The 114,343-nt window shown below is 71.7% G+C and carries 101 protein-coding genes, 1 tRNA gene and 1 pseudogene (2 of these 103 running past the window's edge); 62 read left to right on the top strand and 41 right to left on the bottom strand.

Annotated elements, in window-relative coordinates:
* Positions 1-383 carry the end of a pyruvate kinase gene (gene pyk, locus IE124_RS07040; protein WP_189505888.1) on the top strand. The gene continues 1,045 nt to the left of window position 1, outside the view, so the window shows 383 of its 1,428 coding nt (coding positions 1,046-1,428); its start codon lies off the left edge, out of view; its stop codon occupies positions 381-383.
* A 3-nt stretch (positions 384-386) separates the two neighbouring features.
* On the opposite strand, the gene IE124_RS07035 is transcribed toward pyk, so the two are convergent.
* Complete coding sequence (locus IE124_RS07035) at positions 387-1,175, bottom strand: helix-turn-helix domain-containing protein (protein WP_189505886.1); 789 nt, start codon at positions 1,173-1,175, stop codon at positions 387-389.
* Positions 1,176-1,285: 110 nt separating this feature from the next.
* A tRNA-Leu gene (locus tag IE124_RS07030) sits at positions 1,286-1,360 on the bottom strand.
* A gap of 98 nt (positions 1,361-1,458) precedes the next feature.
* On the opposite strand from IE124_RS07030, the gene IE124_RS07025 reads away from it, so the two are divergent.
* Positions 1,459-2,112, top strand: a complete 654-nt coding sequence (locus IE124_RS07025) for an ANTAR domain-containing response regulator (RefSeq protein ID WP_055646376.1) — start codon at positions 1,459-1,461, stop codon at positions 2,110-2,112.
* Positions 2,113-2,225: 113 nt separating this feature from the next.
* On the opposite strand, the gene IE124_RS07020 is transcribed toward IE124_RS07025, so the two are convergent.
* The 7 genes from IE124_RS07020 to IE124_RS06990 all read right to left on the bottom strand — a co-directional run bounded on the left by IE124_RS07020 (position 2,226) and on the right by IE124_RS06990 (position 11,533).
* Entirely contained in the window at positions 2,226-2,942 is a 717-nt protein-coding gene (locus IE124_RS07020) for an ABC transporter ATP-binding protein (protein WP_030325214.1), read from the bottom strand.
* A complete protein-coding gene (locus IE124_RS07015) occupies positions 2,939-4,021 on the bottom strand; it encodes an ABC transporter ATP-binding protein (RefSeq protein ID WP_189505884.1) in 1,083 nt (360 codons plus the stop codon). The genes IE124_RS07020 and IE124_RS07015 overlap by 4 nt, the downstream gene beginning before the upstream one ends.
* Before the next feature lie 3 nt (positions 4,022-4,024).
* Positions 4,025-5,857, bottom strand: coding sequence for a branched-chain amino acid ABC transporter permease (locus IE124_RS07010; protein WP_189505882.1), 1,833 nt, complete (start codon positions 5,855-5,857; stop codon positions 4,025-4,027).
* Positions 5,858-5,862: 5 nt separating this feature from the next.
* Positions 5,863-6,792, bottom strand: coding sequence for a branched-chain amino acid ABC transporter permease (locus IE124_RS07005; RefSeq protein WP_055644126.1), 930 nt, complete (start codon positions 6,790-6,792; stop codon positions 5,863-5,865).
* A gap of 117 nt (positions 6,793-6,909) precedes the next feature.
* Entirely contained in the window at positions 6,910-8,127 is a 1,218-nt protein-coding gene (locus IE124_RS07000; protein ID WP_370468743.1) for a branched-chain amino acid ABC transporter substrate-binding protein, read from the bottom strand.
* Positions 8,128-8,711: 584 nt separating this feature from the next.
* Positions 8,712-9,197 carry a PaaI family thioesterase gene (locus tag IE124_RS06995; protein ID WP_189505877.1) on the bottom strand — a complete coding sequence of 162 codons (486 nt, stop codon included), beginning with the start codon at positions 9,195-9,197 and terminating at the stop codon, positions 8,712-8,714.
* Positions 9,198-9,250: 53 nt separating this feature from the next.
* The gene (locus tag IE124_RS06990) at positions 9,251-11,533 is read right to left on the bottom strand and encodes an FdhF/YdeP family oxidoreductase (protein WP_189505875.1); all 2,283 of its coding nucleotides are present in this window, start codon (positions 11,531-11,533) and stop codon (positions 9,251-9,253) included.
* A 136-nt stretch (positions 11,534-11,669) separates the two neighbouring features.
* On the opposite strand from IE124_RS06990, the gene polA reads away from it, so the two are divergent.
* Entirely contained in the window at positions 11,670-14,390 is a 2,721-nt protein-coding gene (gene polA, locus IE124_RS06985) for a DNA polymerase I (RefSeq protein ID WP_189505873.1), read from the top strand.
* A gap of 271 nt (positions 14,391-14,661) precedes the next feature.
* Positions 14,662-15,324, top strand: a pseudogene (locus IE124_RS35500) (serine hydrolase); the annotation flags it as partial.
* 211 nt (positions 15,325-15,535) lie between these two features.
* Here the strand turns inward: IE124_RS35500 and IE124_RS06980 are convergent.
* A complete protein-coding gene (locus IE124_RS06980; protein ID WP_189505871.1) occupies positions 15,536-16,426 on the bottom strand; it encodes a DUF4184 family protein in 891 nt (296 codons plus the stop codon).
* A 274-nt stretch (positions 16,427-16,700) separates the two neighbouring features.
* On the opposite strand from IE124_RS06980, the gene IE124_RS06975 reads away from it, so the two are divergent.
* The 3 genes from IE124_RS06975 (at position 16,701) to pgfA (ending at position 19,877) form a co-directional block, all read left to right on the top strand.
* Complete coding sequence (locus IE124_RS06975; RefSeq protein WP_189505869.1) at positions 16,701-18,578, top strand: lytic transglycosylase domain-containing protein; 1,878 nt, start codon at positions 16,701-16,703, stop codon at positions 18,576-18,578.
* Between the two features lie 171 nt (positions 18,579-18,749).
* Positions 18,750-18,890 carry an SPW_0924 family protein gene (locus IE124_RS06970; RefSeq protein ID WP_107105423.1) on the top strand — a complete coding sequence of 47 codons (141 nt, stop codon included), beginning with the start codon at positions 18,750-18,752 and terminating at the stop codon, positions 18,888-18,890.
* 9 nt (positions 18,891-18,899) lie between these two features.
* Positions 18,900-19,877 carry a cell envelope lipid trafficking protein PgfA gene (gene pgfA, locus IE124_RS06965; protein WP_189505867.1) on the top strand — a complete coding sequence of 326 codons (978 nt, stop codon included), beginning with the start codon at positions 18,900-18,902 and terminating at the stop codon, positions 19,875-19,877.
* Here the strand turns inward: pgfA and hrpB are convergent.
* Together hrpB and IE124_RS06955 are read right to left on the bottom strand one after the other, a co-directional pair.
* Positions 19,861-22,425 (bottom strand): ATP-dependent helicase HrpB, encoded by a 2,565-nt coding sequence (hrpB, locus tag IE124_RS06960; protein WP_189505866.1) that lies wholly within the window; start codon positions 22,423-22,425, stop codon positions 19,861-19,863. The genes pgfA and hrpB overlap by 17 nt on opposite strands.
* A 59-nt stretch (positions 22,426-22,484) precedes the next feature.
* Entirely contained in the window at positions 22,485-23,333 is an 849-nt protein-coding gene (locus IE124_RS06955) for a class I SAM-dependent methyltransferase (protein ID WP_189505864.1), read from the bottom strand.
* Between the two features lie 355 nt (positions 23,334-23,688).
* Between IE124_RS06955 and rpsA the strand changes: the two genes are divergently transcribed.
* The 4 genes from rpsA (at position 23,689) to IE124_RS06935 (ending at position 27,467) form a co-directional block, all read left to right on the top strand.
* Positions 23,689-25,200, top strand: coding sequence for a 30S ribosomal protein S1 (rpsA, locus tag IE124_RS06950; RefSeq protein ID WP_015032828.1), 1,512 nt, complete (start codon positions 23,689-23,691; stop codon positions 25,198-25,200).
* A 188-nt stretch (positions 25,201-25,388) separates the two neighbouring features.
* Positions 25,389-26,327, top strand: coding sequence for a PAC2 family protein (locus tag IE124_RS06945; protein ID WP_189505862.1), 939 nt, complete (start codon positions 25,389-25,391; stop codon positions 26,325-26,327).
* Between the two features lie 53 nt (positions 26,328-26,380).
* Complete coding sequence (gene coaE, locus IE124_RS06940; RefSeq protein ID WP_189505860.1) at positions 26,381-26,986, top strand: dephospho-CoA kinase; 606 nt, start codon at positions 26,381-26,383, stop codon at positions 26,984-26,986.
* Positions 26,987-27,098: 112 nt separating this feature from the next.
* Positions 27,099-27,467 carry a tetratricopeptide repeat protein gene (locus IE124_RS06935; protein WP_055644140.1) on the top strand — a complete coding sequence of 123 codons (369 nt, stop codon included), beginning with the start codon at positions 27,099-27,101 and terminating at the stop codon, positions 27,465-27,467.
* A gap of 10 nt (positions 27,468-27,477) precedes the next feature.
* Here IE124_RS06935 and IE124_RS06930 read toward each other — a convergent pair whose 3' ends face one another.
* The gene (locus tag IE124_RS06930) at positions 27,478-27,747 is read right to left on the bottom strand and encodes a DUF6343 family protein (RefSeq protein WP_370468742.1); all 270 of its coding nucleotides are present in this window, start codon (positions 27,745-27,747) and stop codon (positions 27,478-27,480) included.
* A gap of 289 nt (positions 27,748-28,036) precedes the next feature.
* Entirely contained in the window at positions 28,037-28,372 is a 336-nt protein-coding gene (locus tag IE124_RS06925; protein WP_189505857.1) for a hypothetical protein, read from the bottom strand.
* Positions 28,373-28,602: 230 nt separating this feature from the next.
* Between IE124_RS06925 and IE124_RS06920 the strand changes: the two genes are divergently transcribed.
* The 3 genes from IE124_RS06920 to IE124_RS35495 all read left to right on the top strand — a co-directional run bounded on the left by IE124_RS06920 (position 28,603) and on the right by IE124_RS35495 (position 33,726).
* Positions 28,603-31,503 carry an SCO1167/SCO6262 family helicase gene (locus IE124_RS06920; protein WP_189505855.1) on the top strand — a complete coding sequence of 967 codons (2,901 nt, stop codon included), beginning with the start codon at positions 28,603-28,605 and terminating at the stop codon, positions 31,501-31,503.
* Positions 31,500-32,768 (top strand): SWIM zinc finger family protein, encoded by a 1,269-nt coding sequence (locus IE124_RS06915; protein ID WP_189505854.1) that lies wholly within the window; start codon positions 31,500-31,502, stop codon positions 32,766-32,768. The genes IE124_RS06920 and IE124_RS06915 overlap by 4 nt, the downstream gene beginning before the upstream one ends.
* A 148-nt stretch (positions 32,769-32,916) precedes the next feature.
* On the top strand, positions 32,917-33,726 hold the full coding sequence (locus IE124_RS35495; protein WP_189505852.1) for a chaplin: 810 nt from the start codon (positions 32,917-32,919) through the stop codon (positions 33,724-33,726).
* Positions 33,727-33,805: 79 nt separating this feature from the next.
* On the opposite strand, the gene IE124_RS06905 is transcribed toward IE124_RS35495, so the two are convergent.
* The 3 genes from IE124_RS06905 to IE124_RS06895 all read right to left on the bottom strand — a co-directional run bounded on the left by IE124_RS06905 (position 33,806) and on the right by IE124_RS06895 (position 36,287).
* Entirely contained in the window at positions 33,806-34,495 is a 690-nt protein-coding gene (locus IE124_RS06905) for a DUF2293 domain-containing protein (RefSeq protein WP_189505851.1), read from the bottom strand.
* Between the two features lie 13 nt (positions 34,496-34,508).
* Positions 34,509-34,967 (bottom strand): plasmid transfer protein KilB, encoded by a 459-nt coding sequence (kilB, locus tag IE124_RS06900; protein WP_189505849.1) that lies wholly within the window; start codon positions 34,965-34,967, stop codon positions 34,509-34,511.
* 108 nt (positions 34,968-35,075) lie between these two features.
* A complete protein-coding gene (locus tag IE124_RS06895; RefSeq protein ID WP_055644146.1) occupies positions 35,076-36,287 on the bottom strand; it encodes a pyridoxal phosphate-dependent aminotransferase in 1,212 nt (403 codons plus the stop codon).
* A gap of 91 nt (positions 36,288-36,378) precedes the next feature.
* On the opposite strand from IE124_RS06895, the gene IE124_RS06890 reads away from it, so the two are divergent.
* Positions 36,379-37,026, top strand: a complete 648-nt coding sequence (locus tag IE124_RS06890) for a winged helix-turn-helix transcriptional regulator (RefSeq protein ID WP_189505847.1) — start codon at positions 36,379-36,381, stop codon at positions 37,024-37,026.
* On the opposite strand, the gene IE124_RS06885 is transcribed toward IE124_RS06890, so the two are convergent.
* Complete coding sequence (locus tag IE124_RS06885) at positions 36,980-37,420, bottom strand: MerR family transcriptional regulator (protein WP_195826274.1); 441 nt, start codon at positions 37,418-37,420, stop codon at positions 36,980-36,982. The genes IE124_RS06890 and IE124_RS06885 overlap by 47 nt on opposite strands.
* Positions 37,421-37,446: 26 nt before the next feature.
* Entirely contained in the window at positions 37,447-38,199 is a 753-nt protein-coding gene (locus tag IE124_RS06880; RefSeq protein WP_189505842.1) for an SDR family NAD(P)-dependent oxidoreductase, read from the bottom strand.
* 96 nt (positions 38,200-38,295) lie between these two features.
* Here IE124_RS06880 and IE124_RS06875 point away from each other — a divergent pair, with 96 nt between their 5' ends.
* A complete protein-coding gene (locus tag IE124_RS06875) occupies positions 38,296-38,937 on the top strand; it encodes a nucleoside/nucleotide kinase family protein (protein WP_189506417.1) in 642 nt (213 codons plus the stop codon).
* A gap of 95 nt (positions 38,938-39,032) precedes the next feature.
* Here IE124_RS06875 and IE124_RS06870 read toward each other — a convergent pair whose 3' ends face one another.
* Both IE124_RS06870 and IE124_RS06865 read right to left on the bottom strand, forming a co-directional pair.
* Positions 39,033-39,947: a carbohydrate kinase family protein gene (locus IE124_RS06870; protein ID WP_189505841.1), complete on the bottom strand. Its 915-nt coding sequence runs from the start codon at positions 39,945-39,947 to the stop codon at positions 39,033-39,035.
* Entirely contained in the window at positions 39,944-40,963 is a 1,020-nt protein-coding gene (locus IE124_RS06865) for a pseudouridine-5'-phosphate glycosidase (RefSeq protein ID WP_229832231.1), read from the bottom strand. Before IE124_RS06865 ends, IE124_RS06870 begins: the two co-directional genes overlap by 4 nt.
* 282 nt (positions 40,964-41,245) lie before the next feature.
* Between IE124_RS06865 and IE124_RS06860 the strand changes: the two genes are divergently transcribed.
* The 4 genes from IE124_RS06860 (at position 41,246) to IE124_RS06845 (ending at position 45,650) form a co-directional block, all read left to right on the top strand.
* Positions 41,246-41,602 (top strand): cupin domain-containing protein, encoded by a 357-nt coding sequence (locus tag IE124_RS06860; protein ID WP_024761994.1) that lies wholly within the window; start codon positions 41,246-41,248, stop codon positions 41,600-41,602.
* A gap of 272 nt (positions 41,603-41,874) precedes the next feature.
* A complete protein-coding gene (locus IE124_RS06855; RefSeq protein WP_189505840.1) occupies positions 41,875-43,245 on the top strand; it encodes a discoidin domain-containing protein in 1,371 nt (456 codons plus the stop codon).
* A complete protein-coding gene (locus IE124_RS06850; RefSeq protein ID WP_189505839.1) occupies positions 43,245-44,648 on the top strand; it encodes an MFS transporter in 1,404 nt (467 codons plus the stop codon). Before IE124_RS06855 ends, IE124_RS06850 begins: the two co-directional genes overlap by 1 nt.
* 3 nt (positions 44,649-44,651) lie before the next feature.
* The gene (locus IE124_RS06845) at positions 44,652-45,650 is read left to right on the top strand and encodes a TolB family protein (RefSeq protein WP_189505838.1); all 999 of its coding nucleotides are present in this window, start codon (positions 44,652-44,654) and stop codon (positions 45,648-45,650) included.
* A gap of 29 nt (positions 45,651-45,679) precedes the next feature.
* Here the strand turns inward: IE124_RS06845 and IE124_RS06840 are convergent, their stop codons facing one another.
* Positions 45,680-46,972: an MFS transporter gene (locus tag IE124_RS06840; protein ID WP_189505837.1), complete on the bottom strand. Its 1,293-nt coding sequence runs from the start codon at positions 46,970-46,972 to the stop codon at positions 45,680-45,682.
* An 80-nt stretch (positions 46,973-47,052) separates the two neighbouring features.
* Entirely contained in the window at positions 47,053-47,616 is a 564-nt protein-coding gene (locus IE124_RS06835; protein WP_189505836.1) for a methylated-DNA--[protein]-cysteine S-methyltransferase, read from the bottom strand.
* A 287-nt stretch (positions 47,617-47,903) separates the two neighbouring features.
* Here IE124_RS06835 and IE124_RS06830 point away from each other — a divergent pair, with 287 nt between their 5' ends.
* The 5 genes from IE124_RS06830 (at position 47,904) to IE124_RS06810 (ending at position 55,053) form a co-directional block, all read left to right on the top strand.
* Positions 47,904-48,803 carry an MHYT domain-containing protein gene (locus IE124_RS06830; RefSeq protein WP_189505834.1) on the top strand — a complete coding sequence of 300 codons (900 nt, stop codon included), beginning with the start codon at positions 47,904-47,906 and terminating at the stop codon, positions 48,801-48,803.
* A gap of 71 nt (positions 48,804-48,874) precedes the next feature.
* Positions 48,875-51,022, top strand: a complete 2,148-nt coding sequence (gene uvrB, locus IE124_RS06825) for an excinuclease ABC subunit UvrB (protein ID WP_189505831.1) — start codon at positions 48,875-48,877, stop codon at positions 51,020-51,022.
* Between the two features lie 139 nt (positions 51,023-51,161).
* Positions 51,162-51,740, top strand: coding sequence for a TerD family protein (locus tag IE124_RS06820; protein ID WP_024759482.1), 579 nt, complete (start codon positions 51,162-51,164; stop codon positions 51,738-51,740).
* A gap of 165 nt (positions 51,741-51,905) precedes the next feature.
* Positions 51,906-53,795 carry a TerD family protein gene (locus IE124_RS06815; RefSeq protein ID WP_189505829.1) on the top strand — a complete coding sequence of 630 codons (1,890 nt, stop codon included), beginning with the start codon at positions 51,906-51,908 and terminating at the stop codon, positions 53,793-53,795.
* Positions 53,796-54,027: 232 nt separating this feature from the next.
* The gene (locus tag IE124_RS06810) at positions 54,028-55,053 is read left to right on the top strand and encodes a TerC family protein (protein ID WP_189505827.1); all 1,026 of its coding nucleotides are present in this window, start codon (positions 54,028-54,030) and stop codon (positions 55,051-55,053) included.
* Positions 55,054-55,124: 71 nt separating this feature from the next.
* Here IE124_RS06810 and IE124_RS06805 read toward each other — a convergent pair whose 3' ends face one another.
* The 3 genes from IE124_RS06805 to IE124_RS06795 all read right to left on the bottom strand — a co-directional run bounded on the left by IE124_RS06805 (position 55,125) and on the right by IE124_RS06795 (position 57,943).
* Positions 55,125-56,408, bottom strand: a complete 1,284-nt coding sequence (locus tag IE124_RS06805) for an MFS transporter (protein ID WP_189506414.1) — start codon at positions 56,406-56,408, stop codon at positions 55,125-55,127.
* A gap of 150 nt (positions 56,409-56,558) precedes the next feature.
* Positions 56,559-57,215, bottom strand: coding sequence for an MBL fold metallo-hydrolase (locus tag IE124_RS06800; RefSeq protein ID WP_189505824.1), 657 nt, complete (start codon positions 57,213-57,215; stop codon positions 56,559-56,561).
* A 38-nt stretch (positions 57,216-57,253) separates the two neighbouring features.
* A complete protein-coding gene (locus IE124_RS06795; RefSeq protein ID WP_189505822.1) occupies positions 57,254-57,943 on the bottom strand; it encodes a maleylpyruvate isomerase family mycothiol-dependent enzyme in 690 nt (229 codons plus the stop codon).
* A 155-nt stretch (positions 57,944-58,098) separates the two neighbouring features.
* On the opposite strand from IE124_RS06795, the gene uvrA reads away from it, so the two are divergent.
* Together uvrA and IE124_RS06785 are read left to right on the top strand one after the other, a co-directional pair.
* Complete coding sequence (gene uvrA, locus IE124_RS06790) at positions 58,099-61,158, top strand: excinuclease ABC subunit UvrA (protein ID WP_189505820.1); 3,060 nt, start codon at positions 58,099-58,101, stop codon at positions 61,156-61,158.
* Between the two features lie 229 nt (positions 61,159-61,387).
* On the top strand, positions 61,388-61,813 hold the full coding sequence (locus IE124_RS06785) for a Rieske (2Fe-2S) protein (RefSeq protein WP_189505818.1): 426 nt from the start codon (positions 61,388-61,390) through the stop codon (positions 61,811-61,813).
* Positions 61,814-62,022: 209 nt separating this feature from the next.
* On the opposite strand, the gene IE124_RS06780 is transcribed toward IE124_RS06785, so the two are convergent.
* Positions 62,023-62,952 (bottom strand): hypothetical protein, encoded by a 930-nt coding sequence (locus IE124_RS06780; RefSeq protein ID WP_189505816.1) that lies wholly within the window; start codon positions 62,950-62,952, stop codon positions 62,023-62,025.
* A 235-nt stretch (positions 62,953-63,187) separates the two neighbouring features.
* On the opposite strand from IE124_RS06780, the gene IE124_RS06775 reads away from it, so the two are divergent.
* Together IE124_RS06775 and IE124_RS06770 are read left to right on the top strand one after the other, a co-directional pair.
* Entirely contained in the window at positions 63,188-63,775 is a 588-nt protein-coding gene (locus tag IE124_RS06775) for a papain-like cysteine protease family protein (RefSeq protein ID WP_189505814.1), read from the top strand.
* 5 nt (positions 63,776-63,780) lie between these two features.
* Positions 63,781-64,557 carry a hypothetical protein gene (locus IE124_RS06770; RefSeq protein ID WP_370468741.1) on the top strand — a complete coding sequence of 259 codons (777 nt, stop codon included), beginning with the start codon at positions 63,781-63,783 and terminating at the stop codon, positions 64,555-64,557.
* Between the two features lie 103 nt (positions 64,558-64,660).
* Here the strand turns inward: IE124_RS06770 and IE124_RS06765 are convergent, their stop codons facing one another.
* On the bottom strand, positions 64,661-65,659 hold the full coding sequence (locus IE124_RS06765; RefSeq protein WP_229832227.1) for a hypothetical protein: 999 nt from the start codon (positions 65,657-65,659) through the stop codon (positions 64,661-64,663).
* Positions 65,660-65,740: 81 nt separating this feature from the next.
* Complete coding sequence (locus IE124_RS06760) at positions 65,741-66,505, bottom strand: SDR family NAD(P)-dependent oxidoreductase (RefSeq protein ID WP_189505809.1); 765 nt, start codon at positions 66,503-66,505, stop codon at positions 65,741-65,743.
* Positions 66,506-66,563: 58 nt separating this feature from the next.
* Here IE124_RS06760 and uvrC point away from each other — a divergent pair, with 58 nt between their 5' ends.
* From uvrC to IE124_RS06695, 13 genes are all read left to right on the top strand, one after another.
* Positions 66,564-68,588, top strand: coding sequence for an excinuclease ABC subunit UvrC (gene uvrC, locus IE124_RS06755; RefSeq protein WP_189505806.1), 2,025 nt, complete (start codon positions 66,564-66,566; stop codon positions 68,586-68,588).
* A complete protein-coding gene (gene rapZ / locus IE124_RS06750) occupies positions 68,585-69,556 on the top strand; it encodes an RNase adapter RapZ (protein ID WP_189505804.1) in 972 nt (323 codons plus the stop codon). The genes uvrC and rapZ overlap by 4 nt, the downstream gene beginning before the upstream one ends.
* A complete protein-coding gene (locus IE124_RS06745) occupies positions 69,553-70,578 on the top strand; it encodes a gluconeogenesis factor YvcK family protein (protein ID WP_189505802.1) in 1,026 nt (341 codons plus the stop codon). Before rapZ ends, IE124_RS06745 begins: the two co-directional genes overlap by 4 nt.
* Positions 70,569-71,558 (top strand): DNA-binding protein WhiA, encoded by a 990-nt coding sequence (gene whiA, locus IE124_RS06740; protein WP_017238652.1) that lies wholly within the window; start codon positions 70,569-70,571, stop codon positions 71,556-71,558. The genes IE124_RS06745 and whiA overlap by 10 nt, the downstream gene beginning before the upstream one ends.
* Before the next feature lie 176 nt (positions 71,559-71,734).
* Positions 71,735-74,686 (top strand): M14 family metallopeptidase, encoded by a 2,952-nt coding sequence (locus IE124_RS06735; protein WP_189505800.1) that lies wholly within the window; start codon positions 71,735-71,737, stop codon positions 74,684-74,686.
* Positions 74,687-74,905: 219 nt separating this feature from the next.
* Positions 74,906-75,916, top strand: coding sequence for a type I glyceraldehyde-3-phosphate dehydrogenase (gap, locus tag IE124_RS06730; RefSeq protein WP_141298418.1), 1,011 nt, complete (start codon positions 74,906-74,908; stop codon positions 75,914-75,916).
* Positions 75,917-76,027: 111 nt separating this feature from the next.
* Entirely contained in the window at positions 76,028-77,239 is a 1,212-nt protein-coding gene (locus tag IE124_RS06725) for a phosphoglycerate kinase (RefSeq protein WP_189505798.1), read from the top strand.
* A 7-nt stretch (positions 77,240-77,246) separates the two neighbouring features.
* Positions 77,247-78,023 (top strand): triose-phosphate isomerase, encoded by a 777-nt coding sequence (tpiA, locus tag IE124_RS06720; RefSeq protein ID WP_189505796.1) that lies wholly within the window; start codon positions 77,247-77,249, stop codon positions 78,021-78,023.
* Between the two features lie 109 nt (positions 78,024-78,132).
* On the top strand, positions 78,133-78,363 hold the full coding sequence (gene secG / locus IE124_RS06715) for a preprotein translocase subunit SecG (protein ID WP_030205174.1): 231 nt from the start codon (positions 78,133-78,135) through the stop codon (positions 78,361-78,363).
* 77 nt (positions 78,364-78,440) lie between these two features.
* Positions 78,441-78,776 carry an RNA polymerase-binding protein RbpA gene (locus IE124_RS06710; RefSeq protein WP_189505794.1) on the top strand — a complete coding sequence of 112 codons (336 nt, stop codon included), beginning with the start codon at positions 78,441-78,443 and terminating at the stop codon, positions 78,774-78,776.
* A gap of 216 nt (positions 78,777-78,992) precedes the next feature.
* Positions 78,993-80,657 carry a glucose-6-phosphate isomerase gene (gene pgi, locus IE124_RS06705; RefSeq protein WP_189506412.1) on the top strand — a complete coding sequence of 555 codons (1,665 nt, stop codon included), beginning with the start codon at positions 78,993-78,995 and terminating at the stop codon, positions 80,655-80,657.
* A gap of 4 nt (positions 80,658-80,661) precedes the next feature.
* The gene (locus tag IE124_RS06700; RefSeq protein WP_189505792.1) at positions 80,662-81,162 is read left to right on the top strand and encodes a PH domain-containing protein; all 501 of its coding nucleotides are present in this window, start codon (positions 80,662-80,664) and stop codon (positions 81,160-81,162) included.
* A 44-nt stretch (positions 81,163-81,206) separates the two neighbouring features.
* On the top strand, positions 81,207-82,730 hold the full coding sequence (locus IE124_RS06695; RefSeq protein WP_189506411.1) for a PH domain-containing protein: 1,524 nt from the start codon (positions 81,207-81,209) through the stop codon (positions 82,728-82,730).
* Between the two features lie 25 nt (positions 82,731-82,755).
* Here IE124_RS06695 and pgl read toward each other — a convergent pair whose 3' ends face one another.
* The 5 genes from pgl to tkt are packed head-to-tail and all read right to left on the bottom strand — an operon-like array spanning position 82,756 to position 89,385.
* Positions 82,756-83,538 carry a 6-phosphogluconolactonase gene (gene pgl, locus IE124_RS06690; protein ID WP_189505790.1) on the bottom strand — a complete coding sequence of 261 codons (783 nt, stop codon included), beginning with the start codon at positions 83,536-83,538 and terminating at the stop codon, positions 82,756-82,758.
* Positions 83,535-84,608 (bottom strand): glucose-6-phosphate dehydrogenase assembly protein OpcA, encoded by a 1,074-nt coding sequence (opcA, locus tag IE124_RS06685; protein ID WP_189505787.1) that lies wholly within the window; start codon positions 84,606-84,608, stop codon positions 83,535-83,537. Before opcA ends, pgl begins: the two co-directional genes overlap by 4 nt.
* A complete protein-coding gene (zwf, locus tag IE124_RS06680; protein WP_189505785.1) occupies positions 84,605-86,137 on the bottom strand; it encodes a glucose-6-phosphate dehydrogenase in 1,533 nt (510 codons plus the stop codon). Before zwf ends, opcA begins: the two co-directional genes overlap by 4 nt.
* Positions 86,138-86,142: 5 nt before the next feature.
* Positions 86,143-87,261 carry a transaldolase gene (tal, locus tag IE124_RS06675; RefSeq protein ID WP_189505783.1) on the bottom strand — a complete coding sequence of 373 codons (1,119 nt, stop codon included), beginning with the start codon at positions 87,259-87,261 and terminating at the stop codon, positions 86,143-86,145.
* A gap of 36 nt (positions 87,262-87,297) precedes the next feature.
* Complete coding sequence (gene tkt / locus IE124_RS06670) at positions 87,298-89,385, bottom strand: transketolase (RefSeq protein WP_189505781.1); 2,088 nt, start codon at positions 89,383-89,385, stop codon at positions 87,298-87,300.
* 308 nt (positions 89,386-89,693) lie between these two features.
* Here tkt and IE124_RS06665 point away from each other — a divergent pair, with 308 nt between their 5' ends.
* The 4 genes from IE124_RS06665 (at position 89,694) to IE124_RS06650 (ending at position 93,259) form a co-directional block, all read left to right on the top strand.
* A complete protein-coding gene (locus IE124_RS06665; protein WP_370468737.1) occupies positions 89,694-90,647 on the top strand; it encodes a heme o synthase in 954 nt (317 codons plus the stop codon).
* Positions 90,648-90,780: 133 nt separating this feature from the next.
* On the top strand, positions 90,781-91,101 hold the full coding sequence (locus IE124_RS06660; protein ID WP_189505777.1) for a hypothetical protein: 321 nt from the start codon (positions 90,781-90,783) through the stop codon (positions 91,099-91,101).
* Between the two features lie 70 nt (positions 91,102-91,171).
* Entirely contained in the window at positions 91,172-92,293 is a 1,122-nt protein-coding gene (locus IE124_RS06655; protein ID WP_189505775.1) for an amidohydrolase family protein, read from the top strand.
* A gap of 15 nt (positions 92,294-92,308) precedes the next feature.
* Positions 92,309-93,259, top strand: coding sequence for an immunity 49 family protein (locus tag IE124_RS06650; protein WP_229832225.1), 951 nt, complete (start codon positions 92,309-92,311; stop codon positions 93,257-93,259).
* Between the two features lie 55 nt (positions 93,260-93,314).
* Here the strand turns inward: IE124_RS06650 and IE124_RS06645 are convergent, their stop codons facing one another.
* From IE124_RS06645 to IE124_RS06635, 3 genes are all read right to left on the bottom strand, one after another.
* Positions 93,315-94,283 carry a COX15/CtaA family protein gene (locus IE124_RS06645; protein ID WP_056646009.1) on the bottom strand — a complete coding sequence of 323 codons (969 nt, stop codon included), beginning with the start codon at positions 94,281-94,283 and terminating at the stop codon, positions 93,315-93,317.
* A 75-nt stretch (positions 94,284-94,358) separates the two neighbouring features.
* Positions 94,359-95,144: an ABC transporter permease gene (locus IE124_RS06640; RefSeq protein WP_189505773.1), complete on the bottom strand. Its 786-nt coding sequence runs from the start codon at positions 95,142-95,144 to the stop codon at positions 94,359-94,361.
* Positions 95,141-96,067 carry an ABC transporter ATP-binding protein gene (locus IE124_RS06635; RefSeq protein ID WP_189505771.1) on the bottom strand — a complete coding sequence of 309 codons (927 nt, stop codon included), beginning with the start codon at positions 96,065-96,067 and terminating at the stop codon, positions 95,141-95,143. The genes IE124_RS06640 and IE124_RS06635 overlap by 4 nt, the downstream gene beginning before the upstream one ends.
* A gap of 202 nt (positions 96,068-96,269) precedes the next feature.
* Here IE124_RS06635 and IE124_RS06630 point away from each other — a divergent pair, with 202 nt between their 5' ends.
* The 8 genes from IE124_RS06630 to IE124_RS06595 all read left to right on the top strand — a co-directional run bounded on the left by IE124_RS06630 (position 96,270) and on the right by IE124_RS06595 (position 102,827).
* Positions 96,270-96,995, top strand: a complete 726-nt coding sequence (locus tag IE124_RS06630; protein WP_189505769.1) for a helix-turn-helix transcriptional regulator — start codon at positions 96,270-96,272, stop codon at positions 96,993-96,995.
* Positions 96,992-98,407, top strand: a complete 1,416-nt coding sequence (gene sufB, locus IE124_RS06625) for a Fe-S cluster assembly protein SufB (protein ID WP_150271436.1) — start codon at positions 96,992-96,994, stop codon at positions 98,405-98,407. Before IE124_RS06630 ends, sufB begins: the two co-directional genes overlap by 4 nt.
* 69 nt (positions 98,408-98,476) lie before the next feature.
* Positions 98,477-99,658, top strand: a complete 1,182-nt coding sequence (gene sufD / locus IE124_RS06620; RefSeq protein ID WP_189505767.1) for a Fe-S cluster assembly protein SufD — start codon at positions 98,477-98,479, stop codon at positions 99,656-99,658.
* Entirely contained in the window at positions 99,658-99,975 is a 318-nt protein-coding gene (locus tag IE124_RS06615) for a bifunctional 3-phenylpropionate/cinnamic acid dioxygenase ferredoxin subunit (RefSeq protein WP_188268355.1), read from the top strand. The genes sufD and IE124_RS06615 overlap by 1 nt, the downstream gene beginning before the upstream one ends.
* 7 nt (positions 99,976-99,982) lie before the next feature.
* Complete coding sequence (sufC, locus tag IE124_RS06610) at positions 99,983-100,747, top strand: Fe-S cluster assembly ATPase SufC (protein WP_150271441.1); 765 nt, start codon at positions 99,983-99,985, stop codon at positions 100,745-100,747.
* The gene (locus IE124_RS06605; RefSeq protein WP_189505765.1) at positions 100,744-102,012 is read left to right on the top strand and encodes a cysteine desulfurase; all 1,269 of its coding nucleotides are present in this window, start codon (positions 100,744-100,746) and stop codon (positions 102,010-102,012) included. The genes sufC and IE124_RS06605 overlap by 4 nt, the downstream gene beginning before the upstream one ends.
* 9 nt (positions 102,013-102,021) lie before the next feature.
* Positions 102,022-102,492, top strand: coding sequence for a Fe-S cluster assembly sulfur transfer protein SufU (gene sufU / locus IE124_RS06600; RefSeq protein ID WP_150271443.1), 471 nt, complete (start codon positions 102,022-102,024; stop codon positions 102,490-102,492).
* A complete protein-coding gene (locus tag IE124_RS06595; RefSeq protein ID WP_055644196.1) occupies positions 102,489-102,827 on the top strand; it encodes a metal-sulfur cluster assembly factor in 339 nt (112 codons plus the stop codon). Before sufU ends, IE124_RS06595 begins: the two co-directional genes overlap by 4 nt.
* Before the next feature lie 69 nt (positions 102,828-102,896).
* Here IE124_RS06595 and IE124_RS06590 read toward each other — a convergent pair whose 3' ends face one another.
* Positions 102,897-104,000 (bottom strand): DUF7847 domain-containing protein, encoded by a 1,104-nt coding sequence (locus IE124_RS06590; RefSeq protein WP_189505763.1) that lies wholly within the window; start codon positions 103,998-104,000, stop codon positions 102,897-102,899.
* Between the two features lie 68 nt (positions 104,001-104,068).
* Between IE124_RS06590 and IE124_RS06585 the strand changes: the two genes are divergently transcribed.
* From IE124_RS06585 to IE124_RS06570, 4 genes are all read left to right on the top strand, one after another.
* Positions 104,069-104,407: a DMT family transporter gene (locus IE124_RS06585; RefSeq protein WP_189505761.1), complete on the top strand. Its 339-nt coding sequence runs from the start codon at positions 104,069-104,071 to the stop codon at positions 104,405-104,407.
* Complete coding sequence (locus IE124_RS06580; RefSeq protein ID WP_189505759.1) at positions 104,407-105,009, top strand: TetR/AcrR family transcriptional regulator; 603 nt, start codon at positions 104,407-104,409, stop codon at positions 105,007-105,009. Before IE124_RS06585 ends, IE124_RS06580 begins: the two co-directional genes overlap by 1 nt.
* A gap of 44 nt (positions 105,010-105,053) precedes the next feature.
* Positions 105,054-106,037 (top strand): 2,3,4,5-tetrahydropyridine-2,6-dicarboxylate N-succinyltransferase, encoded by a 984-nt coding sequence (gene dapD, locus IE124_RS06575; protein ID WP_189505756.1) that lies wholly within the window; start codon positions 105,054-105,056, stop codon positions 106,035-106,037.
* Between the two features lie 76 nt (positions 106,038-106,113).
* Positions 106,114-106,332, top strand: a complete 219-nt coding sequence (locus tag IE124_RS06570) for a hypothetical protein (protein ID WP_189505754.1) — start codon at positions 106,114-106,116, stop codon at positions 106,330-106,332.
* On the opposite strand, the gene dapA is transcribed toward IE124_RS06570, so the two are convergent.
* Positions 106,311-107,195, bottom strand: a complete 885-nt coding sequence (dapA, locus tag IE124_RS06565; RefSeq protein WP_189505752.1) for a 4-hydroxy-tetrahydrodipicolinate synthase — start codon at positions 107,193-107,195, stop codon at positions 106,311-106,313. The genes IE124_RS06570 and dapA overlap by 22 nt on opposite strands.
* Positions 107,196-107,329: 134 nt before the next feature.
* Here dapA and IE124_RS06560 point away from each other — a divergent pair, with 134 nt between their 5' ends.
* Positions 107,330-108,067, top strand: coding sequence for an SDR family NAD(P)-dependent oxidoreductase (locus tag IE124_RS06560; protein ID WP_189505750.1), 738 nt, complete (start codon positions 107,330-107,332; stop codon positions 108,065-108,067).
* Positions 108,068-108,072: 5 nt separating this feature from the next.
* Here IE124_RS06560 and IE124_RS06555 read toward each other — a convergent pair whose 3' ends face one another.
* Positions 108,073-108,516 carry a GNAT family N-acetyltransferase gene (locus IE124_RS06555; RefSeq protein WP_189505748.1) on the bottom strand — a complete coding sequence of 148 codons (444 nt, stop codon included), beginning with the start codon at positions 108,514-108,516 and terminating at the stop codon, positions 108,073-108,075.
* An 86-nt stretch (positions 108,517-108,602) separates the two neighbouring features.
* On the opposite strand from IE124_RS06555, the gene IE124_RS06550 reads away from it, so the two are divergent.
* A complete protein-coding gene (locus IE124_RS06550) occupies positions 108,603-109,322 on the top strand; it encodes an antibiotic biosynthesis monooxygenase (protein ID WP_189505747.1) in 720 nt (239 codons plus the stop codon).
* 15 nt (positions 109,323-109,337) lie between these two features.
* Here IE124_RS06550 and IE124_RS06545 read toward each other — a convergent pair whose 3' ends face one another.
* On the bottom strand, positions 109,338-111,176 hold the full coding sequence (locus IE124_RS06545; protein ID WP_189505746.1) for a DUF8508 domain-containing protein: 1,839 nt from the start codon (positions 111,174-111,176) through the stop codon (positions 109,338-109,340).
* Positions 111,177-111,462: 286 nt separating this feature from the next.
* On the opposite strand from IE124_RS06545, the gene IE124_RS06540 reads away from it, so the two are divergent.
* Positions 111,463-112,968 (top strand): hypothetical protein, encoded by a 1,506-nt coding sequence (locus tag IE124_RS06540; protein ID WP_189505745.1) that lies wholly within the window; start codon positions 111,463-111,465, stop codon positions 112,966-112,968.
* A gap of 265 nt (positions 112,969-113,233) precedes the next feature.
* On the top strand, positions 113,234-114,343 hold the 5' portion of the coding sequence (locus tag IE124_RS06535; RefSeq protein WP_189505744.1) for an alkaline phosphatase PhoX. It continues 318 nt past the right edge of the window; the window shows 1,110 of its 1,428 coding nt (coding positions 1-1,110); the start codon lies at positions 113,234-113,236; its stop codon lies off the right edge, out of view.

Below are 114,343 nucleotides of genomic sequence, written 5' to 3'. Positions count from 1 at the left end.
AGCCCCGCACCCAAGGCGGCGCCGTCGCCCGCGCCGCCGCCGAGATGGGCGACTTCCTCGGCGCCAAGTTCCTCGTCGCCTTCACCCAGTCCGGCGACACGGTCAAGCGACTCTCCCGCTACCGCTCACCCATCCCCCTCCTCGCCTTCACCCCGGACCCGGCGACGCGCTCGCAGCTCAACCTCACGTGGGGCGTCGAGACCTTCCTCGGCCCGCACGTCGACTCCACGGACGCGATGGTGGCCCAGGTCGACGAGGAACTCCTGCGGATCGGCCGCTGCAGGCCGGGCGACATCGTGGTCATCACGGCGGGTTCCCCGCCGGGCGTCGCCGGCTCGACGAACCTGGTCCGGGTTCACCACATCGGTGAGCCCCTGACGTAGGGGTCAGTGCTTGGGCCCCACGTGGAGGTCCATGAGCGCGACGGAGGCCTTGCGGGCGACGGAGATGTTGTACGGGTCGGTGCCTCGGGCGGTGGTCGTCCACTCGACACCGACCCTGGTGAGGGCGTCGCCACACAGCTTCCGAATGTCGTCCGACTTGTTGGTGAAGAAGTACCGGGGGTACTCGTACCGCTTGCGCTCTCCTCCGACAAGGCGTGTGGTCCAGTTGGTGATCCGGCACCCGTCGGACTGGATGAGGCCACGGATGAACTCCCAGGGGTGCGCATCGACGATCTTCTGCTGCCAAGCTTCGAGCGCGATGTGTCGTTCGTGCTTCTTGCCAGGGCCGTGCTGGGGGAAGAGGCAGGTCAGGTGCAACGAGTACACCTTGATGTTGTGACAGCCCTTCCTGCGTACGCGGCATGTAGCGTTGTCCGGGAACACCCGGCGCATGGACGTCTCGGCCTCGCCCTGTACCCCTGGCCAGGCGTCATCGAGTGCGATCATGAGGTTCGGAGTCCGGTGGGCCGAGTAGTGGCTGATGTGCCCGTCGCCGAGATAGAGGCCTAGGAGGTGCGCGTACGCTCTCGCATTCAATTCCCGGCCGTCACAACGGGGGCACTTGGGGTCAGGCCTGCCCGGGCATTCGCCGCGTTTAGCGCGGTCCACGTGTTTCCAGTAGCTGATGGTGCCGAGGGGGACATTGAGCTTGCGGGCGACGTCAGCGTTCTTCGTGCCGCCGCGCAGGAGCGTGAGCGCCCGCTGGCGTACCTCTGTTCCATGGAAATGCATGCGCTCGATGGTGACTGGTTCGCACCGGCCGCAGGGCGCAGATGATCAGGCTTCACGCGTGTGGGTGACGACCGCTCACTGATCGCTTGGCCTTGGAATTGAAGGAAAAGTGCCCCAGGTGGGATTCGAACCCACACTGTCCGCTGTTTGAGAGCGGCCTCTCTGACCAGTTGGAGTACTGGGGCCTTAGAAAGCGAGGGCGCTACGGCCCCTGCGGGGCACCACATTACAGGAGCTAGGTAGGCTCAGGGGAGCAGTACTTGCCCCGCAACGAGGAGCCCGCGTGACCGCCCCCGAGTCGCCCCAGCCCGCCGACGACGCCGAGCCGTCGCACGTCCCGCCGCTGACGACCCGCGTCGTCATCGCCGAGGACGAGGCGCTCATCCGCCTCGACCTCAAAGAGATGCTGGAGGAAGAGGGCTACACGGTCGTCGGTGAGGCCGGTGACGGCGCCACCGCCGTCGAGCTCGCCCGCGAGCACCGCCCCGACCTCGTGATCCTCGACGTGAAGATGCCCGTCCTCGACGGCATCTCCGCCGCCGAGAAGATCGCCGGCGAGTCCATCGCCCCGGTCCTCATGCTGACCGCCTTCTCGCAGCGCGACCTCGTCGAGCGCGCCCGGGACGCCGGTGCCATGGCGTACCTGGTCAAGCCGTTCAGCAAGAGCGACGTGGTGCCCGCCATCGAGATGGCCGTCTCCCGCTTCGCCGAGCTGCGCGCTCTGGAGAAGGAGGTCGCCGACCTCTCGCTCCGTCTGGAGACCCGCAAGCTGGTGGACCGTGCCAAGTCGATCCTGCAGACCCAGTACGGGCTGACGGAGCCGGCGGCGTTCCGCTGGATCCAGAAGACGTCCATGGACCGGCGTATGTCGATGCAGCAGGTCGCCGAGGCGGTCATCGAGGACGCCGAGGAGAAGAAGGCGGCCAAGGGCCAGTAAGCGCCCCGGAGCCGCGCCTCGGAGCCGTACTCGTACCCGTACTTGTAAAGAAGGAAGGCCCGCCCCACGTCACTGTGGGGCGGGCCTTCCTTCTGAGGTGCGGACCGGTTTGGTCAGTCCTCGCCGAGGTACGCCTTGCGGACGGACTCGTCGTGGAGCAGGTTCTGGCCGGTGCCCGAGAGGACGACCTTGCCGATCTCCATGACGTGGCCCTGGTCCGCCAGGGCGAGGGCGGCCTGGGCGTTCTGCTCGACGAGCAGGATGGTGGTGCCCTGGGCCTTGAGCTCGGCGATGGTCGCCATGATCTTCTGCATCATGATCGGGGAGAGGCCCATGGAGGGCTCGTCGAGCATGAGCAGCTTCGGCTGGGACATGAGCGCGCGGCCCATGGCGAGCATCTGCTGCTCGCCGCCGGAGAGCGTGCCGGCGGCCTGCTTGCGACGTTCGCCCAGGATGGGGAAGAGGTCGTAGGCGCGCTGGACGTCCTTGGCGATGCCCGCGGTGTCCTTGCGGAGGAAGGCGCCGAGGAGGAGGTTCTCCTCGATCGTCATGCGGGGGAAGATGTGGCGGCCCTCGGGGGAGTGGGCCAGTCCCAGCGAGACGATCTTGTGTGCGGGGATCTTGCGGAGGGACTTGCCTTCGAACTTGATCTGGCCGCCGACGGGCTTGAGGAGCCCGGAGAGGGTCCGCAGGGTGGTGGTCTTGCCGGCGCCGTTGGTGCCGATGAGGGTGACGACCTCACCGGCGTTGACGGAGAAGGAGATGCCCTTGACGGCCTCGATCTTCCCGTAGGCGACGCGCAGGTCCTCGACTTCGAGCAGTGCGGTCATGCGTCGTTCTCCTTGCCCGAAGCAGGGTCGTGCGGGGTGTCCTCCGAGGACTCCGGGGTGTCGGAGGACTCGGGGGCGTCCTCGGCCGGTGCCTCGTCGGCGGGCGCCTCGTCGGCGTCCTCCTCGTCGGCGTCCTCCGAGTCGGCGTCCTCCTCGGAAGGCGCGTCCTCCTCGGCGGGCGCGGCCTTGGCAGGCGCGTCCTTGGTGAGCGCGTCCTTCGCGGGGGCCTCCTCGGCGGGGGCCTCGGCCTCCGCCTCCGGCGTGGTCTCCGCGACGGGCTCGCCGAGGTACGCGGCGATGACCCGCTCGTCGCTCTGGACGGTGGTGCTGTCGCCCTCGATCAGCTTCTGGCCCTGGACGAGTACGGCGACCCGGTCGCAGAGGTTGAAGATGAACCGCATGTCGTGCTCGATGACGAGTACGGCGATGCCCATGTCCCGGATGGCGAAGATGAGTTCCTCGGCCGCCCGCGTCTCCTGCGGGTTCATGCCGGCGGTGGGCTCGTCGAGCAGGATCAGGCCGGGGTCGCTCGCGAGGGCGCGGGCGATCTCCAGCTTGCGCTGCTCTCCGTACGGGAGGTTCTTGGCGAGGTGCTGGGCCTTGTCCTGGAGGCCGATGAACTCCAGGAGCTCCATGGCCCGCTCGGTCGCCTCCGCCTCGGCTTTCTTGAAGCCGGGCAGACGGAGCAGCGCGGACCAGAGGCCCTGCTTCATCCGGGTGTGGCGTCCGACGAGGACGTTCTCCAGGACCGTCATGTTGTGGAAGAGACGGATGTTCTGGAAGGTGCGGGCGATGCCGGCGTCGGTGACCTTGTACGACGTGGGCGGCAGGACCGTGCCCTTGTACCGGACTTCGCCCTCGGTGGGGACGTAGAGACCGGTGAGGCAGTTGAAGAAGGTGGTCTTGCCGGCGCCGTTGGGGCCGATGAGGCCGACGATCTCGCCGCTGTTGACGGTCAGGTTCACATCGCGCACGGCGGTGAGGCCGCCGAAGCGCATGGTGACCCCGCGGGCGTCGAGAACGGTCTCGCCGGCGGTCGGCGCGTTGGTGGCGTCGGCGGTCTTCGTGGTGGTCGTCATGGTTCAGGCACCTGCCTTGGCGGGCGTGGCGGGCGTCTCGTCGTGCTCGTGGAACTCCAGCTGGTTGCGCCGGTTGGCGATCATGCCCTCGGGGCGGAAGCGCATGAGGAGGATCAGGGCGACGCCGAAGGCGAAGAGCTGGTACTCGCCCATGAACTGGAGCTTGTTCGGGATGAGGAAGAGCAGCGAGGCGCCGACCAGCGGACCGCTCATCGTGCCCATGCCGCCGAGGACGACGGCCGCGAGCAGGAAGGCGGAGTTGGGCGGGATGGGACCGGCGAAGAGGTACTGCTCCGGTGTCACCGTGTAGGTGACGTGGGCCTGCACGGTGCCGGCGAGACCGGCGAGCGAGGCACCGAGCGCGAAGGCGATGAGCTTGACCCGGAAGCCGTTGATGCCCATGGCGAGCGCGGCGGTCTCGTCCTCGCGGATGGCGACCCAGGCGCGGCCGATACGGGAGTCGCCGCTGCGCCGGAAGACCAGCACGACGACTGCCATGATCAGCAGCATCAGGAAGAAGTAGTTCGCGAAGCGGCCGATGGTGAAGCCGCCGATCGCGTGCTCCGCGCCGAAGTCGAACCCGAAGATGTTCAGGTTCGGGATGGACGCGATGCCGTTGGAGCCGTTGGTGATGTCCGGACCGGAGGTGCCGTCGGTGTTCATGACGGCGATGCGGAAGATCTCACCGAAACCGAGCGTCACGATGGCGAGGTAGTCGCCGCGCAGCCGCAGGGTCGGGGCACCGATGAGGACACCGAAGACCAGGGAGGCTCCGGCGCCGACCAGGACGGCGGCCCAGAAGGGGAGGTGCACGCCGAACGGGGAGGTCGGGGCGCCCGAGACGAGGGCGGCCGCGTAGGCGCCGACGCCGAGGAAGGCGACGTAGCCGAGGTCGAGGAGACCGGCGAGGCCGACGACGATGTTCAGGCCCAGGGCGACCGTGGCGAAGATCAGGATGTAGACGCCGAGCGTCGCGTACTGGTCGTCGGTCTGGGTGAAGGGGAACAGCGCCGCCGCGATGAACGCACCCGCGATGGTGAGGTTCTGGTGCTTCTTGGTGAGCTGCGTGGCCTGCTGCATGAGGCCGGACTTGTTGATCGCGGCGAAGCCGAGGCCGGCCGTGATCAGGAAGCCGACGAACAGCTCGTCGTACTCGGTGCCGACGCCGTAGGTGAAGACGCCGAGCGCCACGGCGAGGATGCCCGTGATGATCAGGATCTCGACCGAGGAGTGCATCGGGGGCAGCTTGCGGGCGGTGCCGGTGGCGGCGAAGGCGCCCTTGAAGGCCGTCCAGCCGTTGCCGGCGCGGTGCTTGAGCTGGTCCCAGCCGGTGTCCTCGGGGTCCACGGGGTGCACCGAGGGCCGCTGGAAGGGGAGCGCGAGGGCGCCGAGCAGGGTGAGCAGGGTGGTGAGCGCGACGATCGCGCCGCCCGGCTCCAGGTTGACCGGGCCGCCCAGCGAGATGCTGATCGCGGCGACGGTGTACCAGGTGGTGCCGAAGGTGGCGAGCGCGGCGACCTTGACGGCCGCGTCGGCGCCGGCCGGGGTCAGCCAGCGGGTGCCCTTGACGCCGTAGGAGGAGAGGGCGAAGAGGGCGGTGAGCAGGCCCAGGACGAGGACCTGGAGCTGCAGGCCGGCCGGGGAGCCGTAGTACGTGAGGTCGCCGGGGAACGTGGGCGTCCAGGTCCAGGCGAGGAAGCAGCTGGCGACGGTGAGGACGGAGCCGCCCAGGACGAGGGCGCGGGCTGCCTTGGCCGGCAGGAAGCCGATCAGGCCGGTCGCCTCGTCCCGCTTGGCGACCGATGCCGCCTGGGTGTTCTCGGAGATGGTGGTCATGGTGCTCACGCCCTGTCCGCGACGCGCTCGCCCAGGAGGCCTTGTGGCCGGGCGAGGAGTACGACGATGAGGAGTACGAAGGCCCAGACGTCGGCCCAGGACTGGCCGCCGAGCTGCTCCATACCGGGGATGTGGCTGACGTACGCCGTCGCCATGGTCTCGGCGATACCGAGGACGACTCCGCCGATCATGGCTCCGTAGATGTTGCCGATTCCGCCGAGGACGGCGGCCGTGAAGGCCTTGAGTCCGAGGAGGAAGCCCATCTTGTAGTCGACGACGCCGTACTTGAGGCCGTAGGCGACCGCGCCGACGGCGGCCATCGCGGCGCCGAGGGCGAAGGCGATCACGATGATCCGGTCCGTGTTGACGCCCATGAGCTTCGCGGTGTCCGGGTCCTGCGCCGTGGCCTGCATGCCGCGGCCGACACGGGTCCGCATGACGAAGAAGGCGAGGACGGCCATGCAGATCGGGGCGGCGATCAGCAGGAAGACGTCACCGGTCTGGATGGTGATCGGGCCGAGTTCGATCGGACCGCCGGGGATCTGCGGGAAGGTCCGGGCGGACTTCGCCTCCGGGTACCACACCCACACCGCGTACTGCAGGGCGAGTGAGAGGCCGATGGCCGTGATGAGCGGGGCGAGGCGGGGGCCACCCCGTAGCGGACGGTAGGCGAACCGTTCCGCTCCGACGGCTATGGTGGTCGCGACGATCACGGCACCGATGATCATGACGGGCAGCGCGACCCACATGCTGGTGCCGCCGGGAAGGATGAGCCAGACCGTGAGCGCCCCGAAGCCGCCGGTCATGAAGATCTCGCCATGGGCGAAGTTGATGAGCTGGACGATGCCGTAGACCATCGTGTAGCCGACGGCGACGAGCCCGTACATGGATCCCAGTAGCAGGCCGTTGACCAGCTGCTGCGGCAGTTCGTTCACCGCATTGTCCTCCGAGACTTTCGACGGATGTGACACCGCGCGGGGAGCCTGGTGCGGCCCCCCGCGCGGTGAAAGTGGTGCTGAGTGGTGCTGAGTACTGCGGTGCGGGGCTGTTGATCAGCCGCCGAAGGTGTCGGACTTGACCGGCTTGAACGCGCCGCCCTCGACCTTGTAGACCGTCAGCTGCTTGTTGGTGGTGTCACCGAACTCGTCGAAGGAGACCTTGCCGGTCACGCCCTCGAAGGAGACGCCCTGCATGGCCTCGACGACCTTGGCGCGCTCCGGGGCCTTGCCGCCGTTGCCCTCGGTGGCCTTCTTGACGGCCTCGATGATCGCCCAGGTGGAGTCGTAGGCGTAACCGCCGTAGGCCTCGTAGGCCTCCTTGTAGCCCTTGGCCTTGTAGTTGGCCAGGAACTCCTTGGCGGAGTCGAGGGACTCGATCGGCGCGCCGACCGAGGTGGCGATGTCGCCGTTGGTCGCGGCCGCGCCACCGAGCTTCACGTACTCGGGGCTGTAGATCGCGTCGCCGCCGACGACGACGACCTTCGCACCGGCTTCCTTGATCTGCTTGGCCAGCGGGCCGGCGGCCGGGTACTCGCCACCGTAGTAGACGACGTCGGCGCCGGAGCTCTTGACCTTGGTGGCGACCGCGGAGAAGTCCTTGGTGTCGGGGTTGATGTGCTCGGTGCCGAGGACCTTGCCGCCCAGCTTCTCGAACTCGCCCTTGAAGGTGCCCGCGAGGCCGGCGCCGTAGGTCTTCTTGTCGTCGATGATGAAGGCCTTGGTCTTCTTGGCCTCGTTGTAGACGTACTGCGCGGCGAACGGGCCCTGGATGGCGTCCGTGGTGGCCGTGCGGAAGTAGGACGCGTACGTGCGCTTCTTCTCGCCGCTGCTCCAGTTGATGCCCTGGCTCAGCGCCGGGTTGGTGTTGGCCGGGGAGACCTGCACCAGCTTCGCGTCGTCGAAGACCTTCTGCATCGACTCGGCGACGGAGGAGTTCAGCGGGCCGACGACGCCGAGGACGGTCTTGTCGGCGACGAACTTGGTCGCGTTCTGCTGGCCGGCGGAGGGCTGCGCCTGGTCGTCCAGGGACTCCAGCTTGAAGGTCACGCCCTTGACGTAGGACTTCTCGTTGGCCGTCTTGACCGCGAGGTCGGCCGAGTTCTTGATGCCGAGACCCAGGGCGGACAGCTCACCCGTGAGGGGCGCGTCGAGGCCGATGGTCACGGTGACGTTGCCGCCGTCGCCGCCCTTCTCGGCCCCCTTGTCGTCGCGCGAACCACAGGCGGTGAGGGTGAGTGCTCCCGCGGTGACAGCGGTGGTGAGTATGAGCATCGAACGGTTTCGCACGAAGGGTCCTTTCCCTGGCGCGGCCCCCTCGGATGAGGCGGTGCCGTGAAGCTGCGGAGCGAGGGGTGCCGTTGTCGAACGCCGGGCCGTACTGGGGTGGTACTAGGGCCGTGCCGTAGGACGCGCCCGGCGGCGCGGTGACTGGCGGTGACTCTAAGCGCAGGTGGGGAGGGTCGGGGAGGACCGAGGACAGGATGTGACTGTCTTGTTATGCCGACGGGGAAAGAGTGTGCGTGGCGGTAGGGAATACCAGGGCATAGCGGTCGGTAATGCGGTGTTCACATAGTGAGAACGCGCAGTTCCGCTAAGGGGCTTGAGCGATTCTTGGTACTGACGGTCCGCTGAGCGGACTCTCCGGATATCGGACAGTGGCAGAAAGCTCAGCGGACGAATCGGCCCTTCCGTTCCGCCCGGATTTCCCCCGTTCACCTCCCGATTGAAGATCACGGAGAGTGACAATGGGTGGAATCGAAGAGAGGGGCGACGAAATCGAAAAGGGGACGACGAAGGGGCGGCACCCCGAAGGGTGCCGCCCCTTGATCGTCCGTCCGATCGTCCGTCCTGGCCCGTCAGTCGCCCGTGACGATCCCCGCGTCCTTCGCGGTGACCTCGCGCAGCAGGCAGGTCAGCCGCGCCGAGCAGACACGCTTGTCCTGCTCGTCGGTGATGACGATCTCGTACGTGGCGGTGGACCGCCCGCGGTGCACGGGGGTCGCCACACCGGTCACGATGCCGCTGCGCACTCCGCGGTGGTGGGTGCAGTTGAGGTCGACGCCGACCGCGATCTTCGACACCCCGCCGTGCAGCATCGAACCGATCGAGCCCAGCGTCTCGGCGAGCACCGCAGAGGCGCCGCCGTGGAGGAGCCCGTAAGGCTGCGTGTTGCCCTCCACCGGCATCGTGCCGACGACCCGCTCGGCCGAGGCCTCCACGATCTGTACGCCCATCCGGTTGCCGAGGTGCCCGGCGGAGAAGAGCGCGGGCAGGTCGACGCCGAGTGCCGCGTACTCGTCGATGACCTCCTGCGGGAACTTCACGTGCTGCTGTTCACCCATGGCCCGGCTCCGTTCGTCTTCGTACGGCATCGCTCGATCGCCTGAGCAAACGCTTAGGCGGACTGTGATTGTTCCAGACGGACGATCACGGACTTGCTGGCGGGTGTGTTGCTGACGTCCGCCGTGGACTCCAGCGGTACGAGGACGTTCGTCTCCGGGTAGTAGGCCGCCGCGCAGCCCCGGGACGTCGGGTAGTGGACGACCCGGAAACCGGGCGCCCGCCGCTCGGTCCCGTCCGTCCACTCGCTCACCAGATCCGTGTACGCCCCGTCGGCGAGCCCGAACGCCGCCGCGTCCTCGGGGTGCACCAGGACGACCCGGCGGCCGCCCTTGATGCCCCGGTAGCGGTCGTCGAGACCGTAGATCGTGGTGTTGTACTGGTCGTGCGAGCGGAGCGTCTGGAGCAGCAGCCGGCCCTCCGGCACCTCCGGGTACTCGACGGGCGCGGCGGTGAAGTTGGCCTTGCCGGTCTTCGTGGGGAAGCGGCGCTCGTCGCGCGGGCCGTGCGGCAGCGCGAAGCCGCCCGCGTTCGCCGCGAGTCGGGCGTTGAAGTCCTCGAAGCCGGGCACCACGCGTGCGATCCGGTCCCGGATCGTGGCGTAGTCCGCCTCGAACTCCTCCCAGGGCGTGGCCGATCCGGCCCCGAGGGCGGCCCGGGCCATGCGCGCCACGATCGCCGGCTCGGACAGCAGGTGCGGGCTCGCCGGCGGCAGATTGCCGCGCGAGGCGTGCACCAGGCTCATCGAGTCCTCGACCGTCACGATCTGACGGCCGCTCTTCTGCACGTCCTTGTCGGTGCGCCCGAGCGTGGGCAGGATCAGCGCGCGCGTGCCCGTGACCGCGTGCGAGCGGTTCAGCTTCGTCGACACGTGGACCGTCAGACGGGCGTTGCGCATCGCCGCCTCCGTCACCTCCGTGTCGGGCGTCGCCCCCACGAAGTTGCCGCCCATCGCGAAGAACACCTTCGCCTCGCCATCGCGCAGCGCCTGGATCGAGCGCACGACGTCGTAGCCGTGATGGCGCGGCGAGACGATCCCGAACTCCTTGTCCAGGGCGTCCAGGAAGGCCGGCGCGGGGCGCTCGAAGATGCCCATCGTCCGGTCGCCCTGCACGTTCGAATGGCCGCGCACCGGGCACACGCCCGCGCCCGGCCGTCCGATGTTCCCGCGCAGCAGGAGGAGGTTGACCACCTCGCGGATGGTCGGCACGGAGTGCTTGTGCTGCGTGAGCCCCATCGCCCAACAGACGATCGTCCGCTCCGAGGCGAGCACCATCTCCAGCGCCCGCTCGATCTCGGCGCGCGTCAGACCGGTCGCGGCGAGCGTCTCGTCCCAGTCGGCCGCCCGCGCCGCCTCGGTGAACTCCTCGTACCCGTGGGTGTGCTCCCGTACGAAGTCCTCGTCGACCGCCCCGGGCGTCTCCAGGACCAGCTTGTTGAGCAGCCGGAAGAGGGCCTGGTCGCCGCCGATCCGGATCTGGAGGAAGAGGTCGGTGAGCGCGGCGCCCCTGAGCATGCCCTGCGGGGTCTGCGGGTTCTTGAACTTCTCCAGACCCGCCTCCGGCAGCGGGTTCACCGAGATGATCCTGGCGCCCGCGGCCTTCGCCTTCTCCAGGGCCGAGAGCATCCGGGGGTGGTTCGTACCCGGGTTCTGCCCGGCGACGACGATCAGGTCCGCGCGGTGCAGGTCCTCCAGGGAGACGCTGCCCTTGCCGATCCCGATCGTCTCCGTCAGCGCCGAACCCGAGGACTCGTGGCACATGTTGGAGCAGTCCGGGAGGTTGTTCGTGCCGAACTCGCGGGCGAAGAGCTGGAGCAGGAACGCGGCCTCGTTGCTGGTCCGGCCCGACGTGTAGAACAGCGCCTCGTCGGGGGATCCCAGGGCCCGGAGCTCCTCGGCGATGATCGCGAAGGCCCGCTCCCAGGTCACCGGCTCGTACCGCTCGCCGCCCTCCGGCAGGAGCATGGGCTGCGTGATCCGGCCCTGCTGGCCCAGCCAGTACCCGCTGCGGGTCGCCAGGTCCGCGACCGGGTGCGTGGCGAAGAACTCCGGGGTCACCCGGCGCAGCGTCGCCTCCTCGGCGACCGCCTTCGCGCCGTTCTCGCAGAACTCCGCGACGTGCCGCTTGTCCTCCTCCGGCCATGCGCAGCCGGGACAGTCGAAGCCGTCCTTCTGGTTGACCTTGAGGAGGGTCCGGGCGGTGCGGCCGAGACCCATCTGCTCCCGCGCGATCCGCAGGGTGTGCCCGATGGCGGGCAGGCCCGCTGCGGCGTGCTGCGGCGGCGTGACCTGCGGTGCGTCCTGGACCGGGTCACCGGCCGGCGGCTTGCTGACCATCGCGCTCTCCCTTGAGCGGTAATCCTGTGGTGTACGTCTCCGATCCTGTCACGCGCCACTGACGGCGGGACGGGCCGGGCAGCTCGACGGGGCACGGGCGACCGGGAATGTCAGTGGGGCGTGGGAGGATCGTTCCGTGGCCGAGACAGCATCGAAGAAGACCGAGAAGACCGAAGCGGACCGCCCGCGACTCCTCCTCATGGACGGGCACTCCCTGGCGTACCGCGCGTTCTTCGCGCTGCCCGCGGAGAACTTCACCACCGCGACGGGCCAGCCGACGAACGCGATCTACGGTTTCGCCTCGATGCTGGCGAACACCCTGCGCGACGAGGCGCCCACGCACTTCGCCGTCGCGTTCGACGTGTCCCGCAAGACGTGGCGGTCCGAGGAGTTCCCCGAGTACAAGGCGAACCGCTCGAAGACCCCCGACGAGTTCAAGGGGCAGGTCGAGCTGATCGGCGAGCTCCTCGACGCGATGCACGCGCCGCGCTTCGCCGTCGACGGCTTCGAGGCCGACGACGTCATCGCGACCCTCGCCACCCAGGCCGAGGCCGAGGGCTTCGAGGTCCTGATCGTCACCGGCGACCGCGACTCGTTCCAGCTGGTCAGCGAGCACACCACCGTGCTCTACCCCACCAAGGGCGTCTCCGAGCTGACCCGCTTCACCCCGGAGAAGGTCCAGGAGAAGTACGGCCTGACCCCCTCGCAGTACCCCGACTTCGCCGCCCTGCGCGGAGACCCGTCCGACAACCTCCCGGGCATCCCCGGCGTCGGCGAGAAGACCGCCGCGAAGTGGATCAACCAGTTCGGCTCCTTCGCCGAGCTGGTCGAGCGCGCCGAGGAGGTCAAGGGCAAGGCCGGGCAGAACTTCCGCGACCACCTGGAGTCGGTCAAGCTCAACCGCCTCCTGACCGAGATGGTCCGGGACGTCGAGCTGCCGAAGACCGTGGTGGACCTCGCCCGCGAGCCGTACGACCGCGGGGCCGTCGCGCTCGTCCTCGACACCCTGGAGATCCGCAACCCCTCGCTGCGCGAGCGGCTCCTCGCCGTCGACCCCGGCGCCGCCGAGGAGGCCGCCCCGGCCCCCGCCGCGGGCGTCGAGCTCGACGGCACCGTCCTCGGCGCGGGCGAGCTCGCCCCCTGGCTCGCCGAGCACGGCACCGAGCCCCTCGGCATCGCCACCGTCGACACCTGGGCCCTCGGCACGGGGAACGTCAGCGAGATCGCCCTCGCCGCCGCCGGCGGAGCCGCCGCCTGGTTCGAGCCCAGCGCGCTCGACGAGACCGACGAGCGGGCCTGGGCCGAGTGGATCTCCGACCCGGCCCGCCCCAAGGTCATGCACAACGCCAAGGGCGCCATGCGGGTCTTCCCCGAGCACGGCTGGAGCGTCGCCGGCGTCACCATGGACACCGCGCTCGCCGCCTACCTGGTCAAGCCCGGCCGGCGCTCCTTCGCACTCGACGCGCTCTCCGTCGAGTACCTCCACCGCGAGCTCGCCCCGGCGGCCGCCGCCGACGGCCAGCTCGCCTTCGGAGCCGACGACACCGCCGAGGCCGAGGCCCTCATGACCCAGGCGCGGGCCGTCCTCGACCTCGCCGAGGCCTTCGACGAGCGGCTCGGCGAGGTCGGGGCCCGCGAGCTCCTCCACGACGTCGAGCTGCCCACCTCCGCCCTCCTCGCCCGCCTGGAGCGACACGGCATCGCCGCCGACCGCGACCACCTGGAGGCCATGGAGCAGCAGTTCGCCGGGGCCGTGCAGCAGGCGGTGAAGGAGGCGCACGCCTCCGTCGGCCACGAGTTCAACCTCGGCTCGCCCAAGCAGCTCCAGGAGGTCTTCTTCGGCGAGCTGAACCTGCCGAAGACCAAGAAGACCAAGACCGGGTACACGACGGACGCCGACGCCCTCGCCTGGCTGGCCGCCCAGACCGAGCACGACCTGCCCGTGATCATGCTCCGCCACCGTGAGCAGGCCCGCCTGCGCTCCACGGTCGAGGGCCTGATCAAGACGGTCGCGGCGGACGACCGCATCCACACCACCTTCAGCCAGACGGTGGCCGCGACCGGGCGCCTCTCCTCCACCGACCCGAACCTGCAGAACGTGCCGGTGCGCACGGACGAGGGCCGAGCCATCCGGCACGGTTTCGTCGTCGGCGAGGGCTTCGAGGCCCTCATGACCGCGGACTACAGCCAGATCGAGCTCCGCGTCATGGCCCACCTCTCCGAGGACGAGGGCCTCATCGAGGCCTTCGCCTCCGGCGAGGACCTCCACACCACGGTCGCCTCCCAGGTCTTCGGCGTCGAGCGGTCCGCCGTCGACGCCGAGATGCGCCGCAAGATCAAGGCCATGTCGTACGGCCTGGCCTACGGCCTCTCCGCCTTCGGTCTCTCGCAGCAGCTGAACATCGACCCGGGTGAGGCCCGCGGCCTGATGGACACCTACTTCGAGCGCTTCGGCGGGGTGCGCGACTACCTCCGCCGGGTGGTCGACGAGGCCCGCGCCACCGGGTACACGGAGACGATGCTCGGCCGCCGCCGCTACCTGCCCGACCTCAACAGCGACAACCGGCAGCGCCGCGAGTCCGCCGAGCGGATGGCGCTCAACGCACCGATCCAGGGCACGGCCGCCGACATCGTCAAGGTCGCCATGCTGAACGTCGACCGCGCGCTCACCGAGGCCGGCCTCGCCTCCCGGATGCTCCTCCAGGTCCACGACGAAATCGTCCTCGAACTGGCCCCCGGCGAGCGGGACCAGGTCGAGACCCTCGTCCGCGCCCAGATGTCCGCCGCAGCCGACCTCCGAGCCCCCCTCGACGTCTCGGTGGGCGTAGGCCCGAACTGGGACTCGGCAGCCCACTGACACCCACCCCCAAGAGCGCCGCCCCCCCCAAGGGGCGGCGCTCTTGCGTACGCTCCGTGCGCGCGGCCTTCCTGCGTACGGACCTTCGTGTGGGCAATCGTTCCGTAGGGCTGGGGTCCCTCTGGGGGAGGGTGGGCACACGGGACGGCGCCCCCTGCCGGGCCCAGGCTTCCGCGCCCGGACCCCGCCCCGTCGGACCCGTCACCGTGGGTGTGCGCCAGGTGGACCACTCCGGGCGCGCCCCCGCGCCCCCGCTCCCGAGACTGGGGGCATGTTCACGAGCCGCCCCCGCTCCCACCTCCGCCTCGCGGCACTCCTCGCAGCCGTCCTGGGGACCACCGGCGCCGCCTTGCCCGCCGCCGAAGCACACCGGGAGCCCGCACTCTGCACGTCGCCCCGCGACCCCGCCCTCGCCGCCCGTATGTCCCAGGACATCACCGCCGCGCTCAGGGACCGCGACAGCACGGTCTCGGTGGCCGTCCACGACCCGGGGCGCGCACTGCGCTGCAGGCTCAGGGACACCCGGCTCTACGACTCCGCCAGCATCGCCAAGATCCTCATCATGCAGGCCGTCCTCGGCCGGGCCGAGGAGCTGGGCCGGGCCCCCACCCGCCTGGAGGCCCGGCGGCTGAAGGCCATGATCACCCGTTCCGACAACACCGCCGCCACCGACCTCTGGCAGGGCCTCTCCCGTGCCCGCCTGAACAGGGTGCTGCGCGAGGCCGGCGCCAAGGACACCGTCCTCGGCCACGACCGCTACTGGGGCCTGACCCGCACCACCGCCCGTGACCAGCTGGCCCTGCTCGCCGCCGTCTCCCGCCGTACCGAGGCACTCGACCTGATGGGCCAGGTCGTCACCAGCCAGGCCTGGGGTGTCACCGCCGGCGCGCCCGGCACGGTCAAGGTCCACCTCAAGAACGGCTGGCTGCCCCGCGCCACCCACGCCTGGCGCGTCCACAGCATCGGCATCGCCCTGAGCTCGGGCACGGGCGGCACGGCCACACTCGACTACCGAATGGCTCTGCTCAGCCACGACAACCCCACCATGCGGTACGGGGTACGCACCCTGGAGGGCGTCGCCCTCGCCGTGCACCGCGGCCTCGCCGGCGGCACTGCGGCCCGTGGCTTCACCCCCGAGTACAGGATCAGCGGGACCCCGGACGGGAGCGTTCCGTACGACGCACCGGAACCTCACCCTCCCGCCCCGGCGCACCCTCCGCAGGAGTGGGGGACTTCCCCAGGAGTCGTGCCCCCGTCCCGTACAGCACGAGACCGACGGCGAGCCCCGCGCCGGCCCCGAAGCAGGCCGTCGGGATGACGTCCAGGGGCGTCTCGATCCGGCCCCAGCCCCAGTACGCCGCCCAGCGCAGCACCCGGTGTGCGACACCGGCGAGGACGCAGCCGCCGATGAGGCCGATCGCGAGGAGCCGTCCCCGCGGGCCCGGGACCGGCACCCGGGCGGGCAGCTCCGTGCCGGGCGCGGTGGAGCGCAGCGCCCGGAACACGAACCGGCAGAGGAACCCCAGGGCCAGCGCGGAACCCCCGTACTGCGCGTAGAGATAGACGGGGAACCCGGCCACGACCTCGCCGAGGACGGGGACCGCCTGCGTGCCCCAGCGGTCGAGGTGGGTGAAGGAGTCCCAGACCACGTGGGTCGTCGAACCGAGCACCGCCGAGAGGAAGAACCAGCCCGCGAGGACCGCCGTGTGCCGGTCCCGCCAGGTACGCCCCCGGACGAGCCCGTACACCCGCCCGCGCCACCGGACGGGCAGCAGTGCGACGAGCGGCTCGCGCACGACGAGCCACAGGCCCACGAGTGCCGCGGTGATCAGCACGTCGGCCGTGACGATCCCGACGGGGGAGTGGGTGACGTCGCCGAAGACCATCGCTCCGGGCACCGCCGTGGCCGCGAAGTAGGTCATGTCGGGCGCGAAGGAGCCCGCGACGAGCGCGGAGGCGACCAGTGGTCCGCGCGCGGTCCCGTCCCGCCGCAGCCCGGGCAGGACGGCGGCGGCATGGCTCAGCGTGAACGGCAAGGGGACTCCACTCGGTTCCGGTGGCGCCGCCGTGGCGGGCGACTGCCGCAGTACAAGAGGTGCGGGACCCGCAGGTCGGTTCCCGTTACCGGCCGTTCGGCCCCCATGCCTGCGGAGGTCACCGGTCCGGCTCCGGTCGGCACGAGGCCGAGTGGTGACGAAAGCGTGAAACACGGTCAGGCGCCGGTGCCCGGCGGTCCGGAGTTGGCATAAGGTCGCCGGAGGTCACACGCGGGGAGCGTGGGACGCAGTCGATGGGGAGGGGACCACAGGTATGGCAGCGCAATTGGGCCGCCGGCTGCGCAAGGGGGCCACGAGCGGTGCGGTGGTGGCCGCGGCGGTCGCGGCGCTCGCCGCCTCGCAGGCGCCGGAGATGATCCCGCCGCCCGCGGACAACGCCGGAGGCGACCGGGCCATCGGCACCGGGGACACCACGACGCCGCCGTCCGACGGTTCCGCGACGGGCGATTCCCCGTACTTCACCGAACTGCCGCCCCTGAACACCCCGAACAAGCCGGGGGCGCCCACCAAGCTGCCGGTGATCACCGGCCCCGCCGAGGCCGGCATACCCGCGTCCGTCCTCGCCGCCTACAAGCGCGCCGAGGCGTCGGTCCGCTCGACCGACCCCGCCTGCAACCTGCCGTGGCAGCTGCTCGCCGGCATCGGCAAGGTCGAGTCCGGGCAGGCGCGCGGCGGTGGCGTCGATGCCAACGGCACGACCCTCTCGCCGATCCTCGGCCCCGCCCTCAACGGCGTCGGCTTCGCCAACATCTCGGACACCGACGACGGCGCCTACGACGGCGACAAGATCCACGACCGTGCCGTCGGCCCGATGCAGTTCATCCCGTCGACCTGGGCGACCTGGGGTCAGGACGCCAACGGCGACGGCAAGAAGGACCCCAACAACATCTACGACGCCGCGCAGGCCGCCGGTCTCTACCTCTGTGCCAACGACCGGAACCTCGCGCTCAGGGCCGACCTCGACCGCGCCGTCCTCAGCTACAACCGCTCGACGGAGTACCTGAACACGGTCCTGTCCTGGTTCGAGTACTACAAGCGGGGCACCCACCAGGTCCCGGACGGCACGGGAGTGCTGCCGGTCGACCGCAGCGACGACCGCCGCCGGAACGACCGCACCAAGCCCCGCCCGCCGTACTCGCCCCAGCCGACGACGCCCGCGCCGACGACGCCCACGCCGGAGCCGGGGAAGCCGGACCCGAAGCCGTCCGAGACGGGGGTCCCCCCGAAGACCCCGCCGACGACGGACCCGAGCAAGACCCCGACCAACCCGACCACTCCGCCCACCACCCCGCCGACGAAGCCGACCGACCCGCCGACGACGACTCCCACCGTCCCGCCGGCGGTCAAGGTCAAGCGGCTCACTCCCGTGTCGACCGGTGCGCTGACGGCCACCACCGGGAACGTCTTCGCCAAGGCCCCCACGGTCGCGACACTCGACGCCTCGGGCGCGCCGGTCGCCGGGGTGAGCATCAGGTTCGAGATCGTCGGAACCACCGACGCCCGCTTCGCCGGTGGCAAGACCACGGCCACCGTCCTCACCGGGACGAGCGGCATGGCGGCCTCTCCCGCACTGCGGGCCGGTGAGAAGACCGGCTCGTTCACCGTCCGGGCCACCGTCATGAACCGCACCCTGGCCGCCGCCGAGTTCGCCGCGTCGGTCACCGCCCGTCAGGCGGACGCCCTCACGCGCCTCGACGGCGAGGCCGCCCTGCCCGCCACCACCGGCACCGGGTTCGCCCAGCAGCTGCGGGTGAAGGCCACCCACAAGGGCGCGCTCGCCCCCGGCGTCCTCGTCACCGGTCTCGTCGTCACCTCGAAGACCGCGACCGAGGCCTCCGCCGAAGGCCCGTACTTCAAGGGCGATGCGGGCACGACGGCCCGGACGAGGACCTTCACGACCGACGCGAACGGTCTGATCACCCTCGCTCCCGGCGACCTGCTCGCGGGCGACAAGGCCGGCACGTACTTCCTCAAGCTGACGGCGCCCGGCGGCGGCAGCGTCTTCGTCGAGCTCACGGTCACGGCGCCCGCGCCCACCCCCGAGCCGTCGACCCCGGAGCCCACGCCCTCCCCGAGCGACTCCCCGGCCGACTCGCCGGAGGCGACCTCCTCCCCGTCGCCCTCGGCCTGACCGAAGGACCGCTCCCCGCGTCGCGTCCTCCAGCGCCGCCCCTCCGTCCGCACCGGACGCGAGGGGCGGCGCTCCGCGTTACCCGGGTGCAACGTGTTCTCATCTCACGGCCGCGTTGCTACGGTGCCCCCGCCCTGGCGCCCTATCAGATCGAGCAGCGGGAGGCCGACCATGCGCGCCCTTGTCGCCGTCGCCATCGGACTCGCCCCAGTCCTCCTCTTCGTCCTCCTCGTCTCCCTGGTCGATCTGCCGCCCGACGGGCCCACCTCGCCCAAGCCGCTGCTGACCGCCGACCCCGGCCCGAAGAAGTAGGGGGCGACCATGCGCCGCCGAGCCAGCCTCGTCCTCCTCGCCCTCGCCGTCTGCTGCGCCGCGATGGCACCGACCCTGCGGTGGTACGCCTTCCCGCGCCTGGCGAAGATCCCGCCGAACCAGTACCAGGAGACCGTCCTGGAAGCCCGGCCGGCGACCCTGCTCAACTACTCCACCCTCAAGGCCGAGAAGGTCGAGAAGATCACGATCATCCAGACCCTCAAGGGCAACGTGGAGGAGTCGAAGCGGATCGAACGCGACGCCGGGCGCGACGTCGTCGTCTGGGACGCCCTCGCCTACGTCACGGGCCCCGACGGCAAGATGGTCTCGAAGGTCCCCGAGCGGTACATCTTCGACGCCCACACCCAGGACCCCGTCAACGCCACCGGCGAGTCGGTCGACGGCGACCCGGTCCGGCGCGAGGGCATCGAGTTCAAGTGGCCCTTCCTCACCGAGAAGCGGGACTACCAGTACTTCGACGCCCAGACCCGCACCTCGGCCCCCATCCACTACAAGGGCACACAGACCTTCCGCGGCCTGGAGGTCTACTACTTCGAGCAGACCGTCCCCTGGACCAAGGTCCCCATGCCCAAGGCCATGCCGGTCAAGGGCATCACCCCGCAGATCCTCGCCGACTCGGGCCTCACCCGCTGGTACACCACCAAGCGCATGTTCTGGGTCGAGCCGGTCACCGGAGCTCCCGTCAACGGCGAGGAGATCCACCGCGAGGAGCTCCGCAACGCCAAGGCACTGATGGGCCAGGACACCATCACCGTCTTCGAGGGGCACGTGAAGATGCGTGGCGACTACGTCGACAGCGTCGTCGAGCTGGTCGGCTCCAACCGTCTGATGGTCATGATGCTCGTCTCCTACATGCCCTGGAGCCTCACCGTCCTGGCCCTCGCCCTCCTCGCCCTCGCCTTCTGGCTGGAGGCCCGCTCACGCCGCCCGTCGGCGCCGCCCGCACCCGTCACCCCTCCCGTCTGAGCCGCGCACTGGTGTGCCGGGTCGGCTGCGCCGCGGAGGGGTCCTCCGGCCACGGATGCCTCGGATAGCGGCCCCGCAGCTCCGCCCGGACGGCGCGGTAGCCCTCCCGCCAGAACGACGCCAGGTCGGCGGTGACGGCCGCCGGCCGTCCGGCGGGGGAGAGCAGATGGACCAGGACCGGCACGCCCGCCACCCGGGGCGTCTCGGCCAGGCCGAACATCTCCTGGAGCTTCACCGAGAGCACCGGCCGCCCGTCCCCGTACTCGACCCGTATCCGCGAACCGCTCGGCACCTCGATCCGCTCCGGCGCGAGCTCGTCCAGCCGGCCCGCCTCGCCCGTCGCCCAGGGCAGCAGCCGCCGCAGGGCCTGCCCGGCGTCGATCCTCCCCAGATCGGCCCGGCGCGCGGCCCGGGACAGCTCGGGCTCCAGCCACTCCTCGGCACGGTCGACCAGCGCCCCGTCCGCCACGTCGGGCCAGGGCGCGCCAAGCTCCCCGTGCAGGAACGCGAGCCGCTCGCGCAGCTCCGAGGCGTCCCGGCTCCACCGCAGCAAGCCGAGCCCCTCCCGCCGCAACCCGTCGAGCAGTGCCTCCCGCACGAGAGCGGGCCCGGCCCCGGACCCCAGGGGCCGCACGGTCAGCTCGACCGCGCCCAGCCGGTCCACCGAGCGCGCCACCACGTCGCCGCCCTCCCAGTGGACCTCCTCGCCCGTGGCCCGCAGATGCCCCGCCGCCCAACGGGCCGTGCCCTCGTCGACCACGGCCGCCAGCCGCACCCGTGCCGTGGCGTCCCGCGCCGTGCGGTCCGCCACCGCCACGGCCAGCCATGGGGTGGACCGCAGCCCCGAACTCTCGGAGAGCCGGGCCCCGCTGCCCGACACCATCAGATAGCCGCCCTGCTCCCGGGCCCTCGCCACCCGCTCCGGAAAGGCCAGCGCCGTCACCAACCCGGCCACGGCGTCCTCACCGCCCGCCCGCGCGCCGGGCCCTGCCCTTCCCTCGCTTCCCGCCGGTTCGGCCACCTCGCCGGCCGAACGCTCCAGGCGCCGCGCCTCCGCCTTCCACCGGGCCGCGTACCCGTCCCCGCCCCGCCGCGCCGACCGCCACGCCGCCGTCAGATCGTCCCCGTACTCCCGGGGAGGCTCCTCGCTCAGCAGCGCCACCACCTCCGCCGCCCGCCGGACACCCACCTCGGCGGCGCCGTCCAGGAGAGCCCGCCCCAGCCGGGGGTGGAGCCCGAGCCGCGCCAGCCGCCCGCCACGCTCGGTCGCGCGGCCGTCCTCGTCCACCGCGCCCACCGCCGCCAGCACGGAACGGGCCGCCGCCATCGCGCCGACGGGCGGCGCGTCGAGCAGGGCGAGCCCCTCCGCCGTCGGATCGCCCCAGCACGCGACCCGCAGGGCGAAGTCCGCGAGGTCGGCGATCCTGATCTCGGGAGAGGGGAAGCGCGCCCGGCTGCCGTCCTCGGCCTCCGCCCAGCACCGGTAGACGGTGCCGAAGGCCTCACGCATCGAGCGGCCTGACCGCTGGGTCGCCGCAGCGACCGACACCGGCACCGTCGCCAGCGACCCCAGCCCCCGCGCGTGGTCCATCCGGGGCTCCCGCGCGAGCCCCGAGTCCACGACGATCCGCACCCCGGGCACCGTCAGGCTCGACTCCGCCACCGAGGTCGACAGCACCACCCGCCGTCGCCCGCCCGGCCCGGCACCCCGCAGGACCGCGTCCTGCACCGCCGCCGGCGCCCGGCCGTGCAGCTGGAGCACCTCCGCGTCCAGTCCGGCGAGCAGCCCCGCCGTCCGCGCGATCTCCCCCGTACCGGGAAGGAAGCAGAGGACGTCCCCCTCGTGCCGCTCCATCGCCAGCCGGACCGTCGCCGCCACATGGCGCAGCAGCGCCGGGTCCACCCAGGTGCCGTGCGCGGGCCGGATCCCGGCGGGGGGAGCCGCGAACCGGACCGCGTATCCGTGCCCCTCGCCCTCGCTCCGCACGATCGGCGCGGGCCCGCTGCCGTCCACGACCGTGAGGAGCTCCGCCCAGGCCTCCGCGTCGCTCGTCGCCGAGGCCGCGATCAGCTTCAGCTCCGGCCGCAGGGCCGCGCGCACGTCCACCAGGAAGGCCAGGGCCGTGTCGGCGTCCAGGTGCCGCTCGTGGCACTCGTCGAGCAGCACCACGTCCACGCCCGCGAGCTCGGGGTCGCGTTGCAGCCGCTGCAACAGGAGACCCGTGGTCACCACCTCGACGCGGGTCGAGGGCCCCACCCGGCGGTCACCGCGCACCGAGAAGCCGACGGTCCCGCCGACCTCCTCGCCGAGCAGCCAGGCCATCCGCCGGGCAGCCGCGCGCACCGCCATCCGGCGCGGCTCGGCCACCAGCACCCGCCGCTCCGGTCCGTCCCCTATGAGCCCCGCGAGCGCGAGCGGCACCAGCGTGGTCTTGCCGGTGCCGGGCGGCGCGTGGAGCACCGCCGTGCCGCGCTCCGCGAGCGCGGTCAGCAGCTCGGGGACGGCATGGCGGACGGGAAGCAGGTCGAGTGCGTCGTTTCGGATCACGCACTCAGTCTCGTACGCGCCGAGAAGAGGTGGGTCCGGCTGTCCACAGGACCCACCTATTAATAGGACTGATCCTGGCGTTCGCAGACGAAGATCGCCGTGCCCGGGATCAGGTTCCCCCGGAGCGGGGACCAGCCGCCCCACTCCTGACTGTTCCAGGCCGGCCACTCCGGCTCGACCAGGTCCACGAGCCGGAAGCCGCCGGCCACCACGTCCCGCACCCGGTCCCCGATCGTCCTGTGGTGCTCCACGTACACGGCCCGGCCCTGCTCGTCCTGCTCGACATAGGGCGTGCGGTCGAAGTACGAGGCCGCCACCGACAGCCCCTCCGGCCCCGGCTCGTCCGGGAACGCCCAGCGGATCGGGTGCGTCACCGAGAAGACCCAGCGGCCACCGGGCCGCAGCACCCGGCGGACCTCGCGGAAGACCCGTACCGGATCGGCGACGAACGGCACCGCGCCGTACGCCGAGCAGACCAGGTCGAAGGAGCCGTCCCGGAAGGGCAGCGCCCCGGCGTCCGCCTCCACCAGCGGCACGCCCCCGCCGATCCGCAGCGCGTGCTGGAGCTGCCGGTGCGAGAGGTCGAGGGCCACCGGCCGAGCCCCGTGCGCCGCCAGCCAGCGCGAGCACTGGGCCGCCCCCGCGCCGATCTCCAGGACGTCACGCCCCTTCAGCGCGGCGGCCGGCCCGAGCAGCTCCGCCTCGGCCTCGTCCAGCCCCTCGGGCCCCCACACGAACCGGTCGTCGCCGAGGAAGGCCCCGTGCTCACTCTGGTACTCGTCCGCGTTCCGGTCCCACCAGCCGCGGCTCGCCCGGCTGCTCTCCGCGTCCCCCGCGTCACGCCGGGTGGCCTCGGCGTCGTCCTCGGCCGCGTCCTGGTCTTCGTGCTGTTCGTACTCTTGGTTCATGTCGCCCGCCGATGTAGTTTGCGCTCAGTGCAGCCGTGCGGCCGCCCCCGCCGATGCGGTGTGGATCCGGCGCGGCGGCAAGAAATAGTGCCGGGTTTGCGCGGATCTGCCCCGGGTGCGCGCTTCGCGCATTGACCCTGTCCGGCCGCCCCCGTATGCTAAAGGTTGCGCTGCGGGCCTGCGCGCCTCAGACGGAGCAGGCCGCGCTCGTACCTGTTGTATGTCCCCTCGGTTTTCGAGGCGCCTCCCGGTTCCCGGGCAGGGGCTTCATTGCTGTCCGGCTTCTTGGTGCGATACGGGCTCTCGGCGTAGCAGTACCTACGACTTTCTGTCCGTAACCGGAGCCCTTTCCCACATGACGAGCAGCACCGAGACCACCGCCACCAGCACCACCCCGCAGGTTGCGGTCAACGACATCGGTAACGAGGAAGCCTTCCTCGCCGCGATCGACGAGACGATCAAGTACTTCAACGACGGCGACATCGTCGACGGCGTCATCGTGAAGGTCGACCGGGACGAGGTCCTGCTCGACATCGGTTACAAGACCGAAGGCGTCATCCCGAGCCGCGAGCTCTCGATCAAGCACGACGTCGACCCGAACGAGGTCGTCAAGGTCGGCGACGAGATCGAGGCCCTGGTTCTCCAGAAGGAGGACAAGGAAGGCCGCCTGATCCTCTCGAAGAAGCGTGCCCAGTACGAGCGCGCCTGGGGCACCATCGAGAAGATCAAGGAAGAGGACGGCATCGTCACCGGTACCGTCATCGAGGTCGTCAAGGGTGGTCTCATCCTCGACATCGGCCTCCGTGGCTTCCTGCCGGCCTCCCTCGTCGAGATGCGTCGCGTCCGCGACCTCCAGCCCTACGTGGGCAAGGAGCTCGAGGCGAAGATCATCGAGCTGGACAAGAACCGCAACAACGTGGTCCTGTCCCGCCGTGCCTGGCTCGAGCAGACCCAGTCCGAGGTTCGCCAGACGTTCCTCACCACCCTGCAGAAGGGTCAGGTCCGCTCCGGCGTCGTTTCCTCGATCGTCAACTTCGGTGCCTTCGTGGACCTGGGTGGCGTCGACGGTCTCGTGCACGTCTCCGAGCTGTCCTGGAAGCACATTGACCACCCGTCCGAGGTTGTCGAGGTCGGCCAGGAGGTCACCGTCGAGGTTCTCGACGTCGACATGGACCGCGAGCGTGTCTCCCTGTCGCTGAAGGCGACGCAGGAGGACCCGTGGCAGCAGTTCGCCCGTACGCACCAGATCGGTCAGGTCGTCCCGGGTAAGGTCACCAAGCTGGTTCCGTTCGGTGCGTTCGTCCGCGTGGACGAGGGCATCGAGGGTCTGGTCCACATCTCCGAGCTGGCCGAGCGCCACGTGGAGATCCCGGAGCAGGTCGTCCAGGTCAACGACGAGATCTTCGTCAAGGTCATCGACATCGACCTCGAGCGTCGTCGCATCAGCCTCTCGCTGAAGCAGGCCAACGAGTCCTTCGGTGCCGACCCGGCCTCGGTCGAGTTCGACCCGACCCTGTACGGCATGGCCGCGTCCTACGACGACCAGGGCAACTACATCTACCCCGAGGGCTTCGACCCCGAGACCAACGACTGGCTCGAGGGCTTCGAGACCCAGCGCGAGGCCTGGGAGACCCAGTACGCCGAGGCGCAGGCTCGTTTCGAGCAGCACCAGGCTCAGGTCATCAAGTCCCGCGAGGCCGACGAGGCCGCCGCTGCCGAGGGCGCTGCCGCCCCGGCCGCCGGCAACGCCGGTGCGGGCATCTCGGGTGGTTCGTACTCCTCGGAGTCGGACGACAACTCCGGCGCCCTGGCGTCGGACGAGGCGCTCGCCGCCCTCCGCGAGAAGCTCGCCGGCGGCCAGAGCTGAACAGGCTCTCCGCTGAGCGCTAGCCGCTAGCGAATCGAGGCCCGCTTCCCTTCGGGGGAGCGGGCCTCGGTCGTTTCCGCGCCCTTGTCGGGCCCCACCCGGACTCCTCCTCCGGAAGATCGGCCCGCTCGGGAATGGTGGTGCGGCTCACGGCGTTGCCAGAGAGAACACGAGGAGGAGCGGTAATCGTGCTTGATCCCCAGGATTTGTACGAATGGGACCCGAAGGGCCTGGCCGTCGTGGACCTGGCCTTGGCACAGGAGTCGGCCGGGCTGGTCATGCTGTACCACTTCGACGGCTACATCGACGCGGGCGAGGCGGGTGAGCAGATCGTCGAGCGGCTGCTCGACACGCTGCCCCACCAGCTGGTGGCCCGCTTCGACCACGACAGGCTCGTGGACTACCGCGCCCGCCGCCCCCTGCTGACCTTCCGGCGCGACCGCTGGACCGCGTACGAGACGCCGTCCATCGAGGTCCGCCTCGTCCAGGACGCCACCGGGGCACCCTTCCTGATCCTCTCGGGCCCCGAGCCCGACGTCGAGTGGGAGCGGTTCGCCGCCGCCGTCGGCCAGATCGTCGAGCGGCTCGGCGTGCGCCTCGCGGTCAACTTCCACGGCATCCCCATGGGCGTCCCGCACACCCGCCCCGTCGGGCTCACCCCGCACGGCACCCGCACGGACCTGATGCCCGGGCACACCAGCCCCTTCGACGAGGCACAGGTCCCCGGCAGCGCCGAGTCCCTCGTCGAGTACCGGCTCTCGGAGTCCGGCCACGACACCCTCGGGGTCGCCGCCCACGTCCCGCACTACGTGGCCCGCTCGCCGTACCCGGACGCGGCCCTGACCGTCCTGGAGGCCGTCACGGCCGCCACCGGTCTCGTGCTCCCCGGCGTCGCCCACGCGCTGCGGACGGAGGCCCGCCGCACCCAGACCGAGATCGACCGCCAGATCGGCGAGGGCGACGAGGAACTCGTCGCGCTCGTCCAGGGCCTTGAGCACCAGTACGACGCGGTGGCCGGCGCCGAGACCCGCGGCAGCCTGGTCGCCGAGCCGGTCGACCTGCCGTCGGCCGACGAGCTGGGCCGCGAGTTCGAGCGCTTCCTCGCCGAGCGGGAGGGTGACGCCTAGCTCTTCCGGGGGCGCCCCACCGTCCTCGCCGGCCAGGCCCTAAGCTGCCGCTCATGCTGAAGGTGGGCCTGACCGGCGGGATCGGCGCCGGCAAGAGCGAAGTGTCGCGGCTGCTCGTCTCGTACGGAGCCGTGCTGATCGATGCGGACCGGATCGCCCGCGAGGTCGTCGAGCCCGGGACACCGGGGCTCGCGGCCGTCGTGGAGGCCTTCGGGGACGGCGTCCTGACCGAGAGCGGGACACTCGACCGGCCGAAGCTCGGTTCCATCGTGTTCGCCGACGCCGACCGGCTGGCCACGCTGAACGCCATCGTGCACCCCCTGGTCGGGGCCCGGTCGGCGGAGCTGGAGAGCCGGGCGGGCGCCGGAGACGTCGTCGTCCACGACGTACCCCTGCTCACCGAGAACGGACTCGCGCCGCTGTACGACCTGGTCGTGGTCGTGGACGCGTCCCCCGAGACCCAGCTCGACCGGCTCGTACGCCTCCGGGGGATGGACGCCTCCGAGGCCCGCGCCCGGATGGCCGCCCAGGCCACGCGGGCTCAGCGACTGGCGATCGCGGACCTCGTGATCGACAACGACGGTCCGCTGGAGTCGCTGGAACCGCAGGTGCTGAAGGTCTGGGACGAGCTGGAGCGCCGGGCCGCCGCCCCGGCCTGAGCCGCGCGCCCACGGCGCCGCACGCCAGGCGCCGGGGCAGGGGACGGCACGGCAGCGGAATGCGCCCGCCGGGTTCGGTGTTCCTTCACCTCATCGAGGGAAGGATGCCATCGTGGCCGACACGAATCCGGAAACGCACGTCATCGACTTCCGCGCCGCCGAGCACCTGCTGGCCGCGCGGGACCCGCGTGGGGCCGTGAAGCTGCTGGACTCGGTGATCGCCGCCCATCCCGAGAACACGGCCGCGCGACTGCTGCGAGCCCGGGCGTTCTTCGCCGCCGCCCAGCTCCGTCCGGCCCAGCTGGAGTTCGAGCTGGTCCTGGAGCGCGAGCCGGACAACGCGTTCGCCCACTTCGCCCTCGCCCGGACCTTTGAGCGCTCCGGGCAGACCGCGCAGGCCACCCGGCACTTCCGGCTCGCCGCCGCGCTCGACCCGAAGCCGGAGTACCTCCAGGCGGCGGGGTTCGACACCCGGAACTGACGGCCACCGTTCAGCGGCCCGTGCCGCCGCGGTCGGGCTCGTAGGGCGGGATGTCCCGGCCCGGCTGCCAGTGCGGGCCCTGGTGGAGGTGGCGCAGAACCATCGTCAGGTCGACCATGACCACCAGGAGCAGCACGCCACAGGCCGCGGCCCAGCCCGGGCGGCCCACCAGCGAGAACACGGCCGTGCCGAAGGCGGCCCAGAGCAGTCCCCATACACCGAGCCAGAACCGCAGCCGCAGAGCGCTGCGCGCGGTGGCCGGCTCGTTCCCTGAACGGATCACGGTCACCCCTTCCGTCGGGGTCCCTGTTCCTCTCCAGCATGGACCTGCGGCGGGGGAGGGGGAAGGGCAGGGCGAGCGGGCGACGGGGGCGTGCCCAGGGTCCGGCAGGCCCTAGGGGGTGTCGTCACATTCCCGTCTGCCCCGCGGCGTCTGGCACGCACTCTCGCCGCACCGGGAGAAAGCCCACGTACGTCCAGTACGTGGGCTTCCACCCGGCACGCCGAGAGCACGCACCAGACGCCGCGGGGCCGCCCTTCGGGCGACGACGGGAATGTGACGACACCCCCTAGTGGACGACGCTGTAGCTGCGCCAGGGCAGGTGGCCCGGCACGATCGCCTGGCTGGTGTTGATGGGGAGGTAGGTGGATTCCTTCCCCTCACAGTTACGGGTCAGGTACAGCACGATGTCGGTCAGGCTTTCGTTCGCGACCTCGGTCGCGCCGGACGGCGCCAGGCGGTGGCAGCCGTTCACCGAGGGGCTGGTCACGCTCACCGCCACGTCGCGTTCCGTGACGTAGGCGATCGGGCCCACGGTGGTGCGGCCGAGGCCCGAGCAGCCGGCCACCGCGAGAGTGAGCAGGACGGCTCCGGAGGCCGTCGTGAAACGCCGGCGAACGGACATGGCGAATCCTCTTCTGTCGTACGAAGGCGGCGGTCGGCAGCACCCCGGGTCCACCCCTGTTCCAGGCCACCATGCCGCCTGTCGGACCCCGTGGCATCCGCTGGTGGGCCGCACGGGCGAACGGGCGTCGGCGGTGGTTGTCAGACCCCACCCGTAAGGTCGGAGTTCCAGTAGGAGAGCCGGCGGAGATCCCGTCGGAATCCGCCGCACAGCGGGAGGAGAGCAGAGCAGTGACGCACATCTGGACCGCTGCGGCCGTCTTCCTTCCGGCCGCCCTGCCGCGCGAGGGCCGCGTCGCCTTCTGGGCCCCGGACGGCGGCACCCTGCCCGAGCTCGCCGCGCCCGGCGGCCGACCCGATTCCACCGCGGCCGGTCCCATCACCCCCGACGGCCCGGAGCGCGTCGAGCTGACCGTCGTCCGGCGCCACGGCAGCGGCGCCCGTACGCGGGTCGTGCCCGCCGTCACCCTCCCCGTCGCCGCCGCGCTGCCCCACCTCGTCGCGGCCCGGCACCACCCCGCCGCGCACCCCGCCACCGCCTGCTGGGGAGCCGCCGCCCTGCACGCCCTCCACCTGGTCGGCCGCGGCAGGCTGCTGCCCGGTCTCACCGCCGACGACCTGGACGCCTGGCGGGCCGGCCCGCTGGACGCCGAGGACATCGCCCACCTGCGGGCCATCGCCGCGGCCATGCCGTACGAGGCGCACGCCGTGCCCGCACCGGGGTCCGGCCCGCTGAGGCTGCCCGAGCCCGAGGCGCTCGTGCGCGCCTTCCTCGACGCGGTCGCCGACACCCTGCCCAGGACCCCGGCCGCCGCCCACGCGGTCGGGGCGCCATTCGCGGCCCGCGCTCCGCAGCACCTGCCCCGCGCGCGTGCCTGGGCGGCGGAGGCCGCCGCCGGGATGGACGCGGGCGTACGGGTCTCGCTCCGCCTCGACCTGTCGGGGTACGAACTCTTCGACATCGCCGACACCGCCGCCGGCGAGGAGAGCGGGGCAGAGCGTCAGGCCGCCGCCGCCGTCCTCCAGATCCACAGCCTCGCCGACCCGACCCTCGTCATCGACGCCCTGGCCCTGTGGGCCGGGGACGGCGAGCACTTCGGGCCGCGCGCCCGGATCGACGCGGTCCTCGCCCTGCGCCGGGCCGCCCGCGTCTGGCCCCCGCTGGCCCGGCTCCTGGAGCGGGACGTGCCCGACGTCCTCGCCGTCACCGAGGACGAGCTGTACGAGCTGCTCGGCCCCGCGGCGGCCCGGCTCGCCGATGCCGGGGTCGCCCTGCACTGGCCGCGCGAGCTGGCCCGCTCGCTGAGCGCCTCCGCCGTCGTCCGCCCCGCCCTCTCCGCGCCCGGCTCCGCGACCGACGGCACGGCCTTCTTCGACAGCGAGGAGCTCCTGCGGTTCAACTGGCAGCTGGCCCTCGACGGCGATCCCCTCACCGAGCGGGAGATGGACCTCCTCGCCGAGGCCCACCGGCCCGTCGTACGCCTCCGCGACCAGTGGGTCGTCGTCGACCCCGTCCTCGTCCGCAAGGCCCGCAAGCGCGAACTGGGCCTGCTGGAACCGGTCGACGCGCTCGCCGTCGCCCTCACCGGTACCGCGGAGGTGGACGGCGAGACCGTCCCCGCCGTCCCGGTCGGGGCGCTCGCCGCCCTTCGGGACCGGCTCATGGCGGGCCCCGAGGCCGTGCAGGCCCCACCCGGCCTGGCCGCCACCCTCCGCGACTACCAGCTCCGCGGCCTCGCCTGGCTGGACCTGATGACCTCGCTCGGCCTCGGCGGCTGCCTCGCCGACGACATGGGCCTCGGCAAGACCGTCACGCTCATCGCCCTCCACCTGCGCCGCGCCCGCCGCGCCCCCACCCTCGTCGTCTGCCCGGCGTCCCTCCTCGGCAACTGGCAGCGGGAGATCGAGAAGTTCGCCCCCGGCACCCCGGTGCGCCGCTTCCACGGCGCCGACCGCGGGCTCGGCGGAGCGGACGGGACGGCCGGGGGCTTCGTCCTCACCACCTACGGCACCCTGCGCACCAGCGTCGCCCAACTCGCCGAGCGGGAATGGGGCATGGTCGTCGCCGACGAGGCACAGCACGTCAAGAACCCGTTCTCCGCGACCGCGAAGGCGCTGCGCGAGATCCCCGCACCGGCGCGGGTCGCCCTGACCGGCACCCCCGTGGAGAACAACCTCTCCGAACTGTGGGCGCTCCTCGACTGGACCACCCCCGGTCTCCTCGGCCCGCTCAAGGCCTTCCGCTCCCGCCACGCCAGGGCCGTCGAGAACAACGAGGAGATCGAGCACGCGGAGGCCGTCGAGCGGCTCGCCCGGCTCGTCCGGCCCTTCCTGCTCCGCCGCCGCAAGTCCGACCCCGGGATCGTCCCCGAACTGCCCCCCAAGACCGAGTCCGACCATCCCGTGTCCCTCACCCGGGAACAGGCCTCGCTGTACGAGGCGGTCGTCCGCGAGACGATGGCGCAGATCGAGGCCGCCGAGGGGATGGCCCGCCGCGGTCTCGTCATGAAGCTGCTGACCTCCCTCAAGCAGATCTGCAACCACCCCGCGCAGTACCTCAAGGAGCAGGCGCCGCGCGGCAGTGGCACGGCCCGGCTGGCCGGCCGCTCCGGGAAACTCGCCCTGCTCGACGAGCTCCTCGACACGATCCTCGCCGAGGACGGGTCCGTGCTCGTCTTCACCCAGTACGTGTCCATGGCCAGGCTCCTCGCCGACCACCTGGCCGCGCGCGGCGTCCAGGCCCAACTGCTGCACGGCGGCACCCCGGTGGCCGAGCGCGAGCGGATGGTCGACCGCTTCCAGGCCGGCGAGATCCCCGTCTTCCTGCTCTCCCTCAAGGCCGCGGGCACCGGCCTCAACCTCACCCGGGCCGGCCACGTCGTGCACTACGACCGCTGGTGGAACCCGGCCGTCGAGGAGCAGGCCACCGACCGGGCCTACCGGATCGGACAGACCCAGCCGGTGCAGGTCCACCGTCTCGTCGCCGAGGGCACGGTCGAGGACCGCATCGCCGAGATGCTGCTCGCCAAGCGCGCCCTGGCCGACGCCGTCCTCGGTTCGGGCGAGGCCGCCCTGACCGAGCTGACGGACCGTGAGCTGGCCGATCTGGTGTCCCTGAGGAGGCACGCGTGAACCACCCGCGCTCCGCCCGCGGGGCCCTGCCCCGACACGACGACCGCCGCCGCAGTTTCCCGCAGGTCGCGCCCCGCGACGCGCCCGACGGGCGGTTCGCCGCCACCTGGTGGGGGAACGCCTGGGTCGAGGCGCTGGAGGGCGCCGCCCTGGACCCGGCGCGCCTCGCGCGCGGGAAGGCGTACGCCGGGCGAGGCCACGTCGACGCGATCACCGTCACCCCCGGCCGGGTCGTCGCCTACGTCCACGGCAGCCGCACCCGGCCGTACCGCACCGAGATCAGGATGCGGACCCTCGGCGACGACGGCTGGGAGCGGTTCCTCGACGAGGCCACCGCCCGCCCCGATCACATCGCCGCCCTCCTCGACAAGGACGTGCCACACGCCCTGGAGGCCGTCACCGGCCTGCTGCCCGCGCCGGGGGACCTCGTCCCCGACTGCTCCTGCCCGGACGACGGTTACCCCTGCAAGCACGCCGCCGCGCTCTGCTACCAGGCGGCGAGACTCCTCGACGAGGACCCGTTCGTCCTTTTCCTGATGCGCGGCCGCGGCGAGCAGGAGCTGCTCGCCGAACTCACCCGGCGCAACGCCGCCCGGTCCGCCGCCGAGACGACCGCCGCGGCGCCGCCGATGCCGACGGTCCCCGCACGCGCCGCGCTCGCCGCGACGGCGGCCGGACTCCTGCCGCTGCCCCGGCCGTTGGCGCTTCCCGCCCGCCCGGGCCGCCCGGCCGTCTTCCCGCCCGATCCCGAGGCCCCCGATCCGCTCGCCCTCGACCTCCTCGCGAGCGAGGCCGCGGTCCGCGCCCACGCCTTCCTCGCCACCGGACACGACCCGGTCGCCGCACTCACCCCCTGGCAGGACGCGGTCCGGCTCGCCGCCGCGCACCCCGGGTCCGGGCTCACCGCCTCGACCCGCGCCCTCTACCGCGACCTGGCCTACGCCTTGGACCGCACCCCCACGGACCTGGCCCGTGCCGTCGCCGCCTGGCGGCAGGGCGGCTCCGCCGGACTCGCCGTCCTGGAGGAGCCCTGGGATCCGCCGGCCGGTCCGTTCGACCGGGCCCGACCCGCGCTGCTGGCCGCCGACTTCCCCGCCTTCCGGCCCTGGCGCAACCGGCTCTCGACGGAATCCCTCCAGCTCAGACTGGGCCGGGACGGCCTCTGGTACGGCTACGAGTCGGACGCGGGCCGCGAGGACTGGTGGCCGCGCGGCGAGCCCGATCCGGACCCGGTAGGCGCCCTCACCGACCTGCTGGGAGGGTGACGGGAAGGGGCGCCGACACTCGAACGGCGCCCCAGGCACCCCACTCGAAGGAGTGAATCACGCCAACGGCCGGATCCGGCACCCGTGTTTGTCGCGTTGATTCCGGTACGGGCACTTGCCCGTTTACACCTCCGGAAGGCAGGAAGCCATGAGGCAGATGCGCCGAAGTGGTCTGGCCACACTGATGGTCACGGGTGGGGCGCTCGCGCTCTCGGCGGGCGCCGCCCATGCGGACGCCGGTGCCGAGGGCGCCGCGGTCGGTTCGCCGGGAGTGATCTCCGGCAACACGGTGCAGCTGCCCGTCCACGTGCCGGTCAACGTCTGCGGCAACACGGTCAACGTCATCGGGCTGCTCAACCCGGCGGCCGGCAACAGCTGTGCCAACAAGTCGGCCGCGCCCGAGCCGGGTGGCTACGGCGAGGAGGACAGGGGCGGGTCGCACAAGGACCTGCCCGGCACCCCGCGCGGCGGCGAGCAGGGCGGTGGCCACGAGGGCGGCTCCGCAGGGGGCGGCTCCTCCAACGGCGGTGGCGCCACCGCCGAGACCCACACCGAGGGTTCCCCCGGCATCCTCTCCGGCAACGGCCTCCAGCTCCCGATCGACCTCCCCGTGAACGTCAGCGGGAACTCGGTCAACGTCGTGGGCATCGGCAACCCGTCCGTCGGCAACACCTCGGTCAACGGCCCCGGCAAGCCGGCCCAGCCGATCGAGAAGCCGACGCCGCGCCCGCAGACCCCCGTCAGGAACGTGCCGGTTCCGAGCACCGAGGAGACCGAGAAGCCCGCCCCCGCGCCCGTCCCCGCTCCGGCCCACGCGCCGCAGACCGAGTCCGACTCGGTCGCGCTGGCCGCCACGGGCTCGGAAACCGTCGGCTACGCGGCCGCGGGGAGCGCCGCGCTGCTGCTCGGCGGCGCCCTGATGTACCGCCGCGCCCGCCGCGCCGGGGACCAGGCCTGACGGTCCCGTCCCCGCGCCGGGGACCGGACCCCAGGTCCGTCTTTCGCGCCCCGACCGACGCGCGCTGACACCCGAGCCGTCAGCCGCGTCCCGGGCCGCGCGTGTCCTCGGCGCCGTGGCGCCAGGCCCGGAGCACCGTCTCGATGGCGGGAGCGACTCTCGTCCGGGCCTGGTGCCGGGGAACACCCCGCATCAGCAGGCTGTCGTACGGCGTGTCGACATGCCGTACGGAGGCCCGTACGGCGGCGGTGACGGCGCCCCGGTCGAGCGAACGGCCCGCGGCCGTCCGCCCCACGCGCCCGCTGCCCTTCGCCGAAGCGTGCTCGGAGATCTCGGTGGCCCGGTCCCCCGGGCAGGACGGGAACAGGCGGAGGATCTCGGCCCGCAGGGTCGCGGTGATCTCGACGTCGCCCGCCGCCCGCCGCGCCGCGTCCCGGGCCCGTCGTCTGGCCCGCGCCTCCGCGTCCGCCAGGCAGGCCGCCTCCGCCCGTGCCAGGGCCGCCTCTTCGACGAGCAGGCCCTGACGCTCGTACCGTGTACGGCGCCTGTTGTGCCGTACCACCACCGCCCAGAGGGTGCTGCCCTCCCTTGCGCGCCGGGTGAGCGCCGTGTCCCCCCGGCGCAGGAACACGAGATGGCCCAGGTCGGCGCAGTCCAGGCAGACGAGTGCGTTGAACTCGACGACCATCCGCTCCAGCGGTCCCCGGAGGCACTCGGAGCAGCGGCGGCGCCGCAGCGGCTCCACGACGACGGGTGCGACGAGGTCCACGTCCGGCCTCCTCTCAGCGGACGCCGGGCGCGGCGGCGGCGATGAACGTGGCGAGCGACTCCTTCGCCCTCTCCGAACGGCGGGCGCGATCCGCCTCGTCGATCGCGTCGTGCATGCAGTGGGACTCCACGAAGGCCGCCTCGGCGAGCCGTCGGGTCTCGGGGTCGTCGCAGACCAACTGGACGCGGAAGAGGGCTTGCCGGGCGGCGGTGCGCTGTCGGTAGGAGGCGTGTCGGGACTCCTCCGCCTCCTTCGATCCGGGCTTCATGAACGCCCGGAACCAGCGGTCGTTCTGGCTGTGCCGGTAGTCGACGACCGCGCCCGCGAAGGCGCTGTACGTCTCGATCCGCTCCTGGCGCAATTGCTCGTTCCGGGCGAGCGCGGCCGTCCGCTCCGTGGCCCGGCCCTGGAACCAGTGCGTGGCCACCACGCCCAGCAGGGTTCCCATCACGGCTATCAGCGCCACATCCATGACCGGCCGGCCCTCCCCGTTTCCCCGGCCGAAGCCCTCGGCCGGTTCGCTCGTCCGCGTCCGAAGATCCTTCGGACCCTCAGATCATGACAGCCGGGGGGCGTGACGTCACTGGCGGTAGCTGCTCAGGAAGCGTCCGATGCGGCTGATGGCGGCGTCGAGGTCGTCGGCGTACGGCAGGGTCAGGATGCGGAAGTGGTCCGGGCGCGGCCAGTTGAAGCCCGTTCCCTGGACGACCTGGATCTTCTCCCGGAGCAGCAGGTCGAGGACGAACTTCTCGTCGTCGTGGATCTTGTGCACGGCGGGGTCGAGGCGCGGGAAGGCGTACAGCGCGCCCTTCGGTTTCACGCAGGAGACGCCGGGGATCTCGTTGAGCTTCTCCCAGGCCCGGTCGCGCTGTTCGCGCAGTCGGCCGCCGGGGGCGGTGAGCTCGTGGATCGACTGCCGGCCGCCGAGTGCGGCCTGGATGGCGTACTGGGCGGGGGCGTTGGGGCAGAGGCGCATGGAGGCCAGCATGGTGAGGCCCTCCAGGTAGCTCCTGGCATGCTGCTTCGGGCCGCTGACGACCAGCCAGCCGGAGCGGAAACCCGCCACCCGGTACGTCTTCGAGAGCCCGCCGAAGGTCATGACGACCAGGTCCGGGGCGAGGGAGGCGGCCGGGTAGTGGACGGCTTCGTCGTAGACGATCTGGTCGTAGATCTCGTCGGCGAAGACCATCAGGCCGTGGCGGCGGGCGAGATCGAGGATTCCCTCGACGATCTCCTTCGGGTAGACCGCACCGGTGGGGTTGTTGGGGTTGATGATGACGACGGCCCGGGTCCGGTCGGTGATCTTCGACGCCATGTCGTCGAGGTCCGGGTACCAGTCGGCCGACTCGTCGCACAGGTAGTGCACGGCCTTGCCGCCGGCGAGGGTGGTGACCGCCGTCCAGAGGGGGAAGTCGGGGGCGGGGATCAGGACTTCGTCGCCGTCCTCCAGGAGGGCCTGGACGGCCATGGAGACCAGTTCCGACACGCCGTTGCCGAGGAAGACGTCGTCGACGTCGACCTCGGGCAGACCCATGGCCTGGTAGCGCTGGGCGACGGCGCGGCGGGCCGAGAGGATGCCGCGGGAGTCCGTGTAGCCGTGGGCCTTGGGGAGCATCCGGATCATGTCCTGGACGATCTCCTCGGGCGCCTCGAAGCCGAAGAGCGCGGGGTTGCCGGTGTTGAGGCGCAGCACGCTGTGGCCCGCCTCCTCCAGCGCGTTGGCGTGCTCGATCACCGGACCGCGGATCTCGTAGCAGACCTCGCTCAGCTTGCTCGACTGCCGGAACTCCATGCCCGACCTCCCCAGGTCCCCGGAATCAGTGTTGCTTGGTTTTACCAAGTTCGAGCTTGGAAAGTCCAACAACATGTCTAGACTGCGTCGCATGCCACGTCAGCCACGCCGCCGCAGCTACGACCAGCACTGCGCCGCAGCGCGCGCCCTCGACCTCGTCGGCGACCGCTGGACCCTGCTCGTCGTTCGCGAACTCCTCGCCGGGCCGCGCCGCTACACCGACCTCCACGCCGACCTTCCGGGCGTCAGCACGGACATGCTCGCCGGGCGGCTCAAGGACATGGAGGGCGCCGAGCTCGTCACCCGCCGCCGACTGCCCCCGCCCGCCGCTGCGTCCGTGTACGAACTCACCCCGCGCGGCCGGGACCTGCTGCCCGTCCTGCGTGCGCTCGCCGCGTGGGGGGCACCCGACCTGGGCGAGCCGCGGCCGACCGACGCCGTCCGCGCGCACTGGTACGCGATCCCGCTCCTCGGACCGCTCGCGGAGCTGGGCCCCGGGGTCGTCCAGGTGAGCCTGGACGAGGGGGAGTTCCATGTGCGGATCGGCGGTGACGGTGACGGCGCCGTGGGGTACGGCGACGGTGCGGCCGACGGCCCCGACGCCCTGCTGCGGACCGACGCGGCGACCTGCCGGGCCCTCGCGGAAGGCGAGTTGACGCTCGCGGCGGCGGTCGAGTCGGGGCGCGCCGTCGTCACATCGGGCGCGACCTCGGCACCGACCCCGTCGTCCTGTGTGTGACCTGCCCGCTGCCCGAGGGGGCGCCGCCCTGGGTGGCTGACACCTCGGGATACGACTCCGCCAGGGCCGCCGCGAGCCGGTTCCGGGCCTCCGTCTGCGCCGCGATCCGCGCGTCGAGGACGGCCAGCCGCTCGCGGGCGATCTCCAGCCCGCGGGCGGAGGGCGCGGCCGACGCGATGTCCCCGTCGAGGCACGAGCGGAACGCGGACACGTCGTCGAGCGTGAGCCCGGCGGCCAGCAGGTGCCGGATGTTCGACACGCGCGCGACAGCGCCTTCCCCGTACACCCGGTATCCGTTGTCCGCCCGGGTCGACGCGATCAGTCCCGCCTGCTCGTAGTGGCGCAGCGCGCGCGGCGACACCCCTGTCCGCCGGGCCAGTTCACCGATGCGCAAGGGCGCCACCTCCGCCCGCAGTCGTATCACGTGACCAGCGCGCCCCCGTCGACGGGCACGACGGCGCCGGTCAGGAATCCGGCGTCCGGCGCGGCGAGCGAGGTGATCACCCGGGCCACCTCCTCGGGCCTGCCGAGGCGACCCAGCGGGGTGTGCGCGAGCTGCCACGCCCGCAGCGCCTCCAGCCGCTCGGGGGAGAGGCCCGTGTGGTCGGCGATCGGGGTGTCGATCGCGCCGGGGGCGACGGCCACCACACGGACTCCGGCGGGCGCGAGCTCCAGCGCCCAGCACCGGGTCAGGGTCTCCAGGGCGCTCTTGGTTGCCGGGTAGACGGAGTTGGCGGGCCAGCCGCGCTGCCCGATCGTCGTCGACACGTTCACCACCACGCCCCGGGACTCCTTGAGCGCGGGGACGGCGGCCTGGGTGAGGAGGACGGGGGCGACGAGGTTCGTCTCCAGGAGCGGGGCGATCACGGAGCGGTCGAGGGTGCCGAGCGGGCCGCCCGAGGAGATCCCGGCGTTGTTGACGAGGACGTCGAGGCCGCCATGGGCGGTCACGGTCGCATCGACGATCTGCTCGGCGGCTCCTTCCGCCGTCACGTCCGCGACCAACCGGTGGATCCCGGGGTGCCCCTCGGCGGTCTCCCGCAGCGGCTCCTTCCTGCGACCGACGGCGACGACCGTCGCCCCCTGTCCGGCGAAGGCGCGCGCCGTGGCCCGGCCGATGCCGGTGCCCGCGCCGGTGACGACGACGACCCTGGTGGGTGAGGTGGTGTCCATGAATCCGATGGTCGAACAGTGACGCCAGTGACAAGGTCAAGCCGTGACGACGCGGAATGTGCCGGGACGCGGGAAGGGGCGGGCAGGATGAGTGGGATGCGATACGAGGCGATCACCTGGGAACGGCTGGCCGGCACGCTCGCCGCGCACCTTGACGCGGCCACGCCCGGCGACGGCGGGCCATGGCTCAAGGTCGGCATCGACGGGCCGCCCGCCGCCCCGGGCGGCGAGCTCGCCGGGCTCCTGGCCGAGGCGCTCCGGGCGCGCGGCAGAGCCGTCCATGTGGCCGGGACCGGCGGCTTCCTGCGGCCGGCCTCCCTCCGGTACGAGTACGGGAAACGGGACCCCGACGCGTACTACGACGGGTGGACCGACGTCGGGGCGCTCTGGCGCGAGGTCTTCGCCCCGCTGGAACCCGGCGGCACCGGACGCGTGCTGCCCGACCTGTGGGATCCGGCCACGGACCGGGCGACCCGCAGCCCGTACGTGACGCTGCCGCCCGGCGGAGTGCTCCTGCTCCACGGGCCGTTCCTCCTCGGCCACTGGTTCCCCTTCGACCTCACCGTGCACCTGCGTCTCTCGGCAGCCGCCCTCGCCCGGCGCACCGAGGAGACCTGGACGCTGCCCGCCTTCGCGCGGTACGAGACGGAGGTCGGCCCCGCCGCGACCGCCGACGCCGTCGTACGCGCCGACGACCCGCGCCACCCGGCCTGGACCGGGCTGGGCGGCGGGGACTGACAGCGACGGACGGGATGGGGGAGGGTCTGACGGGGATGAATGGAAGGACTGACGGGGGGCGGTAGCGACTGCCCGGGCCTCCGAGGTGTCCGAGGTCAAGGGGAGTCCGGGGGCCGGCCTCCCACGAGAGTGACCGCCTCCGCGCCCGCGCGGCACCCGGCCTCCGCGGCCTTCGCGGCATCCGCGCCCGCGAGCCGGGCCGCCAGGAACGCCCCGGTGAAGGCGTCGCCCGCACCCGTCGAGTCCACCCGCAGCGCCGCGGGCACCGGAGGCGCCGTCACCCGTGCCGTGACCGCGCCGCCTTCGGCGACCAGCGCGCCCGCCGCTCCGAGAGTGACCACGACCAGCGGATGACGTCGGCTCAGCTCCGCGGCCGCCGCCTCCGGTTCTCGGCCACCGGCGAGCAGCCGCGCCTCGTCGGCATTGGGCAGCAGCACGTCGGCGCCCGCCGTCGCCGTCAGGAACCCGTCCACCCCCAGCTCCGCGAGAAACCCCGCAGATGCCGGATCCACGCTCACCGGGACGCCCGCCTCCCGCGCGTCCCGCAGTGCGCGTCGGGCCGTCTCGCGGCTCGTCCCGGCGAAGAACAGATAGCCGGACAGGTGCAGGGCGGCCACCCCGTCGAGCAGGCCGGCCGTCCAGTCGGCGGGGGAGAGGCGCAGGGCGGCGCCGCTGTCGGTGAGGAAGGTCCGCTCGGCCGAGGCGTCGACGAGCGCGATCACGGTGGCCGTCGCCGCCTCGGCGTCCTGGGCCAGCAGGGGGCGCACCCCCGCCCGTCTCAGCGCCCGCTCGTGCCACTCCGCCGCATCCGTCCCGACCCGGCCGAGCAGCCGTACGTCCTCGCAGCCGGAACGCACGGCCCAGCAGGCCGCGTTGGCTCCGGCGCCGCCCGGGAGGGTCCGGATCTCCGCCGCCGTGTCCGTCGCGGCGGTGAGGGGCGTCCGGTGCCGGGCGACGACATCCGTCACCACGTCCCCGACGACCAGCAGCGCGCGCCCCGGCCGCCTCACCGGCCGCCCGCGCCGGGAGCCGCAGAGCCGGAAGCCCCAGAGCCGGAAGCCCCAGAGCCGGGAGCCTCAGCGTCCGGTTCCCCCGCGCCCGGCGCCGCCGTGCCCCGTATCCCCGCGCCGTACGCCGTCGCGATCCGGGCGGCGAGCCGGACGTTGCCCCGGACCGCCGCGAGGTTCGCCTCCAGGGACGCCCCTTCCGTGTGCACCGTCAGATATTCGAGCAGGAACGGCGTCACGGCCTGACCCGTGATCGCCTTCTCCTTCGCCGCCGCGAGCCCCCGCGCGAGGACCCGGGCGTGGAGCGCCGGGTCCAACTGCTCCGCCTCCGGGACCGGGTTGGCCACGACGAGCGCGGCCTGCCGCCCGCCGAGCGCGTCCTGGGCCCGTATGACCGCCGCCACCTCCTCCGGGCTCCGCAGGGTCCAGTCGACGGGCTCGCCCGAGGAGGACAGGTAGAACCCGGGGAAGTGCTCCGTGCCGTACCCGACGACCGTCACCCCCAGAGTCTCCAGGCGCTGCAGCGTCGCCGGCACGTCGAGGATCGACTTCACCCCGGCGCACACCACCGTGATCCCGACCTCGGCGAGCAGGCGCAGGTCGGCCGACTCGTCCTGGGTCTCGCTCCACTCGCGGTGCACGCCGCCGAGGCCGCCCGTCGCGAACACCCGTATGCCCGCCGCGTCCGCGAGCCACGCCGTCGCCGAGACGGTCGTCGCCCCGGTCACTCCGGTCGCCAGGGCCGGGGCCAGATCGCGGTGGCCGAGCTTCCGTACCGCCGGGTCCTCCGCGATCCGGACCAGCGCCGCGCGGTCCAGGCCGACCCGGGCGGTCCCGTCGATCACGGCGACGGTGGCCGGGACGGCGCCCCCTGCCCGTACGAGCTCCTCCAGCTCCAGGGCGACGGCCAAATTGCGCGGGCGGGGCAGGCCGTGGGCGATGATCGTCGATTCCAGCGCGACGACGGGGCGCCCCTCGTGGAGCGCCTCCCGTACCTCTTCGGACACCTGTGTGGACATGTCCCATTCCTGGCGCGACCACGGGCCCCGCAAACCTCGGTGGCGAGCTCCTGCCACACACCGCGCCACCGTCGGCCACCGCTGCGGAATCCGTGACGACAGCTCCGCTTCCGCGGCCGGGGACCGCCGCGAGCCCCGGCGCGCCTCACCGGGAGCGCGGTACGGAATCCGTTGCCGTCGTCGTGTGCGGGTAAGTCGCCTGGTAGGAGGCGAAGCGGAGTGCCATGTTCCATCAGATCCCGGTCCTCGGGCGGCTCCGGACCCCCGCTACAGTCACCGCCCATGACGACACATGACGCGCCTTCCTTCGCCGTGCACATCCCCGACGCGGAGCTCGAGGCGGACCCTCTCGACCCCGCCCAGATCGTCTCCGGCACGCCCGAGGTGACGGGCAAGGTGCTGTGGGAGTCCGCCGACGGGAAGCAGGTGCGCGGCATCTGGCAGATCACGCCCGGCGTCGTCACCGACACCGAGGCCAACGAGCTCTTCGTGGTGGTCAGCGGACGGGCGACCGTCGCCGTCGAGGGCGGGGAGACCCTGGAGATCGGCCCCGGCGACGCGTGCGTGCTGCGTGAGGGCGACCGGACGACCTGGACCGTGCACGAGACCCTCCGCAAGGCGTACCACATCAGCCTCTGACGCCTCCTGGGGTGCCCGTGACGGTGGGCACGAACTCCGCGCGGGCGAGGGGGAGTCGAGAGTCTGGTAGGAAACCTTCCTATCGGCTAGCATCCCGGCCAGCGGCTTGGCGCGGCGCCCGACCCCATGGGCGTGACGCGCTCAGCGAGAGCTCTGACCCGGCCGCCGAGCACCACCCCGCCGCGTGGCGCCCGAATCGCCACGCGGCCGGGCCGTCGTGCTCCGCACCGGTGTCCAGCTCTCGCCGACCCCCCAGGCCAGGGAGCCCAGGTATGCGCCTGTTCGCCTCCACACCACCGCGCAGCACCCCGACCACCACCCTCACGAGCCCCTTCACCACCACCCGTCTGACCCTCGTCCTCACCGCCGTCCTGCTGCTCGTCGGCGGACTCCTGCTCGCCCACCCGGACCGGGCCGGTGCCGCCGCCGACACACTGATCTCCCAGGGCCGGCCGGCCACCTCCTCCTCCGTCGAGGACAGCACCTTCGGCCCGGAGAAGGCCTTCGACGGCGTCTCCACCACCCGCTGGGCCAGCGCCGAGGGCGTCGACCCGCAATGGATCCGGGTCGACCTCGGCGCCGGCGCCACCGTCTCCCGCGTCAAGCTCGTCTGGGAGGCCGCCTACGCCAAGGCCTACCGCGTCGAGATCTCCGCCGACGGCACCACCTGGACCCGCCTCGCCACCGAGACCGCCGGCAACGGCGCCACGGACGACTGGACCGGACTCACCGGCCAGGGCCGATACCTGCGCGTCTACGGCACCGCCCGCGGCACCTCGTACGGCTACTCCCTCTTCACGGTCGAGGTCTACGGCACGACCACCACCACGCCCCCGCCCACCGGCGCCTTCACCGTCGTCGCGGCCGGGGACATCGCCGCCCAGTGCACGGCGTCCAGCAGCTCCTGCGCCCACCCCAAGACGGCGGCTCTCGCGCAGCGGATCGCCCCGTCCTTCTACCTGACCATGGGCGACAACCAGTACGACGACGCCCTGCTCTCCGACTTCCGCAACTACTACGACAAGACGTGGGGCGCCTTCAAGGCGAAGACCCGGCCCGTGCCCGGCAACCACGAGACCTACGACCCAGCCGGCCCGCTCGCCGGCTACAAGTCGTACTTCGGAGCGATCGCCTACCCGCAGGGGAAGCCCTACTACAGCTACGACCAGGGCAACTGGCACTTCGTCGCCCTCGACTCCAACTCCTTCGACGACCCCGCGCAGATCCAGTGGCTCAAGGACGACCTCGCGCGGAACACCAAGGGCTGCCTCGCCGCCTACTTCCACCACCCGCTGTACTCCTCCGGCGGCCACGGCAACGACCCGGTCTCCAAGCCCGTATGGAAGATCCTCTACGGCGCCAAGGCCGACCTGGTGCTCAACGGACACGACCACCACTACGAGCGCTTCGCCCCGCAGGACCCCGAAGGGCGGGCCACCGCCGACGGCATCGTCGAGATCGTCGGTGGCATGGGCGGCGCCGAGCCCTACGACATCGAGACGGTCCAGCCGAACAGCCAGAAGCGCATCAGCGGCCCTTACGGCGTCCTGAAGCTGGACCTCACCGACACCACCTACACCTGGCAGTACGTCGGCACCGACAACCAGGTCAAGGACTCCGGCCCGACCTACACCTGCCACTGATGTACCTCGCGACCACCGGTCGCCGCGACGCGCCGCCCGCCCCCTCGCGGGGCAGGCGGCGCGTCCCGGGCACCGTCCTCGCGCTCGGCGCGGTCAGCCTGGTCACCGACATCTCCTCGGAGATGGTCACCGCCGTGCTGCCGCTCTACCTCGTCGTCGGACTCGGCCTCTCCCCGCTCCAGTTCGGGCTGCTCGACGGGCTCTCCACCGGCGCCACCGCGCTCGTCCGGATCCTCGGCGGCGCCACCGCCGACCGCGGAGGACGCCACAAGCAGGTCGGGGGCCTCGGCTACGCCCTCTCCGCCTGCTCCCGGCTCGGCCTCCTCCTCGCGGGCGGCTCGGCCGGCGGGATCGCGGGGGCCATCGCCGCCGACCGGCTCGGCAAGGGCGTCCGCACGGCTCCGCGCGACGCGCTCATCACCCTGCACAGCCCGCCCGAGGAGCTGGGCCGCGCCTTCGGCACCCACCGCGCCATGGACACCACCGGTGCCCTCCTCGGCCCGCTGGCAGCCTTCACCCTCCTGTGGGCCACGGCGGAGGCGTACGAGGCGGTCTTCGCCGTCAGCTTCTGCGTCGGGGCCTTCGGCGTCCTGCTGTGGGTGCTGTGCGTCCCGGGTCGGCGGCGAAACCCGAAGCCGCTGCGGCCGCCGGCGGCGCCGGGTCCCCGCGCCGCCGCCGAAGCGGCGCCACGCGCGCGTGGCGGGGTCCTCACCGCGCTGCGCTCGCCCGCGTACCGGCGGATCCTCCTCTGCGCCGGCCTCCTCGGCGCCGCCACGGTCGGCGACGCCTTCCTCTACCTGCTGCTCCAGCAGCGGCTCGAACTCGACGCCACCTGGTTCCCGTTCCTGCCGCTCGGTGCCGCCGGCGTCTATCTGCTGCTCGCCGTCCCGGCGGGCCGCCTCGCCGACCGCGTCGGCCGGCGCAGGCCGTTCCTGTACGGGCACGGGGCCCTGCTCCTCGCGTACGGGCTGCTCCTCGCCCCCGTGACGGACGTCCTCCTCCTCGGGGGAGTGCTCGTGCTCATCGGCACCTTCTACGCGGCCACCGACGGCGTCCTGATGGCTCTGACCGGCCCCTTCCTCGCCCAGGGGCACCAGGCGGGCGGCCTCGCGCTCGTACAGACCGCGCAGGCGCTGGCCCGGCTCGGCGCCGCCGTCGCGTTCGGGGCCGTCTGGACGGCGAGCGGGCCGAGCGCGGCGCTCGTCGCGGCGGGCCTGGCCCTCGCCGCGGCCCTCTGCTGCGCCGCCCGATTCCTGCCCGCGAGCGACCTGCCCGCGAGCGACCCGCCTGCGAGCGACCCACCCACCATGAGTCCTCCGCCCGACGAGAGCCCGTCGCTTTCCGCGAGCACGCCCACCGCCGGTCTCCCGCCCGCCGGACCCACGCCCCTCCGAGAGGACTGACCCATGCACGCCGAGACCGATGCCCGTCTGTCCCGCCACGCGCGCGCGTGGATCCTCGTCCTCGCGCTCGTGCTGCTGGGCGGTGGAGCGACCGCCTACACCCTGCGGGCGGCCTCCGGGCGGCAGGCCGGGGCCATCGTCACCCCGGTGGCCGGCTTCACACTCGACGGGAGCCGTCCCGGCGCGCTCCACTTCAGGGACACCGCGACCGGACGCGTCGCCCGCCTGGACCCGTCCGCGTCCGGCGGCCGGGTGGCCGGCGGGCCGGCCTGCGACCGCTTCCACGCGGCCGGGCCCACCGCGCTCTGCCTCGTGCGCCGACCGGGCGTGCCGGCCCGCTCGTACGCCCTGGTGCTCGACGACAGGCTGCGCGAGACGCGCCGGATCGCCCTCCCGGGCATCCCCAGCCGGGCCCGGGTCTCCGCCTCGGGACGGATGCTCTCCTGGACGATGTTCGCGACCGGCGACTCCTACGCGCGCTCGTCCTTCTCCACCCGCACGTCCATCCTCGACCTGCGCACGGGATACCTGGTGAAGAACATCGAGCAGATTCCGCTGACCCTCGACGGACGCCGGTACCACGCCCCCGACGTCAACTACTGGGGCGTCTCCTTCGCCGCCGACGACAACCGCTTCTACGCCACCGTATCGACGGACGGGCGCACCCATCTCGTCGAGGGAGACATGGCGAACTGGTCGGCCCGGACCCTGCGGGAGAACGTCGAATGCCCGTCGCTCTCCCCGGACGGCACCCGTCTCGCCTTCAAGAAGCGGGTCTCCGAAGGCCCGCGCGAGCCGTGGCGGCTGTACGTGTACGACCTGCGCTCCGGACGGGAGCACCCCGTCGCCGAGCGGCGCGGCATCGACGACCAGGCCCTGTGGACGGATCCCGAGACGCTCGCGTACGGATACGGGGGAGCGGTCTGGTCCGTACCCGCCGACGGCACGGGGGCGCCCCGTCAGCTGGCGCGCGGCGCCTCGTCACCCGCGCTGCCGCGCTGACCGGCGAGCCGCCGGCCGCCGTGCCCGGTTCAGGCCTTCCGGAGGGCGCCGCGGACCGCGAGCGCCGCCATCGGCAGCAGCAGGCACGCGGCGATCGCGTTGAGCGGCCCGTAGCCCGCCTGCGAGACGATCAGGCCCGCCGCGAGCCCGCCGAGGCCGGCGGCCGTGTTCATCACGAAGTCGGAGAGCCCCTGGACGGCCGCCCGCGCGGCCTGCGGCACCGAGTCGGTGAGCAGCGCCGAGCCGGACACCAGGCCGGCGGACCAGCCGAGGCCGAGGACGAAGAGCCCCAGGGCCGTCCGGCCGTGGCTCGGCCCCGCCGTGCCCGCGATGAGCGCCGCCACGGCGATCAGCCCGACGGCGAGCCCGATCACCGACAGCCGGCCCAGCCGGTCGGACAGCCAGCCCATCACGGGCGAGAAGGCGTACATGCCCGCGATGTGCCCGCTGATCACGAGACCGATCAGCTGGATGCCCGCGCCGTGGTGGGTCAGCGCGACCGGGGTCATCGACATGATCGAGACCATCGCGGTGTGCGAGGCGGCGACGGTGACCAGGGCGAGCCGGGCCTTGGGCGACTCCCGTACCGCTCGCATCCCCGCGCGAAGGGAGCGGCCCTCCGGCTCCTCGGCCGACCCGGGATCCGCGAGCGCGCGGGCGGTGAGCAGGGGGTCCGGGCGCAGGAGGACGGCGACGACCGCGGCCGAGAGGACGAAGACGCCGGCGGCCCAGACGAAGGGGCCGGCGGTGGCGGGGATGCCCAGGCCGGACACGCTCTCCCCGGCGGGCGCGGCGATGTTCGGCCCGAGCACCGCCCCGATCGTGGTCGCCCAGACCACGGTGGAGATGGCCCGGGCCCTGTGGTCGGGCTCGGCCAGGTCCGCGGCGGCGAAGCGGGCCGCCAGGTTGGCCGAGGAGCCGGCGCCGAAGCCGACGAGGCCGAGGAGGAGCAGCGGGAAGTTCTCGACGGCCGCGCCGACGACGACCACCACGGCACCGAGCGCCCCGAGCAGGTACGCGAGGACGAGACCCGCCCGGCGCCCCCGCGAGGCCATCAGCGCGGCCAGCGGCATGGCGAGCAGCGCGGGACCGGCGACCGTCGCCGTGGAGGCGAGACCGGACAGCGCCTCCGTACCGCTGACGTCCTTGGCCAGGACGGCGGCGAGCGCGACGCCGATGGCGATGCCGAGACCGCCCAGGATCTGGGTGGCGATGAGCACGGCCTGGACCCGTCGGCGCAGCGCGGGGAGTTCGGCCGCGGTGACGGGAGCGGATATCCCGTCGGGCAGGGTGACGTCAGGGGCGTCGGGGGAGCTGGTCACTTACGTGAGTGTGCCAGTCGTCCCATCCGATGGGAACGTCCCCCTCATCGTCCCCCTCGTCGTCCGTCCCCTCGTCCGGTTCAGAACAGCGGCGCGGGCAGCACACCCTCCAGTGCCAGCAGCTGCCGCTTCGTCTCGAGCCCGCCCCCGAAGCCCCCGAGCCCGCCGTCGCTCTCCACCACCCGGTGGCACGGCACCACCACGGGCAGCGGATTGGCGCCCATCGCCGCTCCGACCGCCTGCGCCGCACCCGGCTGCCCCACGCGCCGCGCCAGCTCCCCGTACCCCACGACCGTGCCGTACGGGACGGTCGTCAGCTCGCGCAGCACCTGCCGGTTGAAGCCGGACGTCAGGCTCCAGTCCAGCGGCAGGTCGAAGGCGCGCGGGTCGCCCGCGAAGTACGCGTCGAGCCGGCGTATCGCCTCGGCCAGCAGCCCCGAGGCGCATTCCACCGGCTCCACCCCGAACCGCCCGCGGAGGCGGTCGAGCATCTGTACCCGCCGCTCCGCGTCGGCGTGGAACTCGACCCGCACCAGGCCCCGCCCGGTCGCGGCGAGGAAGAGCGGACCGATGTCGCTCTCCACGACCGTCCACTCCACTGCGACGGCCGGCTCGCCGCCCGTCGGCTCCGCTTCGATGTCCATGCCGCCCACGGTACGACCCGCCACCGACAAGCGACCGGAGCGGGCCCGACCCGGTCGGGACAAGAGGGCCCGACCCGGTCGGGACGCGGGGGCCGGAGCCGTCACGGAGCCGGCGTCGGGCCCCTTCGTAGATCACGGACCGGTCTCGCTCCGGTCTCACGAGTGGAAATTCCCCGGTCACGTGGTCGCGAGGCTCCAGGCGCGCCATAATCTCGCCCCGGTAGTACTACCCAGCGGTACCGACTGTTTTCGGACGACGTGGCACCAGGGGTGGAGGACACACGCTCATGCAGGGCACGGTCGACGGATTCAGCTACGGGCTCGTCACTCCGGTGGCCGCTTTCATCATGGCCTGCCTCGGCGGCGCCCTCGGCCTGAGGTGCACGACGAGGTCGCTCCGCCACCGCGACACCTTCAAGGCGGGGTGGCTCGCCCTCGGCGCCACCTCCATCGGGACCGGCATCTGGACGATGCACTTCATCGCCATGATGGGCTTCTCCGTCCAGCAGGCCCCGATCAGCTACGACCGGCCCATCACCTTCGCCAGCCTGGGCGTCGCCGTCCTCATGGTCGGCATCGGGATCTTCATCGTCGGCTACCGCGGGGCGACCGCCCTCACGCTCGTCACGGGAGGCACGATCACCGGCCTCGGCGTCGCCACGATGCACTACCTCGGCATGGCGGGCATGCGCCTCCACGGCCGCATCGAGTACGACACGCTCACCGTCGCGCTCTCCGTGGTCATCGCCGTCGTGGCCGCCACCGCGGCCCTCTGGGCGGCCGTCTCCGTCCATGGATTTCTGGCCAGCCTCGGCGCGAGCCTGGTGATGGGCGGAGCCGTCAGTGGTATGCACTACACCGCCATGGAGGCGGTCAGCGTCCACGTCCAGGGCGTCGAGACGCCCGCAGGTACCGGCGACACCGCGACCTCGCTGCTCCTGCCGATGCTGATCGGCCCGGCGGTCTTCCTGATCCTGGCCGCCGTGGTCGTCATGTTCGACCCGCTGCTCGTCATGGGCGACCCGGACTGGCAGCGGCCCGCGGCGCGGAGCGTGCACCGCCCGGGCGTGCCGGCCCCGCGCCACGTCCCGTCCTACGGCGAGCCCGCCAACTGGTCGGCCCGCCCCGCCGGCCGCGCCGCCCGCAGGAGCGTCCCCCGCGGCGGCCACCGCTCCCAGGACTGGTGACGGGGCACCCACGCGACGGGCGGTGAGCCGATCACCGCCCGAGTGTCAGTGCCGGGTCGTACGGTGGTTCCATGCGGCCCGTTTCCAAAATCGAACGTTCGGTGGCGCCCTTCGAGGTCGTCAGCTCCTACCAGCCCAGCGGCGACCAGCCGACGGCCATCGCCGACCTCGAGCGGCGCATCCGCGCGGGCGAGAAGGACGTCGTGCTCCTCGGCGCCACCGGTACCGGCAAGTCGGCCACCACCGCGTGGATGATCGAGAAGCTCCAGCGCCCCACCCTGGTGATGGCGCCGAACAAGACCCTGGCCGCCCAGCTGGCGAACGAGTTCCGCGAGCTCCTGCCGAACAACGCGGTCGAGTACTTCGTCTCGTACTACGACTACTACCAGCCCGAGGCGTACGTCCCCCAGTCGGACACGTACATCGAGAAGGACTCCTCGATCAACGAGGAGGTCGAGCGGCTCCGCCACTCCGCGACGAACTCCCTGCTCACCCGCAGGGACGTCGTCGTGGTCGCCTCCGTCTCCTGCATCTACGGCCTCGGCACGCCCCAGGAGTACGTGGACCGCATGGTCCCGCTCAAGGTCGGCGAGGAGATGGACCGCGACCAGCTGCTCCGCCGCTTCGTCGACATCCAGTACACCCGGAACGACCTGGCGTTCACCCGCGGCACCTTCCGGGTCCGCGGCGACACCATCGAGATCTTCCCGGTGTACGAGGAGCTGGCCGTCCGCATCGAGATGTTCGGCGACGAGATCGAGGCGCTCTCCACCCTCCACCCGCTCACCGGCGAGGTCATCAGCGAGGACCGCGAGCTGTACGTCTTCCCCGCCAGCCACTACGTCGCGGGCCCCGAGCGCATGGAGCGGGCGGTCAACGACATCGAGCGCGAGCTGGAGGTCCGCCTCGCCGAGCTCGACAAGCAGGGCAAGCACCTGGAGTCCCAGCGCCTGCGCATGCGGACCACGTACGACATCGAGATGATGCGGCAGATCGGCTCCTGCTCCGGCATCGAGAACTACTCGATGCACTTCGACGGCCGCGAGCCGGGCTCCGCGCCGAACACGCTCCTCGACTACTTCCCCGAGGACTTCCTTCTCGTCATCGACGAGTCGCACGTCACCGTGCCGCAGATCGGTGCCATGTACGAGGGCGACGCCTCCCGCAAGCGGACCCTCGTCGACCACGGCTTCCGGCTCCCGTCGGCCCTCGACAACCGCCCGCTGAAGTGGGAGGAGTTCCAGAAGCGGATCGGCCAGACCGTCTACCTCTCGGCGACCCCCGGCACCTACGAACTCTCCCGCGGCGACGGCTTCGTCGAGCAGATCATCCGCCCCACCGGGCTCATCGACCCCGAGGTCGTCGTCAAGCCGACCGAGGGCCAGATCGACGACCTCGTCCACGAGATCCGGCTGCGCGCCGAGAAGGACGAGCGGGTCCTCGTCACCACCCTCACCAAGAAGATGGCCGAGGACCTCACCGACTACTTCCTGGAGCTCGGCATCCAGGTCCGCTACCTCCACAGCGACGTCGACACCCTGCGCCGCATCGAGCTGCTGCGCGAGCTGCGCGCCGGCGAGTACGACGTCCTCGTCGGCATCAACCTCCTCCGGGAGGGCCTCGACCTCCCCGAGGTCTCCCTCGTCGCCATCCTCGACGCCGACAAGCAGGGCTTCCTGCGTTCCGGCACCTCCCTCATCCAGACCATCGGCCGTGCCGCGCGAAACGTCTCGGGCCAGGTCCACATGTACGCCGACCGGATCACCCCGGCGATGGAGCAGGCCATCGACGAGACCAACCGGCGCCGCGAGAAGCAGGTCGCGTACAACACGGCCCACGGCATCGACCCGCAGCCGCTGCGCAAGAAGATCAACGACATCGTCGCGACCATCGCCCGCGAGGAGGTCGACACCGAGGAGCTCCTGGGCAGCGGCTACCGCCAGACGAAGGACGGGAAGGCCGCCAAGGCGCCCGTGCCCTCGCTCGCCGCGCACGGCCCCAAGGGCCGGGGCAAGGGCGGCACGTCCGGTGCGGCGGGCTCGACGGTCGAGCTCGGCAGCCGGCCGGCCACCGAACTGGCCGCGATCATCGAGGAGATGACCGGCCGGATGCGCGCCGCCGCCGCGGAGCTCCAGTTCGAGGTCGCGGCCCGGCTCCGTGACGAAGTGGGAGAGCTGAAGAAGGAGTTGCGCCAGATGAAGGAGGCGGGTCTCGCCTGACCGCACGCGGTCCGGTGTGTTGCAAGACCGACACAAATCCGGACCGCGGCTCTGCGGTGTCAGTACCTCTGCGTAGGGTGCTGGACAACCGCACGCACCGGACAGCGGGCGCGGGGAACGCAACGAGAGGGGCAAGCGCGTGACGGTCAACATGACCAAGGGTCAGGCCATCAGCCTGGAGAAGCAGGGCGGAGGCAGCCTCAGCCAGGTGCGGATGGGGCTCGGCTGGCAGGCGGCGCCGCGCCGGGGTCTCTTCGGCAAGCGCACGCAGGAGATCGACCTGGACGCCTCGGCCGTCCTCTTCGCGGACAAGCAGCCGGTCGACGTGGTCTTCTTCCGTCACCTGGTCAGCGACGACGGCTCGGTCAAGCACACCGGTGACAACCTCGTCGGCGGAGCGGGCCAGGGCGGGGACGACGAGGCGATCCTCGTCGACCTCCAGCGGGTCCCGGTCCACATCGACACGATCGTCTTCACGGTGAACTCCTTCACCGGTCAGACGTTCCAGGAGGTGCAGAACGCCTTCTGTCGGATCGTCGACGAGACGAACGGCCAGGAGCTCGCGCGCTACACCCTGGACGGCGGCGGCAACTACACCGCGCAGATCATGGCGAAGGTGCACCGGGTCGGCTCCGGCTGGCAGATGACCGCCCTGGGCAACCCGGCCAACGGCCGGACGTTCCAGGACCTGATGCCGGCGATCCTGCCGCACCTGTAGTCAGGGCCGCGCAGGACGCACCCACAGCTCCCGGAGGCACCAGGCCACCGGGAGCTGTCCCGCACCACCGCACGTCCGCAGCACCACATCACCGCACGTCCGCACCACCGCACGGCAGCACGTCCGCACCACTTCGTACCGGGAACCGCTGAGGGGAAAGAGCCGATGACGGCCGAGCTGGTCCGGGGGCAGAACCACCCCCTGCCCGACACCCGACTGGAGATCAGGGTGTCGGCCGGTCACCCGGTCGTCGCCGGAGCCGCCCTCGGCGACGAGCGGGGCAGGGTCCCGGGCGTGGAGTGGATCGCCCACCCCGTCGCCCCCTCGCTCCCCGGTGTGGACGTCCCCCGGCAGGCGGGGGCCGACCAGCGCCTCGCCGTCGACCTGGCAGCCGTCCCGGAGACCGTCCACCGCGTCTCGGTCCTCCTGGCGCTGCCCGTGGGCGCCGGCGGACCGACCTCCTTCGGGAAGGCCGCCGCCCCCTTCGTCGCCGTCACCGGCCCCGACGGCACCGAGATCGCCAGCTACACGATCACCGGCCTCGACAGCGAGTCCGCCGTCGTCGCCCTGGAGCTCTACCGCCGCCAGGGCGCCTGGAAGGTCCGCGCGATGGGCCAGGGGTACGAGGGCGGTCTCGCCGCCCTCCTCGGCGACCAGGGCCTGGAGCGCCCCGCCGACCTGGCCGCGTCGATCCTGGCGCCGACCGCGGCGCCGACCGAGGCTCCGGCCGCGGCTCCGACTTCGGCCCCGGCCACGGCACTGGCCCCCACCTCCGAGTCCACCCCCGCCGTTCCCGGCCCGGCCCAGACCCCCGGTGGCCCGATCAGCTACGCCCACCCCCGGCGCCGGACCGTCACGCCGCAGCCCGCTCCCACGCCCGCCCCCACGCCCGCTCCGCACCCGACGCAGGGGCAGTCCGCCCCCACCCCGGTCGCCGGGGACGCGGCCGGCTGGTCCATGGACGAGCGCCTGTACAACCAGGTGTGGGGGATGTTCGAGGACCTGGCCCGGACCGCCGCCGCCTACCGCAGCGCCTGCGAGTTCGCCGAGTCCCGGCTCGACCGCGAGCTCGACGAGACGCTCTCCGACTACCGCTCCCGGGTCAGCGGCGCGAACGACGCCGCGCGGTCGGCCGCCCGCGCCCGTCACGACGAGCTCGTGGAGCGGGCGCGCGAGGTCCTGGACCGGGACCTCGCCCAGCTCGCCGTCGAGTCCGAGGTCGTCGAACCGGCACTGCCGCCTGCCTACGCCCGCTGGGACAACCCGGCCTGGCACGCCTACCGCCCGCCGGCGGAGGAGCCGATGGCCGTGCGTCTGGGCGACCTCCACCTGCCCGAGCGCACCGAGCTGCGGATCCCCATGCTCGTCCGGCTCCCGATGGAGCGCGGGCTCTGGGTGGACAGCGGGCGCGGCCGCTCGGAGGCGGCCGGCCTCCTCGACGAGACGGAACTGCGGCGGCTCGCCCTCGACAGCGCGGTCGCGCACGCGGCCCGGCTGCTCGCCGTCCACCCGCCGGGCGGGTTCGCGGTCCACGTCGTGGACGCGGCGGGGGCCGGCGCCGCCGCGCTCGCGCCGCTCGTGGACACCGGTGTGCTCGCGGCCCCGCCCGCCCGGGGCGCGGCGGGCGTCACGGCCGTCCTCGACCGGCTCACCGAGCGTGTCGACCTCCTTCAGATGGCTCTGCGGAGCGGCGCGGCCGACGCGCTGCCGCCAGGTCTGGACGAGGCCCGCCAGCTCCTGATCGTGCACGACTTCCCGCACGGCTTCGACGACCGGGCGGTCACCCGGCTCCGCTACCTGGCCGACGAGGGCCCCGGTGTCGGCGTCCATCTGCTGATCGTGGCCGACCGGGAGGACGCCGCCGAGTACGGCCCGGTGCTCGACCCCCTGTGGCGCTCACTGCTCCGGCTCACCCCCGTCCCCGACGACCACCTCGCCGATCCGTGGGTCGGTCACGCGTGGTCCTACGAGCCTCCGCTCCTGCCGCCGGGCAGCCGGATCCTCCGCCAGGTGCTCGCCCAGGTCGCGGAGGCCCGCCCGGCAAAGAGGCCCTGACCTGGCCTTTTGGTGGCTCTTTACCCTGCCCTTTACCTTCTCTTGGTCTTTCGGGTAGTGTTCATGGTGCGGAGGGGAGTACTCCCCATGCGCGGCGTACCCGTCAATACGGACGGATCCTCAGTGATTCGATCCCGGGGCGTCGGCCCGGCCGTGGTGTGAACCGCCCGGGTGGAAGAGACCTCCGGCAGCGACGACGCTGATCAAGTAGCCGTACGACGCCGGAGGCGCAGTGGACGTTTCAATGACCCTGTGGGTGCTGACCATTCTCGGTCTGGTCGCCCTCATCGGAGCCGACTTCTTCATCGGGCGGAAGCCCCATGACGTCTCGGTCAAGGAAGCCGGAATCTGGACGATCGTCTGGGTCGTGCTCGCCGTGCTCTTCGGCGTGGGCCTGCTCGTGTTCGGCAACAGCCAGGCGGCCGGAGAGTTCTTCGCCGGCTACGTCACCGAGAAGTCGCTCAGTGTCGACAACCTCTTCGTCTTCATCCTGATCATGGCGAAGTTCTCGGTCCCCTCCCACCTCCAGCAGCGCGTGCTGCTCGTGGGTGTGGTGATCGCCCTGGTCCTGCGCACGGTCTTCATCGTCGCGGGCGCCGCGGTCATCGCGAACTTCTCGTGGGTCTTCTACATCTTCGGCGCGTTCCTGATCTACACCGCCTGGAAGCTCATCCAGGAGGCGCGTGCCGACGAGGAGGAAGAGGACTGGGAGGAGAACCGTCTCCTCAAGTCCGTCGAGAAGAAGTTCGGCGTCGCCGACAAGTACCACGGAACCAAGCTCTTCATCCGTGTCAACGGCAAGCGCGTCCTGACCCCGCTGATGGTCGTCATGATCGCCATCGGCACCACGGACATCCTCTTCGCCCTCGACTCCATCCCGGCGATCTTCGGCCTGACCCAGGACCCGTACATCGTCTTCACCGCCAACGCCTTCGCCCTCATGGGTCTGCGGCAGCTGTACTTCCTGATCGGCGGCCTGCTCAAGAAGCTGGTCCACCTCAGCTACGGACTGTCGGTGATCCTCGGCTTCATCGGCGTGAAGCTCGTCCTGCACGCCCTGCACGAGTCCGGGGTGCACGTCCCGGAGATCTCCATCGGGTTCTCGCTGGCGGTCATCGGCGGCGTCCTGGTCATCACCACGATCACCAGCCTGATCGCCTCCAAGAAGCAGGCGGAGCGAGCGGCCGCCGAGAGCGCGGCCGGCACCGACGGTGTCGAGGACGCGGACGGCGCCCAGAAGGACAGCGTCGGCGCCTGACGCGTCACCCACGGCGACGGCCGGCCAGGGGCACCCGCCCCCGGCCGGCCGTCGCCGTCGTGTTCCCGGCCTCAGGCCGGCGCCACCGCCACCGCCTCGGAGGGCTCCGGCAGCGTCTCGGGGAGCAGGGCGAAGCAGCCCAGGCTGATCAGGGCCACCACGGTCAGATAGGCCGCGACGCCCCAGGGCGGGCCCGAGCCGCCGTCCGCCGAGAGGGCGGTGGCGACGATCGGTGTCAGAGCGCCGCCGAGGACGCCCGCGAGGTTGTAGCCGACGGCCGCGCCGGTGCAGCGGACGCGGGGCTCGTAGAGCTCCGGGAGGTACGCGGCGACCACCGCGAACATCGTGATGAAGGCCAGCAGTGAGCCCAGGAAGCCGAGGAACATCAGGATCGGCTCCGCGGTGTGCAGCAGGGCCACCATCGGGAACATCCAGAGCGCCGAGGCCGCGCACCCCGCGAGGCACAGCGGGCGGCGGCCCCAGCGGTCGGCGAGGAGGGCCACGAAGGGCGTGGCAGCACCCTTGACCGCCACCGCGGCCATCACACAGGTCAGCATGACCGTGCTGCTCACCCCGAGCCGCTCGGTGCCGTAGGTCAGGGCCCAGGTGGAGACGGTGTAGAAGACCGCGTACCCGACGGCGAGCGCCCCGGCCGTCAGCAGGACGAGACGCCAGTGGTCGCGCGCGACCTCGGCCAGCGGGGCGCTCGCCCGCCGGCCCGAGGTGGACAGCTCCTCGAACTGCGGGGTCTCCGCCAGCGAGGAGCGCAGCAGCAGCCCGGCGGCCGCGAGCAGCCCCGCCGCCCAGAACGGCACCCGCCAGCCCCAGGAGCGGAAGTCCGCGTCGCTCAGGCCCGCCGTGAGCGCCAGCATCACCCCGTTCGCGAGGAGGAAGCCGACCGCCGGGCCGATCTGCGGGAAGCTCGCCCACAGCGCGCGCCGGTTCGGTGGCGCGTGCTCGGCGGTCAGCAGGACGGCGCCGCCCCACTCGCCGCCGAGGCCGAGGCCCTGGAGGAAGCGGAGGGTGAGCAGGAGCAGGGGCGCGGCGATGCCGAGCGTCTCGTACGTGGGGACGCAGCCGACCGCGACGGTGGCGCAGCCGGTCAGGAGCAGCGAGGCGAAGAGGACCGGCCGGCGGCCGTAGCGGTCGCCGACGTGCCCGAAGAGGACCGAGCCCAGCGGGCGGGCGACGAAGCCGATGCCGAAGGTGCCGAAGGCGGCCAGGGTCCCGGCGAGCGGGGAGAAGGTCGGGAAGAAGAGCGGCCCGAGGACGAGGGCTGCGGCGGTCCCGTAGACGAAGAAGTCGAAGAACTCGATGGCGGTGCCGACGAGCGAGGCGGTGGCGAGCCGGACCATCGAGGGCGGAGCGGGTGGAGCCGGGGGAGCAGGTGGGGACGGAGCGTGACTGGGGCGCATGTGGCGCCAACTACCCGGCGGCCGTCCCGGTTACGGGGGCGTACAGAAGCGCGCGGCCGGTGGGCCGCGCGCCGGCGGTACGGCCTCGGCTCACCAGCCGCGCTCGCGCCACTCCGCGAGGTGCGGGCGCTCGTCACCGAGCGTGGTGTCCTTGCCGTGGCCCGGGTAGACCCAGGACTCGTCCGGCAGGGCGCCGAAGAGCTTGGTCTCCACGTCGTGGATGAGACTCGCGAAGGCCTCCGGGTCCTTCCAGGTGTTGCCCACCCCGCCGGGGAAGAGGCAGTCGCCGGTGAAGACGTGCGGGTGGCCGTGCGGGTCGTCGTAGACGAGGGCGATCGAGCCGGGGGTGTGCCCGACCAGCCTGCGGGCGGTCAGCTCGACCCGGCCCACCCGGACCGTGTCGCCGTCCGCGACCGGCACGTCGGTGGCGACCGGGATGCCCTCCACGTCGTACGCCCCCGCGTAGGTCCGGGCGCCGGTCGCGGCGACGACCTCGGCCAGGGCCTGCCAGTGGTCGCCGTGCCGGTGGGTGGTGACGACGGAGGCGATGCCGTCGTCACCGATCAGCGTGAGCAGCGTGTCGGCGTCGTTGGCCGCGTCGATCAGCAGCTGCTCGCCGGTCGCCCGGCAGCGCAGCAGGTACGCGTTGTTGTCCATCGGGCCGACCGCGACCTTCGAGATCATCAGGTCCGTCAGCTCGTGCACGTCCGCCGGTCCGCCGACCTTCACACTTCCGCTGTACGTCATGGGCTCAGCCTAGCTCCGCCCACCGACAACAGGGGGTGCTACAGCGGCGGGAGCGCCGGGAGCGGGCCGCCCTCGGTCTTGAGCGCGGAGCCGTCGCGGCGGCCGGCGAGCCAGCCGAGGAGCTCGGGGGCGGGACCGGTCACGGTCACCTCGGCGCCCTCGGTGGAACCAGTGGTCCAGGTACCCGTCCCCTCCGTGGCCGCGATCCGGGTCGGCGGCACGGTCGGGGCGCCCGTGAAGCGCTCCGCGAGGAAGTCGATCTCCCGCTGGACGAACTCCTCGGGAAGGTCCTCCAGCTCGTAGCCGACGCCCAGGTCGACGTGGTGCAGGGCCACCTCGACCCAGCGGCGGAAGGGGATCCGGGAGGCGCTGTCCGTGACGCCGTTGCGGAGCTCGACGGTGCGGCTCCAGTCGGCGGGCTCGGCGCCGGCGGCCTGGAAGCCGTCGCCGCTCTCGCGCACGTCGGCGAGCTGGACGGCGAGCGGGCGGTCCGCGTCGCGCTCGATGTCGGCGTCGCGGGTGGCGGCGTCGGCGTACATGGGACGGCCCTGGAGGACGTTCACCAGAGCGTCGGCGTTCCGGGCGATGTGGGCGAGGACATGGCCGCGCGTCCAGCCGGGAAGCCGTGACGGCTCGGCCGTCGCGGCGTTGTCCCAGGAGGCGGCGGCGTCCAGGAGCCGCTCGGTCGCTGCTTTGACAGAGGCGAGATCACGTTCGTGGTCGATCATGGCGCCGACCCTAGCGCCGCCACTCGTTCGGGTGAAGCGGTCTCCGCACGGCCGGAAATCGAATGTGCGTGCTATAGGCTCGGTGGAAGCATCCGGCATCCTTGGTTGTTGGGTGTGTCAGGACATCCGCTCTCTCAAGAAAGGTGCGGACCGGCGTGGCCGACCGTCTCATCGTTCGTGGCGCTCGCGAGCACAATCTCAAGAACGTCTCGCTCGACCTCCCGCGTGACTCCCTCATCGTCTTCACCGGGCTCTCGGGATCGGGCAAGTCCTCCCTCGCGTTCGACACGATCTTCGCCGAGGGGCAGCGCCGCTACGTCGAGTCGCTCTCCTCCTACGCCCGGCAGTTCCTCGGCCAGATGGACAAGCCGGACGTCGACTTCATCGAAGGTCTGTCGCCCGCCGTCTCCATCGACCAGAAGTCGACCTCGCGCAACCCGCGCTCGACGGTCGGCACCATCACGGAGGTCTACGACTACCTCCGCCTGCTCTTCGCCCGCATCGGCAAGCCGCACTGTCCCGAGTGCCGCCGGCCGATCTCCCGCCAGTCTCCGCAGGCCATCGTCGACAAGGTCCTGGAGCTCCCCGAGGGCAGCCGCTTCCAGGTCCTCTCGCCGCTCGTGCGCGAGCGGAAGGGCGAGTTCGTCGACCTCTTCGCCGACCTCCAGACCAAGGGCTACAGCCGCGCCCGGGTCGACGGCGTGACCGTGCAGCTGAGCGAGCCGCCGACGCTGAAGAAGCAGGAGAAGCACACGATCGAGGTGGTCATCGACCGCCTCACGGTGAAGGACAGCGCCAAGCGCCGCCTCACCGACTCCGTCGAGACCGCGCTCGGGCTCTCCGGCGGCATGGTCGTGCTCGACTTCGTCGACCTCCCCGAGGACGACCCCGAGCGCGAGCGGATGTACTCGGAGCACCTCTACTGCCCGTACGACGACCTGTCCTTCGAGGAGCTGGAGCCGCGCTCCTTCTCCTTCAACTCGCCCTTCGGCGCCTGCCCCGACTGCACCGGCATCGGCACGCGCATGGAGGTCGACCCCGAGCTGATCGTCCCGGACGAGGACAAGTCGCTCGACGAGGGCGCCATCCACCCCTGGTCGCACGGCCACACCAAGGAGTACTTCGGCCGGATGATCGACGGCCTCTCCCAGGCCCTCGGCTTCCGCACCGACATTCCCTTCGCCGGTCTTCCGCAGCGGGCCAAGAAGGCCCTCATGTACGGCCACAAGACCCAGATCGAGGTCCGCTACCGCAACCGGTACGGGCGCGAGCGCGCCTGGACCAGCCCCGCCTTCGAGGGAGCGGTCTCCTTCGTCAAGCGGCGCCACACCGAGGCCGAGAGCGACTCCAGCCGCGAGCGCTTCGAGGGCTACATGCGCGAGGTGCCCTGCCCCACCTGCGAGGGCAGCCGCCTCAAGCCGATCGTCCTCGCGGTCACGGTCATGGACCGGTCCATCGCCGAGGTCTCCGCGATGTCCATCAGCGACTGCGCCGAGTTCCTCTCCCGTCTGACGCTCAACGCCCGCGACAAGAAGATCGCCGAGCGGGTCCTCAAGGAGGTCAACGAGCGTCTGCGCTTCCTCGTCGACGTCGGTCTCGACTACCTCTCCCTCAACCGGGCGGCGGGCACGCTCTCCGGCGGCGAGGCCCAGCGCATCCGGCTCGCCACCCAGATCGGCTCCGGCCTGGTCGGCGTGCTGTACGTGCTCGACGAGCCGTCCATCGGCCTCCACCAGCGCGACAACCACCGGCTCATCGAGACCCTGGTCCGGCTCCGGGACATGGGTAACACGCTCATCGTCGTCGAGCACGACGAGGACACCATCAAGGTCGCCGACTGGGTCGTCGACATCGGCCCCGGCGCCGGCGAGCACGGCGGCAAGGTCGTCCACTCCGGCTCCCTGAAGGAGCTCCTCGCCAACGAGGAGTCCATGACCGGGCAGTACCTGTCCGGCCGCCGGGTGATCGCCACCCCGGACATCCGCCGCCCGGTGGACCCGGGGCGCCGGCTCACCGTCCACGGGGCCCGTGAGAACAACCTGCGGGACATCGACGTCTCCTTCCCGCTGGGCGTCCTCACGGCCGTCACGGGCGTCTCCGGATCCGGCAAGTCGACCCTGGTCAACGACATCCTCTACACCCACCTGGCGCGCGAGCTGAACGGCGCCAAGTCGGTGCCCGGGCGGCACACGCGCGTGGACGGCGACGACCTCGTCGACAAGGTCGTGCACGTCGACCAGTCCCCGATCGGCCGGACCCCCCGGTCGAACCCGGCGACGTACACCGGCGTCTTCGACCACGTCCGCAAGCTCTTCGCGGAGACGATGGAGGCCAAGGTCCGGGGCTACCTGCCCGGCCGGTTCTCCTTCAACGTCAAGGGGGGCCGCTGCGAGAACTGCTCCGGCGACGGCACGATCAAGATCGAGATGAACTTCCTCCCGGACGTCTACGTCCCGTGCGAGGTCTGCCACGGCGACCGGTACAACCGGGAGACCCTGGAGGTCCACTACAAGGGCAAGTCCATCGCCGAGGTCCTGAACATGCCGATCGAGGAGGCCCTCGACTTCTTCGAGGCCGTCCCGACCATCGCGCGCCACCTCCGCACGCTCAACGAGGTCGGCCTCGGCTACGTCCGCCTCGGGCAGTCCGCCCCGACGCTCTCCGGCGGCGAGGCCCAGCGCGTGAAGCTCGCCTCCGAGCTCCAGAAGCGCTCGACGGGCCGCACGGTCTACGTCCTGGACGAGCCGACCACGGGTCTGCACTTCGAGGACATCTCGAAGCTGATCAAGGTCCTCTCCGGCCTGGTCGACAAGGGCAACTCGGTGATCGTCATCGAGCACAACCTCGATGTCATCAAGACCGCCGACTGGGTCATCGACATGGGCCCGGAGGGCGGCAGCGGCGGCGGCCTGGTGATCGCCGAGGGCACGCCGGAGGAGGTCGCCTCGATCCCGGCGAGCCACACCGGCAAGTTCCTCCGCGAGATCCTCGACGCCGACCGGATCAGCGACGCGGGCGGGTCCGTCCCGGCGCCGCGGGGAGCGAAGAAGGCGGCGGCGAAGAAGGCCCCCGCCAAGAAGTCCGCGGCCCCGGCGAAGAAGGCGGCCACCAAGACGGCAGCGGCGAAGTCGGCCGCCGCCAAGTCCACCGCCACCAAGGCGACGGCCACCAAGGCCTCCGCCAAGAAGGCGACGCCCCGGGCCCGCAAGGCCTGACACGGAGGCGGGGCCCCACCCGGGGCCCCGCCGTCCAGGTCCGGCCCGCCTCCCCGGGTCCGCCTCCCCAGGTCCGGCCCGCCTCCCCAGCTCCGGCCGGCCTCCCCAAGCTCGCCGCGCCTTCCCGGTCGGCCCCGCCTTCCACGTCCGGCCCGGCCGACAGCGCGCGGAACCGCGCCGGTATCGTCGGTTCGGTCACGCCTTGCCCCGATCCCACCGTGGAGCGCTCATGTCCGGCCAGTCCAGCCGCCGCACCGTACTGAAGGGTGCCGCCCTCGCCGGCGCCGCCGGGCTGGGAGTCGCCGCCTGCTCCACCGAGTCGAAGCTCGGCCACGCCGTGGTCCCGACCCCGACCGCCCCCGTCACCCTCGGTGCCCCGGACGAGGTCCCGGTCGGCGGCGCCAAGCTCTACCGCGAGCAGCGGCTCCTGGTGAGCTGCCCGGCCAAGGGCCAGTACAAGGCCTTCAGTGCCCAGTGCACCCACGCCGGCTGCGTCCTCGACAAGATCGAGGACAACGAGGGCAACTGCCCCTGCCACGGCAGCCGCTTCGACGTGACGACCGGCAAGGCGCTCAAGGGCCCGGCGACAGTCCCGCTCCCCGAGGTCCCGGTCCGCGTGGAGAACGGCGAGCTGGTCGCGGGCCCCGAGGCCTAGGGGGTGCCTTGCCGATCAGGCCGGGCTCGCGGCGTCCGGCACGGCACCTCGCCGCGTTGCCGAAACGCCCCCATAGCTCCGCTATGAGGACGCTCCGACGCCTTGCGATGCACCGCACCAGACGCCGCTCCCTGATCCGGCCCGATCGACAAGACACCCCCTAGTCGCCGGAGCCGGGCGCACCGCGGAGGGGCCCGGCCCCCGGCATCTCAGGACCAGTCCCAGTCGATCCCCAGGATCCCAGGACGCACCCCCTGCTCCACGACGTGCACGGAGCGGTGCCGACCGCTCAGGGTCAGCTCCGCACGGCCGCCGCGCGGAGCGCCCGCCGAGCTCTGGGCGAACCTCCGGCACCGCACCGGAAGCGCCGCCTCGTCGAAGTGCACCTGAAGCACGTACTGCCCGCCGGCGAAGCTGAAGCCGCGCACGTACTCCCCGCTCGGCCCCGCCGTGCCGTCCTCGAACCCGTACGAGAACAGGTGCGTGTCACCCGCCCGCAGCCGTGCGTCGAAGAGCAGCTCCGCCACCACCACGCCCGTCTCCGCGTGCCACCGCACCCGCCCGGTGCGGCAGTTCTCCACGGCCCGCACCACCACCCGCGACGGATCGCACCCCGGATCCCCGTGGTGGATGGCCAGATAGCGGTCGACCCCGTCCCGGTGCGCCCGCACGACGTGCTGCGACTCGCGCCCCACCAGCTCCCGCGCCGCCCCGATCCGCACCCGCTCGTGGTGCCCCACCGTGTGCAGCCCGCCGTCCGTCGGGGACTCCAGCTCCGCGAGCAGCTCCTCGACCGAGCCGGACACCTCCACCAGCGAGCGGTAGGAGCGGCCCGCCGGGCGCTCCACCTCGGCCCGCCCGGCCGCGTCGTCCGACAGGAGCCGCAGGAGCGAGTTCCCGGGCAGCTGGAGCACCTCTTCCAGAGCGCGCACGGCCTTCAGCGACTCCGGCCGCTGCGGGCGTCGGGCACCCTGCTGCCAATAGCTCAGGCTCGTCACACCGACCCTGACGCCCCGGTGCGCCAGATGGTGCTGGACCCGCTGGAGAGGCAGCCCGCGCACGGCGAGCGCGGTGCGCAGCGCCAGATGGAAGGGGCCGGTGTGCAGCAGCTGCACCAGATCGGCCTCGGTGTGGCTCACGAGGGCTCCTCAGTGAACGTTCACGACGGGGGAGCGGACCGTCGCGCCGCGAGCGGTGGGCGGGCAGGTGGACCGAGGGCGTCCGTTCACACCCGGGTCACACCGTTCACAGTCCGATGTCACCCCGCATTGAAGCGTGTTGACCGGATCCCGACAACGGCCGATGCTCCTGACCAGCGTCCGGACGCGCTCCTCCACTCCCCACATCCCCACCCCCCTCCACGGGAGGAACGCGATGCGCAGCAGGAAACTGTCCTTCGCGGCACTCGCCGCAGCCGCCCTCTTCCTCGTCCCCACCACCTCGGCGTCCGCCGCGCCGGCCGGTGAGGACGTCGCCGCCCTCGGATCCAAGCGGCTGAACATCACCATGCAGGCACAGCAGAAGACCAACTGGTGCTGGGCCGCGGGCGGCAACACCATCGCCACCTGGTTCGGCCGAAACTACAGCCAGAACCAGTTCTGCAACGCCGCCTTCAACCGCCAGCAGGGCTACGACTGCCCCAACAACCAGGCCACCCTCGGCAACGTCCAGACCGGACTCAGCTGGGCGGGCGTCAGCCCCGGCTCGTACGTGACCGGCTGGCTGCGCTACTCGACCGTGCAGACCGAGATCAACGCCGACCGGCCGATCGAGACCCGCATCCAGTGGTCGAGCGGCGGCGGCCACATGCACGTGATCTACGGATACGACGACGCCAACAGCTGGGTCTACTGGGGCGACCCCTGGCCCTCCAGCGACCGCTACAACTGGGCCTCGCACTCCTGGTACGTCAACAACAACTCCTTCTCCTGGACCCACTCGCTCTACCGGATCGGGGCGTGACGACGATGAACGGACGTGCCATTGGCGCCGGTCTCCTGACCACCGCCGCCCTCGTCGCCCTCGGGGCGCTCCCGGCCACCGCCGCGGAGAGTCTGCCGGCCGCGTCGACCCCGGAGCAGGCCGCCTCCGCACCGCAGACCCTGGACACCCTGTCCCGGTTCTTCGCGCGGGACGGGGCGCTCGCCCGCTCGGCGGCCGCCCCGCGCGTCGAGGGCGGATCCGTGCCGGTCCGGATCCTCTCCCCGGACTTCGTCGCGGGGAAGGCGGGGGCGCCCGTCGCCCGCGTCGAGTTCCGGGCCAGCCTGGCCGTCGCCGCGGACGGCCGGAAGGCCTCGCTGTGGACGGTGAAGCAGCCGGGCGGCTGGCAGGTCGTGAACATCGCCACCGGCGACGACGAGATCCGGTACGCCGAGCAGGGCGGGCGCGTGCTGCCCGGCGGCCTCGTCTTCCGGGAGCCGCAGATCGACGCCTGGTACGTCCAGAAGGGCGCGAAGGTGCTGCCGCTGGACGAGGACGCGGTCCGGGCCGTCGGGAAGAACGGGACGAGCCTGACCGCCTACCGGGAACGGGTCGCCGAGGCGTACGGGGACAAGCTCCCCGGCTCGACGTACGCGAAGAAGGGCACGGCGGGCGGGTACGCGCCGCAGGCGGACGCACCGCTGCCCCACGAGGAGCCCGCCGGCACGGTGGCCTCCACCGCGGCGGGCGCGGGCGCGGTCCTGGCGCTCGCCCTGATCGGCACGAGGGCGATACGCCGCCGGCGCGCCGCCCGGGAGTCCTGAGCCGCCACCCCATGGCCGCCGTCATGGTCCCCGCAGGGCGGAACGCATGACGCGGCGCCGGTGCCTGCTCCCTCCCCGGGGCAGGCGCCGGCGGGGGTGTGGGTCAGTAGCTGTAGGCCGCGCCGTGCGTGGCGGCGATCCGGCCCGAGGCGTGGCCGTCGTGGATCTTCAGCGGGTTGCCGTCGACGTTCCGTACCTTCAGCGTCATCCGGATCTGGGTACAGCCGCCGAGCTGTGCCTTCGTCAGGCGCAGGGTGTTGGCCGCCGTCTGGTGGTGCTTGGCGTCGGAGATGTTCCACACCGCGACCGGACCCTTGATCGGGCCGCCGCACAGTGCGCCGTCCGCGTTCCTGGGCTGCGCCTCGACCCAGGTCTCGGCGCGGGTGGAGGTGTACTCGGCGGTGCCGCCCGAGCAGATCCCGGAGCCGGCCACGCAGGTCGTCAGCTCCGCGTCCTGGTAGACGACGATGTTCTCGTGCGTCGGGGTGTTGGTGGAGCCGAGGGTGGAGACCGTGGAGCCGCGGGCGACCGTGGTGCCGCTGCCGGTGAGCAGCGTCCAGCGGGACATCGAGGAGTAGGTGTCCCTGGCCAGTTCGGCTCCGGCCGGCACGCGCATCGTGACGGTGCGGCCGCCGGTGATGATCGAGGAGTACGAGAGGATCGACAGGCGGCAGGCGTAGCTGCCGTCCGCGGGCGCGATGAACATCCAGCGGAGGCCCGCGGTCAGCGAGGTCTCGTTCGGCGGCACCAGGTTCGCCGCCCAGAAGGCCCCGGCCTCCGTCTCGGCCGGCAGGGCCGTGCCGTCCGCGTTGCGGCAGCGGATGGCGAAGGTGTTGCCGATGTTGTCACCGGCCGCGAGCGCCGGGACCGGGCCCGTCGAGAAGTGCCGGGACCACAGGACCGACCGTTCGCCGGCGAGCGCGTCGAACGTGATCTCCGTACCCGGCACGTCGAGATAGGTGTCGGCGTTGCGCGTCACCTGGTACTCGAAGGCCGTCGACGCGGCGGTGGCGGGCACGGCGCCGAGCAACGAGCCGCCCAGGGCGAGCGCGAGGAGTGCGCCCGCCACCCGGCCCGCCCCCTTGATGCTGCCGAGTTTCACGGTGTCCTACCCCCAGGGTGTGGTGTGCGACGAGTGATCGTCGCACACACCCCGTGAGCTGAGCCTCGGCCGGCGGCCCGGTCAACGGGCCAGGTAGCCGCCGTCCACCGGGAGGATCGCGCCGGTGACGAAGGACGCCTCGTCCGAGGCCAGGAAGAGGATGGCGGCGGCCACCTCCTCCGGGGCGCCGAAGCGGGCCATGGGGTGGGCGTCGAGTACCTCGGAGAGGTACTCCGGGCCGCCGGGCTCCTCGCGGGCGGCGACGACCCGCTCGGTCTCGATCGTGCCCGGGGCCACCGCGTTCACCCGGATCCCGCGCTCCGCCCACTCCACCGCCAGGTGCTTCGTCAGCCCGGTGGCGACGAACTTCGCGGGGCCGTAGACGGCCTGCCGCGCCTGACCGGCGACCCCCGAGATCGACGACGTGCACACGATCGCCCCGCCGCCCGAGACCAGCATGGCCTCGATCGCGTACTTGCAGGTCAGGAACATGCCCCGGCCGTCGACAGCCATCACCGCGTCGAAGTCCGCCGGCTCGGCCTCGGTGATGTCGAGCAGCGGGATGACGCCGGCGTTGGCCACGAGCACGTCGAGGCGCCCGTAGCGCTCCACCGCCGTGTCGATCATCCGCCGGGCGTCCTCCGCGACGGACACGTCGCCGATCACGGGCACCACCCCCTCCAGCGTCGCCAGCCGTTCGCCGTCGAGGTCCGCGGCCACCACGTGCGCCCCCTCGGAGAGGAATCGCTCCGCCGTCGCGCGGCCGATCCCGCTCGCCGCTCCCGTGATCACGCACACCCGGTCGGCCAGCCGCCCCACGGCCCGTCCCGTCACCTGATTCGTCATGCTCCGCCAACGAGCGCGCGAGGCCGGAGTGTCGGTCCCCGCCAGTAGGGTGGGGACCATGGCAGACCCCTCCAGCTACCGCCCCAAGCCGGGGCAGATCCCCGACTCGCCGGGGGTCTACAAATTCCGCGACGAGCACCGCCGGGTGATCTACGTGGGGAAGGCGAAGTCCCTGCGTCAGCGGCTGGCGAACTACTTCCAGCCGCTCGTGAGCCTGCACCCGCGCACGGCCACCATGGTGACGACCGCCGCCTCCGTGGAGTGGACCGTCGTCTCGACCGAGGTCGAGGCGCTCCAGCTGGAGTACTCCTGGATCAAGGAGTACGACCCCCGGTTCAACGTGAAGTACCGGGACGACAAGAGCTACCCGTACCTGGCGGTCACGCTCAACGAGGAGTTCCCGCGCGTCCAGGTCCTGCGCGGCCACAAGAAGAAGGGCGTGCGCTACTTCGGGCCGTACGCGCACGCGTGGGCGATCCGCGAGACCGTCGACCTGATGCTGCGGGTCTTCCCCGTCCGCACGTGCTCGGCCGGCGTCTTCCGGAACGCGGCCTCGGCGGGCCGCCCCTGCCTCCTCGGCTACATCGGCAAGTGCTCGGCCCCCTGCGTCGGCCGGGTCACACCCGACGAGCACCGCGAACTGGCCGACGAGTTCTGCGACTTCATGGCCGGCCGCACCGGCACCTACATCCGCCGCCTCGAGAAGCAGATGATGATCGCGGCCGAGGACATGGAGTACGAGAAGGCCGCCCGGCTCCGCGACGACATAGAGGCCCTGCGCCGGGCCATGGAGAAGAGCGCGGTCGTCCTCGCCGACGCCACCGACGCCGACCTGATCGCCCTTGCCGAGGACGAGCTGGAGGCCGCCGTCCAGATCTTCCACGTGCGCGGCGGACGCGTGCGCGGCCAGCGCGGCTGGGTCACGGACAAGGTCGAGGCCGTTGACACGGCCGGGCTCGTCGAGCACGCGATCCAGCAGCTGTACGGGGAGGAGAGCGGCGACACGGTCCCCAAGGAGGTCCTGGTCCCGGCGCTGCCGGACGACACCGAGGCCGTCACCGCCTGGCTCGCCGGCCGCCGCGGCTCCAACGTCTCGCTGCGGATCCCGCAGCGCGGCGACAAGAAGGACCTGATGGAGACGGTCGCGCGCAACGCCCAGCAGGCGCTCGTCCTGCACAAGACCAAGCGCGCCAGCGACCTGACCACCCGCTCCCGGGCCCTGGAGGAGATCGCCGACGCCCTGGACCTGGACTCGGCGCCGCTGCGCATCGAGTGCTTCGACATCTCGCACCTCCAGGGCGAGGACGTCGTGGCCTCGATGGTCGTCTTCGAGGACGGACTGCCCCGCAAGAGCGAGTACCGCCGCTTCCAGATCAAGGGCTTCGAGGGACAGGACGACGTCCGCTCGATGCACGAGGTGATCAGCCGCCGCTTCAAGCGCTACCTCGCCGAGAAGGAGAAGACCGGCGAATGGGGTCTCCCCGCCGAAGGCAGGGGACGGGTGGACGGGGGCCCGATGGAGGGTGAGGTTCCCGCGCAGGCCCCCGGTGAGGACGACGGCCGGCCCAAGCGCTTCGCCTACCCGCCCCAGCTCGTGGTCGTCGACGGCGGGCAGCCGCAGGTCGCCGCCGCCCGGCGCGCCCTCGACGAGCTCGGCATCGTCGACATCGCGGTCTGCGGGCTCGCCAAGCGCCTGGAGGAGGTCTGGCTCCCCGGCGACGACGACCCGGTGGTGCTGCCCCGCTCCAGCGAGGGCCTCTATCTCCTCCAGCGGGTACGTGACACGGCTCACGACTTCGCCATCCGCTACCAGCGCTCGAAGCGGACGAAACGCATCCGGACCAGCCCCCTCGACGCCGTCCCGGGCCTCGGTGAGACGCGGAAACAGGCGTTGATCAAGCATTTCGGCTCGGTGAAGCGGCTCCGGCAGGCGACAATCGAGCAGATCCGCGAGGTCCCCGGTATGGGCCTGAAGACCGCGGAGGCGGTCGTCGTGGCCCTCGCCCAGGCGGCCCCGGCCGCACCCGCCGTGAACACGGCGACAGGAGAGATCATGGAAGACGACGGGGGCGGCACGGCATGACCGCGCACGAACAGCATGAGCAGCACGACGAGCAGGACCGAGAAGACGGAGCAGGACACGTGAGTACGGGCACGAAGGAGACCCCCGGCGACAACGGCGCCGAGGCGGCCATTCCCGAGCTGGTGATCATCTCCGGCATGTCCGGAGCCGGCCGCTCCACCGCGGCGAAGTGTCTGGAGGACCTCGGCTGGTTCGTCGTGGACAACCTGCCGCCCGCACTGATCCCCACCATGGTGGAGCTCGGCGCCCGCTCCCAGGGGAACGTCGCCCGGATCGCCGTCGTCGTGGACGTCCGCGGCCGGCAGTTCTTCGACAACCTCCGGGACTCCCTCGCCGACCTCGACGCCAAGCAGGTCACCCGCCGGATCGTCTTCCTGGAGTCGTCCGACGACGCCCTGGTCCGGCGCTTCGAGTCGGTCCGCAGGCCCCACCCCCTCCAGGGCGACGGCCGCATCACCGACGGCATCGCCGCCGAGCGCGACCTGCTGCGCGAGCTGCGCGGCGACGCCGACCTGGTGATCGACACCTCGAGCCTCAACGTCCACGAGCTGCGCGCCAAGATGGACGCCCAGTTCGCCGGGGACGAGGAGCCCGAGCTCCGGGCCACCGTCATGTCCTTCGGCTTCAAGTACGGCCTGCCGGTCGACGCCGACCTCGTCGTCGACATGCGCTTCCTGCCGAACCCGCACTGGGTCCCCGAGCTGCGCCCCTTCACCGGCCTCAACGAGGAGGTGTCGAACTACGTCTACAACCAGCCAGGCGCCAAGGAGTTCCTCGACCGCTACACGGAGCTCCTCCAGCTGATCGCCGCGGGCTACCGCCGCGAGGGCAAGCGGTACGTGACCATCGCCGTGGGCTGCACGGGCGGCAAGCACCGCTCCGTCGCCACCGCCGAGCGGCTCGCCGCCCGCATCGCCGCCGAAGGGGTCGAGACCGTCGTCGTGCACCGGGACATGGGGCGCGAGTGAAGCCGTACCGCCGTCGCGCCTCCACCCTGACGGCGCGGCGCTCGCTCCGCAGGCGTGGAGCCCAGCCGAAGGTCGTCGCGCTGGGCGGCGGCATGGGCCTGTCGGCCTCGCTGGCGGCCCTCCGCCGGATCACCGGCGACCTCACCGCCGTCGTCACCGTCGCCGACGACGGGGGCTCCAGCGGCCGGCTCCGGGAGGAGCTCGGCGTGCTGCCCCCGGGCGACCTGCGCAAGGCGCTCGCCGCGCTCTGCGGGGACGACGACTGGGGCCAGACCTGGGCCCGGGTCATCCAGCACCGCTTCCAGTCCAAGGGCGAGATCAACGGCCACGCCGTCGGCAATCTGCTGATCGTCGCCCTCTGGGAGCAGCTCGGCGACCCCGTCCAGGCCCTGGACCTCGTGGGCAGGCTGCTCGGCGCCCAGGGCCGGGTGCTGCCCATGTCCGCCGTACCGCTGGAGCTCCAGGCGCTGGTCAAGGGGCACGACCCGGAGCGACCGGACGACGTGGACACGGTCCGGGGCCAGGCGACGGTGGCGCTCACCCCGGGCGACGTGCAGTCCGTGCACCTCGTGCCGCACGACCCGCCGGCCGTGCCCGAGGCGGTCGCGGCCGTGCTCGACGCGGACTGGGTCGTCGTGGGTCCGGGCTCCTGGTTCTCCTCCGTGATCCCGCACCTCCTCGTCCCCGAGCTCCTGGACGCCCTCGTGCAGACGAAGGCCCGGAAGGTGCTCTCGCTGAACCTCGCTCCGCAACCCGGAGAAACAGAGGGCTTCTCTCCGCAGCGTCATTTGGAGGTTTTGGGACGACACGCCCCTAAACTCGCCCTGGACGTGGTGCTCGCCGACGAGGCAGCCGTGCCCGATCGCGAGTCCCTCGCCGATGCCGCCAAGCGGCTCGGTGCCGCGGTCGAGCTGGCGCCGGTGGCCGGGCCCGACGGCTCCGCGAAGCATGACCCGGAGCTGTTGGCCGCCGCGTACGACCGTATTTTTCGGATGCATGGAAGGATCGGCCCATGGCGATGACGGCAGCGGTGAAGGACGAGATCTCCCGGCTCCCCGTCACCCGGACCTGCTGCAGGAAGGCAGAGGTCTCGTCGATCCTGCGGTTCGCGGGCGGGCTGCACCTGGTGAGCGGCCGCATCGTGATCGAGGCGGAGCTGGACACGGCGATGGCGGCACGCCGCCTGAAGCGGGACATCCTGGAGATCTTCGGACACAGCTCCGAACTGATCGTGATGGCCCCCGGCGGGCTGCGGCGCGGCTCGCGCTTCGTGGTCCGCGTGGTGGCCGGCGGCGACCAGCTGGCCCGGCAGACGGGCCTCGTGGACGGCCGGGGCCGCCCCATCCGGGGCCTTCCCCCGCAGGTGGTCTCCGGTGCGACCTGTGACGCGGAGGCGGCCTGGCGCGGTGCCTTCCTGGCCCATGGCTCGCTGACCGAGCCCGGCCGGTCCTCCTCCCTGGAGGTCACCTGCCCGGGACCGGAGGCGGCGCTCGCCCTGGTCGGCGCGGCCCGCCGGCTCTCCATCGCGGCGAAGGCCCGCGAGGTACGGGGCGTGGACCGGGTCGTCGTCCGCGACGGCGACGCGATCGGCGCCCTGCTCACCCGACTCGGCGCGCACGAGTCGGTACTGGCCTGGGAGGAGCGCCGGATGCGGCGCGAGGTCCGCGCCACCGCCAACCGCCTGGCCAACTTCGACGACGCGAACCTGCGCCGCTCGGCGCGCGCCGCGGTCGCCGCGGGGGCCCGGGTGCAGCGTGCCCTGGAGATCCTCGCCGAGGAGGTGCCCGAGCACCTCGCCGCCGCGGGCCGGCTCCGCATGGAGCACAAGCAGGCCTCGCTCGAGGAGCTCGGCGCGCTCGCCGACCCGCCGCTCACCAAGGACGCGGTGGCCGGGCGGATCCGCCGCCTGCTCGCGATGGCCGACAAGCGGGCGCAGGACCTGGGCATTCCCGGGACCGAGTCCAACCTGACCGAGGAGCTCGACGACAGCCTGGTCGGCTGACGGGCCGAGGGAGCCGCCGACCCCGTCGTACGGAATTCCGAACTCCGAGCTGTCGGTGCCTTTCTGAGGCACCGGCAGCTTTCTCGTACACCGGCGAGGCACCCTTGACAGGCCCATGAGCGCCCATGAGCCTGGCGTCTGTTCACCTTCGTGGCAGGCAACAGCAAGGGGGGCTCATGAGACGCAGAGCGAGATCGATCCTCGCCGCGGCTTCACTGCTGATCGCTGGAGTGGCGGCGGCACCCGTCGCCGGAGCACAGCCGAACAACCGGGACGGCGGCGACGCCCTCTCCGTATGGCGCGCCGAGGTCACCAAGGAGCAGGTCTCGCTGCTCCTCGAAGCCGGGGCCGACGCCCACGAGATGACCGAGCAGGTGCCCGACAAGGGCTCCGCGACGGTCGAACTGTTCCTCACCGACCGGCAGGCCGGGCAGCTGCGCGGCCAGGGCGTCGAACTCGCCGAACACGACCTGTCCGCCCAGGCCGAGAAGAGGGTCGCCGCCGCGGGCGACGGCGTCTTCCGCCCGTACAGCGGCCCGAACGGCCTCAAGCAGGAGATCCTGGACACCGCCCGGGCCAATTCCGGCATCACCAAGGTCGTCTCCATCGGCAAGACCCTCAAGGGCCAGGACATCCTCGCCCTCAAGGTCAGCAAGGGCGCCCAGCGCGCCAAGGACGGCTCCAAGCCCGCCACGCTGTACATGTCCAACCAGCACGCGCGCGAGTGGATCACCCCCGAGATGACGCGGCGGCTGCTCCACCACTACCTCGACGGCTACGGCAAGGACGAGCGGATCACCCGGATCGTCGACACCACCGAGCTGTGGTTCGTGCTCTCCGCCAACCCGGACGGCTACGACTTCACCCACGCCGACCCCGACAACCGGCAGTGGCGCAAGAACCTCCGGGACAACGACGGCGACGGGCGGATCACGCCGGGCGACGGCGTCGACCTCAACCGCAACTTCGCCTACAAGTGGGGCTACGACAACGAGGGTTCGTCCCCCGACCCGGCCGACGAGACCTTCCGCGGCACCGGCCCCATGTCGGAGCCCGAGACCAAGGCCCTGGACGCCTTCCAGAAGCGGATCGGCTTCTCGTACGGCATCAACTACCACTCGGCCGCCCAGCTCCTGCTGTACGGCGTCGGCTGGCAGGTCGCCACCGACACCCCCGACGACATCGCCCTCAAGGCGCTCGCCGGCACTCCGCAGAAGTCGGCCGTGCCCGGCTACCGGCCGCAGGTCTCCTCGGAGCTGTACATCACCAACGGCGAGGCCGACGGACACGCGGCCAACGTCAACCGGATGCAGATGTTCACCCCGGAGATGTCGACCTGCGCCACCGCCTCCCGAGTCGATCCGAACGACGCCTGGAACCCGGCCGACTGCGCCTCCGTCTTCACCTTCCCGGACGACGAGAAGCTGATCCAGGCCGAGTTCGCGAAGAACATCCCCTTCGCGCTCGCCGTCGCCGAGAGCGCCGCCCGCCCGGACCGGCCCGTCTCCCCGGTCGGCACCGAGGCCCCCGACTTCACCCCGGCCGCCTTCACCACCTCCTACGCCCGCGGCGGGGAGCAGGAGGTCGCCGTCACCGCGCGCAAGTCCCTGCGTGACAAGACGCTCACCTACCGCATCAACGGCGGGCGCACCCACCGCGAGGGGCTCGACGCCTGGAAGGGCGGCGAGACCTACGGCGGAGAGGACAACCTCTACTTCGACGAGTACCGCGCGGAGGTCGAGGGCGCCCGGCCCGGCGACACCGTCGAGGTCCGCTTCACCGCCCGTACCCGTGAGGGCCGGGCCACCGCCTCCGCCCCCTTCACCTACAAGGTGGCCGAGCGGCCCCGCGGCGACGTGCTCGTCCTCGCCGACGAGGGCGGCACCACCGCAGCGAAGCACACCGCCGCCTATGTGAAGGCGCTCGCCGACAACGGCCGCAAGGCCGCCGTCTGGGACGTCGCCACCCAGGGCACCCCGGACGCCCTCGGCGTGCTCTCCCACTTCCGTACCGTCGTCTGGTACACCGGCGCCGAGCGTCCCTCCGGGCCCACCCAGCTCGCCGTCCGCGCCTACCTCAACGAGGGCGGCAAGCTGATCAACGCCGGTGAGAAGTCCGGCGGACTCACCGTGGTCGGCCGGGCCGAGACCAACGACTTCGCCCAGTACTACCTCGGCGCCTACCACCGGGCCGGGCTCGGGCAGCCGCCCGCCTTCGCCGGCACCGGAGCCTTCGCGGGCGTCGGCGCGCGCCTCGGCGCCGCCCCCGACAACCCGCTGGACAACGCCGGCGCGTACACCGTCACGTCGGACACCCTGAAGCCGACCGAGTTCCCGCAGTTCGCGAGCAGCGCCTCCGCCGGTGACTACCCGGGCGTCCGCACCCCCTTCGAGCCCGCGGAGGGCGCGACCTTCGCGGCCGTCAAGCACGCCGACGGCACCTGGGCCCGGCTCAGCAGGACCGTCGACCTCACCGGCGTCACCGCCGCGGACGGTCCCCGCCTCGACTTCCAGGTCAGCTACGACACCGAGCCCGGCTACGACAACCTGATCGTCGAGGCCCACACCGTCGGCCAGGACGACTGGACGACGCTGCCCGACCGCAACGGCGGCACCTCCGCCGCACCCCCGGCGGACTGCGGCGAGGGCTACTACGTCCGCGACCACCCCTTCCTCGCCCGCTACCTCACCGTCGGCGAGGACGGCTGCGCGGCCAACGGCACCAGCGGCTCCTGGAACGCCTTCACCGGCCCCTCCAACGGCTGGCGCCAGGCCTCCGTCGACCTGAGCGCCTGGGCCGGCAAGCAGGTCGAGCTGTCGATCTCGTACGTCTCCGACCCGGGTACGGGCGAGACCGGCGCCTTCGTCGACGACACCCGGCTCGTCACCGGCGCCACCACGGAGGCGGAGGGCTTCGAGACCGGCCTCGGAGCCTGGACCGTCCCGGGCGCACCGGAGGGAAGTCCCGGCAACGGCACGGACTGGACGCGCTCCGCGGCGCTCTTCCACTCCCAGGCCGCGGTCACCACCCGTGACACCGTCCTCCTCGGCTACGGCCTTGAGCACGTGCCCGGTGCGACCGAGCGGGGACGCATCGTCGGGCGCGCCCTCGGGGTGCTCCGGCGCTGACGGAGAGTAGTGGGGACAAAGGTCCCATGGCGGCTCGTACCCGTTGGTAGGTACGGGTCGTCGGCCGTCTTCCCTCACTTTCCGGGCACGCGCGGATGCGCGCGATGTCACTCCGAGGGGCCCGGAGGGGTAGGGTCGTAAGCGGTCGGGGACATCCCTAAAAAACAAAAATCTCGCCGGCGTCGAGTACACCGGCGTAGCTAACGAGGAGATCGGTTCGTGACGATCCGCGTAGGCATCAACGGCTTTGGCCGCATCGGCCGGAACTACTTCCGCGCGCTCCTTGATCAGGGTGCTGACATCGAGATCGTGGCCGTCAACGACCTGGGTGACACCGAGACCACGGCACACCTGCTGAAGTACGACACCATCCTGGGACGCCTCAAGGCCGAGGTCACCCACACCGCCGACACCATCACCGTCGACGGTCACACCATCAAGGTCCTCTCCGAGCGCAACCCGGCCGACATCCCCTGGGGCCAGCTGGGCGTCGACATCGTCATCGAGTCGACCGGCATCTTCACGAAGAAGGCCGACGCCGAGAAGCACATCGCGGGCGGCGCCAAGAAGGTCCTCATCTCGGCTCCGGCCTCCGACGAGGACATCACCATCGTCATGGGTGTCAACCAGGACAAGTACGACGCGGCCAACCACCACGTCATCTCGAACGCGTCCTGCACCACCAACTGTGTCGCGCCGATGGCGAAGGTTCTCGACGAGAACTTCGGCATCGTCAAGGGCCTGATGACCACGGTCCACGCGTACACCAACGACCAGCGCATCCTGGACTTCCCGCACAAGGACCTGCGCCGCGCCCGCGCCGCCGCGGAGAACATCATCCCGACCACGACGGGCGCCGCCAAGGCCACCGCCCTGGTCCTCCCGCAGCTCAAGGGCAAGCTCGACGGCATCGCGATGCGCGTCCCGGTCCCGACCGGTTCCGCCACCGACCTCGTCGTCACCCTCGACCGCGAGGTCACCAAGGACGAGGTCAACGCCGCGTTCAAGAAGGCCGCCGACGACGGCGACCTCAAGGGCATCCTCTACTACACCGAGGACCCGATCGTCTCCTCGGACATCGTCAGCGACCCGGCGTCCTGCACCTTCGACGCCTCCCTGACCATGGTCCAGGAAGGCAACACGGTCAAGATCCTCGGCTGGTACGACAACGAGTGGGGCTACTCCAACCGTCTCGTCGACCTCACCGTCTTCGTCGGCGGCCAGCTCTAAGCTCTAGGGTTCAGGGCAGGCTTTCGATGTGAGCAGGGCTCGGGCAGCGCAATGCCGCGCTGTGCGAGCCCTGTTTGTGTGCTCCACCGCGTACCAAGGAGTCTGTGACAGATGAAGACGATCGACGAGCTTCTCGCCGAAGGCGTCTCCGGCAAGCGGGTGTTCGTCCGCGCCGACCTCAACGTGCCCCTCGAAGGCACGACCATCACCGACGACGGCCGCATCCGCGCCGTCGTCCCCACGGTGAAGGCGCTCGCCGGCGCCGGCGCCCGCGTCGTGGTCGCCTCGCACCTGGGCCGCCCCAAGGGCGCCCCGGACCCGGCGTTCTCCCTCGCCCCGGCCGCCGCGCGGCTCGGTGAGCTGCTCGGCGCCGAGGTGGCCTTCGCGACCGACACGGTCGGCGAGTCCGCCACCGCCACCGTCGCCGGCCTCGCCGACGGCCGGGTCGCCGTGATCGAGAACCTCCGGTTCAACGCCGGCGAGACCTCGAAGGACGACGCCGAGCGCGGCGCCTTCGCGGACCAGCTGGCCGCCCTCGCCGACCTGTACGTCGGCGACGGCTTCGGTGCCGTGCACCGCAAGCACGCCTCGGTCTTCGACCTCCCGGCGCGCCTCCCGCACGCCGCGGGCTACCTGATCGCCACCGAGGTCGGCGTCCTGAGGAAGCTCACGGACGATGTCCAGCGGCCGTACGTGGTCGTCCTCGGCGGCGCCAAGGTCTCCGACAAGCTCGGGGTCATCGACCACCTCCTGGAGAAGGCCGACCGCATCCTCATCGGCGGCGGCATGGCGTACACCTTCCTCAAGGCCCAGGGCCACGAGGTCGGCATCTCGCTGCTCCAGAAGGACCAGATCCCCGCGGTCCTGGACTACCTGAAGCGAGCCGAGGAGCGTGGCGTGGAGTTCGTCCTCCCCGTCGACGTCCTGGTCTCGACCGAGTTCCCGGACCTCAAGACCAAGGCTCCGGCCAACCCGACCACGGTCGCCGCGGACGCCATCCCGGCGGACGAGGAGGGCCTGGACATCGGTCCGGAGACCCGTAAGCTCTACGCCTCGAAGCTCGCCGACGCCGGCACCGTCTTCTGGAACGGTCCGATGGGCGTCTTCGAGCACCCCGACTACGCCGAGGGCACCAAGGCCGTCGCCCAGGCGCTCGTCGACTCCCCGGCCTTCACGGTCGTCGGTGGTGGCGACTCCGCCGCCGCCGTGCGCACGCTGGGCTTCGACGAGAACGCATTCGGCCACATTTCGACCGGCGGTGGCGCCTCCCTCGAGTACCTCGAGGGCAAGACGCTGCCCGGCCTCGCCGCACTGGAGGGCTGACCCCTAAATGAGCACCCGCACCCCGCTGATGGCGGGCAACTGGAAGATGAACCTCAACCACCTCGAGGCCATCGCCCACGTCCAGAAGCTCGCCTTCGCCCTGACCGACAAGGACTACGACGCCTGTGAGGTCGCGGTCCTCGTCCCCTTCACCGACCTGCGGTCGGTCCAGACCCTGATCGACGGCGACAAGCTCAAGATCAAGTACGGCGCCCAGGACCTCTCGGCGCACGACTCCGGTGCCTACACCGGTGAGATCTCGGGCTCGATGCTGGCCAAGTTCAAGTGCGCCTATGTGGCCGTCGGCCACTCCGAGCGCCGCCAGTACCACGCCGAGAACGACGAGGTCTGCAACGCCAAGGTGAAGGCCGCCTTCAAGAACGGCCTGACCCCGATCCTCTGCGTCGGCGAGGGCCTGGACATCCGCAAGGCGGGCAACCAGGTCGAGTACACGCTCGCCCAGCTCGACGGCGGCCTGAAGGACGTCCCGGCCGAGCAGGCCGAGACCATCGTGATCGCGTACGAGCCCGTGTGGGCCATCGGCACCGGCGAGGTCGCCACCCCCGAGGACGCGCAGGAGGTCTGCGGGGCGATCCGCGGCCGTCTCGCGGAGCTGTACTCGCAGGAGCTGGCCGACAAGGTCCGCATCCAGTACGGCGGCTCGGTCAAGTCCGGCAACGTCGCCGCGATCATGGCGCAGCCGGATGTCGACGGCGCCCTGGTGGGCGGCGCGGCGCTGGACGCCGACGAGTTCGTCAAGATCGTGCGCTTCCGCGACCAGTGACCTCACCGGTGAGTATGCGGTAGCGGAGTTACGTCGTACCCTTGCGGGGGTCGGGCAGGTGCCCGGCCCCCGTCCGTATAAGTCCGAGGAAGTTGGTCCAGCCGTGGTTATGGGGTTCTCGATCGCCCTGATCGTCTTCAGCGCGCTGCTGATGCTGCTCGTGCTGATGCACAAGGGGAAGGGCGGCGGCCTCTCCGACATGTTCGGTGGCGGCATGCAGTCGTCCGTCGGTGGTTCCTCGGTCGCCGAGCGCAACCTCGACCGGATCACGGTTGTGGTCGGTCTGCTCTGGTTCGCCTGCATTGTGGTACTTGGCCTTCTGATGAAGTTGGACGGGTAACTCCAATCACTGGACGCGCGTTGGGCCTTACGTAGACTGGGGCATCTTCGAGCACCATCACGCAGGGAGTTACGACCGTGGCAAGTGGCAACGCGATCCGGGGAAGCCGGGTCGGAGCGGGGCCGATGGGCGAGGCCGAGCGGGGCGAATCGGCGCCGCGCGCCCGCATCTCCTTCTGGTGCTCGAACGGGCACGAGACGCAGCCGAGCTTCGCCAGCGACGCGGCGGTCCCGGAGACCTGGGACTGCCCACGGTGCGGCTTCCCGGCAGGTCAGGACCGGGACAACCCGCCGGACCCGCCGCGCACGGAGCCGTACAAGACCCATCTCGCCTATGTGCGGGAGCGGCGCAGCGACGCGGACGGCGAGGCGATCCTCGCCGAGGCGCTGGCCAAACTGCGCGGCGAGATCTGAGCGTGGTGTGACGATGTGACGAACGGGCCCTGCCCGCGAACCGAGTTCGCGGGCAGGGCCCGTTTCGTGTTTCCGGCCGCCGACCCGGGACCGCACACACCCGCCCTCGTGGCCGTGGCGCTCTTCGTGCTCGCCGTAGCGTCGTCGGCCCCTCTGATCAATTAGGTTGGAGGGGCAGCGGGGCAGACATACGAGAAGAAGTGGGCGATGTCCGAGATGAACAACGAAGGCCGCACCAGGCTGAACCGGCTGCCCGAGTGGGCCGCCCTCGGAAAGCACCGTGAGCAGCTGGGCGACACCCATCTGCGTGAGCTCTTCGCCGCGGACCCGGCCCGCGGCACCGACCACACCCTGCGGGTCGGCGACCTCCACCTGGACTACTCCAAGCACCTCGTCACCGACGAGACGCTGACCCTGCTGCGCGAACTCGCCGCCGCCACCGGCGTGGCCGAGCTGCGCGACGCCATGTTCCGCGGCGAGAAGATCAACACCACCGAGGACCGCGCGGTCCTCCACACCGCGCTGCGCGCCCCGCGCGGGGCCGTGATCGAGGTCGACGGGGAGAACGTCGTCCCCGCTGTCCACGCCGTCCTCGACAAGATGGCCGCCTTCTCCGACAAGGTCCGGGCGGGCGAGTGGACCGGCCACACCGGCAAGCCTGTCAAGAACGTCGTGAACATCGGCATCGGCGGCTCCGACCTCGGCCCCGCCATGGCCTACGAGGTCCTCCGCTCCTTCACCCAGCGGGACCTGACGCTGCGTTTCGTCTCCAACGTGGACGGCGCCGACCTCCACGAGGCCGTCCGCGACCTCGACCCGGCCGAGACACTCTTCATCGTCGCCTCGAAGACCTTCACCACCATCGAGACGATCACCAACGCCACCTCCGCCCGCGACTGGCTGCTCGCCGGACTCGGAGCCGGCCAGGAGGCCGTCGCCAAGCACTTCGTGGCTCTCTCGACCAACGCCGAGAAGGTCGAGCAGTTCGGCATCGACACCACGAACATGTTCGAGTTCTGGGACTGGGTCGGCGGCCGCTACTCCTACGACTCCGCCATCGGCCTCTCCCTGATGATCGCCATCGGCCCGGAGCGCTTCCGCGAGATGCTCGACGGCTTCCACCTCGTCGACGAGCACTTCCGCACCGCCCCGCCCGAGGAGAACGCGCCGCTGCTCCTCGGCCTCCTCGGCGTCTGGTACGGCGCGTTCTTCGACGCCCAGTCGCACGCCGTACTGCCGTACTCCCACTACCTGTCGAAGTTCACCGCCTACCTCCAGCAGCTCGACATGGAGTCCAACGGCAAGTCGGTGGACCGCGAGGGCAACCCGGTCGACTGGCAGACCGGCCCCGTCGTCTGGGGCACCCCCGGCACCAACGGACAGCACGCCTACTACCAGTTGATCCACCAGGGCACCAAGGTCATCCCGGCCGACTTCATCGGCTTCGCCCGGCCCGTCGCCGACCTCCTCCCCGGCCTCGTCGCCCAGCACGACCTGCTGATGGCCAACTTCTTCGCCCAGACCCAGGCACTCGCCTTCGGCAAGACGCCCGAGGAGGTACGGGCCGAGGGCGTCCCCGAGGAACTCGTCCCGCACAAGACCTTCCAGGGCAACCACCCGACCACCACGATCCTGGCCGACGCGCTCACCCCGTCCGTCCTCGGCCAGCTGATCGCGCTCTACGAGCACAAGGTCTTCGTCCAGGGCGCGATCTGGAACATCGACTCCTTCGACCAGTGGGGCGTCGAACTCGGCAAGGTCCTCGCCAAGAAGATCGAGCCGGTCCTGACGGGTGCCGACGGGGTCCGGGGCGGCGAGCAGCTCGACAGCTCGACCGCCGGTCTCGTCTCGGCCTACCGCGCGCTGCGCGACCGGGGCTGATCGCATGACGGGGGAGAACGCGGTGCGGCTGCGGCCGCCCAGGAACGCCGTGGACGAGCGGGCCGTCGCCTGGTGGCGGAGCCAGCTCCTGGTGACCACCGCCGTGCCGGTGGTGATCCTCGCCGTCCTCGGCGCGCTCATCGGGCCCGCCCGGTTCTGGCTGCTGCTCGCGGCCGGGGCCGTCGCGGCCCTGGGCCTCGGCTGCGCCGCGTTCTTCCCCGCATGGTGGTTCCGGGTGCACCGCTGGGAGGTCACCGACGAGGCCGTCTACGTCCGCACCGGAGCCCTCTGGCAGGAGTGGCGGATCGCCCCGATGTCCCGGATCCAGACGGTCGACACCGTACGCGGCCCGCTGGAGCAGCTCTTCCGGCTGGGCACGGTCACGGTGACCACCGCCTCCTCGAAGGGCGCCCTGCGGATCGCGGGCCTCGACCACGAGCTCGCCGCCCAACTCGGCGAACGGCTCACGGCCCTCACCCAGGCCACCCCCGGGGACGCCACGTGAGCGGCGCCGGAACAGGCGAGGAGTGGCGGCGCCTCGACCGGCGCATGCTGCTGGCCACCGCCGCCGTCCTGTGCGGTGTGGCCGGCGGCGCCGGGCTGCCCACGACGCTCGGCCTCGCCGGCTCCCGGCCGCTGTGGCAGGCCCTCTCCTGGGTCCTCGCCGGGGCGCTCCTCCTCGTCCTCGGCGGCACCGCCGCCGACTACGTCCGCTGGCGCCGCACCCGCTACCGGATCGGCCCCGAGCGGGTCGAACTCCACACCGGGCTCCTCCTGATAAAGCGCCGCTCCCTGGCCCGTGAGCGCATCCGCAGCGTCGACCTCACCGCAAACCCCCTCCAGCGCCTCCTCGGCCTCGTCAAGGTCCGCATCGGCACCGGCGAGAGCACCGGCGGCAGCGAGTCCACGCTCGAACTCGACCTGGTCACCCGCGTCGAGGGCGAGCTCCTCCGCCGTGAACTCCTCGCCCGCGCCGCCGTCGACCCCGCCGGTACGCCCGACGACGGCGCCCTCGCCACCGTCGACCCGCGCTGGATCCGCTACGCCCCGGTCTCCTTCCTCACCCCGGCCCTCGGCGGCGCGGCCGCCGGATCCGTCATGCAGGTCAGCGAGTGGTTCGGCGCCCAGGCCGAGGTGATCGACTGGATGGGGGACCGCTTCCGGGATGTCTCCCTCGCCTGGATGCTCGTCGACCTGGTCCTCATCGCCACCATCGCCGGGGCCGTCGGAGCCCTCGGGCTCTGGGTCGAGATGTGGTGGAACCACCGCCTGGAGCGAGAGCCCGGCGGCACCCTGCGCGTCCGCCGCGGACTCCTCACCGCGCGCTCGGTCTCCATTGAGGAGCGCCGGCTGCGCGGGATCGAGGTCGTCGAGCCGCTCGGGGTGCGCCTGGCCGGGGCCGCCCGCGTCGACGCCGTCGCCACCGGCCTCGCGAAGGACGACGGGGACAAGCACTCCGACCTCAAGACCCTGCTGCCGGCCGTTCCCCGGGAGCTCGCCGACCGGGTCGCCGCCCAGGTCCTGCGCGAGCCGCAGCCGCCCACCGGGACGCCGCTCACCGCCCACCCCCGCGCCGCCCGCACCCGCCGGCTGCGCTGGGCCCTGTGGACCGTAGCGGCCCCGGTCGCCCTCCTCGCCGGGCTCGGGCTCCTCCTCACCCCGGTCCTGCTGTACGTGGCGGTGGGCTGCGCCGTCGTCCTCACCCCGCTCGCCGTGCTCCTCGCCCGCGACGCGTACCGCAGTCTCGGACACGGCGTCACCGGCAACTACCTGGTGACCCGTTCGGGTACGGTCCGCCGCACCACGGTCGCCCTCCAGCGCTCCGGCATCATCGGCTGGACCGTCAAGCAGTCGTACTTCCAGCGCCGCGCGGGCATCCTCACGCTGACCGCCACGACGGCGGCCGGCGCCGGCGCGTACGACATCTACGACGCGGGCGAGAGCCAGGGCCTGGCCTTCGCCTCCGACGCCGTACCCGACCTCCTCGCTCCCTTCATCGAGCCCGTACCCGGCCTCCCCGCGCCCTTCACCGAGCCCGTACCGACGCCGGAGGCCCGGTCCACCGAGCAGTGAACCGGGCCTCCGGGGTGTCGTCGAATCAGGCCGAAGCCGGCGGATACAGGCTTCGCGGCAGCTCCGAGGCGGCCGCCGCGTCGAGCAGCCACAGGGTGCGCGAGCGGCCGTAGGCACCCGCCGCCGGGGCCTGCACCTCGCCCGCACCGGACAGCGCGATCGCCGCTGCCTTCGCCTTGTCCTCGCCGGCCGCGAGCAGCCAGACCTCCTTGGCCGCCCTGATCGCCGGCAGCGTCAGGGAGACCCGGAGCGGCGGCGGCTTGGGAGCGCCGTGCACCCCCACGACCGTCCGCTCGGTCTCGCGGACCGCCGGCAGCTCGGGGAAGAGCGAGGCCACGTGCGTGTCCGGGCCGACGCCCAGCATCAGCACGTCGAAGGTCGGCACCCCGGCATGGTCACCGGGACCCGCCGCGGCGGCCAGCTCCTCCGCGTACGCGGCGGCGGCCGCTTCGACATCGGCGCCGTACGGCCCGTCCGAGGCCGGCATGGCGTGCACCCGCGCCGGGTCGAGAGGCACCCGGTCGAGCAGCGCCTCACGGGCCTGGGTGACGTTCCGCTCGGGGTCGCCCTCGGGCAGGAAGCGCTCGTCGCCCCACCACAGGTCCAGCCGCGACCAGTCGACCGCGTCCCGCGCGGGCGCCGTACCGAGCGCCGCCAGCAGGCCGTTGCCGTTGCGTCCGCCGGTCAGCACCACCGAGGCGGAGCCGCGGGTGGCCTGGGCGTCGACGATCTTCGTGATCAGCCGGGCCGCGGCGGCCTGCGCCATCAGCTCCTTGTCACGGTGGACGACCAGCTGGGGGGCGCTCACTTGGCCGCCGCCTTCCTGGCCGGGGCCTTCTTGGAGGCGGGCTTCGCCGGGGCCGACTCCACGACCCCGGCCGCCTCGACGGGAGCCGCGGCCTCGGGAGCCGCGGCCTCGGGAGCCGCGGCCTCGGGAGCGACGGTCGCCGCCTCCTCGTCGAGCCGTTCGAGACCGAACTTGAGCGCCGTCGCGTAGGTGTCGTCCGGGTCGAGCCGGCGCAGCTCCTCCGCGATCAGCTCGGCCGTCTCGCGGCGCTTGAGCGCCACGCCCCGGTCCGGCTGACCCTGGATGGAGAGCGTCGCGAGCGAGCCGTCCGGCCGGTCCAGCACGATCGGTCCGGAGCTGGTCTCCATCCGTACGGAGGTGAGACCGGGCCCCGTCGACTTCGAGCGCCGCACCGGCACCTTCAGCCGGTCGGCCAGCCACATCGCGAGCAGCTCGACGCTCGGGTTGAACTCCTCGCCCTCGACCTCGGCCGAGGTGACCTCGCACACGACCTGGTCGAGCGCGGCGGCGAGCATCGAACGCCACGGGGTGATCCGGGTCCACGCGAGGTCCGTGTCGCCCGGGGTGTACGCGTCCGCGCGCGCCGTCAGCTCCTGGATGGGCTGCTCGGCGGCGTACGTGTCGGTCACCCGGCGCTGGGCGAGCGCGCCCAGCGGGTCGTTCGCCGGGTCGGTCGGCGCGTTCACCGGCCACCAGACGACGACGGGCGCGTCCGGGAGGAGCAGCGGAAGCACCACCGACTGGGCGTGGTCGACGACCTCGCCGTACAGCCGGAGGACAACCGTTTCGCCGGTGCTGGCGTCGGCGCCGAGGCGGACCTCGGCGTCGAGTCGTGCCTTGGCGCGGTCCCGCGGGGAGCGCGAGACCCGCTTGATGACGACGAGGGTCCGCGAGGGGTGCTCGCGGGACGCCTCGTTGGCCGCCTTCAGCGCGTCGTAGGCGTTCTCCTCGTCGGTGACGATCACGAGGGTGAGCACCATGCCGACGGCCGGCGTGCCGATCGCCCGCCGCCCGAGCACCAGCGCCTTGTTGATCTTGGAGGACGTGGTGTCCGTCAGGTCGGTCTTCATGGCCTGCGCCAGCTCCGTCCGTCTCGTGCGAGCATCTCGTCCGCCTCGACCGGACCCCAGGTCCCGGACTGGTACTGCGCGGGCTTGCCGTGCGTGTCCCAGAACTGCTCGATCGGGTCGAGGATCTTCCAGGACAGCTCGACCTCCTCGACGCGCGGGAAGAGGTTCGAGTCGCCGAGCAGGACGTCGAGGATGAGCCGCTCGTACGCCTCGGGGCTGGACTCGGTGAAGGACTCGCCGTACGCGAAGTCCATCGACACGTCCCGGATCTCCATCTGGGTGCCGGGCACCTTGGAGCCGAAGCGCATCGTCACGCCCTCGTCCGGCTGGACCCGGATCACGATGGCGTTCCGGCCGAGTTCCTCGGTCGCGGTGTGGTCGAAGGGGGAGTGCGGGGCGCGCTGGAAGACGACCGCGATCTCGGTGACGCGGCGGCCGAGGCGCTTGCCCGTACGGAGGTAGAAGGGGACGCCCGCCCAGCGGCGGTTGTCGATCTCCAGCTTCACGGCCGCGTAGGTGTCGGTCTTCGACTGGGGGTCGATGCCGTCTTCCTGGAGATAGCCGACGGCCTTCTCGCCGCCCTGCCAGCCGGCCGCGTACTGGCCGCGGACCGTGGACTCGCCCAGGTCCTTGGGGATCTTCACCGCGCCGAGGACCTTGGTCTTCTCGGCGGCGAGCGCGTCGGCGTCGAAGGAGGCGGGCTCCTCCATCGCGGTCAGCGCGAGCAGCTGGAGGAGGTGGTTCTGGATGACGTCACGGGCGGCGCCGATGCCGTCGTAGTACCCGGCCCGGCCGCCGATGCCGATGTCCTCGGCCATGGTGATCTGCACGTGGTCGACGTACGACCGGTTCCAGATCGGCTCGAAGAGGGTGTTGGCGAAGCGGAGCGCCAGGATGTTCTGGACGGTCTCCTTGCCGAGGTAGTGGTCGATCCGGAAGACCGCCTCGGGCGGGAAGACCTCGTGGACGACCTCGTTGAGCTCCTTGGCGGAGACCAGGTCGTGGCCGAAGGGCTTCTCGATGACGGCGCGGCGCCAGGAGCCGTTCTTCTGGTCGGCCAGGCCGTGCTTCTTCAGCTGCTGGACGACGAGCGGGAAGAACTTCGGCGGCACGGAGAGGTAGAAGGCGAAGTTGCCGCCGGTGCCCTGCGCCTTGTCCAGCTCCTCGACGGTGGACTTCAGCTTCTCGAAGGCCTCGTCGTCGTCGAAGTCGCCCTGGACGAACCGCATGCCCTGGATCAGCTGCTGCCACACCTCCTCGCGGAACGGGGTGCGCGCGTGCTGCTTGACGGCCTCGTAGACCTCCTGCGCGAAGTCCTCGTCCTGCCACTCGCGGCGGGCGAAGCCGATGAGCGAGAAGCCCGGCGGCAGCAGGCCGCGGTTGGCCAGGTCGTAGACGGCAGGCATCAGCTTCTTACGGGACAAATCGCCCGTGACGCCGAAGATCACCAGACCCGACGGCCCCGCGATACGCGGGAGCCGTCGGTCTGCGGCGTCACGGAGCGGGTTGGCTCCGTGGACTGCGCTCAAAGTGCTTACGCCTCCGAAGGTGCGAGGCGCGAGAGCTCCGCCTCGGTGGACTTGAGCAGGTCGTTCCAGGACGCCTCGAACTTGTCGACGCCCTCGTCCTCCAGGAGCTGCACGACCTCGTCGTAGCTGATGCCCAGCTTCGCGATGGCGGCCAGCTCCGCGCGGGACTGGTCGTACGTGCCGCGCACGGTGTCACCGGCGACCTCGCCGTGGTCGGCGGTGGCCTCCAGGGTCGCTTCCGGCATGGTGTTGACCGTGCCGGGGGCGACCAGGTCCACGACGTACAGCGTGTCCTTGTAGGCCGGGTCCTTGACGCCGGTCGAGGCCCACAGCGGACGCTGCTTGTTGGCCTGCGCCTTGTCCAGGGCGCTCCAGCGGTCGGAGGAGAAGACCTCCTCGTACGCCTCGTAGGCCAGACGGGCGTTGGCCAGCGCGGCCTTGCCCTTGAGCGCCTTGGCGTCGTCGGTGCCGATGCCGTCCAGGCGCTTGTCGATCTCCGAGTCCACGCGGGACACGAAGAAGGACGCCACGGAGTGGATCTTCGAGAGGTCGAGGCCACGCTCGCGGGCCTTCTCGAGACCCGCCAGGTAGGCGTCCATGACCGCGCGGTAGCGCTCCAGCGAGAAGATCAGCGTCACGTTGACGCTGATGCCGAGGCCGATGACCTCGGTGATCGCCGGCAGACCCGCCTTGGTGGCCGGAATCTTGATCAGCGTGTTGGGGCGGTCCACCAGCCAGGCCAGCTGCTTGGCCTCGGCGACGGTGGCGACCGTCTCGTGGGCCAGGCGGGGGTCGACCTCGATGGAGACCCGGCCGTCCTGGCCGTCGGTCGCCTCGAAGACCGGCCGCAGGATGTCGGCGGCGTCGCGGACGTCCGCCGTCGTGATCATGCGGATGGCCTCGTCGACGGTCACCTTGCGGGCGGCGAGATCGGCGAGCTGCTGCTCGTAACCGTCACCCGAGGAGATGGCCTTCTGGAAGATCGACGGGTTCGTGGTCACACCGACCACGTGGCTCTGGTCGATGAGCTCGGCCAGGTTGCCGGACGTGATCCGCTTGCGCGAGAGGTCGTCCAGCCAGATCGCGACGCCTTCGTCGGAGAGGCGCTTGAGAGCGTCTGTCATGAGAGTTGCATCTCCATTAAGTCGTACGTATTCGCGTCAGCGCGCGACGGCGTCGAGAGATTCCCGCGCGGCGGCGACGATCGCCTCCGGCGTGAACCCGAACTCGCGGAAGAGGACCTTCGCGTCCGCCGAGGCACCGAAGTGCTCCAGCGAGACGATCCGGCCGGCGTCCCCGACGTAGCGGTGCCAGGTGAGGCCGATGCCGGCCTCGACCGCGACGCGGGCCTTGACCGACGGCGGCAGGACGGAGTCCTTGTACGCCTGGTCCTGCTCCTCGAACCACTCGACGGACGGCATCGAGACCACGCGGGTCGGGACACCGGCGGCCTGGAGCTGCTCGCGGGCCTCGACGGCCAGGTGCACCTCGGAGCCGGTCGCGATCAGCACGAGCTCGGCGGGGCCGCCCTCGGCCTCGAAGAGCACGTAGCCGCCCTTGGCCGCGTTCTCGTTCGACGCGTAGGTCGGCACACCCTGGCGGGTGAGGGCGAGACCGTGCGGCGCGCCCTTGCCGAAGACCTTGGTGTGCCGCTTCATGATCTCGCGCCAGGCGATCGCCGTCTCGTTGGCGTCGGCGGGGCGGACCACGTTCAGGCCCGGGATCGCGCGCAGCGAGGCCAGGTGCTCCACCGGCTGGTGGGTCGGGCCGTCCTCGCCCAGGCCGATCGAGTCGTGCGTCCAGACGTACGTCACCGGCAGGTGCATCAGCGCCGACAGACGCACGGCGTTGCGCATGTAGTCGGAGAACACCAGGAAGGTGCCGCCGTAGATCCGCGTGTTGCCGTGCAGCGCGATGCCGTTCATCTCCGCGGCCATCGAGTGCTCGCGGATGCCGAAGTGGATCGTGCGGCCGTACGGGTCGGCCTCCGGCAGCGGGTTGCCCTCGGGCAGGAACGACGAGGTCTTGTCGATCGTCGTGTTGTTCGAGCCGGCCAGGTCGGCCGAGCCGCCCCACAGCTCCGGGATGACCGCGCCGAGCGCCTGGAGGACCTTGCCCGAGGCCGCGCGGGTGGCGACGCCCTTGCCGGCCTCGAAGACGGGGAGCTTCTCCTCCCAGCCGGCCGGCAGCTCGTTCGCCTGGATGCGGTCGAACTCGGCGGCGCGCTCCGGGTTGGCCGTACGCCACTCGGCGAGCGACTTCTCCCAGGCGCCACGGGCCTCACGGCCCCGGTCGCCGAGCGAGCGGGTGTGCGCGATGACCTCGTCGGTGACCTCGAAGGTCTGCTCCGGGTCGAAGCCGAGGACGCGCTTGGTGGCCGCGATCTCCTCGTCGCCGAGCGCCGAGCCGTGCGCGGCCTCGGTGTTCTGCGCGTTCGGCGCGGGCCAGGCGATGATCGAGCGCATCGCGATGAACGACGGACGCTCGGTCTCGGCCTCGGCGGCCTTGATCGCCGTGTACAGCGCGGCCGGGTCCAGGTCGCCGTTGGCCTGCGGCTCGACGCGCTGGACGTGCCAGCCGTACGCCTCGTACCGCTTCATCGTGTCCTCGGACACAGCGGTCTCGGTGTCGCCCTCGATCGAGATGTGGTTGTCGTCCCACAGCAGGATCAGGTTGCCGAGCTTCTGGTGGCCGGCCAGCGAGGACGCCTCCGCGGAGATGCCCTCCTGGAGGCAGCCGTCACCGGCGATCGCGTAGATCCGGTGGTCGAACGGGGAGGTGCCGGGGGCCGCCTCCGGGTCGAACAGGCCGCGCTCGTAGCGGGCGGCCATCGCCATGCCCACGGCATTGGCGACACCCTGGCCCAGCGGGCCCGTGGTCGTCTCGACGGCGGCCGTGTGACCGTACTCCGGGTGACCGGGGGTCTTCGAGCCCCAGGTGCGGAAGGCCTTCAGGTCGTCCAGTTCGAGACCGAAGCCACCCAGGTACAGCTGGGTGTAAAGGGTCAGGGACGAGTGGCCGGCGGAGAGGACGAACCGGTCGCGCCCGACCCACTCGGGGTCGGCCGGGTCGTGCCGCATCACCTTCTGGAAGAGGGTGTACGCGGCGGGCGCCAGGCTCATCGCCGTACCGGGATGGCCGTTGCCGACCTTCTGTACGGCGTCCGCGGCCAGGACGCGGGCGGTGTCGACGGCCCGCTGGTCCAATTCGGTCCACTCGAGGTCTGTGGTGGTCGGCTTAGTGCTCACCCTGGGTCAGGGCTCCTCTCCACATGTTCTGAAGCCGGTGACTGAGGGTGTACCGGCGGTGTCGAGCCTACCCCTGAAGAAGCCCCCTCTTTTCGTGTGTGGGCGCCTCAAATGAGCGGACAGAGCAAGACTGCCGGTGGCCGTGTGAGTTCGCCTCCCGAGCGGTGTCCACGCCTTGGGACACACCCCTCCAACACGACCCCACCCCCGCGAAGATCGGCGTCTGGGCAACGTCTACAGTGGCGTGGTACGCGCAAGCTTCACCCCGTCTTCATACGGGGAGCTTGCTGGGAAATTCTCTGTCAGGGGTGTGCGTGACGGCCGTCGAGTCCCGACCCGCAGGGGTCGTCTTGACTCCCAGCCCGGGGGGCCATCGGCCGTTCGGGGCCCGCGTCAAGGCATACGTGGCGCTGACCAAGCCGCGAATCATCGAACTGCTGCTCATCACGACCGTTCCGGTGATGTTCCTTGCCGAGCAGGGCGTGCCGAACCTGTGGCTGGTGCTCGCCACCTGCTTCGGCGGCTACCTGTCCGCGGGCGGCGCCAACGCGCTGAACATGTACATCGACCGCGACATCGACGCGCTGATGGACCGCACCTCGCAGCGTCCGCTGGTCACCGGCGTGCTCACGCCGCGTGAGGGCCTCGTCTTCGGCCTCAGCCTCGCGGTGATCTCCACGCTGTGGTTCGGCCTGCTGGTCAACTGGCTCTCCGCCGCGCTCTCGCTCGGCGCGCTCCTCTTCTACGTGGTCGTCTACACGATGATCCTCAAGCGGCGGACCGCGCAGAACATCGTCTGGGGCGGCATCGCCGGCTGCCTGCCGGTGCTCATCGGCTGGTCGGCCGTCACCAACTCGATGTCGTGGGCCGCGATCATCCTCTTCCTCGTCATCTTCTTCTGGACGCCGCCGCACTACTGGCCGCTGTCGATGAAGGTGAAGGAGGACTACGCCCGCGCCGGCGTGCCGATGCTCCCGGTCCTCGCCTCCAACAAGGTCGTGGCCAAGCAGATCGTCGCCTACAGCTGGGTGATGGTCGCCGTCTCCCTGCTGCTCACCCCGCTCGGCTACACCGGCTGGTTCTACACGGCCGTCGCGCTGCTGACCGGCGGCTGGTGGCTGTGGGAGGCGCACGGGCTGCTGAACCGCGCGAAGTCGGGCGCCACCGGAGCGAAGCTCAAGGAGATGCGCCTCTTCCACTGGTCCATCACCTACGTCTCGCTGCTCTTCGTGGCCGTCGCGGTGGACCCCTTCCTCCGCTAGCGCCCGATTCGCCGGACACGCCCCCGGGCGTTCTCCGCTCAGATGATTCGCTCGGCCGACGGCCGGGTCACGTGGGATAGGCCACGTGACCCGGCCGTCGCCAGTAGATCTACCCCTCGGTAGCATCCCTTTCATGGCAGAAACGAAGCAGGAAGAGCGCAAGGCGGCCCGGCTCGCCAAGGAGATCAAGGCCTTCTCCAAGGAGCACGGCGGCACCGAGGGGCACCTCGCGCACATCGGCCAGGCGGGCACCCGGATCGTCCTCGTCGGCACCGACGGCGCCTGGGGCGACCTCGTCGCGCCGACCCACGAGATCGCGAAGCAGGCGGCCGAGAAGGCCGGTCTCACGCTCCACGAGGAGTTCGACGGCGAGTTCGCCGCCAAGGTCGTCACCGGCCCGTACGAGTGGAGCCGGATGGCCGGCATCCAGATCGGCGGCCCCTCCAACGGCTGAGGCAACAACCTCGCGCGGGGCTCACCCGTTAGGACGTGTGGAGACACGTCCACACAGGGAGCCCCCCGAGATGATCGACACGCCGAGCCTCGTGGACCAGTACTGCCACGGAGTGCTCCGTACGGAGCTCGGCCTGGGCACCTTCGAGACCCACCTCGGCGCGCACCTCGGCGACCGGCGGGGCGGTCCGCCCGGGCTGCCCGCCGCCGGGACGACCTTCTTCGACACGCAGACGGGATTCGCGGTACGGCGCTGGTGCCCGCCGCTCCTCGGCCTCGAACCGCACTGCCCGCCCGCCCGCTACCTCGCCCGCCGTCGCGAGCTCGGCGTCGTCGAGGCGGGCCGACGGCTGCTCAGGGCCTCCGGGATCTCCACGTACCTCGTGGACACGGGGGTCGCCGGTGACCTGACCCGGCCGGCCGAGATCGCCGCCACGGCCGGCGCGGAGGCCCACGAGATCGTCCGCCTCGAACCCCTCGCCGAACAGGTCGCCGACACCTCGGGGACCGTCGACGCCTTCCTCGCCAACCTCGCCGAGGCCGTCCACGGCGCCGCCGTGAACGCCGTGGCCTTCACCTCGCTGGAGGGCGCACGCCGAGGGCTCGCGACGACGCCCGAGCCACCGGGACCGGGGGAGGTGCGCGGCGCGGCCGGACGCTGGCTGGCCGGCCGCCCCGCCGGCGGGCGGCTCACCGACCCCGTCCTGCTGCGGCACCTCCTCTGGATCGCCATCACCGCCGGCCGCCCGCTCCAGCTGCACACCCGGGACCTCGATCCGGCCGTCCTCGGCGCCTTCGCCGCAGCCACCACGGGGCTCGGCGCCGACCTCGTCCTGCTGCACGCCTACCCGCACCACCGCGCGGCGGCGCACCTGACCGTCGTCCATCCGCACGTGTACGCCGACCTCGGCCCGGCCCTCGCCCACACCGGCGCCCGGGCGGCGGCCGTCCTCGCCGAGGTCCTGGAGTCGGCGCCCTTCGGGAAGCTGCTGTTCTCCAGCGGCGCCCACGGACTGCCCGAGCTGCACGTCGTCGCGGCGGGCGTCTTCCGCTCGGCGCTCACGCGGGTGCTGGGGGAGTGGGTGATGGACGGCGCCTGGTCACCCCCGGACGCCCAGCGCGTCGCCACGATGATCGCGGCGGGGAACGCCCGCCGCGTCTACCGCCTCGGACCCGCTGTCAGTCCCCGTTGATAACGTGCGCAGCAGATGGAAACGATCATGGGGGAGAAGGCGGCCATGGGAGAGACGACCGTGCACGAGGTCGACGGCGCGAGGATCGAGCAGGCGCTCGACGGCATCAGGAGCCGGATCTTCAGCCGCTGGCACGACCTCCGGTACGGCGGCGGCGTGTCGCAGACCGGCCTCCGGGAGACCCTCGACGAACTCCTCGACCACGTCGGGGCCCGCACCCTGGAGGACCCCGACCTCGCCGCCGACCCGTCGCGCGCGGCGCTCCTCACCGCCGCCGAGTGCGCCCTCGGCGTCCTGGGCCTCGGCTGCTTCCCCGAAGGGGACTGGGACGTCCCGATGCCCCTCGTCGACGAGACCCTGAGCAGCGACGACCAGCTCTTCGACGAGGACTGGGACCCGGGGCACCGGGTGCCCACCGCGCGGACCTGGACGGACGCCTTCGCGCTCTGCCTGATCAGCGGGCTCGCCTGGGAGCGCCGACGGGTGATCGGGCCGCTGCTCCACGAGGACTACGCGCCCGCGATCCGCTCCGGCGTGCCGTACTCGCGCTTCGACTCCGTCTCGGAGCCGGCGGACCTCGCCGAGATGGACGCCCTCTGCGTCTACCTGACGGTGGAGCACGGCCCGATCCCCGGTGCCGTGCCCGGCGACGTACCGGTGCGCCGGCCCGGCGCGGAGGAGCTGGCGGCCGCGGCGGCGCGACTCGACGCTGCCGGGGCGCTGAGCCCGGACCAGCGGCTCCTGCGCGTCCTGCTCGACGACGACCGCGAGGCCTTCGAGCGGGCCCTCGTGGAGCGGCTCGACGCGCACCGGGAGGGCGTCGGCGCCGATGCCGAGCCGAGGACCCTGCTGCCCGTGGGGACCGTCGCCCTGGCCGCGCTCGCCCACCTGGCGCACGGCTGGGAGCCGACGGTCCGCTCCGGCTACCTGCCCGGGGCGCTGCTCCGCGCCCCGGTGTCCGCATAGCCGGACCGCCCGGGCCCCCGCTTGTGGCGGGCGGTCCGGGCGGTCCGGGATGTTCTCAGGCGCTCGCGAGCGCGGAGTCGGTCTGGGCCGGGATGTCCGCCGTTGGGACCGGGCGCTCGCGCAGGCTCAGGGCGAGCCGCAGCACCGCGATCCACATCAGCGACGAGCCGAGCATGTGCACCGCGACCAGGATCTCGGGGACCCCGCTGAAGTACTGCACGTAGCCGATCCCGCCTTGCGCGAGCAGCACGATCAGCAGGTCGCGGGCGCGGGCCCGGGTGTCGTCGGGGGCGTCCACCACACGCAGCACCAGCCACATGGCGAGCGCGAGAGCGCAGACGACCCAGGCGGCGATGGCGTGGAGGTGCGCGGCGTTCGTCCAGTCCCACGGCATGCGCGGGACGTCGCTGCTGTCACCGGCGTGCTTGCCGGCGCCGGTCACGGTCGTGCCGAGCGCGATCAGCAGACCCGAGGCGATCGTGATCGCCCACGACAGCTTGCGGACCGGGCCCGGCACGCGCGGCTTCGGCGGGGTGTCGCCCTCGCCGGTCCGGTGCCAGGTGATGACGGCGACGGTGAGCAGGGCGTTCGCGGCGAGGAAGTGGCCGGCGACCGTCCACGGGTTGAGGCCCATCCACACCGTGATGCCGCCGATGACGGCGTTGCTCATCACGATCCAGAACTGCGCCCAGCCCCAGCGCGTGAGGTTGCGGCGCCACGGCTTGGTGGACCGGGTGGCGATGATCGCCCAGCCGACGGCCGCCGACAGGACGTACGTCAGCATCCGGTTGCCGAACTCGATCAGACCGCGGTAGCCCTGCTCGGGCGTGACGATGAGGCTGTCTTCCGTGCACTTCGGCCAGGTGTCGCAGCCGAGACCGGAACCGGTCAGCCGGACCGCGCCACCGGTGACGATGATGAGGACGCTCATCACGACGGCGGAGAGCGCGGCGCGCCGGAGCGTCCGGGGGGACGGGGTCCAGCGCTGGGCGATGTAGGCGAGGGGGGTCAGCACGGGCCCCATCGTAGGACGGGGCTTGTGCACGCTTTCACGAGGGGGGTGGCTTGTCGGGAAACGTCACCCTCTGAACCTCTTCGGTCACTCCCAGCGGAAGAACTTCGCCGCAGCGCCGAGGCCCAGGACCGCCCACACGGCCAGGATCAGCGCGTTGCCCCAGGGCATGGACGCGCCGTTCTGGAGGACGTCCCGCAGGCCGTCGGAGAGGGCGGAGATGGGGAGCAGTTCCAGGAGCGAGCGGGCCGGCTCGGGGAACCTGTCCAGCGGGACGATGACCCCGCCGCCCACCAGGAGCAGCAGGAAGACGAGGTTGGCGGCGGCCAGGGTGGCCTCCGCCTTGAGCGTGCCCGCCATGAGCAGCCCGAGGCCCGAGAAGGCGGCCGTGCCGAGGACCAGGAGCAGCAGGACGGAGAGGGGGCTGCCGTGCGGGGACCAGCCGAGCGCCAGGGCGAGGGCGGTGAGGAGCGCGACCTGGAGGACCTCGGTGACGAGGACGGCGAGCGTCTTGGCGGTCATGAGCGCCCAGCGGGGGAGCGGTGAGGCGCCGAGACGCTTGAGCACCCCGTACCGCCGCTCGAAACCGGTCGCGATGGCCTGGCCGGTGAAGGCGGTCGACAGCACGGCGAGCGCGAGGACGCCCGGGGCGAGGAAGTCGACGGCCTCCCCGGCGCCGCCCGTCGTCGAAACAGGCACGGTCACGATGTCGACCGTGGAGAAGAGGACGAGGAGCAGCGAGGGAATGATCACCGTGAGGAGGAGCTGCTCGCCGTTGCGCAGCAGCATCCGGGTCTCCAGGGCCGTCTGCGCCGCGATCATCCGGCCGACGGGGGCGGCGCCGGGCTTCGGGGAGTAGGTACCCGTGCTCATGACCTCAGCTCCTTGCCGGTCAGCTCCATGAAGACGTCTTCGAGGGTGTGGCGCTCGACGGAGATGCCCTCGGGCATGACGCCGTGCTGGGCGCACCAGGTGGTGACCGTGGCGAGCAGCTGCGGGTCGACGGTGCCGGTGATGCGGTACGTGCCCGGGAGGGGCTCCGCGGCGGCGGTGCCGTCGGGCAGGGCCTTGAGCAGGGAGCCGAGGTCGAGTCCGGGGCGGCCGGTGAAGCGCAGGGTGTTCTCGGCGCCGCCGCGGCAGAGCTGTTCGGGGCTGCCCTGGGCGGCGACCCGGCCGGCGTCGATGATGGCGACGTCGTCGGCCAGCTCCTCGGCCTCCTGCATGAAGTGGGTGGTGAGGACGACCGTGACGCCGTCGGCGCGCAGCTCGCGCACGAGGTCCCAGGTGGCGCGGCGGGCCTGCGGGTCGAGTCCGGCGGTCGGCTCGTCGAGGAAGACGAGCTCGGGGCGGCCCACGACGGCCATGGCGAGCGCGAGGCGCTGCTGCTGGCCGCCGGAGAGCCGGCGGTAGGTGGTGCGGCCGCAGGAGCCGAGGCCGAGCCGCTCGATCAGGGCGTCCACGTCCAGGGGGTGGGCGTGCAGCTTCGCCATGTGGCGGAGCATCTCGTCGGCCCGGGCGCCCGAGTAGACCCCGCCGGACTGGAGCATCACGCCGATCCTGGGGCGCAGCGCGGCCGCGTCGGCGACCGGGTCGAGGCCGAGGGTGCGGACGGTGCCGTCATCCGGTCGGCGGTAGCCCTCGCAGGTTTCGATGGTGGTGGTCTTGCCGGCCCCGTTGGGGCCGAGGACGGCGGTGACGGTACCGGCCCGCACGTCGAGGTCGAGGCCGTCGACGGCGGTCTTGTTTCCGTACCGCTTGACCAGGCCACGTACCTGGACGACGGACTCATTTCCCATGGGCGGAAGTCTAGAGAGGGGGCTGAGGTCCTCCCGGCACGGGGCCCGCCGGACCCCCGCTCGGCCAGGCCCCACGGGCTTGATTCGTCCTACGAATGATCGTTTCCGCAGGTCAGGTAAGCCTTACCTGAGTGACGCACGGCACCGCCGTCGCCGCTGACGGCGCTTGTCAGTCCTCGATTAATTACGCAACAATGGCGTTGTGAAAAACGTTGGCGCGGCTCCGGTGGAGGAACTCGCGACCCGAGAGCGTTCCACGCGCAACCGGGTCGCGCGGTCGATCCTGGACCACGGGCCCTCGACCGTCGCCGACCTGGCCGAACGGCTCCGCCTCACCCAGGCAGCCGTCCGTCGCCACCTCGACGCACTGGTCGCGGAGAACGTCGTCGAGGCCCGTGAGCAGCGCGTCTACGGGACGCGCGCCCGTGGACGCCCCGCGAAGATCTTCGCGCTCACCGACTGCGGCCGCGACGCGTTCGACCAGTCGTACGACTCCCTGGCGGTCGAGGCGCTCCGCTGGATCGAGCGCAACGCCGGAGGGGAGGCGGCCGTCGCCGCCTTCGCCCGCGACCGCATCGAGGCCCAGGGCGACACGTACAGGGAAGCCGTCGAGGCGGCCGAGCCGGCCCGCCGGACCGAGGCGCTCGCCAAGGCCCTGACGGCGGACGGGTACGCTGCCACTGCGCGGAACGCGCCGGTCGGCGAGCAGCTCTGCCAGCACCACTGCCCGGTCGCCCACGTCGCCGAGCAGTATCCGCAGCTGTGCGAGGCGGAGACGGAGTTCTTCTCCCGCCTCTTGGGAACGCACGTCCAACGTCTGGCCACCATCGCGCATGGTGACGGCGTCTGCACGACGTTCATCCCGCACAGTGCCCCACAGACCAACTCATCAGCATCCGTCAGCACGGCCGGGAGGAACCCCGCATGACCACCGAGATCAGCCACCCCGAGCTTGAGGGCCTGGGTCGGTACGAGTACGGCTGGGCCGACTCCGACGCGGCCGGTGCCACCGCGAAGCGCGGTCTGAACGAGGACGTCGTCCGCGACATCTCCTCGAAGAAGAACGAGCCCGAGTGGATGCTGAACCTGCGTCTCAAGGGTCTGCGCCTCTTCGGTAAGAAGCCCATGCCGACCTGGGGCTCCGACCTCTCCGGCATCGACTTCGACAACATCAAGTACTTCGTGCGGTCCACCGAGAAGCAGGCCGAGTCCTGGGAGGACCTGCCGGAGGACATCAAGAACACGTACGACAAGCTCGGCATCCCGGAGGCGGAGAAGCAGCGCCTCGTCGCCGGTGTCGCCGCCCAGTACGAGTCCGAGGTCGTCTACCACCAGATCCGCGAGGACCTGGAGGAGCAGGGCGTCATCTTCGTCGACACCGACACGGCGCTGAAGGAGCACGAGGAGCTCTTCAAGGAGTACTTCGGCACCGTCATCCCGGTCGGCGACAACAAGTTCGCCTCCCTGAACACGGCCGTGTGGTCCGGCGGCTCGTTCATCTACGTGCCGAAGGGCGTGCACGTCGAGATCCCGCTCCAGGCCTACTTCCGTATCAACACGGAGAACATGGGTCAGTTCGAGCGGACGCTGATCATCGTCGACGAGGACGCCTACGTCCACTACGTCGAGGGCTGCACCGCCCCGATCTACTCCTCGGACTCGCTGCACAGTGCCGTTGTCGAGATCATCGTGAAGAAGGGCGGCCGCTGCCGCTACACGACCATCCAGAACTGGTCGAACAACGTCTACAACCTGGTGACCAAGCGCGCCGTCGCCTACGAGGGCGCCACCATGGAGTGGGTCGACGGCAACATCGGCTCCAAGGTCACCATGAAGTACCCGGCCGTCTACCTCATGGGCGAGCACGCCAAGGGCGAGACGCTGTCCATCGCCTTCGCGGGCGAGGGCCAGCACCAGGACGCCGGCGCCAAGATGGTGCACATGGCCCCGAACACCTCCTCGAACATCGTCTCCAAGTCGGTGGCGCGAGGCGGCGGCCGCACCTCCTACCGCGGTCTCATCGAGATCGGCGAGGGCGCCCCGGGCTCCAAGTCCAACGTGCTCTGCGACGCGCTGCTCGTCGACACGATCTCCCGCTCGGACACGTACCCCTACGTGGACGTGCGCGAGGACGACGTCTCCATGGGCCACGAGGCCACCGTCTCCAAGGTCTCCGAGGACCAGCTCTTCTACCTGATGAGCCGCGGCCTCACCGAGTTCGAGGCCATGGCGATGATCGTCCGCGGCTTCGTCGAGCCCATCGCCAAGGAACTCCCGATGGAGTACGCCCTGGAGCTCAACCGGCTGATCGAGCTGCAGATGGAAGGCGCGGTCGGCTGACAGCGCCACCGCCCCCCGTTCGCAGCGACCGACTTCGTACGTACGCAGGAAGAGAGCAACACGACAGCCATGGCTGAGGCTCAGAACATCCCCGCGGGCTCCACCACCGCGGGCTCGATCGCGGTGGCCGCCGAGTCCACCGTCGCCACGCGCATGAGCGCGCCCCCGTCCTTCGACGTCGCGGACTTCCCCGTCCCGCACGGCCGCGAGGAGGAGTGGCGCTTCACGCCGCTCGCGCGGCTCCGCGGCCTGCACGACGGCACCGCCGTCGCGTCCGGCGAGGGCGTCAAGGTCGAGGTCGAGGCCCCCGAGGGCGTCACCGTGGAGACCGTCGGCCGTGACGACGAGCGGCTCGGCAAGGCCGGCAAGCCCGTCGACCGCGTCGCGGCCCAGGCGTACTCCTCCTTCGAGAAGGCCTCGGTCGTCACCGTCGCCAAGGAGGCCGTCCTCACCGAGCCGATCCGCATCGCCGTGCACGGCGAGGGCGGGGTCGCCTTCGGCCACCAGGTGATCGAGCTCGGCGCCTTCGCCGAGGCCGTCGTGGTCATCGACCACACCGGTGACGCGGTGCTCGCCGCCAACGTCGACTACGTCCTCGGCGACGGCGCCAAGCTGACCGTCGTCTCCGTCCAGGACTGGGACGAGAAGGCCGTCCACGTCGCCCAGCACAACGCGCTGGTCGGCCGCGACGCCTCCTTCAAGTCGGTGATCGTCACCTTCGGCGGCGACGTCGTCCGCATCCACCCCCGCGTGGCGTACGCGGCGCCCGGCGGCGAGGCCGAGCTCTTCGGCCTGTACTTCACCGACGCCGGCCAGCACCAGGAGCACCGCCTCCTCGTCGACCACAACACCCCGCACTGCAAGTCCAACGTCGCCTACAAGGGCGCGCTGCAGGGCCAGGACGCGCACGCGGTGTGGATCGGTGACGTCCTCATCCAGGCCGCCGCCGAGGGCACCGACACGTACGAGCTCAACCGGAACCTGGTCCTCACGGACGGCGCCCGGGTCGACTCCGTGCCGAACCTGGAGATCGAGACCGGCGAGATCGCCGGCGCCGGTCACGCCTCGGCCACCGGCCGCTTCGACGACGAGCAGCTCTTCTACCTGATGTCCCGCGGCATCCCGGAGGCCGAGGCCCGCCGCCTCGTCGTCCGCGGCTTCTTCGCCGAGCTGGTCCAGCAGATCGGTCTGCCGGACGTCCAGGAGCGTCTCCTCGCCAAGATCGAGGCCGAGCTGGAGGCCTCCGTCTGATGGCCTTCGTCCGAGTCTGCGCACTGAGCGAGCTGGAGACCGACACCCCGAAGCGGGTCGAGGTCGACGGCACGCCGGTGTCGGTCGTGCGCACCGAGGGCGAGGTGTTCGCGATCAACGACATCTGCTCGCACGCGAACGTCTCCCTCTCGGAGGGCGAGGTCGAGGACTGCGCCATCGAGTGCTGGCTGCACGGGTCGAGCTTCGACCTCCGCACCGGCAAGCCCTCGGGCCTGCCCGCGACGCGCCCCGTGCCCGTATACCCCGTAAAGATCGAAGGGGACGATGTGCTCGTCTCCGTCACCCAGGAGTCCTGAGTCACCCATGGCAACGCTTGAAATCCACGACCTGCACGTCTCCGTCGAGGCCGAGAACGGCCCCCGGGAGATCCTCAAGGGTGTCGACCTGACCATCAAGCAGGGCGAGACCCACGCCGTCATGGGCCCCAACGGCTCCGGCAAGTCGACCCTGGCGTACTCGCTCGCCGGCCACCCGAAGTACACGGTCACCGGCGGCACCGTCACCCTCGACGGCGAGGACGTCCTGGAGATGTCGGTCGACGAGCGCGCCCGCGCCGGCGTCTTCCTGGCCATGCAGTACCCGGTCGAGGTCCCCGGTGTCTCGGTCTCCAACTTCCTTCGCACCTCGGCCACCGCCGTCCGCGGCGAGGCCCCCAAGCTGCGTACCTGGGTGAAGGAGGTCAAGTCCGCGATGGAGCAGCTCCAGATGGACCCGGCCTTCGCCGAGCGCAACGTCAACGAGGGCTTCTCCGGCGGTGAGAAGAAGCGCCACGAGATCCTCCAGCTGGAGCTCCTCAAGCCGAAGATCGCGATCCTCGACGAGACCGACTCGGGCCTCGACGTCGACGCGCTCCGCATCGTCTCCGAGGGCGTCAACCGTGTCCGCGAGACCGGCGAGGTCGGCACGCTGCTGATCACCCACTACACGCGCATCCTGCGCTACATCAAGCCCGACTTCGTTCACGTGTTCGCGAACGGCCGCATCGCCGAGTCCGGCGGCGCCGAGCTCGCCGACCAGCTCGAGGCCGAGGGCTACGACAAGTACGTGAAGGGTGGCGCATCCGCGTGACATCTGCCCATCAGGGGCTCTCCGGCCTCCTCGACACCGAGGCGATCCGCAAGGACTTCCCGCTCCTGGATCGCGTGGTCCACGACGGCAAGAAGATCGTGTACCTGGACTCCGCGGCGACCTCGCAGAAGCCGCGCCAGGTCCTCGACGCGCTGAACCAGTACTACGAGCGGCACAACGCCAACGTGCACCGTGGTGTGTACACGGTCGCCGAGGAGGCGACGGCGCTGTACGAGGGCGCCCGCGACAAGGTCGCGGCGTTCATCAACGCGCCGAGCCGCGACGAGGTGATCTTCACCAAGAACGCCTCGGAGTCGCTCAACCTCGTGGCCAACATGCTGGGCTGGGCCGACGAGCCCTACCGCGTGGACCACGAGACCGAGATCGCCATCACGGAGATGGAGCACCACTCCAACATCGTGCCGTGGCAGCTGCTCGCGCAGCGCACGGGCGCGAAGCTGAAGTGGTTCGGCCTCACCGACGACGGCCGTCTCGACCTCTCGAACATCGAAGAGGTCATCACCGAGAAGACCAAGATCGTCTCGTTCACGCTGGTCTCGAACCTGCTGGGCACGGTCAACCCGGTCGAGACGATCATCCGCCGCGCCCAGGAGGTCGGTGCGCTCGTCTGCATCGACGCCTCCCAGGCGGCCCCGCACATGGTCCTGGACGTGCAGGCGCTCCAGGCCGACTTCGTGGCCTTCACCGGCCACAAGATGTGCGGCCCGACCGGCATCGGCGTGCTGTGGGGACGGCAGGAGCTCCTGGAGGACCTCCCGCCCTTCCTCGGCGGCGGCGAGATGATCGAGACCGTCTCGATGCACTCCTCGACCTACGCTCCGGCTCCGCACAAGTTCGAGGCGGGTACGCCCCCGATCGCCCAGGCCGTCGGCCTCGGCGCGGCCGTGGACTACCTGTCGGCGATCGGCATGGAGAACATCGCGCGCCACGAGCACGCGATCACCGAGTACGCCGTCCGGCGCCTCCAGGAGGTCCCGGACCTGCGGATCATCGGCCCCACCACGGCCGAGGACCGCGGCGCGGCGATCTCCTTCACGCTGGGCGACATCCATCCGCACGACGTGGGCCAGGTGCTCGACGAAGAGGGCATCGCGGTCCGGGTCGGCCACCACTGCGCGCGGCCGGTCTGCCTGCGGTACGGAATTCCTGCGACCACGCGGGCGTCGTTCTATCTGTACTCCACCCCGGCCGAGGTCGACGCCCTCGTCGCGGGACTGGAGCACGTACGGAACTTCTTCGGGTAGGGGTCGGTCGTGAAGCTGGATTCGATGTACCAGGACGTCATCCTGGACCACTACAAGCACCCCCACGGGCGCGGTCTTCGGGACGGCGACGCCGAGGTGCACCACGTCAACCCGACGTGCGGCGACGAGATCACGCTGCGCGTGAAGTACGAGGGCTCGCGGATCGCGGACGTCTCGTACGAGGGGCAGGGCTGCTCGATCAGCCAGGCTTCGGCCTCGGTCCTGAACGAGCTGCTCGTCGGCAAGGAGCTGGCCGAGGCGCAGAAGATCCAGGGCACCTTCCTGGAGCTGATGCAGTCCAAGGGCCAGATCGAGCCGGACGACGCGATGGAGGAGGTCCTGGAGGACGCGGTCGCGTTCGCCGGCGTCTCCAAGTACCCGGCCCGGGTGAAGTGCGCGCTGCTCAGCTGGATGGCGTGGAAGGACGCGACCGCCCAGGCGCTGGGTGACGACGAGAAGTCTGTGAGGAAGTCGGCATGACCGAGAACGCTGGGGCCACCATGAAGCCGGCCTCCGAGGAAGAAGTCCGCGAGGCGCTGTACGACGTCGTCGACCCCGAGCTGGGCATCGACGTGGTCAACCTCGGTCTGATCTACGGCATCCACATCGACGACTCGAACGTCGCGACGCTGGACATGACCCTGACGTCGGCGGCCTGCCCGCTGACCGATGTCATCGAGGACCAGGCGAAGTCCGCGACGGACGGCATCGTCAGCGAGCTGAAGATCAACTGGGTCTGGATGCCGCCGTGGGGTCCGGACAAGATCACGGACGACGGCCGCGAGCAGCTGCGCGCGCTCGGCTTCAACGTCTGACAGACGGACTCGTGTGAACGGCCGTGCCCTTCGGGGCACGGCCGTTTTCGCGTGTGCGGGGCTGCCGCGTCAGTGGCTCCTGCCCCAGTCGGCGCGCGGGCCCGGGGTGGGGGCGGCGGGGAAGCCGGCCGCCTGGGCGAGGTCCGGGGCCAGGTTCTCCTTGCGGATGCGCAGGTCGACGTAGATCAGGGAGGTCACCAGCGGGGGGAAGACGGAGACGACCAGCTGGCTGACCAGCTGTCCGAGGATCACGAAGACGATGACCACGGCGAAGGCGGCGATCATCGCGCTTTCGCCGCTCCCGGAGAAGTCGACGGCCGACAGCGGCGCCGACGCGAGCAGCGAGAGCAGCTGCTGGATCAGCCAGCTCACGAAGGTGGTCGCCACCGCGACGAGCAGCATGATGCCGAAGGTGCGCCACCAGAAGCCGCGGATCAGGGCCGAGGAGCGGCGCATCGAGGCGATCGCGCCCTGGCCCTCCATGACCGCCGCCGCCGGGGCCAGGCTGAACTTCACCCAGATCCACAGCGCGAGCGGGGTGACGAGCAGGGCCAGGAGGAAGGCGAGGACGGGCAGGAGGAGGTAGCTGCCGTCCGGGGTGCCGCCCGAGTCGGCCGCGGAGAACAGGGCCAGGAACAAGCCGACGACGCCCACGAGGACGATCGCGTACGGAAGCATCAGGACGACGCTCGTCAGGAGCACGGTGCCGAGGACGGCCGGCATCCGGGACCAGGAGCGGCGCCAGAGCGCGCCGAAGCGGGTCGGGCGGCCGAGGACGGCCTCCTGGATCACTGCGGGGCAGGCCGCCGCCATCAGCGCGTTGGCGCAGAGGAGCGTGATCATGGCGGCGAGCCAGACGAGGACGAACGCGACGATCAGCGGCTGGACGTCCTCCCACCGCGGCTCCTCGCCCACGGGCAGGTCGAACACCGCGGGGAAGAGGTCGCTCACGGTCGCGTACGCGATGACGAGGGCCACGCCGACGAAGACGACCGCCGTGCCGTAGACGGCGGCGGTGACCCCGAGGAGCTGCTTCCAGTGGCGCCCGAAGGCCGCGAAGGTGCCGGAGAGGATCGCCCCGAGGGTGAGCGGTGCCAGGGGTATGACCCCGGGTCTCGGAGGCGGAGGCGGATAGCCGTAGCCGTAGGGCGGCGGCACTGGAGGGAACGTCATGCGGGACACCGTATCGGTAGCCGTTGCGCACACCTGTGCGGATTCTATGTGTACGCCTGTACGCATCGATGTGTACGCTCGTACGCATGGGATACGGACTCCTGGCGGGCGCCATCGTGGCGGAGATCCTCGCCACCACCTCGATGAAGTACAGCGACGGCTTCACCAAGCTCTGGCCCTCGCTCGTCACCGGCGCCGGCTACCTGATCGCCTTCGCGCTCCTCGCGCAGGCCCTCAAGACGCTCCAGGTCGGCACCGCGTACGCCATCTGGTCCGGCGTCGGCACCGCCGCCGTCGCCACGATCGGCATCCTCTTCCTCGGCGAGACCCTCAGCCTCGCCAAGATCGCCGGGATCCTGCTGATCGTCGCCGGGGTCGCCGTCCTCAACCTCGGGGGCGCGCACTGATGGCCCGCGCCCGCCGCCACGACCCCGGGCGGCGCGAGCGGATCGTCGCCGCGGCCCTCCGCGTCGTCGGGCGGTCCGGACTCGCCGGGCTGAGCCACCGCACGGTCGCCGCCGAGGCGGACGTGCCGCTCGGCTCCACCACGTACCACTTCGCCTCCCTCGACGAACTCCTCGTCGCCGCCCTCCGCGAGGCCAACGAAGGCTTCGGGCGACGCCTCCGTGAGAGCCCCGCCCTCGCCGACCCGGCCGCCGGCCTCGCCACCGCGCTCGCCCGGCTCCTGGGGGAGTGGCTGGGAGGCGAACGCGCCGGCGTGGAGCTGGAGTACGAGCTCTACCTCGCCGCCCTGCGCCGCCCCGCCCTGCGCCCCGTCGCCGCCGAGTGGACCGAGTCCGCCGTCGCCGCGCTCTCCGCCCGGACCGACCCCGCCACCGCGCGCGCCCTGGTCGCCCTCATGGACGGCGTCTGCCTCCAGGTCCTGCTCACCGGCGGTTCGTACAACGAGGACCACGCGCGCGAGATGCTCGCCCGGGTGTTGAAGGAAGCGCCCGACTCCGGGGTCCCGGCCTCGTCGGAACCGACCATCCGCTCGACCGACACCTGAGACCGGTTGGCCCGCGCGGGGGCCCGACCGTTAGGTTTTCCGTCATGACCACTGCTCCTCGCACCACCGGCGCCGTCGCCGCCGGCCTCGCCACCATCGCCGGTGACGGCTCCGTTCTCGACACCTGGTTCCCCGCCCCCGAGCTGACCGACACGCCCGGCCCCGCCGGCACCGAGCGGCTCACCCCCGACGAGGCCGTGAACGCCCTCGGTGACGGGGCCGCCAAGGCCCTCGGCGTGGACGCCCGCCGCGGCGTCGAGGTGGTCGCCGTCCGTACCGTCATCTCCTCGCTCGACGACAAGCCGCTCGACGCGCACGACGCCTACCTGCGCCTGCACCTGCTCAGCCACCGGCTGGTCAAGCCGCACGGCCAGAGCCTGGACGGCGTCTTCGGTCTCCTCGCCAACGTCGCCTGGACCTCGCTCGGCCCGGTCGCCGTGGACGACATCGAGAAGGTCCGGCTCAACGCCCGCGCCGAGGGCCTGCACCTCCAGGTGACCTCGATCGACAAGTTCCCGCGCATGACCGACTACGTCGTGCCCGCCGGGGTCCGCGTCGCCGACGCCGACCGCGTCCGCCTCGGCGCCCACCTCGCCGCCGGCACCACCGTCATGCACGAGGGCTTCGTCAACTTCAACGCCGGCACCCTCGGCACCTCGATGGTCGAGGGCCGGATCTCCGCCGGCGTCGTCGTCGGCAACGGCTCCGACATCGGCGGCGGCGCCTCCACCATGGGCACCCTGTCCGGCGGCGGCAACGTCGTCATCTCGATCGGCGAGCGCTGCCTGATCGGCGCCGAGGCGGGCGTCGGCATCGCCCTCGGCGACGAGTGCGTCGTCGAGGCCGGTCTGTACGTCACGGCCGGCACCCGGGTCACCATGCCCGACGGCCAGATCGTCAAGGCCCGTGAGCTCTCCGGCGGCTCGAACATCCTCTTCCGCCGCAACTCGGTCACCGGAGCCGTCGAGGCACGCCCGAACAACGCGGTCTGGGGCGGACTGAACGAGATCCTCCACAGCCACAACTGATGCGGTGACTCTGCGTCAACGGCCGGCGTTAGGCAGGACGCAGAGTCACTGTACGCAGACAAGGCGAGGAGTCGACATGAGGACGAAGCCCACGGTCGCCGGGGTGCTCACGGCGCTGGCGGTGCTGCTTCCGGCGGGCACGGCCCAGGCGGACGAGACGCACACGCACAACGGCCCGACCGTCACGAACGGCCCCAGCCTCTCCCTCCACACCGGGCAGATCGACGACCCGCTGGAGGACGTCCTGGAGCACGCCGCGATCCTCGGCCGGACCTACACGACCGACTCCGCCTGAAGCAGCGCTTCGAGCGCACCCCGCAGCCCGTCGACCGTCTCCCGGTCGGCGGGCTGCAGCGGTTCCCGCACCGGCCCGCCGAGCAGTGCCTTGGCGGTCACCGTGCCGGGCAGGCCCGAGGCCATCATCAGCTCGGCCAGCGGCATCGTGCGGGCGTGGAGCAGGGCCGCCCCGGCGGTGTCGCCGGCGTCGAAGGCGTCCAGGACCGCGCGCAGTTGCCGGGGCACCACGTTGGCCACCGTGCTGACGTAGCCGGCGCCGCCGACCGCGTACAGCGGCAGGTTCAGCTCCTCGGCGCCCGAGTAGTACGCGAGGCCGGTCTCCGCGATCAGCCGGGCCGAGGCCAGGAAGTCGTACGAGCAGTCCTTCACCGCCACGATCCGCGGGTGCCCGGCGAGCCGCCGCATGGTCGCCGGCTCGACGCGCGTGCCCGTGCGGCCGGGGATGTCGTAGACCATCACCGGCAGCGCCGTCGCGTCCGCGACCTTCAGGAAGTGCGCCTCGACGGCCGCCTGCGGAGGGCGGCTGTAGTACGGGGTGACGACGAGCAGCCCGTCGGCGCCCGCCTTCTCGGCCTCACGGGCCAGCTCCGCGGTGTGCCGGGTGTCGGCGGTGCCGACGCCCGTGAGAAGCGAGGGGCCCGGACCCACCGCCGCCCGGACGGCGCGGACGAGTCCGGCCTTCTCGGCGTCGGTGGTGGTCGGCGACTCGCCGGTGGTGCCGTTGAGGACCAGGCCGTCACAGCCCTCCGACACCAGATGCGCGGCCAGCTCGCTCGCCCGGTCGAGGTCGAGCGCGCCGGAGGCGGAGAAGGGCGTGATCATCGCGCAGAGCGCGCGGCCGAAAGGGTGTCCAGTGCTCATCCGGACAGTCTGGGCACGCATGACCGTGAAGGTCCACTTAGTTCTGCTTGGTTCGAGAGATAAGCGCTGCTGAAGGGTGGGTTGCTCTGAGATGATCGGCGGGCGCGACAGGGGGATATGGAGAACACCACAGCATGAGCGAACAGCGCGTCGCACTCGTCACCGGCTCGTCCTCGGGCATCGGGGCCGCCGTCGCCCGCCGCCTCGCCGAGGCCGGCATCCGGGTCGTCGTCAACTCCGCCCGTTCCGTCGAGGCGGGGGAACGCCTCGCCGCCGAACTGCCCGGCGCCGTCTACCTCCGGGCGGACGTCTCCGACGAGACCCAGGCCAAGGAGCTCGTCGAGCGGACCGTCGAGCGCCTGGGCCGCCTCGACATCCTCGTCAACTGCGCGGGCACCACCCGGTTCATCCCGCACGACGACCTCGAAGCCGCCTCGCCCGACGTCTGGCGGCACCTCTACGACGTCAACGTCATCGGCGTCTGGCAGACCGTCACCGCCGCCGTCCCGCACCTGCGGAAGACCCGCGGCAGCGTCGTGACGATCTCCTCCCAGGCCGGCGTCCGGCCGGGCGGCAGCTCCATCCCGTACGCGGTCTCCAAGGCCGCCGTCAACCACATGACGAAGCTCCTCGCCAAGACCCTCGGCCCTGACGTCCGGGTCAACGCCGTCGCGCCCGGACTCATCGACACCCCCTGGTTCGACGGGGTCGACGGCGCCGACGCGGCCAAGGCGCATGTCGCCGGGGTCGTTCCGCTGCGCCGTGTCGGCCGCCCCGAGGACATCGCCGAGGCCGTCTTCGACCTCGCCCACGCCTCGTACATCACCGGCGAGGTGCTCCTCGTGGACGGCGGCGGTCACCTGCTCGGCTGAGCCGCCTACAGGTTCAGCTTGAAGCCGTCGTGGCTGCGCGCGAAGCCCAGCGACGCGTAGAAGCGATGGGCCTCCGTCCGCCGCTTGTCGCTCGTCAGCTGGACCAGCGCGCAGCCCCGCTCGCGGGCCCGCGCGACGGCCCGCTCCATCAGCTCCCGCCCCAGGCCGCTGCCCCTCCGGTCCGCCCTGATCCGGACCGCCTCGATCAGGGCCCGCTCGGCGCCGCCCTTGCCGAGGCCGGGGATGTACGTGGCCTGGAGGCAGCCCAGGACAGGTCCGCCGTCGACGAGGACCAGCACCTCGTTGCGCGGGTCGTCCGCGATGGCGGCGAAGGCCCGCTCGTACGCCTCGGTGACGACGATCGTGGCGGGGTCGACGACCTGCCCCTCGTCGGCCAGGAGGGCGAGGACGGCGGGCAGTTCGGCGCGGATGGCAGGGCGGAGAATCATGCTGCCGAGTCTCACACAAGGGGATTTCATGCCGCGTTCATGGCCGAAGCGAGATGGTATGGCCAACTGAAGAGAGGGAGCCCTCCATGAACGCCGTCGCACACCCCGACGCCCGTCCCGAGATCCACCGTCCCGGCGTCGAAGCCGTCCTCGTCAGCACCTGGTCGGTCGGCACCCCCGAGCGCCAGCGCGCCGCCGTCGAGGCCGTCCGCAAGGCCTGGGAGAGCCGGGAGTGGCCGGACCCGAGGCTGCTCGGATACACCGTCTACTGCGGAACGGACGGCGATACGCTGCTCCAGTACGCGCAGTGGGCCACCCACGAAGCCTACGACGACTTCGTCCACACCCGCCGTGACGACCGGGACGCCGAGATCGACGCGGCCGTCCCCGGGATCGAGCGGGTCGAGCCGCACCGCTACGCGCCGCCGTACCGGACCGCCGTCCTCAACGAGGAGAGCGCGGGGGCGGTGCCGGGCCTCGTCGCGGCCGTCGAGGTCGAGTTCGACGGGCCGGACGCCGGGCGCCAGAGAGCCTGGGTGGACAGCGTGTTCACCGCGCTGGCCCAGGACGAGGGGTCGCAGCGGATACCGGGCGCGATCGGCGCCCAGTTCCACCTCTCCGCCGACGGCACCCGCGCCCTCGACCTCGCCGAGTGGGAGAGCGAGCAGGCCCACACGGCGTGGCTGATGAGTCTGGCCACCAGCCCGGTCGGCGAGGCCTGGGCGGCGGTGGCGAACCACCCCGGGATCGCCGGCAGCCGGGTGCGGAAGTTCACGCCCGCGCTGAGCCTCAACGCGGGCGTGTGACCGACCGGGTCGGTACTACGGGCGGAAGCGCAGGACCTGCGGGTCGTGGTCGCTGTCCTGGTCGGCGAACTCGGCGTTGATGTGCACGCTGTCGTACTCGAAGTGGTGCACGCCGGGGCTGGTCAGGATCTGGTCGAGGACCTGGCTGTTGCCCTGGTAGACGTACGAGTACCGCTCGGAGCGCGGCAGCGACTTCACGGCCGGGTACAGCACGTCGCCGTCGGCCAGCGCCTCCGTGGTCCCGGAGAACTCGAAGTCGTTGATGTCTCCGACGACCAGGACGTCGGCCTGCTTCTCCAGGGCGACGATGTCCTTCACGAAGGCGTTGACGGACTGAGCCTGGAGCAGGCGCTTCGCCTCGGAGGAACGGTTCGGCGGCTGGTGGTGCGAGACGATGGACTCGTCGCCGCCCTTCGAGCCGAAGTGGTTGGCGATCACGAAGACCGTCCGGCCGCGGAAGACGAACTCGCCCGCGAGCGGCTTGCGGCTGCTCTCCCAGGCGGTGTTCGCCGGGTCGATCCGGCCGGGGGACACCGTCAGGGCCGCGCGGCCCTTCGAGCCCGTCACGCCGGTGGCCGCGGTCGCGTCGGTCGCCGCGCGGTCGGTGAAGGAGACCCGCTCGGGGTTGAAGAGGAAGACCTGGCGGATGTTGCCGCCGGGCTCGCCGCCGTCCTTGTTGTTCTCCGGGTCGACCGAGCGCCACTCGTACGCCGGGCCGCCGGCCGCGACGATCGCGTCCGTGAACTTCTTGACCGTCTGGTCGGCGGCGACCGTGCCGTCGTTCTTCGCGCCGTTGTTGTCCTGGATCTCCTCCAGGGCCAGGATGTCGGGCGAGGCGAGGTTGTCGACGACCGCCTTCGCGAGGGCGTCGAACTTCTCCTGCGGGTCGGTCGGGTCGAGGTTCTCGACGTTGTACGTCGCCACGGCCAGCTCGTTCTTGTGCTGCTTGTCCGTGCTCTCGCGCTCCAGGCCCTTGTCCTCGACCTTGCCGAGCGTGCGGGCCGTCAGCGTGTAGCCGCCGAACTGGTTGAAGTCGAGCGGCCCCTCGCTCGTGCCCGTCAGCCAGTCGCCGACGTTCGCCTTCGGGAAGGGCTGCTGGGCGATCGGGGTCAGCGACTGGATCTGGAGCCGGCCGGTGTTCTGGGACTCGTACGAGCCGTAGACCGTGCCGCCGCGCCAGTTGCGGTTCTCCCAGGGCTTCACCGTCACCCAGAGCTCGGAATACGGGTCGGTGGCGCCGACCACCCGCGAGGTGCCGACGCGGACGTTGGTGCCCTCCAGGGACTCGTAGTAGTCCAGGGCGTACGTCTCCGGGTCCAGCGTCAGGCCGTTGATCGAGCCGCCGGCGGCCGGGTCGCCCTCCGGGGTGTACTCGTCGGGCACGGACCAGGGGGCGATCGTCACCGGGGCCGGGACCGCGTTGCCCTTCGAGACCACCGTGATCGCGGGCTTGGAGAGCTGGGTCAGCGACTGGTTGCCGGAGTTCAGCCCGCCCGGGACGTACTCGGTGACCGTGCCGTTCACGCTGACCGCGTCGCCGACGGCGACGGTCGGGACCGAGCTGGTGAAGACGAACAGGCCCTCGCTGGTGGCCGGGTTCGCGTCGGCCTCGGGGTCCTGGATCCAGAAGCCGCGCGAGCCGTAGGTACGGACGCCGGTGACGATGCCGGTCACGCCGGTGACCTGCTTGCCCACGAGCGGGGAGACGCGGGTCGTGCCCTGGATGTCGTGGACGCGGACGCCGGCGGCACCGTCCTCGGCGACGGCGCTCGTCGAACCGGCCAGCAGCCCGGCGGCGAGGGCGGCGGCGACGACGGCGGAGACTGCGGCGAATCTCGGTATGGAGGAAGACATCAAGGGCTCCGGAGGGTGCTTGGAGGAACGGCAGATGAATCTACGCGCGTCAATCTCTTGTGAGAGGGGGGAACTTGTCAAGAGTCGACGGGTGTACGAAGGCTGACGGATGTGTGAACCGGCGGACGACCCCCCGGATGCGTCTACGCTGAGTACCGCTCTTTCGCCGGACTTCCCCTCCGGTCCCCCCGCTCGTCCCTCCGTCCGTCCCCCTTCCAGTCCCCCTCCCGTCCCACCCCCGGTCCCACCCCCGGTCCCACCCGTACGCGTCGAGGAGACACCCCACATGTCAGCGGAGCAGCCCACCCTTCCCCCCGTTCGGCTTCCCGCGGACGCGGAGCTGGCGCGGGACGCCCTGGCCGCGCCGCTCCTCGCCCGTGCCGTGCGGCTCGCCCGCTGGGCCGGCCCCGAGACGCGGGTCGGCGCGGGCGGCGAGCTCGTCGACGAGCAACTGCAGGACGCCGTCGAGCTCCTGGGCCTCACCGTCGAGGCGGACGGCGACGAGGGCGCCGGGTCCTCCGCGGACACGGAGGCCTACGAGGAGGCCGTCGAGGAGGCCGAGATCCTGGCCGCCGACGCCTGGCGGCTCGCGGTCGACACCGGCCTCGTGTCGGTCGAGGACGGCGCGGACGACGAGACGCCCGGCGAGGCGGGCCCCGGCGAGAACCTGGCCCTGGTCACCGGCGGCTCGCCCCAGGACGTCCTCACGATCTGGCTGGACGGCTTCGACGCGGTCTTCGCCGACGCCGTCGTGCCGGTCCTCGACGACCTGGACACGATCGTCGGCGAGGACGGCGAGATCGACCTCGAGTCGCTTGAATGGGACCCCGAGATGGAGGGCGAGTTCCTGGAGGGCGTGCTCGGCAACCTCTACCTGCTGACCGTCAGCGAGGGCGGCCCCGGCAACGGCCCGGTGCCGCTGCCCGCGCTCGCCGCCTCGATGGTCGTCCCCGACGACATGGGCGAGCCGACCGACGACGTCCTGGAGCAGGTCTCGGACGCGATGATGCGGCTCGACGAGCAGTTCCGCCTCCTGGAGGCCATCGGGCTCGTCGAGTACCAGCCCGTCGACGAGGCCCTGATGGCCGAGGAGGGGGAGGAGCCCGCCGCGCCGCTGGACGACGAGGACGTCTCGCGCTACGGCATGGTCCGGCTCACCCCGCTCGGCCTCTACGGCGTCCGGGCCCGGATGCTCGACGCCGGTGTGCACGCGCCCGCCGTCGGCGACCTCGCCGACAAGGGGGCCGACGCGCTCCTCGGCGGGATCGTGGGCTACCCGGAGGACGCCGCGCGCGCAGAGACCGCCGCGTGGCTCTCCGGCCGTGACGTCGAGACCGCGGCGCGCGAGCTGCTGCACGCGGCGCGCGGCGCGGACGCGGGCTCGCCGCTCCGCCGCCTCCACTGCCAGCAGGCGCTCTCCCTGGTGGGCACGGGGGCGGAGCCCGCGGTCCGGGAGGTCCTGGACGACGCGGAACTCGGCGGCCTGGCGCGGGTCTGGCTCGCGGAGCGGGGCGCGACGGACGTGCCCGCGCCCTCGGAGTCGATGATCTTCTGGCTGGCGATCGACACCATCGCGGCGCAGCTCGACGCGGACGGCGACCTGGAGGAGGTCCAGGAGCTGATCGAGGGGCTGACCGGCCGGCACAGCGGCTTCTTCGAGGCGGCGTGGCGCGTGGAGCACCCGGCGACGGCGGAGGTCCTGGAGGCGATGGGCCGGCTGCACCGGGACAAGACGGCCGCGAAGGAGGCCCGCAAGTCGGCCTTCAAGGCCCGCTCACGGTCGGGCTCCTGACGGCCCGGACCCCGGCCGGGTGCCGCCGGGCGCCCGGCAGGGGAGGCCGAATCCCCTTCGGAGCCGGTCGATTCCGGCCGATGACGGTCTCGGTGTCGGCCGGTTCCGGCCGGTGTCGGCCGGTTCCGGCCGGTGTCGGCCGGTTCCGGCTCCGGGATCGCTTCGGTGATGCCCGGACGGCGTTCCCGTGGCGTTTAGCTCGCGTTCGTGAGGGCACGGGACGGTGGCCCGTATGATCCACCCGGCCCAGGGAGACCCTTACACCATGCCCCTCAATCGCCGAGAGTTCACCAAGCAGTCCGCCGTCGCCGGTGCGGGGCTCGCCCTCACCGGAGTCGTCGGCGCTCTGGCCACCGCGCCCGAGGCGCTCGCCTCCGACGAGCCGGAGGTGTACGGAGCCGGGCACGGCGGGGGCCACGCGCTCGGGTACGGGCCGCTCCTCGCCGACCCCGAGGGGATCCTCGCCCTGCCGGCCGGGTTCTCGTACCGCGTCGTCACCCACAGCGGCGTCACCCGACTGGAGAGCGGCGAGTTAACGCCCTCCAACCACGACGGCACCGCGGCCTTCGCCGGCCCGCGCGGCGCCACGTACCTCGTCAACAACCACGAGCTCTACGGGCCCCGCTCGAACTGGCCCCACCCCGTCCCGCTCACCGAGGGACTCGTCTACGACCCGATCGCCCCCGGCGGCTGCACCGTCGTCGAGGTGCACCGAGACGGCACCGTCGTGGAGTGGGTCGGCCTCGCCGGAACCTCCACCAACTGCGCGGGCGGCAGCACCACCTGGGGCACCTGGCTGACCGGCGAGGAGAACTCCGACCTCGCGGGCGTCAACGGCATGACGAGGGACCACGGCTACGTCTTCGAGGTCGACCCGTTCGACCGGCACGCCAACCTCGACCCGAAGCCGATCAAGGCCTTCGGCCGCTTCGACCACGAGGCCGTCGTCATCGACCCGAAGCGCGGCCACGCCTACCTCACCGAGGACGCCGCCCTGCCCTTCGGCCTGCTCTTCCGCTGGGTGCCGCCGAAGGGCTTCGAGCACGGGCGCGGGAAGCTCCGTACGCTCGCCGACGACGCCGGTGTGCTCCAGGCCGCCAAGTGCACCGACTCCGGCGGCCGTCTCGTCGCCGACCTCTCGCAGGCCACCCGGATCGGCACCGTCTACGGCGTGGACTGGGTCGACGTCCCCGACCGCGACGCCCGCACGGTCCCCGTCCGCAAGCAGTTCGAGGACGGCCGGATCACCCGCGGCTGCAAGCTGGAGGGCATGTGGTGGGCCGACGGCGGCGCGTACGTCGTCTCGTCCTTCGCGCGCGAGGAGTGGAGCCCCGGCCCCTCGCACGACGGCCAGGTCTGGTTCTACGACCCCAGG

The sequence above is a fragment of the Streptomyces narbonensis genome (assembly GCF_014649015.1).
Lineage (GTDB): Bacteria > Actinomycetota > Actinomycetes > Streptomycetales > Streptomycetaceae > Streptomyces > Streptomyces narbonensis.
The sequence above is the reverse complement of the archived record's forward strand: the minus strand, read 5'-3'. Positions and strand labels throughout refer to the sequence as shown.

Bases quoted from the DNA above. Each gene is read 5' to 3' on its own strand.
- IE124_RS07035 (WP_189505886.1), bottom strand. From the start codon at position 1,175: ATGCATTTCCATGGAACAGAGGTACGCCAGCGGGCGCTCACGCTCCTG.
- IE124_RS07020 (WP_030325214.1), bottom strand. From the start codon at position 2,942: ATGACCGCACTGCTCGAAGTCGAGGACCTGCGCGTCGCCTACGGGAAG.
- IE124_RS07015 (WP_189505884.1), bottom strand. From the start codon at position 4,021: ATGACGACCACCACGAAGACCGCCGACGCCACCAACGCGCCGACCGCC.
- IE124_RS07010 (WP_189505882.1), bottom strand. From the start codon at position 5,857: ATGACCACCATCTCCGAGAACACCCAGGCGGCATCGGTCGCCAAGCGG.
- IE124_RS07000 (WP_370468743.1), bottom strand. From the start codon at position 8,127: ATGCTCATACTCACCACCGCTGTCACCGCGGGAGCACTCACCCTCACC.
- IE124_RS06995 (WP_189505877.1), bottom strand. From the start codon at position 9,197: ATGGGTGAACAGCAGCACGTGAAGTTCCCGCAGGAGGTCATCGACGAG.
- IE124_RS06990 (WP_189505875.1), bottom strand. From the start codon at position 11,533: ATGGTCAGCAAGCCGCCGGCCGGTGACCCGGTCCAGGACGCACCGCAG.
- IE124_RS06975 (WP_189505869.1), top strand. From the start codon at position 16,701: ATGGCAGCGCAATTGGGCCGCCGGCTGCGCAAGGGGGCCACGAGCGGT.
- IE124_RS06970 (WP_107105423.1), top strand. From the start codon at position 18,750: ATGCGCGCCCTTGTCGCCGTCGCCATCGGACTCGCCCCAGTCCTCCTC.
- pgfA (WP_189505867.1), top strand. From the start codon at position 18,900: ATGCGCCGCCGAGCCAGCCTCGTCCTCCTCGCCCTCGCCGTCTGCTGC.
- IE124_RS06955 (WP_189505864.1), bottom strand. From the start codon at position 23,333: ATGAACCAAGAGTACGAACAGCACGAAGACCAGGACGCGGCCGAGGAC.
- rpsA (WP_015032828.1), top strand. From the start codon at position 23,689: ATGACGAGCAGCACCGAGACCACCGCCACCAGCACCACCCCGCAGGTT.
- coaE (WP_189505860.1), top strand. From the start codon at position 26,381: ATGCTGAAGGTGGGCCTGACCGGCGGGATCGGCGCCGGCAAGAGCGAA.
- IE124_RS06925 (WP_189505857.1), bottom strand. From the start codon at position 28,372: ATGTCCGTTCGCCGGCGTTTCACGACGGCCTCCGGAGCCGTCCTGCTC.
- IE124_RS35495 (WP_189505852.1), top strand. From the start codon at position 32,917: ATGAGGCAGATGCGCCGAAGTGGTCTGGCCACACTGATGGTCACGGGT.
- kilB (WP_189505849.1), bottom strand. From the start codon at position 34,967: ATGGATGTGGCGCTGATAGCCGTGATGGGAACCCTGCTGGGCGTGGTG.
- IE124_RS06895 (WP_055644146.1), bottom strand. From the start codon at position 36,287: ATGGAGTTCCGGCAGTCGAGCAAGCTGAGCGAGGTCTGCTACGAGATC.
- IE124_RS06890 (WP_189505847.1), top strand. From the start codon at position 36,379: ATGCCACGTCAGCCACGCCGCCGCAGCTACGACCAGCACTGCGCCGCA.
- IE124_RS06880 (WP_189505842.1), bottom strand. From the start codon at position 38,199: ATGGACACCACCTCACCCACCAGGGTCGTCGTCGTCACCGGCGCGGGC.
- IE124_RS06875 (WP_189506417.1), top strand. From the start codon at position 38,296: ATGCGATACGAGGCGATCACCTGGGAACGGCTGGCCGGCACGCTCGCC.
- IE124_RS06865 (WP_229832231.1), bottom strand. From the start codon at position 40,963: ATGTCCACACAGGTGTCCGAAGAGGTACGGGAGGCGCTCCACGAGGGG.
- IE124_RS06860 (WP_024761994.1), top strand. From the start codon at position 41,246: ATGACGACACATGACGCGCCTTCCTTCGCCGTGCACATCCCCGACGCG.
- IE124_RS06855 (WP_189505840.1), top strand. From the start codon at position 41,875: ATGCGCCTGTTCGCCTCCACACCACCGCGCAGCACCCCGACCACCACC.
- IE124_RS06850 (WP_189505839.1), top strand. From the start codon at position 43,245: ATGTACCTCGCGACCACCGGTCGCCGCGACGCGCCGCCCGCCCCCTCG.
- IE124_RS06845 (WP_189505838.1), top strand. From the start codon at position 44,652: ATGCACGCCGAGACCGATGCCCGTCTGTCCCGCCACGCGCGCGCGTGG.
- IE124_RS06835 (WP_189505836.1), bottom strand. From the start codon at position 47,616: ATGGACATCGAAGCGGAGCCGACGGGCGGCGAGCCGGCCGTCGCAGTG.
- IE124_RS06830 (WP_189505834.1), top strand. From the start codon at position 47,904: ATGCAGGGCACGGTCGACGGATTCAGCTACGGGCTCGTCACTCCGGTG.
- uvrB (WP_189505831.1), top strand. From the start codon at position 48,875: ATGCGGCCCGTTTCCAAAATCGAACGTTCGGTGGCGCCCTTCGAGGTC.
- IE124_RS06815 (WP_189505829.1), top strand. From the start codon at position 51,906: ATGACGGCCGAGCTGGTCCGGGGGCAGAACCACCCCCTGCCCGACACC.
- IE124_RS06805 (WP_189506414.1), bottom strand. From the start codon at position 56,408: ATGGTCCGGCTCGCCACCGCCTCGCTCGTCGGCACCGCCATCGAGTTC.
- IE124_RS06800 (WP_189505824.1), bottom strand. From the start codon at position 57,215: ATGACGTACAGCGGAAGTGTGAAGGTCGGCGGACCGGCGGACGTGCAC.
- IE124_RS06795 (WP_189505822.1), bottom strand. From the start codon at position 57,943: ATGATCGACCACGAACGTGATCTCGCCTCTGTCAAAGCAGCGACCGAG.
- IE124_RS06785 (WP_189505818.1), top strand. From the start codon at position 61,388: ATGTCCGGCCAGTCCAGCCGCCGCACCGTACTGAAGGGTGCCGCCCTC.
- IE124_RS06775 (WP_189505814.1), top strand. From the start codon at position 63,188: ATGCGCAGCAGGAAACTGTCCTTCGCGGCACTCGCCGCAGCCGCCCTC.
- IE124_RS06770 (WP_370468741.1), top strand. From the start codon at position 63,781: ATGAACGGACGTGCCATTGGCGCCGGTCTCCTGACCACCGCCGCCCTC.
- IE124_RS06760 (WP_189505809.1), bottom strand. From the start codon at position 66,505: ATGACGAATCAGGTGACGGGACGGGCCGTGGGGCGGCTGGCCGACCGG.
- uvrC (WP_189505806.1), top strand. From the start codon at position 66,564: ATGGCAGACCCCTCCAGCTACCGCCCCAAGCCGGGGCAGATCCCCGAC.
- rapZ (WP_189505804.1), top strand. From the start codon at position 68,585: ATGACCGCGCACGAACAGCATGAGCAGCACGACGAGCAGGACCGAGAA.
- whiA (WP_017238652.1), top strand. From the start codon at position 70,569: ATGGCGATGACGGCAGCGGTGAAGGACGAGATCTCCCGGCTCCCCGTC.
- IE124_RS06735 (WP_189505800.1), top strand. From the start codon at position 71,735: ATGAGACGCAGAGCGAGATCGATCCTCGCCGCGGCTTCACTGCTGATC.
- IE124_RS06725 (WP_189505798.1), top strand. From the start codon at position 76,028: ATGAAGACGATCGACGAGCTTCTCGCCGAAGGCGTCTCCGGCAAGCGG.
- tpiA (WP_189505796.1), top strand. From the start codon at position 77,247: ATGAGCACCCGCACCCCGCTGATGGCGGGCAACTGGAAGATGAACCTC.
- secG (WP_030205174.1), top strand. From the start codon at position 78,133: ATGGGGTTCTCGATCGCCCTGATCGTCTTCAGCGCGCTGCTGATGCTG.
- pgi (WP_189506412.1), top strand. From the start codon at position 78,993: ATGAACAACGAAGGCCGCACCAGGCTGAACCGGCTGCCCGAGTGGGCC.
- IE124_RS06700 (WP_189505792.1), top strand. From the start codon at position 80,662: ATGACGGGGGAGAACGCGGTGCGGCTGCGGCCGCCCAGGAACGCCGTG.
- IE124_RS06695 (WP_189506411.1), top strand. From the start codon at position 81,207: ATGCTGCTGGCCACCGCCGCCGTCCTGTGCGGTGTGGCCGGCGGCGCC.
- opcA (WP_189505787.1), bottom strand. From the start codon at position 84,608: ATGAAGACCGACCTGACGGACACCACGTCCTCCAAGATCAACAAGGCG.
- tal (WP_189505783.1), bottom strand. From the start codon at position 87,261: ATGACAGACGCTCTCAAGCGCCTCTCCGACGAAGGCGTCGCGATCTGG.
- IE124_RS06660 (WP_189505777.1), top strand. From the start codon at position 90,781: ATGGCAGAAACGAAGCAGGAAGAGCGCAAGGCGGCCCGGCTCGCCAAG.
- IE124_RS06655 (WP_189505775.1), top strand. From the start codon at position 91,172: ATGATCGACACGCCGAGCCTCGTGGACCAGTACTGCCACGGAGTGCTC.
- IE124_RS06650 (WP_229832225.1), top strand. From the start codon at position 92,309: ATGGAAACGATCATGGGGGAGAAGGCGGCCATGGGAGAGACGACCGTG.
- IE124_RS06645 (WP_056646009.1), bottom strand. From the start codon at position 94,283: ATGGGGCCCGTGCTGACCCCCCTCGCCTACATCGCCCAGCGCTGGACC.
- IE124_RS06640 (WP_189505773.1), bottom strand. From the start codon at position 95,144: ATGAGCACGGGTACCTACTCCCCGAAGCCCGGCGCCGCCCCCGTCGGC.
- IE124_RS06635 (WP_189505771.1), bottom strand. From the start codon at position 96,067: ATGGGAAATGAGTCCGTCGTCCAGGTACGTGGCCTGGTCAAGCGGTAC.
- sufB (WP_150271436.1), top strand. From the start codon at position 96,992: ATGACCACCGAGATCAGCCACCCCGAGCTTGAGGGCCTGGGTCGGTAC.
- sufD (WP_189505767.1), top strand. From the start codon at position 98,477: ATGGCTGAGGCTCAGAACATCCCCGCGGGCTCCACCACCGCGGGCTCG.
- IE124_RS06615 (WP_188268355.1), top strand. From the start codon at position 99,658: ATGGCCTTCGTCCGAGTCTGCGCACTGAGCGAGCTGGAGACCGACACC.
- sufC (WP_150271441.1), top strand. From the start codon at position 99,983: ATGGCAACGCTTGAAATCCACGACCTGCACGTCTCCGTCGAGGCCGAG.
- IE124_RS06595 (WP_055644196.1), top strand. From the start codon at position 102,489: ATGACCGAGAACGCTGGGGCCACCATGAAGCCGGCCTCCGAGGAAGAA.
- IE124_RS06590 (WP_189505763.1), bottom strand. From the start codon at position 104,000: ATGACGTTCCCTCCAGTGCCGCCGCCCTACGGCTACGGCTATCCGCCT.
- IE124_RS06585 (WP_189505761.1), top strand. From the start codon at position 104,069: ATGTGTACGCTCGTACGCATGGGATACGGACTCCTGGCGGGCGCCATC.
- IE124_RS06580 (WP_189505759.1), top strand. From the start codon at position 104,407: ATGGCCCGCGCCCGCCGCCACGACCCCGGGCGGCGCGAGCGGATCGTC.
- dapD (WP_189505756.1), top strand. From the start codon at position 105,054: ATGACCACTGCTCCTCGCACCACCGGCGCCGTCGCCGCCGGCCTCGCC.
- IE124_RS06570 (WP_189505754.1), top strand. From the start codon at position 106,114: ATGAGGACGAAGCCCACGGTCGCCGGGGTGCTCACGGCGCTGGCGGTG.
- dapA (WP_189505752.1), bottom strand. From the start codon at position 107,195: ATGAGCACTGGACACCCTTTCGGCCGCGCGCTCTGCGCGATGATCACG.
- IE124_RS06560 (WP_189505750.1), top strand. From the start codon at position 107,330: ATGAGCGAACAGCGCGTCGCACTCGTCACCGGCTCGTCCTCGGGCATC.
- IE124_RS06555 (WP_189505748.1), bottom strand. From the start codon at position 108,516: ATGATTCTCCGCCCTGCCATCCGCGCCGAACTGCCCGCCGTCCTCGCC.
- IE124_RS06550 (WP_189505747.1), top strand. From the start codon at position 108,603: ATGAACGCCGTCGCACACCCCGACGCCCGTCCCGAGATCCACCGTCCC.
- IE124_RS06545 (WP_189505746.1), bottom strand. From the start codon at position 111,176: ATGTCTTCCTCCATACCGAGATTCGCCGCAGTCTCCGCCGTCGTCGCC.
- IE124_RS06540 (WP_189505745.1), top strand. From the start codon at position 111,463: ATGTCAGCGGAGCAGCCCACCCTTCCCCCCGTTCGGCTTCCCGCGGAC.